Source organism: Dehalococcoidia bacterium (genome assembly GCA_025054935.1).
In the GTDB taxonomy this organism is placed as follows: Bacteria; Chloroflexota; Dehalococcoidia; order SpSt-223; family SpSt-223; genus JANWZD01.
In genome coordinates this window covers 172,503-287,341 of sequence record JANWZD010000003.1, presented here as the reverse complement: position 1 = coordinate 287,341, position 114,839 = coordinate 172,503, and the positions used below count along the sequence as shown (strand labels likewise).

100 protein-coding genes, 1 tRNA gene and 1 pseudogene (2 of these 102 cut by a window edge) are annotated in these 114,839 nt (G+C 66.7%); 58 read left to right on the top strand and 44 right to left on the bottom strand.

Annotated features, from left to right (window positions below):
* Positions 1-1,834 carry the 3' portion of a CoA transferase gene (locus tag NZ773_06095; GenBank protein ID MCS6801496.1) on the top strand. The gene continues 476 nt to the left of window position 1, outside the view, so only the last 1,834 of its 2,310 coding nucleotides appear in the window; its start codon lies off the left edge, out of view; its stop codon occupies positions 1,832-1,834.
* 7 nt (positions 1,835-1,841) lie between these two features.
* A complete protein-coding gene (locus tag NZ773_06090; protein MCS6801495.1) occupies positions 1,842-2,261 on the top strand; it encodes a heme-binding protein in 420 nt (139 codons plus the stop codon).
* On the opposite strand, the gene NZ773_06085 is transcribed toward NZ773_06090, so the two are convergent.
* From NZ773_06085 to NZ773_06070, 4 genes are read right to left on the bottom strand one after another with little or no spacing between them, the layout of a single operon-like run.
* Positions 2,246-3,250: a bifunctional ADP-heptose synthase gene (locus NZ773_06085; GenBank protein MCS6801494.1), complete on the bottom strand. Its 1,005-nt coding sequence runs from the start codon at positions 3,248-3,250 to the stop codon at positions 2,246-2,248. The two genes, NZ773_06090 and NZ773_06085, sit on opposite strands and share 16 nt — an antisense overlap.
* Positions 3,247-3,807, bottom strand: a complete 561-nt coding sequence (locus NZ773_06080; GenBank protein ID MCS6801493.1) for a hypothetical protein — start codon at positions 3,805-3,807, stop codon at positions 3,247-3,249. Before NZ773_06080 ends, NZ773_06085 begins: the two co-directional genes overlap by 4 nt.
* Complete coding sequence (locus NZ773_06075; GenBank protein ID MCS6801492.1) at positions 3,804-4,982, bottom strand: glycosyltransferase family 9 protein; 1,179 nt, start codon at positions 4,980-4,982, stop codon at positions 3,804-3,806. The genes NZ773_06080 and NZ773_06075 overlap by 4 nt, the downstream gene beginning before the upstream one ends.
* Positions 4,979-6,112 (bottom strand): glycosyltransferase family 9 protein, encoded by a 1,134-nt coding sequence (locus NZ773_06070; GenBank protein MCS6801491.1) that lies wholly within the window; start codon positions 6,110-6,112, stop codon positions 4,979-4,981. Before NZ773_06070 ends, NZ773_06075 begins: the two co-directional genes overlap by 4 nt.
* A 174-nt stretch (positions 6,113-6,286) precedes the next feature.
* Here NZ773_06070 and NZ773_06065 point away from each other — a divergent pair, with 174 nt between their 5' ends.
* The 4 genes from NZ773_06065 (at position 6,287) to NZ773_06050 (ending at position 11,795) form a co-directional block, all read left to right on the top strand.
* On the top strand, positions 6,287-7,939 hold the full coding sequence (locus NZ773_06065) for an AarF/UbiB family protein (GenBank protein MCS6801490.1): 1,653 nt from the start codon (positions 6,287-6,289) through the stop codon (positions 7,937-7,939).
* Between the two features lie 262 nt (positions 7,940-8,201).
* Positions 8,202-8,960, top strand: a complete 759-nt coding sequence (locus NZ773_06060; GenBank protein MCS6801489.1) for an alpha/beta fold hydrolase — start codon at positions 8,202-8,204, stop codon at positions 8,958-8,960.
* Positions 8,957-10,573 (top strand): UDP-N-acetylmuramoyl-tripeptide--D-alanyl-D-alanine ligase, encoded by a 1,617-nt coding sequence (locus NZ773_06055; GenBank protein ID MCS6801488.1) that lies wholly within the window; start codon positions 8,957-8,959, stop codon positions 10,571-10,573. Before NZ773_06060 ends, NZ773_06055 begins: the two co-directional genes overlap by 4 nt.
* A gap of 34 nt (positions 10,574-10,607) precedes the next feature.
* Entirely contained in the window at positions 10,608-11,795 is a 1,188-nt protein-coding gene (locus tag NZ773_06050) for a D-alanine--D-alanine ligase (protein ID MCS6801487.1), read from the top strand.
* Here NZ773_06050 and NZ773_06045 read toward each other — a convergent pair.
* Both NZ773_06045 and NZ773_06040 read right to left on the bottom strand, forming a co-directional pair.
* Positions 11,792-13,312: an N-acetylmuramoyl-L-alanine amidase gene (locus NZ773_06045; GenBank protein ID MCS6801486.1), complete on the bottom strand. Its 1,521-nt coding sequence runs from the start codon at positions 13,310-13,312 to the stop codon at positions 11,792-11,794. The genes NZ773_06050 and NZ773_06045 overlap by 4 nt on opposite strands.
* 143 nt (positions 13,313-13,455) lie before the next feature.
* Positions 13,456-14,196, bottom strand: coding sequence for a hypothetical protein (locus NZ773_06040; protein ID MCS6801485.1), 741 nt, complete (start codon positions 14,194-14,196; stop codon positions 13,456-13,458).
* A 119-nt stretch (positions 14,197-14,315) separates the two neighbouring features.
* On the opposite strand from NZ773_06040, the gene NZ773_06035 reads away from it, so the two are divergent.
* The 7 genes from NZ773_06035 to rfbB all read left to right on the top strand — a co-directional run bounded on the left by NZ773_06035 (position 14,316) and on the right by rfbB (position 21,457).
* Positions 14,316-15,338: a hypothetical protein gene (locus tag NZ773_06035; GenBank protein ID MCS6801484.1), complete on the top strand. Its 1,023-nt coding sequence runs from the start codon at positions 14,316-14,318 to the stop codon at positions 15,336-15,338.
* Positions 15,335-16,204 (top strand): hypothetical protein, encoded by an 870-nt coding sequence (locus NZ773_06030; protein MCS6801483.1) that lies wholly within the window; start codon positions 15,335-15,337, stop codon positions 16,202-16,204. The genes NZ773_06035 and NZ773_06030 overlap by 4 nt, the downstream gene beginning before the upstream one ends.
* Positions 16,204-16,929 carry a 2-phosphosulfolactate phosphatase gene (locus NZ773_06025; GenBank protein MCS6801482.1) on the top strand — a complete coding sequence of 242 codons (726 nt, stop codon included), beginning with the start codon at positions 16,204-16,206 and terminating at the stop codon, positions 16,927-16,929. The genes NZ773_06030 and NZ773_06025 overlap by 1 nt, the downstream gene beginning before the upstream one ends.
* Before the next feature lie 65 nt (positions 16,930-16,994).
* Positions 16,995-17,786 carry a protein-tyrosine-phosphatase gene (locus tag NZ773_06020; protein MCS6801481.1) on the top strand — a complete coding sequence of 264 codons (792 nt, stop codon included), beginning with the start codon at positions 16,995-16,997 and terminating at the stop codon, positions 17,784-17,786.
* Positions 17,783-18,847 carry a glucose-1-phosphate thymidylyltransferase gene (locus NZ773_06015; protein ID MCS6801480.1) on the top strand — a complete coding sequence of 355 codons (1,065 nt, stop codon included), beginning with the start codon at positions 17,783-17,785 and terminating at the stop codon, positions 18,845-18,847. The genes NZ773_06020 and NZ773_06015 overlap by 4 nt, the downstream gene beginning before the upstream one ends.
* Positions 18,848-18,892: 45 nt before the next feature.
* Positions 18,893-20,293 carry a B12-binding domain-containing radical SAM protein gene (locus tag NZ773_06010; protein MCS6801479.1) on the top strand — a complete coding sequence of 467 codons (1,401 nt, stop codon included), beginning with the start codon at positions 18,893-18,895 and terminating at the stop codon, positions 20,291-20,293.
* 141 nt (positions 20,294-20,434) lie between these two features.
* Positions 20,435-21,457, top strand: coding sequence for a dTDP-glucose 4,6-dehydratase (rfbB, locus tag NZ773_06005; protein ID MCS6801478.1), 1,023 nt, complete (start codon positions 20,435-20,437; stop codon positions 21,455-21,457).
* A gap of 3 nt (positions 21,458-21,460) precedes the next feature.
* Here the strand turns inward: rfbB and NZ773_06000 are convergent, their stop codons facing one another.
* On the bottom strand, positions 21,461-21,922 hold the full coding sequence (locus tag NZ773_06000; GenBank protein MCS6801477.1) for a hypothetical protein: 462 nt from the start codon (positions 21,920-21,922) through the stop codon (positions 21,461-21,463).
* A gap of 94 nt (positions 21,923-22,016) precedes the next feature.
* On the opposite strand from NZ773_06000, the pseudogene NZ773_05995 reads away from it, so the two are divergent.
* Positions 22,017-22,115 (top strand): annotated as a pseudogene (locus NZ773_05995) (hypothetical protein).
* A gap of 359 nt (positions 22,116-22,474) precedes the next feature.
* Here the strand turns inward: NZ773_05995 and NZ773_05990 are convergent.
* The 6 genes from NZ773_05990 to NZ773_05965 form a co-directional block, all read right to left on the bottom strand.
* Positions 22,475-23,146 (bottom strand): phosphoribosyltransferase family protein, encoded by a 672-nt coding sequence (locus tag NZ773_05990; GenBank protein MCS6801476.1) that lies wholly within the window; start codon positions 23,144-23,146, stop codon positions 22,475-22,477.
* A 36-nt stretch (positions 23,147-23,182) separates the two neighbouring features.
* The gene (locus tag NZ773_05985; GenBank protein ID MCS6801475.1) at positions 23,183-25,924 is read right to left on the bottom strand and encodes a glycosyltransferase family 39 protein; all 2,742 of its coding nucleotides are present in this window, start codon (positions 25,922-25,924) and stop codon (positions 23,183-23,185) included.
* Positions 25,925-25,927: 3 nt separating this feature from the next.
* Positions 25,928-27,010, bottom strand: coding sequence for a zinc-dependent metalloprotease (locus NZ773_05980; protein MCS6801474.1), 1,083 nt, complete (start codon positions 27,008-27,010; stop codon positions 25,928-25,930).
* Positions 26,997-28,457 (bottom strand): Asp-tRNA(Asn)/Glu-tRNA(Gln) amidotransferase subunit GatB, encoded by a 1,461-nt coding sequence (gene gatB, locus NZ773_05975; protein ID MCS6801473.1) that lies wholly within the window; start codon positions 28,455-28,457, stop codon positions 26,997-26,999. Before gatB ends, NZ773_05980 begins: the two co-directional genes overlap by 14 nt.
* A 543-nt stretch (positions 28,458-29,000) precedes the next feature.
* A complete protein-coding gene (locus NZ773_05970) occupies positions 29,001-29,672 on the bottom strand; it encodes a class I SAM-dependent methyltransferase (GenBank protein MCS6801472.1) in 672 nt (223 codons plus the stop codon).
* A gap of 140 nt (positions 29,673-29,812) precedes the next feature.
* The gene (locus NZ773_05965; GenBank protein MCS6801471.1) at positions 29,813-30,430 is read right to left on the bottom strand and encodes an SIS domain-containing protein; all 618 of its coding nucleotides are present in this window, start codon (positions 30,428-30,430) and stop codon (positions 29,813-29,815) included.
* 360 nt (positions 30,431-30,790) lie between these two features.
* Between NZ773_05965 and NZ773_05960 the strand changes: the two genes are divergently transcribed.
* The 8 genes from NZ773_05960 (at position 30,791) to NZ773_05925 (ending at position 37,724) form a co-directional block, all read left to right on the top strand.
* Positions 30,791-32,278: a sugar transferase gene (locus tag NZ773_05960; protein ID MCS6801470.1), complete on the top strand. Its 1,488-nt coding sequence runs from the start codon at positions 30,791-30,793 to the stop codon at positions 32,276-32,278.
* Positions 32,275-33,231 (top strand): NAD-dependent epimerase/dehydratase family protein, encoded by a 957-nt coding sequence (locus NZ773_05955; protein MCS6801469.1) that lies wholly within the window; start codon positions 32,275-32,277, stop codon positions 33,229-33,231. The genes NZ773_05960 and NZ773_05955 overlap by 4 nt, the downstream gene beginning before the upstream one ends.
* A complete protein-coding gene (locus tag NZ773_05950; protein ID MCS6801468.1) occupies positions 33,228-34,097 on the top strand; it encodes an SDR family oxidoreductase in 870 nt (289 codons plus the stop codon). Before NZ773_05955 ends, NZ773_05950 begins: the two co-directional genes overlap by 4 nt.
* 1 nt (position 34,098) lies before the next feature.
* Positions 34,099-35,085: a Gfo/Idh/MocA family oxidoreductase gene (locus NZ773_05945; GenBank protein ID MCS6801467.1), complete on the top strand. Its 987-nt coding sequence runs from the start codon at positions 34,099-34,101 to the stop codon at positions 35,083-35,085.
* A complete protein-coding gene (locus tag NZ773_05940; protein ID MCS6801466.1) occupies positions 35,072-35,626 on the top strand; it encodes an HAD family hydrolase in 555 nt (184 codons plus the stop codon). The genes NZ773_05945 and NZ773_05940 overlap by 14 nt, the downstream gene beginning before the upstream one ends.
* Positions 35,627-35,636: 10 nt before the next feature.
* Positions 35,637-36,347: a transaldolase gene (locus NZ773_05935; protein ID MCS6801465.1), complete on the top strand. Its 711-nt coding sequence runs from the start codon at positions 35,637-35,639 to the stop codon at positions 36,345-36,347.
* A 533-nt stretch (positions 36,348-36,880) separates the two neighbouring features.
* A complete protein-coding gene (locus NZ773_05930; GenBank protein MCS6801464.1) occupies positions 36,881-37,156 on the top strand; it encodes a DUF4190 domain-containing protein in 276 nt (91 codons plus the stop codon).
* Position 37,157: 1 nt separating this feature from the next.
* On the top strand, positions 37,158-37,724 hold the full coding sequence (locus NZ773_05925) for a DUF4126 domain-containing protein (GenBank protein MCS6801463.1): 567 nt from the start codon (positions 37,158-37,160) through the stop codon (positions 37,722-37,724).
* Positions 37,725-37,730: 6 nt separating this feature from the next.
* Here NZ773_05925 and NZ773_05920 read toward each other — a convergent pair whose 3' ends face one another.
* The gene (locus NZ773_05920) at positions 37,731-38,084 is read right to left on the bottom strand and encodes a hypothetical protein (protein ID MCS6801462.1); all 354 of its coding nucleotides are present in this window, start codon (positions 38,082-38,084) and stop codon (positions 37,731-37,733) included.
* 169 nt (positions 38,085-38,253) lie between these two features.
* On the opposite strand from NZ773_05920, the gene guaB reads away from it, so the two are divergent.
* The 4 genes from guaB (at position 38,254) to NZ773_05900 (ending at position 43,069) form a co-directional block, all read left to right on the top strand.
* Positions 38,254-39,762, top strand: coding sequence for an IMP dehydrogenase (guaB, locus tag NZ773_05915; GenBank protein ID MCS6801461.1), 1,509 nt, complete (start codon positions 38,254-38,256; stop codon positions 39,760-39,762).
* A 15-nt stretch (positions 39,763-39,777) separates the two neighbouring features.
* Positions 39,778-40,329 (top strand): cysteine dioxygenase family protein, encoded by a 552-nt coding sequence (locus NZ773_05910; GenBank protein MCS6801460.1) that lies wholly within the window; start codon positions 39,778-39,780, stop codon positions 40,327-40,329.
* Between the two features lie 261 nt (positions 40,330-40,590).
* Positions 40,591-40,821: a twin-arginine translocase TatA/TatE family subunit gene (locus tag NZ773_05905; protein MCS6801459.1), complete on the top strand. Its 231-nt coding sequence runs from the start codon at positions 40,591-40,593 to the stop codon at positions 40,819-40,821.
* An 82-nt stretch (positions 40,822-40,903) separates the two neighbouring features.
* Positions 40,904-43,069, top strand: a complete 2,166-nt coding sequence (locus tag NZ773_05900) for a bifunctional (p)ppGpp synthetase/guanosine-3',5'-bis(diphosphate) 3'-pyrophosphohydrolase (GenBank protein ID MCS6801458.1) — start codon at positions 40,904-40,906, stop codon at positions 43,067-43,069.
* A 40-nt stretch (positions 43,070-43,109) separates the two neighbouring features.
* Here the strand turns inward: NZ773_05900 and NZ773_05895 are convergent, their stop codons facing one another.
* From NZ773_05895 to NZ773_05860, 8 genes are all read right to left on the bottom strand, one after another.
* On the bottom strand, positions 43,110-44,012 hold the full coding sequence (locus tag NZ773_05895; GenBank protein ID MCS6801457.1) for an ABC transporter permease subunit: 903 nt from the start codon (positions 44,010-44,012) through the stop codon (positions 43,110-43,112).
* Complete coding sequence (locus NZ773_05890; protein MCS6801456.1) at positions 43,976-44,761, bottom strand: ABC transporter permease subunit; 786 nt, start codon at positions 44,759-44,761, stop codon at positions 43,976-43,978. The genes NZ773_05895 and NZ773_05890 overlap by 37 nt, the downstream gene beginning before the upstream one ends.
* The gene (locus NZ773_05885; GenBank protein MCS6801455.1) at positions 44,758-45,507 is read right to left on the bottom strand and encodes an ATP-binding cassette domain-containing protein; all 750 of its coding nucleotides are present in this window, start codon (positions 45,505-45,507) and stop codon (positions 44,758-44,760) included. Before NZ773_05885 ends, NZ773_05890 begins: the two co-directional genes overlap by 4 nt.
* Positions 45,504-46,418 carry a putative selenate ABC transporter substrate-binding protein gene (locus NZ773_05880; protein ID MCS6801454.1) on the bottom strand — a complete coding sequence of 305 codons (915 nt, stop codon included), beginning with the start codon at positions 46,416-46,418 and terminating at the stop codon, positions 45,504-45,506. Before NZ773_05880 ends, NZ773_05885 begins: the two co-directional genes overlap by 4 nt.
* 255 nt (positions 46,419-46,673) lie before the next feature.
* A complete protein-coding gene (locus NZ773_05875) occupies positions 46,674-48,296 on the bottom strand; it encodes a serine/threonine protein kinase (GenBank protein ID MCS6801453.1) in 1,623 nt (540 codons plus the stop codon).
* Positions 48,297-48,389: 93 nt separating this feature from the next.
* A complete protein-coding gene (locus NZ773_05870) occupies positions 48,390-49,739 on the bottom strand; it encodes a thymidine phosphorylase (GenBank protein MCS6801452.1) in 1,350 nt (449 codons plus the stop codon).
* The gene (locus NZ773_05865; GenBank protein MCS6801451.1) at positions 49,736-50,458 is read right to left on the bottom strand and encodes a response regulator transcription factor; all 723 of its coding nucleotides are present in this window, start codon (positions 50,456-50,458) and stop codon (positions 49,736-49,738) included. The genes NZ773_05870 and NZ773_05865 overlap by 4 nt, the downstream gene beginning before the upstream one ends.
* Positions 50,451-51,983, bottom strand: coding sequence for an ATP-binding protein (locus NZ773_05860; protein MCS6801450.1), 1,533 nt, complete (start codon positions 51,981-51,983; stop codon positions 50,451-50,453). Before NZ773_05860 ends, NZ773_05865 begins: the two co-directional genes overlap by 8 nt.
* A 488-nt stretch (positions 51,984-52,471) precedes the next feature.
* Here NZ773_05860 and NZ773_05855 point away from each other — a divergent pair, with 488 nt between their 5' ends.
* The gene (locus NZ773_05855; protein ID MCS6801449.1) at positions 52,472-53,503 is read left to right on the top strand and encodes an acetylxylan esterase; all 1,032 of its coding nucleotides are present in this window, start codon (positions 52,472-52,474) and stop codon (positions 53,501-53,503) included.
* On the opposite strand, the gene NZ773_05850 is transcribed toward NZ773_05855, so the two are convergent.
* Positions 53,461-54,789, bottom strand: coding sequence for an MFS transporter (locus NZ773_05850; protein ID MCS6801448.1), 1,329 nt, complete (start codon positions 54,787-54,789; stop codon positions 53,461-53,463). The two genes, NZ773_05855 and NZ773_05850, sit on opposite strands and share 43 nt — an antisense overlap.
* Before the next feature lie 296 nt (positions 54,790-55,085).
* On the opposite strand from NZ773_05850, the gene NZ773_05845 reads away from it, so the two are divergent.
* Positions 55,086-55,667, top strand: coding sequence for a hypothetical protein (locus NZ773_05845; protein ID MCS6801447.1), 582 nt, complete (start codon positions 55,086-55,088; stop codon positions 55,665-55,667).
* Here the strand turns inward: NZ773_05845 and NZ773_05840 are convergent.
* The 3 genes from NZ773_05840 to NZ773_05830 all read right to left on the bottom strand — a co-directional run bounded on the left by NZ773_05840 (position 55,664) and on the right by NZ773_05830 (position 59,217).
* Positions 55,664-56,023, bottom strand: a complete 360-nt coding sequence (locus tag NZ773_05840; protein ID MCS6801446.1) for a hypothetical protein — start codon at positions 56,021-56,023, stop codon at positions 55,664-55,666. The genes NZ773_05845 and NZ773_05840 overlap by 4 nt on opposite strands.
* Positions 56,024-56,674: 651 nt before the next feature.
* Positions 56,675-57,988 (bottom strand): CoA transferase, encoded by a 1,314-nt coding sequence (locus NZ773_05835; protein ID MCS6801445.1) that lies wholly within the window; start codon positions 57,986-57,988, stop codon positions 56,675-56,677.
* Positions 57,985-59,217 (bottom strand): CoA transferase, encoded by a 1,233-nt coding sequence (locus NZ773_05830; GenBank protein ID MCS6801444.1) that lies wholly within the window; start codon positions 59,215-59,217, stop codon positions 57,985-57,987. Before NZ773_05830 ends, NZ773_05835 begins: the two co-directional genes overlap by 4 nt.
* 65 nt (positions 59,218-59,282) lie before the next feature.
* Here NZ773_05830 and NZ773_05825 point away from each other — a divergent pair, with 65 nt between their 5' ends.
* Entirely contained in the window at positions 59,283-59,567 is a 285-nt protein-coding gene (locus NZ773_05825) for a zinc-ribbon domain-containing protein (GenBank protein ID MCS6801443.1), read from the top strand.
* Positions 59,568-59,573: 6 nt separating this feature from the next.
* Here the strand turns inward: NZ773_05825 and NZ773_05820 are convergent, their stop codons facing one another.
* A complete protein-coding gene (locus NZ773_05820; protein ID MCS6801442.1) occupies positions 59,574-60,659 on the bottom strand; it encodes a class I fructose-bisphosphate aldolase in 1,086 nt (361 codons plus the stop codon).
* A gap of 201 nt (positions 60,660-60,860) precedes the next feature.
* On the opposite strand from NZ773_05820, the gene NZ773_05815 reads away from it, so the two are divergent.
* The 9 genes from NZ773_05815 to NZ773_05775 all read left to right on the top strand — a co-directional run bounded on the left by NZ773_05815 (position 60,861) and on the right by NZ773_05775 (position 71,283).
* Entirely contained in the window at positions 60,861-61,922 is a 1,062-nt protein-coding gene (locus NZ773_05815; GenBank protein ID MCS6801441.1) for a methyltransferase domain-containing protein, read from the top strand.
* 183 nt (positions 61,923-62,105) lie between these two features.
* Entirely contained in the window at positions 62,106-63,299 is a 1,194-nt protein-coding gene (locus NZ773_05810) for a CapA family protein (protein ID MCS6801440.1), read from the top strand.
* Between the two features lie 431 nt (positions 63,300-63,730).
* On the top strand, positions 63,731-64,495 hold the full coding sequence (locus tag NZ773_05805; protein ID MCS6801439.1) for a dienelactone hydrolase family protein: 765 nt from the start codon (positions 63,731-63,733) through the stop codon (positions 64,493-64,495).
* Positions 64,496-64,764: 269 nt separating this feature from the next.
* Positions 64,765-65,988 (top strand): methionine adenosyltransferase, encoded by a 1,224-nt coding sequence (metK, locus tag NZ773_05800; GenBank protein ID MCS6801438.1) that lies wholly within the window; start codon positions 64,765-64,767, stop codon positions 65,986-65,988.
* 15 nt (positions 65,989-66,003) lie between these two features.
* On the top strand, positions 66,004-66,960 hold the full coding sequence (locus NZ773_05795) for a GDP-mannose 4,6-dehydratase (GenBank protein MCS6801437.1): 957 nt from the start codon (positions 66,004-66,006) through the stop codon (positions 66,958-66,960).
* Positions 66,957-68,060, top strand: a complete 1,104-nt coding sequence (locus tag NZ773_05790; GenBank protein MCS6801436.1) for an NDP-sugar synthase — start codon at positions 66,957-66,959, stop codon at positions 68,058-68,060. The genes NZ773_05795 and NZ773_05790 overlap by 4 nt, the downstream gene beginning before the upstream one ends.
* A 51-nt stretch (positions 68,061-68,111) precedes the next feature.
* A complete protein-coding gene (locus tag NZ773_05785; protein MCS6801435.1) occupies positions 68,112-69,173 on the top strand; it encodes a bifunctional phosphoglucose/phosphomannose isomerase in 1,062 nt (353 codons plus the stop codon).
* 46 nt (positions 69,174-69,219) lie between these two features.
* A complete protein-coding gene (locus tag NZ773_05780) occupies positions 69,220-70,431 on the top strand; it encodes a CinA family nicotinamide mononucleotide deamidase-related protein (protein MCS6801434.1) in 1,212 nt (403 codons plus the stop codon).
* Between the two features lie 90 nt (positions 70,432-70,521).
* A complete protein-coding gene (locus NZ773_05775) occupies positions 70,522-71,283 on the top strand; it encodes an FxLYD domain-containing protein (protein MCS6801433.1) in 762 nt (253 codons plus the stop codon).
* Here the strand turns inward: NZ773_05775 and NZ773_05770 are convergent.
* Positions 71,268-71,603, bottom strand: coding sequence for a DUF971 domain-containing protein (locus tag NZ773_05770; GenBank protein ID MCS6801432.1), 336 nt, complete (start codon positions 71,601-71,603; stop codon positions 71,268-71,270). The two genes, NZ773_05775 and NZ773_05770, sit on opposite strands and share 16 nt — an antisense overlap.
* Positions 71,604-71,683: 80 nt before the next feature.
* Here NZ773_05770 and mfd point away from each other — a divergent pair, with 80 nt between their 5' ends.
* Both mfd and NZ773_05760 read left to right on the top strand, forming a co-directional pair.
* Complete coding sequence (gene mfd / locus NZ773_05765; GenBank protein MCS6801431.1) at positions 71,684-75,106, top strand: transcription-repair coupling factor; 3,423 nt, start codon at positions 71,684-71,686, stop codon at positions 75,104-75,106.
* Complete coding sequence (locus NZ773_05760) at positions 75,106-75,906, top strand: trypsin-like peptidase domain-containing protein (protein MCS6801430.1); 801 nt, start codon at positions 75,106-75,108, stop codon at positions 75,904-75,906. The genes mfd and NZ773_05760 overlap by 1 nt, the downstream gene beginning before the upstream one ends.
* Positions 75,907-76,170: 264 nt before the next feature.
* Here the strand turns inward: NZ773_05760 and NZ773_05755 are convergent, their stop codons facing one another.
* Positions 76,171-77,550, bottom strand: a complete 1,380-nt coding sequence (locus tag NZ773_05755) for an NAD-dependent succinate-semialdehyde dehydrogenase (GenBank protein MCS6801429.1) — start codon at positions 77,548-77,550, stop codon at positions 76,171-76,173.
* Positions 77,551-77,737: 187 nt separating this feature from the next.
* Here NZ773_05755 and NZ773_05750 point away from each other — a divergent pair, with 187 nt between their 5' ends.
* Complete coding sequence (locus tag NZ773_05750) at positions 77,738-78,784, top strand: class I SAM-dependent methyltransferase (protein ID MCS6801428.1); 1,047 nt, start codon at positions 77,738-77,740, stop codon at positions 78,782-78,784.
* 26 nt (positions 78,785-78,810) lie between these two features.
* Here the strand turns inward: NZ773_05750 and NZ773_05745 are convergent, their stop codons facing one another.
* From NZ773_05745 to gnd, 4 genes are all read right to left on the bottom strand, one after another.
* On the bottom strand, positions 78,811-80,658 hold the full coding sequence (locus tag NZ773_05745; GenBank protein ID MCS6801427.1) for a glycoside hydrolase family 15 protein: 1,848 nt from the start codon (positions 80,656-80,658) through the stop codon (positions 78,811-78,813).
* A gap of 167 nt (positions 80,659-80,825) precedes the next feature.
* On the bottom strand, positions 80,826-82,487 hold the full coding sequence (gene pgi, locus NZ773_05740; GenBank protein MCS6801426.1) for a glucose-6-phosphate isomerase: 1,662 nt from the start codon (positions 82,485-82,487) through the stop codon (positions 80,826-80,828).
* 120 nt (positions 82,488-82,607) lie between these two features.
* A complete protein-coding gene (gene tal, locus NZ773_05735) occupies positions 82,608-83,687 on the bottom strand; it encodes a transaldolase (protein ID MCS6801425.1) in 1,080 nt (359 codons plus the stop codon).
* A gap of 657 nt (positions 83,688-84,344) precedes the next feature.
* A complete protein-coding gene (gene gnd / locus NZ773_05730) occupies positions 84,345-85,364 on the bottom strand; it encodes a decarboxylating 6-phosphogluconate dehydrogenase (GenBank protein MCS6801424.1) in 1,020 nt (339 codons plus the stop codon).
* Between the two features lie 171 nt (positions 85,365-85,535).
* On the opposite strand from gnd, the gene NZ773_05725 reads away from it, so the two are divergent.
* Positions 85,536-86,198 (top strand): SDR family oxidoreductase, encoded by a 663-nt coding sequence (locus tag NZ773_05725; GenBank protein MCS6801423.1) that lies wholly within the window; start codon positions 85,536-85,538, stop codon positions 86,196-86,198.
* Between the two features lie 5 nt (positions 86,199-86,203).
* On the opposite strand, the gene NZ773_05720 is transcribed toward NZ773_05725, so the two are convergent.
* Entirely contained in the window at positions 86,204-87,223 is a 1,020-nt protein-coding gene (locus NZ773_05720; GenBank protein ID MCS6801422.1) for an alcohol dehydrogenase catalytic domain-containing protein, read from the bottom strand.
* A 161-nt stretch (positions 87,224-87,384) separates the two neighbouring features.
* On the opposite strand from NZ773_05720, the gene pckA reads away from it, so the two are divergent.
* Positions 87,385-88,992: a phosphoenolpyruvate carboxykinase (ATP) gene (gene pckA, locus NZ773_05715; GenBank protein MCS6801421.1), complete on the top strand. Its 1,608-nt coding sequence runs from the start codon at positions 87,385-87,387 to the stop codon at positions 88,990-88,992.
* A gap of 316 nt (positions 88,993-89,308) precedes the next feature.
* Positions 89,309-90,055, top strand: coding sequence for a hypothetical protein (locus NZ773_05710; GenBank protein MCS6801420.1), 747 nt, complete (start codon positions 89,309-89,311; stop codon positions 90,053-90,055).
* Here the strand turns inward: NZ773_05710 and sucD are convergent.
* Together sucD and sucC are read right to left on the bottom strand one after the other, a co-directional pair.
* Positions 90,052-90,942: a succinate--CoA ligase subunit alpha gene (gene sucD, locus NZ773_05705; protein ID MCS6801419.1), complete on the bottom strand. Its 891-nt coding sequence runs from the start codon at positions 90,940-90,942 to the stop codon at positions 90,052-90,054. The two genes, NZ773_05710 and sucD, sit on opposite strands and share 4 nt — an antisense overlap.
* A gap of 24 nt (positions 90,943-90,966) precedes the next feature.
* Positions 90,967-92,124, bottom strand: a complete 1,158-nt coding sequence (gene sucC / locus NZ773_05700; protein ID MCS6801418.1) for an ADP-forming succinate--CoA ligase subunit beta — start codon at positions 92,122-92,124, stop codon at positions 90,967-90,969.
* Positions 92,125-92,322: 198 nt separating this feature from the next.
* Between sucC and NZ773_05695 the strand changes: the two genes are divergently transcribed.
* Positions 92,323-93,381, top strand: a complete 1,059-nt coding sequence (locus tag NZ773_05695; protein MCS6801417.1) for a Stp1/IreP family PP2C-type Ser/Thr phosphatase — start codon at positions 92,323-92,325, stop codon at positions 93,379-93,381.
* Between the two features lie 12 nt (positions 93,382-93,393).
* Here the strand turns inward: NZ773_05695 and NZ773_05690 are convergent, their stop codons facing one another.
* Positions 93,394-93,705 (bottom strand): hypothetical protein, encoded by a 312-nt coding sequence (locus NZ773_05690; GenBank protein ID MCS6801416.1) that lies wholly within the window; start codon positions 93,703-93,705, stop codon positions 93,394-93,396.
* Positions 93,706-93,821: 116 nt separating this feature from the next.
* Positions 93,822-94,958: a site-2 protease family protein gene (locus NZ773_05685; GenBank protein MCS6801415.1), complete on the bottom strand. Its 1,137-nt coding sequence runs from the start codon at positions 94,956-94,958 to the stop codon at positions 93,822-93,824.
* A 130-nt stretch (positions 94,959-95,088) separates the two neighbouring features.
* On the opposite strand from NZ773_05685, the gene NZ773_05680 reads away from it, so the two are divergent.
* The 6 genes from NZ773_05680 to NZ773_05655 all read left to right on the top strand — a co-directional run bounded on the left by NZ773_05680 (position 95,089) and on the right by NZ773_05655 (position 100,947).
* Positions 95,089-95,163 (top strand) — tRNA-Met (locus tag NZ773_05680).
* Between the two features lie 28 nt (positions 95,164-95,191).
* Positions 95,192-96,631, top strand: a complete 1,440-nt coding sequence (tilS, locus tag NZ773_05675) for a tRNA lysidine(34) synthetase TilS (protein MCS6801414.1) — start codon at positions 95,192-95,194, stop codon at positions 96,629-96,631.
* Entirely contained in the window at positions 96,594-97,154 is a 561-nt protein-coding gene (gene hpt, locus NZ773_05670) for a hypoxanthine phosphoribosyltransferase (protein ID MCS6801413.1), read from the top strand. The genes tilS and hpt overlap by 38 nt, the downstream gene beginning before the upstream one ends.
* Before the next feature lie 53 nt (positions 97,155-97,207).
* Complete coding sequence (gene ftsH / locus NZ773_05665) at positions 97,208-99,070, top strand: ATP-dependent zinc metalloprotease FtsH (GenBank protein MCS6801412.1); 1,863 nt, start codon at positions 97,208-97,210, stop codon at positions 99,068-99,070.
* 34 nt (positions 99,071-99,104) lie between these two features.
* Entirely contained in the window at positions 99,105-100,466 is a 1,362-nt protein-coding gene (locus NZ773_05660; GenBank protein ID MCS6801411.1) for a diguanylate cyclase, read from the top strand.
* A complete protein-coding gene (locus NZ773_05655; GenBank protein MCS6801410.1) occupies positions 100,453-100,947 on the top strand; it encodes an inorganic diphosphatase in 495 nt (164 codons plus the stop codon). The genes NZ773_05660 and NZ773_05655 overlap by 14 nt, the downstream gene beginning before the upstream one ends.
* Positions 100,948-100,994: 47 nt before the next feature.
* Here NZ773_05655 and purS read toward each other — a convergent pair whose 3' ends face one another.
* Genes purS through NZ773_05640 form a run of 3 tightly spaced genes read right to left on the bottom strand, consistent with a single transcriptional unit; the run spans position 100,995 to position 103,391 of the window.
* A complete protein-coding gene (purS, locus tag NZ773_05650; protein ID MCS6801409.1) occupies positions 100,995-101,243 on the bottom strand; it encodes a phosphoribosylformylglycinamidine synthase subunit PurS in 249 nt (82 codons plus the stop codon).
* The gene (locus tag NZ773_05645) at positions 101,230-102,144 is read right to left on the bottom strand and encodes a phosphoribosylaminoimidazolesuccinocarboxamide synthase (GenBank protein MCS6801408.1); all 915 of its coding nucleotides are present in this window, start codon (positions 102,142-102,144) and stop codon (positions 101,230-101,232) included. Before NZ773_05645 ends, purS begins: the two co-directional genes overlap by 14 nt.
* A 29-nt stretch (positions 102,145-102,173) precedes the next feature.
* Positions 102,174-103,391, bottom strand: coding sequence for a peptidase dimerization domain-containing protein (locus NZ773_05640; protein ID MCS6801407.1), 1,218 nt, complete (start codon positions 103,389-103,391; stop codon positions 102,174-102,176).
* Positions 103,392-103,482: 91 nt separating this feature from the next.
* On the opposite strand from NZ773_05640, the gene NZ773_05635 reads away from it, so the two are divergent.
* A complete protein-coding gene (locus NZ773_05635) occupies positions 103,483-105,285 on the top strand; it encodes an NYN domain-containing protein (protein MCS6801406.1) in 1,803 nt (600 codons plus the stop codon).
* 36 nt (positions 105,286-105,321) lie between these two features.
* On the opposite strand, the gene NZ773_05630 is transcribed toward NZ773_05635, so the two are convergent.
* Positions 105,322-106,059: an SDR family oxidoreductase gene (locus tag NZ773_05630; protein ID MCS6801405.1), complete on the bottom strand. Its 738-nt coding sequence runs from the start codon at positions 106,057-106,059 to the stop codon at positions 105,322-105,324.
* Between the two features lie 37 nt (positions 106,060-106,096).
* Between NZ773_05630 and rdgB the strand changes: the two genes are divergently transcribed.
* Together rdgB and moaC are read left to right on the top strand one after the other, a co-directional pair.
* Positions 106,097-106,705 carry an RdgB/HAM1 family non-canonical purine NTP pyrophosphatase gene (gene rdgB / locus NZ773_05625; protein MCS6801404.1) on the top strand — a complete coding sequence of 203 codons (609 nt, stop codon included), beginning with the start codon at positions 106,097-106,099 and terminating at the stop codon, positions 106,703-106,705.
* Entirely contained in the window at positions 106,702-107,205 is a 504-nt protein-coding gene (gene moaC, locus NZ773_05620) for a cyclic pyranopterin monophosphate synthase MoaC (GenBank protein ID MCS6801403.1), read from the top strand. The genes rdgB and moaC overlap by 4 nt, the downstream gene beginning before the upstream one ends.
* A 115-nt stretch (positions 107,206-107,320) precedes the next feature.
* On the opposite strand, the gene NZ773_05615 is transcribed toward moaC, so the two are convergent.
* Together NZ773_05615 and NZ773_05610 are read right to left on the bottom strand one after the other, a co-directional pair.
* Positions 107,321-108,076 (bottom strand): glucose 1-dehydrogenase, encoded by a 756-nt coding sequence (locus tag NZ773_05615; protein ID MCS6801402.1) that lies wholly within the window; start codon positions 108,074-108,076, stop codon positions 107,321-107,323.
* A gap of 141 nt (positions 108,077-108,217) precedes the next feature.
* A complete protein-coding gene (locus tag NZ773_05610; GenBank protein ID MCS6801401.1) occupies positions 108,218-108,856 on the bottom strand; it encodes a hypothetical protein in 639 nt (212 codons plus the stop codon).
* 82 nt (positions 108,857-108,938) lie between these two features.
* On the opposite strand from NZ773_05610, the gene NZ773_05605 reads away from it, so the two are divergent.
* The 4 genes in view from NZ773_05605 to NZ773_05590 are tightly spaced (each overlapping or abutting the next) and all read left to right on the top strand, a layout consistent with a single transcriptional unit that may run on beyond the window.
* Positions 108,939-111,323, top strand: a complete 2,385-nt coding sequence (locus NZ773_05605; protein ID MCS6801400.1) for a glycosyltransferase family 39 protein — start codon at positions 108,939-108,941, stop codon at positions 111,321-111,323.
* Positions 111,320-113,536, top strand: coding sequence for a hypothetical protein (locus NZ773_05600; GenBank protein MCS6801399.1), 2,217 nt, complete (start codon positions 111,320-111,322; stop codon positions 113,534-113,536). Before NZ773_05605 ends, NZ773_05600 begins: the two co-directional genes overlap by 4 nt.
* Positions 113,533-114,264 carry a class I SAM-dependent methyltransferase gene (locus tag NZ773_05595; protein ID MCS6801398.1) on the top strand — a complete coding sequence of 244 codons (732 nt, stop codon included), beginning with the start codon at positions 113,533-113,535 and terminating at the stop codon, positions 114,262-114,264. The genes NZ773_05600 and NZ773_05595 overlap by 4 nt, the downstream gene beginning before the upstream one ends.
* A protein-coding gene (locus tag NZ773_05590) for a DUF2079 domain-containing protein (GenBank protein MCS6801397.1) crosses the window boundary here: on the top strand, positions 114,264-114,839 show its 5' end (the start). Its footprint extends 1,428 nt past the window's final position; the window shows 576 of its 2,004 coding nt (coding positions 1-576); its start codon is at positions 114,264-114,266; its stop codon lies beyond the right edge, outside the window. The genes NZ773_05595 and NZ773_05590 overlap by 1 nt, the downstream gene beginning before the upstream one ends.

Genomic DNA, 114,839 nt, shown 5'->3' with positions numbered 1-114,839 from the left:
TGCCGCCCTGATCGCGCTCATCGAGCGCGACCGCTCCGGACGCGGTCAGCGCGTCGATGTTTCGCAGCAGGCAGCCGCGGCTTGGGCCACCCATCCCACTCGGCCGATGTGGCGTCTGGAGGGCCAGCGGACCAGCCGCGCCGGATGCTATCGCCCGTTCGGCGCGGCCCGCCGCCGGCTGATCTTTCCCTGTGCCGACGGCTACGTTGCGGTGCAAGGCGTGCTCGGCCGGGAGTGGCCGGCGTTCGTAGCCTGGGCCACCGAAGAAGGGATGGATGACCCGCGCCTGCGGGACCCGCTTCTGACGGAAGCGGCGCATCGCGCCAGCGTCGTCCCGGGAGGAGTTGATCAGGCGACCATCGACCAAGTGGACGACCTGATCGCGCCGTTTCTCTTGCGCAAGACACGGCGCGAGCTGTACGAAGAAGGCCAACGCCGGCGCATTATCCTCTTCCCCGTCAACACGCCGGCCGACTTGCTCGCCGACCCGCATCTCCAAGCGCGCCGCTTCTTCGCCGCTGCCGCAACGCCGAGCGGTCAGACATGTCTCGTTCCCGGCACGCCGGTGACGATTGTCTCGGCGGGCGCCGCTGCTGCGCCGCAGAGAGCGGACTCCTCCGCGAGCACGGGCGCGCTGGCGGGCGTGCGCGTGCTCGATTTCTCGTGGGTCGGCGCGGGGCCGCTGCTGACCTTCCAGCTGGCAGCGCACGGCGCGGAGGTGATCCGCGTCGAGTCGGCGCTGCGGCCAGACGTGCTCCGCCTGTCGCCGCCCTACGTTCGCGGCGAGCCGAACCTCGAGACCAGCGGCTATTTCTTCCCCCTCAACGCCAGCAAGCGCAGCATCGCCCTCAACCTCGCGACCGCGGAAGGGCGCGCCATTGCGCGTCAGCTTGCCGCCCGGTGCGATATCGTGGTCGACAGCTTTACTCCCCGCGTGATGCCGCGCTGGGGGCTCGATCACGCCGCCTTGCGCCGAGACCACCCTGACCTGATTGTCCTCAGTCTTTCCATGCTCGGCGCAACCGGTCCTCACCGCGATGCGCTCGGTTTCGGCACCGTGCTGCAGGCTGCTGCCGGCTACCCGGCTGTGACCGGCTGGCCCGATCGCGACCCAGTCGCGACCGGCGTGCCGTTCACGGACTGGATCGCTCCCTTCGCTGTCCTGCCGACCCTCCTCGCGGCGCTCCTCCAACAGCGGCGCGCAGGCAGAGGCTACGCTCTTGATGCCTCACAGCTCGAAGCGACGCTGACGTTGTTTCGCGAACCGCTCATCGCCGTCCAATGCGCCGGAGCCGTGGAGCGCGCAGGCAACCGTTTGCTTGGAGGAGGGGTCGACCTTGCCGTTCCTCACGGGGTCTATCGCTGCCGGGACGAAGACTGCTGGATTGCCATCGCCTGCCTTGAAGAGGACGACTGGACGCGCCTTGCCGCCTTCATCGGCAGCCCGCCTGTTCCAGCGCGCGCTCCGCTCGCGGTGCGGCGGGAGGCGCGGCTCGCGATCGACGACTGGCTTGCGCAGTGGTGTCGTTCCCACGATGCCGACGCCGCCGCAGCGGCCCTCCAAGAAGCCGGCGTTCCCGCTGCCCCGGTTCGCGATGTCGTCAGCGCCGCGGACGACCCCCAGCTTCGCGCCTGGGGCTTCGGCACGCTGCTGGATCATCCCGCGGCGGGAGAAACGCCATACGACCCCCCGGCCTTTCGTCTTGCGCGCACGCCGGCGGAGTTGAGGCCGGCACCTCTGCTCGGCCAGCACACGGAAGAGGTGATCCGAACCCTGCTCGCCCTTTCCGACGAGGAGTGGGAACGACTCGTTGCAGCAGGAGTTTTTGTGTGAGGAACCGATGGAGCGTGGACTGACCTTCGAGCAAGCACAGCACATTGTGGCCGCAGCCGCTGCCAAGGCCCGCGCTATCGGCGTGCCGATGGCGATCGCCGTCGTCGACGCCGGCGGGCATCTCATCGCCTTCGGCCGGATGGACGGCGCCGGCTGGGCGACCGCGACCATCGCCCAAGCGATGGCGGAGACCGCAGCGGCGTTCGGGATCGAAGGAGCGCGGCTGAAACCGTTCGTGCAAGACCGCTGGTTCAATGCCATCACCGTCGCCGGCGGGCAGCCGCCGCTTGCCGGCGATGCCGGGATCCCCATCGTGCTCAATGGCCGGCTCGAAGGCGCAATCGGAGTGAGCGGCGGCAGCGGGGCGCAAGATCGCGCCTGCGCCCTCGCCGGCCTTGCCGCGATCGGTCTTCACGTCGCCGAATAAGGCGCGTGCGCGACCGCGTCGGCAAGCTCCTCCGGCGAGACGACGGCGTTGCCGAACCGGCGAACGACGATCCCGGCAGCGGCAGTCGCCAGCTGGACGCTGTCGCGCAGCGGCAGTCCCGCCGCCACGCCGAGGGCGAGGACGGCGATCACCGTGTCGCCCGCCCCTACCGCATCGTACACCTCGCTCCGGTTCGAGGCCGGCAAGGCGGCAAAGCCGCGCGCATCCCGAAAGACGATGCCCGCCGCGCCGCGAGTAATGACCACGCTTTCCGCCCCAAGGCCCTCGCGCAGTTCGGCGGTTGCGGCGCGCAAATCGGCTTCGTCGCGAAGCGGGCGCCGGAGGGTCGCTTCAGCATCTGGCGTGTTCGAGCGGACGAGCGTAAACTCGCGAAACCGCCAAAGGTCGCCCTGCGAGTCGACCACCGTGGGACGGCAAGTTTGAGCCGCGACGCGGCGGATGGTCTCGATCATCCTGTCGTCCAGCACGCCGGCGCGGTAGTCTGAAACGAGGATCACGTCGGCGGCGCGAGCAGCGCGCTCGATCGCCTCGGTAACCAGCTGCCGGATTGGACCGCCCAGCGGGGAACGGACGCTCCGGTCCAAGCGCACGACCTGCTGCGGAAAGCGGAGGTCGACATCCGCCAGGACACGGGTCTTGAGCGTCGTCGGCCGCGCGGGGTCAACGACGAGGCCGGCAACGTCAATCCCTGCCTCGCGCAGGAGCGCGCGCAGCTCCTGCCCGGCAGCATCGTCGCCGATCACGCCGACAAGGGCGGCAGCGCTGCCTAAGGCGACAACGTTGCGCGCAGGGTTAGCAGCTGCTCCTGGGATGGCGAGGCGGCGCGTGAAGTCGAGAACGGGCACGGGCGCCTCGCGCGATAACCGCTCGGGCCGGCCGATGAGATATTCATCAAGACAGACATCGCCGATCACCAGGATGCGGCGGCCTGCGAGACGGGGAACAAGGGCGGCGAGACTGCTGCTCATCGGAGACGAGATGCGGCGAGCACGGCGCCGATGGCGACGATCAGCCAAGCAATCGGGTCGAGCAGCGCTTGGGAGAGCAGCCGCATCGCTGCCGGCGAGCCCGTCACGAGCGCAGGTCCTGCGATCAGGAAGAGCGGAACCAGCCGACTGAGGAGGAACGCGAGGGCGACACTGCCCCCCGCGATCGCCATCAGCCCCGGCCCGCGCTTGCGATTGACCGCGCGGGCGATCAGCTCGCCGATGCCGTAGCCAAGGAAGAGCACAATCCAGAGCGAGAAGAACCCCGCGCCTAGCCCAAGCAGGACAAGGAGCGCCCACAGGAGACCGAACCCGCCGGCCAGCGCAAGGCCGGTCAGGCTCGCTACCAGATAGGTTCCGGCGCGCACATCATACGTCGGCAGCTTCCGAAGTCGGGCACAGGCGCGGCAGCGCGTCCCGACTGGCGTGTAGATTAGGCAGCGCGGACAGATCGGGGTCTCGCAGCGTCCACAGCGCAGATAGGTCTCCACCGCCGGATGCTCAGCGCAGCGGAGCGGCGTTTCAGGCGTTAGCGTCATCGCACTGAACGGAGTGGCAAGAATGGCTCCACCGCACCGACAACGCGGATGCTCGTGAGGTCGCGCATACACCGATGATGGCCGAGCGGACACTCGGCTGGATAGGTAGCATCGTAGCACGGACTGCAGGGAAGGTTCAGCCGGACCACCGCGGCGCGCTCCGATCGCGGTCCGCTGATGCGGGGGTCGCTCGGGCCGTGGATCGCAACGACCGGCACGCCGAGCGCAGCGGCGAGATGCAGCGGACCAGAGTCGCCGCTGACGACGAGCGCCGCTCGATCGAGCACGCCGATCAGCTCGGCCACCGTTGTTCGGCCCGCGAGCAGCATCGGCATCGGCGAAAGCCCCGCCCCGATCTGCTCCGCGAGCGGGCGGTCAGCGGAAGCGCCGACAAGCGCCACCGCTGCGCCGCGCCCCTGCAGCCACTGGATCAACTCGCGCCAGCCGCTGGCGGTCCAGCGCTTCGCATCGCCTGCCGCTGCGCCCGCATTGATCACCACAAGCGGCCGGCCATCCCACCCTGCAGCGCGCAAAAGCCGGTCCGCGGCGGCGCGGTCCTCGGGCGCGGCGACGATATCGCGTCCGGGGAGGAGCATGCCGCCCGCGACGCTCGCAAGCCGAAGGCAATACGCCTGCTCATGGCGAACCGGGCGGTAGCGGCGACCAGGCACGGCAAGCGTATAGGCGAATGGAACGCCTTCTCGCCGGTAGCCGACGCGCAGCGGCGCTCCCGAAGCGACAGCAAAGAGACTTGCCCACACCCCGAACAGCCCGACGACAAGGTCGAACCGCGACTGGCGGACGAGCCGAAGCGCGGCGAAGAGTGCCGTCCAAGAGGATGGTGAGAAGGGCGCGCCCGAGGGGCGCAGCCGGTCGGGGTCGAAAGTGAGAACGCGGTCGACAGCCGGACAGCGGCGAGCGATGTCGGCAGCGGCCGGCCGAACCAGCATCGCAATTTCGGCCTCCGGGTATGCCGCGCGCAAGGCGCGCACTGCCGGCAGCGACAGCACGACGTCCCCCAGCAGGTCCAAGCGGATGACCAGCAGCCGGCGAATGGGGCCGGGGGGACGATCGATCAGGCGCTGCAGAAGCGCGAGGATGCCGAACGGCACGCCTAGGACGGCGAGGGCGGTCCGGATCGCTTGACGGCGCAGCCAGCGGCGCGGGCGGATCATGGAACCGCCACGAGCAGCGCCTGCTCGACCGCGGCGATCACGCGAGAGACCGGGAGGTCGAAGACACACGGATGCGCCGGCAGGTCGCGCTCTTGCCAGTCGAGCCGATTGCAGGGAGCGCAGAGAAAGGAGGAGGCGACCACCACGCTCGCTGGGTCGGCCCACGGACCGAAGGCGCGATGGTCAACCGGACCGTAGAGGCGCACCGTCGGCGTCCCCACGGCAGAGGCAAGGTGCATGATCCCCGAATCTGGCCCGAGAGCGAGCGTCGCCCGCCGGAGCGTCGCGGCAAGCGCGGGAAGCGGCAGCCCGATGAGCGCCCGCGCCGGCACCGGCATGGCCGCGACCGTTTCTTCGACGAGTATCCGCTCCCTTTCGCTGCCGGAAACGAGGAGGGCGAACCCCCGGTCCGCAAGCCAGCGCGCCACCGCAGCGTAGCCGTCAGGACGCCAGCGCTTGACCGGGGAACCTGCTCCCGGATGGAGGACGACAAAGCGCGCCGGCAATCCGTCCGGCGGCGCCTCGTCCGGGAAGACTATCCGCGGGCGGCCGGGAGGCTGTGCGGGGGGGGTTCCGCCCGCGAGACGGATCAGATGGTCGATGAGGCGGCTGTTTTGCAGCGTCTCATGCCGACCAGGCCGGTAGCGAACGCGGTGAGTGAGGAAGGGCGCAGCATCCGGTTGAGCATAGCCGAGACGAAGCGGGATGCCCGCCAGCCGGCTGAGCAGCGCCCCCCACCAGTGGTCGAAGCGAAGGAGAACGACCGCATCGTAGCGCTCTGCGCGGAGACGCGCCGCTTCCGCAACCAGCAGGCGGTACGGCGCGAGCGCGGAGCGCTTCGGGGCACGTTCGAAGCCGGGGAACGGCAGCGTTCGGACTGTGACGCCGGCGATCCCCTTGGCGAGCGGCTCCGCCCACGGGCCGACCCAGAGATGAACCTCCGCGGCGGGCAACGCAAGGCGCAGCCGCTCGATCGCCGGCGCAGCGAGGATGAGATCCCCCAGATGGTCGGGCCGGAAGAGCGCAAGACGCCGGAGCGGCGTCGGACGACGCACCGGCCAGGGAAGCATGCCCAAGAGCAAGAGGCCGCGCCGCCGCCAGCGCGCCCGACGGGAGAGAGCGACCGTCATGGCAGAATTGTAAGCGTGGCGCCCCCCCCGCCGACCAAACCGCGCCTGCGCTCCCGCTTTTCGGGGGAGCGGGCTGCCACTTCGCCGGGAGGACCACTCGCCAGTCTGCTCCTCGCGCGGGGCAATGCTCTATAGTCGAACGGACACGGCGCCTGCGGGAGATGATTGAGCCTGATGACCTCCTACTTTCTGCGACCGTGGACAGCGGCACGAAGCGCGAAACGGTTTCGCGAGATCGCGAACATTCTCGCGCGCCATGGCTTTGGCTTCATTCTCGACTATTCCGGGCTGCAGCCGTGGCCGATCCGGCTCTTCGGGCGCCGCAAGCAGCCGCCCTACTCCGCCCCAGAACGACTGCGGCTGGTGATCGAAGAGATCGGCCCGACCGCGATTAAGCTCGGGCAGGTCCTCTCGACCCGGCCGGATTTTGTCCCGCCCGACCTGCTGCGGGAGTTGATCAAGCTGCAGGACACCGTCCCACCCTTTCCGTTCGCAGATGTCGTCCAGATCGTGCGGGAAGAGTTTGGGCGCGAGATGGACGCCATTTTCCTGGAGTTTGACGAGACCCCCGTCGCCGCCGCCTCGCTTGCGCAAGTGCACCGCGCTCGACTGCGCAACGGCGTTGAGGTCGCCGTGAAGGTGCAGCGGCCGGGGATCGTCCGCCAGATCGAGACCGACATCGACATCACCCTCCGGATTGCTCAGATTCTCGAACGGCGCACCGAATGGGCCCGCGCCTATAACCTCACCGAGACCGCGGAGGAGTTCGCGCGCACCATCCGGGAAGAGCTGGACTTCACGTCCGAAGGGCGGAATATCGAACTGTTCGCCCGCACCTTCGCCGGGCAGCCGGGCGTGATATTCCCCTCGGTCTTTTGGGAGTACACCACCCGGCGCATCCTGACGATGCGCTGGATCGGCGGCTTCAAGATCACCGACACCGCCGCCCTCGCCGCTGCCGGAATCGACCGCCGGCGGCTTGCCCGCCGCTTCGCGGAGATCATCCTCGAGCAGGTGCTGATCCACGGTTTCTTCCATGCCGATCCCCACCCCGGCAATGTCCTCGTCACCCCTGACGGCAAGATCGCCTTTCTCGACTTCGGCATGGTCGGCTATCTCGATGAAAGCCTGAAGGAGGAGCTTGTCCAACTTGTGCTCGCGCTGGTGCGGCGGGACGTTTCGGAGATCACGCGCGAGCTGCTCGACATCGGGGTCATTCATGAGCGGATCGACTTCCGCCGCTTTCGGGCCGACCTCGCCCGTCTCCTCCGGCGGTATTACAACGTGCCGCTCCGGCAGATCCCTATCAGCGACGTCATTCAGGACACGCTTCAAGTCGCCTACCGCTACCACCTGCAGCTGCCCGCCGACCTCGCGCTGCTCGGGCGCGCGATGTCGACAATGGAAGGCGTCGCGCTGACGCTCGACCCCGACATCTCGATCGTCTCTGTCGCCGAGCCGTTCGGGCGCCGCTTGATGGCAGAGCGGTTCGGGCTGGGGCAGACCTGGGAGCAGATCCAGATGGCGGCCGTCGAGTATCTCAGCCTCGCTCGGCTGATCCCGAAGCGGGTCGACGGCATGCTCAGTCTCATCGAAAAAGGCGAACTGCGGATCAATACTGTGCCCGCGCTCCCCGACACAGAGTCTGGCTTTGTCCGCCTCGCGAACCGGATTGTGCTTGCGCTCGTTGTCGTCGCCGGCATTATCAGCTCGGTGATCCTGCTTTCGTTTGAAGGCCGCGATTTTCTCACCTACGCCGGCATAGGAATGATGCTGTTTACCGGCGTGCTCGCGCTCTGGCTCGCATTCCTGACACTCCATGGGTAGCAGCGGCCTGCCCCGCTTCGCTCCGCAGAGCGGAGGGCGCGGCGCTTTCGCGTCGGGAGCGCCGCCACGCAGCGCGGCCGACGGGCTGGCGAGCGGGCAGGAGGACGAGGACGGCGCATTCTCCCATTTCGTTCCCAGCGCCGAGCGAGGACGCCCCGTCTCCTGCGCCTCTCCCTTGCCCGGCGAGGCGCGGTCGTTCCCGAGCGAGCTGCAGCGCAACTCCCCTTGAGGAGAACGGTCGGGCTTTGCTATAGGTTGGTCGATGTTTGCTCGTGTCGCCGGCGTTCGACTCGGCTACCGTGAAGCGGGCACCGGCGCGCCGTTGGTGTTCCTGCACGGCTGGGGCGGCGACAGCCGATCGTTCTTTCCCATCCAGCACGCGCTCGCGCCGCACTTCCGCACCCTCGCGCTCGACTTGCCCGGCTTCGGCCGGAGCGCCCTCCCGCCGGCTGCCTGGGGCGTCGAGGAGTACGCCGACCATGTCGTCGGCTGGCTAGACACCCTCGGCTTGGAGCGGGCGTCAGTGCTTGGTCATTCCTTCGGCGGGCGCATCGCGATCATGCTTGCCGCGGCCTATCCCGAACGGGTCGCCAAGCTCGTGCTCGTCGATAGCGCCGGTCTTGTGCCGCGACGCACGCTCGGCTACCGCCTGAAAGTGCGCGCGGCGCGTCTCGGCCGCCGCGCGCTCGCCGCGCCGCCGCTCGCCCGGCTGCGCCCTCAGCTGGAGCGGCGCTTCTATCAGCTCCTCGGCGCAAGCGACTACGCGCAGGCAGGCCCGCTCCGACCGACCTTTGTCCGCGTCGTCAATCAAGACCTCCGGCCGCTTCTGCCGCGGATCCAGGCGCCGACGCTCATCATTTGGGGGGAGAAGGACGACGCTACTCCGCTCGCCGACGGCAAGACGATGGCCCGAGAAATTCCGAACGCGCGGCTCATCGTCTACCCCTACGCGGGACACTTCTCCTATCTCGACGCGCCCGAGCAATTCGTGGCCGACGTCCGAGCGTTTTTGGCAGCGTGATCGCCGCCGACCTTGGGGTGCTGCTCGCCGTCCCCGCATGGGCGCTGTTCTGGGTCGCCCGCGCTGTCCGCAACCTGCACATCTTCCAGCTCGAGGAATATCAGAGCCGGCGCTTCCTCCGGTGGTGGCGGGCCGAAGCCGCCCGATCGATCGGCGCGCCGACGTGGCTCGGCATGCTCGCGCTGCTGGCGCTGGCAGCACTGCCGGCATTCGGCCTTCCGGAGCTGTTCGGCATCTTCGCCGGCGTTGGCTGGGCGGTCCTGTTCGGCGTCCGCTTCTTCCGTCGGTCCCGTGTCCCCGCGAAGAAGCCGCTCGTCTGGACTGCGCGCGCCAAGCGGCTTTTCGGTCTCACGGCTGTCGTCGTTGCGGGGGTGGCGGCGGCTGGTCTCACTGCAAGCGCCGCGCCCTTACGGGCGGCAGTCGCGCTCGGAGCGATGGGGCTGCTCACTGTTCTGGATGGGCCGGTCTTGGCACTCGCGAACCTTCTTGCTCAGCCGGTCGAAGCGGCAGTCCGCCGGTTCTACCTCTGGCAGGCGCGCCGCAAGCTGCGCGCTGTCGGCCCCTACGTGATCGGGGTCACCGGCAGCTACGGCAAGACCTCAACGAAAGAGATCATCGCGGCGCTGCTGAGCGCGAAAGCAGAAACATTGAAACCTCCCGGCTCTTACAACACGCTGATGGGGCTGTGCCTGACCATCAATCGGTGGCTTGCGCCGCACCACCGCTTCTTCGTTGCCGAGATGGGCGCCTACGGGCGAGGCGATATCAAGGCGCTGTGCGACCTCGTCGCCCCGAGCGCGGGCGTGCTCACCGCGATCGGGCCGGAGCACCTCGAGCGGTTCGGAACGATTGAAGCGATCGAGCAGACAAAATATGAACTGATCGAGGCGCTTCCGCCGGACGGGATCGCCTTTTTCAACGTCGACGATGAGCGCGTCCGCCGCCTCGCTGATGCGACGCGCCATGTCCGCGTCGTTCGCTACGGTCTGCAGCCGGAGGGACGGCCCGACGTGACTGCCGCGCAGATCCAGACCAGCCCGCGCGGCATTGAGATCGAGGTAGTGCGCGGCGACGAGCGGTTCCATGTTCGCTGCGGGCTGCTCGGCCGGCACAACGCCCTCAACCTCCTCGCCGGCATCGCCGTCGCCCGCGAGCTGGGAGTGGCGCCCGAGGCGATCGTCCGCGCCGCTGCCGGCATTACGGCGCCGGAGCATCGTCTTCAGCTGATCCCGACGCCGGGCGGCCCCACGATCATCGACGATGCCTACAACGCGAACCCGGTGGGCGTGCGCGCGGCGCTTGAGGTGCTCGCCGAGATGCCAGGAGGCAAGAAGATCCTCGTTACGCCGGGGATGGTCGAACTGGGCCCCGTCGAGGAGGAGGAGAACCGGCGCTTCGGCGAAGCTGCTGCAGCCGTCTGCGACCTCGTCATTCTGGTGGGACCGCGACGCACTGCGCCGATCCAGGCAGGGCTGCGCGCCGCGGGGTTTCCGGAGGAGCGGCTGTTCGTCGTTCGGTCGCTCGCCGAGGCGACCGACCTCCTCCGCCTCCGCGCAGCGCCGGCAGACATTGTCTTGTTCTGCAACGACCTCCCCGACCAGTACAACGAGTAGCTGAGCTAAAATCCTCGCGCCTCGAGGAGGACCAATGGCAAAGCTGCGCGTGGGCGTGCTCTTCGGCAGCCGGTCGGTTGAGCATGATGTCTCGATCGTGACCGCACGGCAGGTCATGGCCGCCCTCGACCGCGCGAAATATGACGTGGTGCCCATCTACATCACCGAGGAAGGGCGCTGGCTCGTCGGCGAGGCGTTGGCGACGGCGCCGCTCGCCGACTTTAAGCGGCGCGCGCCGACGCTTCCCGGGGTTGTTGAAGCGACCCTGCTGCCGGACCCGCAGCGGCGGGCCTTAGCCGCCGCTGGGGGGAAAGGATTTCTCGGTCTCGGCCGCGCCGCGCTTCCACCGCTTGACGTCGCCTTCCCCTGCGTCCACGGGACGAACGGCGAGGACGGCACCCTCCAAGGGCTGTTCGAACTCGCAAACCTTCCCTATGTCGGCGCGGGCGTGACCGGCGCCGCGCTTGGGATGGACAAGATCGTGATGAAGGCCGTCTTCCGCGACGCCGGCATCCCGGTCGTCGAGTCGCGCTGGTTCACCCGCAGCGAATGGCTGCGCGAGAAAGAGGGCGTGCTCGACCGCCTTGAGGCGGCGCTGCCCTACCCGATGTACGTCAAGCCTGCCAACCTCGGCTCAAGCGTGGGCATCAGCCGCGCCGACGATCGCAACGGCTTGGAGTACGCGATCGAAGTCGCTCTCCGCTATGACCGGCGGATCCTCGTCGAACAAGGGCTGACGGACATCGTTGAAGTGAACTGCGCCGTCCTCGGCAACGACACGCCCGAGCCCTCCGTCTGCGAGCAGCCGGCACGCTGGCAAGACCTTCTTTCGTTTGAAGACAAATATCTGGCGGGCGGAAAGGCGAAGGGGATGAGCGGGGCGCGCCGGCAGATCCCGGCGCCGATCGGCGACGCGCTCACCCGCGAGGTCCAGCGGCTGGCAGTTGCGGCGTTCAAAGCGATCGACTGCGCGGGGATCGCTCGGGTTGACACGATGGTCCGCCTCGCTGACGGACGGGTGTGGGTGAACGAAATCAACACCATGCCGGGCTCCCTCGCCTTCTATCTCTGGGAGCCGCTAGGGATCTCCTTTACCGCCCTCTGCGACCGCCTGATCGCGCTCGCCTTCGAACGCCACCGCGAGCGGCAAGAGCGCCTGACCCACTACGACAACGCCTTGCTCAGCCACGCTGGAGGCCAGAAGGTCAGCGGCCGAATCTAGGGACGGGCTTGCAGCAGGTCGCTGCCCCCGGGCGCGACCGTGCGGTGGGCGAGAGGGACAAACACGCGCGACGGCTGCGTCAGCACCGGCCGACTGACGCCGAACAGTTCGGTGCGGAATGCTACCCCTTCTTGGATTAGGCTCGCCCACCAAATCGATCGCTTCGGGACAATAAGCTCGACCTGACCGGTCACTCTCCGCCGTTCGCCGGGATCGAGCGGTCCGCCGAGACCCCAGCGGAATGGGTAGAGGCGGCCGGTGATGTTGTCGGCGAAATCGACCCCCACTCGCCAGCGGTTGAACTGGCCGGGGTGCCCCACCGTAATCGAATGATCGGTTTCATCGTAGACAAAGCCGGGGTCGGGCCCTTGGGTCTCGAGACGGCTCCTCGAGTTATTCCACACCTCGATCTCAAAGCGAACGATATCCTCCGCGCCGGCCTCGCTCGTGAACCGGGCGTAGGTCAGCTGCGCTTGTGGACGCGGCGTCCCGCGAGCGCGCGCGACGGCGTCGCGCAGGTTCGGAAGCTGCCGATATCCGTACGCGCCGGGGCACTCCGTCGGCACGCAGTCGCGGTGGCCGCAGATGTTCGGGAGTTCTTTGTCGGCGAAAAAGCTGCTGCCGAAGGGGTCGATCCAGGGGAAGTTGGAGGCAACCGTCGAGGCGAAGGCAGCTTCGGAGTCTGCGTTGAAGTAGGCAGTGGTGTAGGTTCCGAGGAAGGCGATGCCCACCGACCCGGTGTTGTAGCCGAGGGTATGAGCGCCGACTGCTCCGCGACCGCCGAACCGGCCCTCGTAGACATTGCCTTTCCAGTCGATAAGCAAGTTGTAGCCGATGTCGCCCCAGCCGAACGAGCCGCTGCGCGTGGGAACGAGCGTTGCATGGTAGACATAAATTGAACGAACCGTTGCCGCCGGATCCGCCTCCTCCGTCTGGGTCACCGTGTGATGGATGATCACCTTCTCAACCGGAGCGTATTCGACCGGCCAGATCTCCACGCCGTTGCGAAAGCGCAAGCGCTCGTCGCAGCCCCAGCCGGCGCGGGTGATAAACCCGCCGCGGAGGGCAGACCGCCCGGACGCGCTCGGCCCCGTGGATGTATCAATGAGATGGCAGCGGACGCGCTGAACACCCGGCACGCGCGTCCGATACTGGAGGTGGGTCGAGGAGCGGAAGGCGACAAGCTCTCCGACGCGCCAATCGCTCGCCGCGAGGGGATGACCGCCCGGATGCTGATGCACCGGCAGCCAAGGCGACCACCCTCCTTGGGCGCCGGCGCGCACCTCAAGCGCGTCGTCTGGCCCCTGCCAGCAAATCCCCACCGCGTTGAACGGCGCGGGGGCGACCAGCACCTCCGACTCTGCGGCTGCCGGCGATGGGTCGCTCTCCCAGAGGTGGACGCGGGCAGGCGGCGGCTCGGCAGAGACACCCTGCGGCGTGGCGGCAAGCAGGGGCGCGCCGACCCCCGCTGCGCCGGACAGGGCAAGAAACGCACGCCGCGAGAAGCGAAGCGGCATCGCCGGGATTGTACTAGCAAGCAAGCAGACATTGCAATCGGGAGCCACAGGCAGGACAGCCTGCTGCTGCTGCCGGTGAGCGGCCTCCCCGCGCTAGGTTTCTGCTCTTGGAGCGTCTGCTCCGGCGGGCGGCATAAGAGCGCTCAGGTCGCGTGCTCCGCCTCGAATTCGCGAATTTCGCGGTCGAGGCGGGCGACATCACCATACTCCTCGGCAGCAAGCTTGTAGCAGCGCTCAAGGTACAGCTGGGTCAGCTTGCCGGCCTCGGGACGAGATGAGGTAGCAGCGCGCAGAAACGCCTCAACGCGGTAGCTGGGAGGAAGGTAGCGTCCGATTCGCCGGACCTCCCCGATCGTCTCTTCGAGGAGGTGCCGGTCTCCGGTTTCGACGGCGTAGCGCAGCTTCCCCGTCAGCTTTGCAAGCTCGCTGACGCGCACTTGGTCGGTCATCAGCTCGTAGACAACGTCATCGACGTCGAGCGGCGCCGCGGGCGGCTCGGCAGCAAGCGGCTTTGTGCCGGCATCGTAGAGGCGCTGATAGGCGTGCACAGCTTCGGCCGTTGCTTGCATCTGGCGGTCGAGGGTGCTCCCAACACGGCCGCCGTCGACCAGATCGTCGTCGCGCAGCTCGGCCAGCCGCTCGAGAAGGGCGATGCTTTCGACCCGCTCCGGGATGGGCGGCAGCGCAACGAAGGAACCGCCCAACTGGCTCAGGTCGACGCCGCCCGCAAACATCGGCGGGAGGTATTTGACGATATCGAAGACGATCGGCGAGAGGACGACATAGGTCGCCACAATGCTGCCGGGCTGCTCCGTCACCTCGAAGTAGACGATCGCGTGCCCGCGCGGCCGGTCCGGCGACCCGCGCCGGAACTGCAGGCTCATCTCTCTGCCTCCTTGTTCAAATTCTAGCTCGCCGCCGCCCTCTCCTCATCCCGCCAGCACTGCCAACCCGAAGCGCTAAGCGCAGGAAATCGAGACGGGCGGTCTCTATACTCCGCGTGATGTCTGCTCGCCTGCTCGCTCTCTGTGCCATGCTGCTCGCGGCCTGCGGCCCGCTGCCGGCCGCTCCCGGGCCGCGGCAGCCCGCACCGGCGCGCCTCGTTGTCATGGTGTGGACGGGGACAACGGCAACGTTCGGCGTCATCGACCTAACCGGCCGCTTCTCGGCGCGCCTGACGGTCGATGACCCCGGCGGGATGGGGATCCGCGCGGCGCTCGCGCCCGCAAGCATGCGCGTCGCCATGACGGTGGCGAGCCCGGGCCGCCCTGCGGGGCAGGAGGCGCGGCTGCTTCTCGCTGACCTCGACCGAGGCACGGTTGCGCAGCTGTACGACGCCATCGACGTTCGTGGGCGTCCTCTCTGGTCGCCCGAGGAGAGCGAGATCGTCGTTCGGCGTTCGCGGGTCGGCCCGCAGGAGAGTGTCGACGAACTGCTCGCGGTGAGCGTCGCCGACGGCACAGCGCGGTCACTCGCCGCCGACAGCCGCGCGATCGGCCGTTACGCCGTTGGCTGGAACGCCGCAGGGATCCACCTGCTTCGCCTCGCGAGCGAGGGCAGCTGGATCGGCGCCGAGGGAGAGGAAGGAACGCACGTTTCGAGCGGCGTCGCGCGCGATTTCACCCTCTCGCCAGACGGCCGCTGGATCGCCTTCAGCGACTATGCAAGCGGGCCGACACTTGGCCTGCTCGGACCGGGCGGGGTGGTGCGGCTGCCCCTCTCTGGGCCGTTCGTTCATCCCGCGTGGGGCCCGGATGGAACGCTGCGCATCGCCAGCACCCGAGGAGGGGCGAGCGAGGTGGTCGCTGTAGCGCCGGTGCCGGTCGTGAGCATTGCTGCCGCGCCGGGCACCGTCGCCTTGCCGGCAGCGGTCGGTCGGAGCGGCTGGGTCGCAGCGCGGACGGTCCAGCTCGGCCCGGGGAACACTGTCACTGACGAGTGGCTCGAGCTGATCGGGCCAGATGGGCAGCGACGAACTGTGCGCCTCGCTGGTCTCGTCGAGCCGCTTGGATGGAGAGAAGAATGAGACGACGATTGATGCTGGCGTTGGCGCTGGGGGCACTGCTGGCGCTGCTCTCGCCCGTCCACCCGCTCCAGGAGGCTGCCGCCGAGGATTGTGCCGGCACCAATGCTGTGGCGTATCAGCCGACGCACGCGGAAGCGCAGGTGGCCATGCTTCGCGCCGCGGCAGGAACGCTGGGCCCTTCCTATCCGCGTCTCCCGCGACTGCTGAGCGGCTATCCCGAGACGACCATTGTCACCGGGACGGTCCCCTGCGTCCTGCCGCAGGCGATCGGGTGGGTTGAGAGCGGGTGGAGACAAGCGAGCGGCGTTGCGCGGGGCAGTGTCGGTCCTGTTCTCACCGGACGCGGCGGGTGCGGCGTCGGCGTGATGCAGACATCGACCGGGATGCGCTACGCTGGCGAGCTGCCGCGTCCGGTCCAGCTTGCGATTGCCAGCAACTACATCTACAACATCGCGTACGGCGTCCAGATCCTCGGCCAGAAATGGAACGCGACGCCGCCGATCGGCAACGCCGACCCGACAATCGCCGAGCATTGGTACTACGCCGTCTGGGCCTACAACAGCTGGAGCTGGCGCAACAACCCGAACAACCCCGACTTTCCGTGGCCGCGCCCGCCCTACACCGGCACGCAGCCCGTGAGCCACTATCCGTATCAGGAGCTTGTCTTCGGCCTCGCCGCAAACCCGCCCCGCGTGAACGGCGCGCCTCTGTGGCAGGCAGTGCCGCTCTCTTTGCCCGATGCCGGCGCGATCGGCATCTCTCCCGACGCCATCCCGGAGCCGCGCGTTGTTCACCGCGCTTTCTGCCTCGCGCCGGACCCCTACCTCCCTTCGATCCCTGACCGCAGCGGTCTCGACTGGCGCTAATGCGGTGGGACGTCGCGTTCCGGCCGGCAGACCCGCTGCCGGAGGCACCTGTCGCTCTCGTCGTCGATGTGCTCCGCGCCACTACCAGCATGGTGACGATGCTCGCCAACGGCGCGCGCGCCGTCGCGATCGAGCGTTCGCCCGAACGCGCGCTTGAATACGGCCGCCGGCGAGGCTTCCTTGTCGCCGGCGAGCAAGGCGGCTTGCCCCCGGCGGGGTTCGACTTTGGGAATTCGCCTAGCGCATTCACCGCCGACGCCGTCGCTGGACGTTCTCTCGTCCTCAGCACGACAAACGGCACGCTTGCCATCCGAGCGGCTGCTCGGCGGAAGCGGGTCATCATCGGCGCGCTCGCTAATCTCACCGCTGCGGCTTCCGCCGCGCTTGCTCTGAGAGAGGATGTGGTAGTCGTCTGTGCCGGCCACCGCGGCGGCCGGTTTGTCGGGCTTGACGACGTCTACGTCGCCGGCCGGCTCGCGCTGCTGGCGGAGGAGGGCGGAGCTCGCCTCCTCGACGGCGCGCGCATTGCCGCGGCGTGCGCGCGCGCGTACCCCACCCCGCTCGCGGCCTTCCTCGCGAGCGAGCACGGCCGCCACCTTGTCACGCTCGGCCTTGCAGCAGACCTCGACTGGTGCGCGCAAACCGACTGGACCCCGATCGTGCCGGTCGCAGTCGGGCGCCGGCCCCCGCTCCTCGTCACCCAGCGCGACAGCCGCCTGCCTTGATTCCCCGCGTCCCCCCCTCTATACTCGCGCCGATCGACAGTCAGAAGGGCGCTTCGGTAGCACGCGTGAGAGATCTCCATTGTCATATCCTCCCATGCGTCGACGATGGCGCCGAGAGCCACGAAGACGCGCTGGCGATGGCGCGGCTGGCAGTCGCCGAGGGGATCCGCGACATCGTCGCCACCCCCCACCATCACATGCTCGACCAGCGTCAGCCCAGAGACGATGTCGTGCGGCGCGTGAGCGCGCTCCAAGCGGCGCTCGCCGCCGAAGACATTCCGCTGACGATCCACCCGGGGTGCGAACTGTATCTCACGCCCGACTCGCCGCAACAGTGGGACGCCGGTAATCTGCTGCCGCTCGCTGGCACCGATTTTCTCCTCGTGGAGACAGCGTTCCACGAGTATCCCTGGTACGTCGAAGAGACGATTTTCCAGCTGCAAGCTCGGGGAGCCCGCATCATCCTCGCCCATCCTGAGCGCTATGTCGCCTTCCAGCGCGACCCCTCGATCCTCCGGACGCTGGTCGCCCGGGGCGTTCTCGCTCAGATCACGGCCGGGAGCCTGCTCGGCGCCTTCGGAAAGAGCGCCAAGGCAGCAGCAGAACTGTTCCTGCAGGAGGGCTTGGCCCACCTCATCGCGACCGACGCTCATCGGCCAAGCGGCAGTCGGAGCACCGCGATCGTGCGGGCGCGGCAGCGCGCCGCCGAACTGGTGGGTGAGGCGCGCGCTCAGGCGATGACCGAGGACCTGCCGGCGGCCATCCTGCGCGGCGAACTGATCGACCTGCCGCCGGTCGAGCCGCGGGCGAGCAGCTGGGCCTTCTGGAAGCGGTGGGCGGTCGGAGCACGGCAATGAAGGGGCTGATCCTCTCCGGCGGGAAAGGAACGCGGCTCCGACCCCTCACCTATACGGGGGCGAAACAGCTCGTCCCCGTTGCCAATAAGCCCGTCCTCTTCTATGCCATCGAAAATCTCGTCTCGGCAGGGATCACTGACCTCGGCATTGTCGTCGGCGACACGCGCGAGCAGATCATCGCCGCGGTCGGCGATGGCTCCAAGTTTGGCGCCTCGGTCTGCTATATCCAGCAGGATGCGCCGCGGGGGCTTGCGCATGGGGTCAAAATTGCCCGCCATTTTCTCGGCAACGACCGTTTCGTTCTCTTCCTCGGCGATAACTTTCTGCGAGAAGGCATTCGCCCGTTCGTCGAGCGGTTCCGCCGCGGCACCGCCAACGCCCAGATCCTGCTCTCTCGCGTTCCCGACCCCCGCAACTTCGGTGTCGCCGAACTGGACGGCACCCGCGTCATCCGCTTAGTGGAAAAACCGAAGCATCCGCCGAGCGACCTCGCCTTGGTCGGTATCTACTTCTTTGACCAGACCGTATTCGAGGCAGTCGAGGCGATCCGCCCCTCGTTCCGCGGCGAGTTGGAGATTACGGACGCAATCCAGTGGCTTGTCGATGCGGGGCTGCAGGTCGACGCGGAAATCCTGACGACACCATGGATCGACACTGGTAAGATGGAAGATATGCTGGAGGCGAATCGGCTGGTGCTCGAGACCCTCGAGGGCAGCGTGGAAGGAGAGGTCGACGCCGCCTCACGGCTCGTCGGTAAAGTGATCATTGCGCGCGGGGCGCGGATCATCAACAGTCACTTGCGGGGGCCGGTGATCGTCGGGGAGAACTGCGAGATCGTCAACAGCTTTATCGGTCCTTTCTCCGCGATCGATCACGACTGCCGGATCGTCAACAGCGAAATCGAGCATTCGATTGTCTTGGAGCACGCTATCATCGAGAATTTCCCGACCCGCATTGAGGACAGCCTGATCGGCCGATTTGCTGAAGTGCGTCATGCCCAGGCAAAGCCGGTCGCGACGCGGCTGCTGTTGGGAGACCATAGCCGAGTGGGGATTCCATAGAGCATATCCCCGCCGTCGAGGCAATCGGCCGGGAGTGGAGTTGCGATGCTGCGAACAACACTGGTCTACGCCGGGATCGCCGGCAAAGGCTTCAACAGCTTGAAGCAGGGCATGGACTCCGGCTGGATTAGCCATGGCCTCTGCTCAATCGCTGCCTACGGCAAGAGCCAAGGCTTCCCCATGGACTTGATCGATCTGCGCGCGCTGCGGGACTGGGCGCACTTCCGTCAGGAGGTCGAGGCGCGCCGTCCGCAGGTCGCCGGGTTCAGCATGATGAGCGTCGACTACAACCCGGTGATGGAAGCGGTCAAGATCGTCAAGGAAGTCGACCCCTCGATCATCACCGTCGTCGGCGGCCCGCACCCGACAGTCGCGACGGAAGAATGCGCACGCAACCCGAATATCGACTACACGGTGGTGAGCGAGGGCGAGATCACTTTCACCAACCTGCTCAAAGCGATCCATGAGGATCGGCGGCCAGCAGACCGCGTGCTACGCGGCATTCACCCGGTGCTCGACCAGCTGCCCTTCGCCGACCGCGACCTGTTTCTCAATGAGTGGCGCAAGTTCGGCTATGACCTCGACTCACCGGAAGTGCCGTTCATCCCCGAACTGCCCGGCCCGTTCGTCACCGTCATCGCGGGGCGCGGCTGCCGCTACACCTGCAACTTCTGCAAGCCGCATGAAGATTTCATGTTCGGTCGCGGCACCCGCCGCCGCAGCGTCGCCAATGTCATCCAGGAACTGAAAGAGCTGCGGGACCGCTACCACTTCCGCAGCTTCATGTTCCACGATGACTGCCTGACCGAAGACCGGAAATGGGTTGAAGAGTTCTGTGCCGCCTATAAGGCCGAGGGGTTCACCCAGCCGTTTTTCTGCCAAAGCCGCGCCGATATCATCGTCAAGCATGAAGACATGGTCGCCCTAATGGCCTCAGTCGGCCTGAAAGGCTATTTCATCGGCTTCGAGAGCGGGTCCGACCGTGTCCTCAAGTTCATTCACAAGGGGACGACGCGCCAAAAGAACCTCGACGCCGCGAAAGTGTGCAAGAAGTACGGCCTGACAATCTGGGCGAACTACATGCTCGGCATTCCGACCGAGACGCCCGAGGAGACGCGCGAGACGATCTCGATGCTGAAAGAGATCGACCCCGATTACTACAGCCCGTCGTTCTACACGCCCCATCCGGGCTCCGATCTGTATGACTACTGCATGGAGCACGGCATCTCGACCGTCTCCGACCACAACAGTTTCCGGCGCAACCCGACCGAAACGAAGATTGTCGGGCAGGATATCCAGTTCTTGATGTGGGCGCTCGAAGAGTCGAAAAAGCGGAAATGGACCAACCAGCTTCGACGCACGCTCCGCGCCGCTTGGAAGCGGTATGCATCGCCGAAGAAAGCGATCCGCAAGGTGCGGCGCCTGGTGCTTTCCCCGGCGAGTTGAGGCGATCTTCTCTAGGCGCAAGGAGACGGACGGGGTATCGGCCTCCTGCCCTGCGGGGCGGGAACGGCGCTGCCGCTGCGCCCGGCAAACGAGCGAGGAATGCTGGGGAGCAGCGCGAACGCCCTGGCCGAGGAGGAACACGTGAAGCGACTGCTGGTGACCGGCGGCGCGGGGTTCATCGGCAGCAATTGGGTGCGGCTCGCGCTGCAGCGGTCAGACCTTGAGCGGCTGATCGTCTTCGACAAACTGACCTACGCCGGCAATCTTGCTAATCTCGCCGGGCTCGATCGCGACCCCCGGTTCCGCTTTGTCCAAGGGGATATCGCTGACCCCGAGGCAGTCCGGCGCGTCCTCGAAAGCGAGCCTGTCGACGCGATCGTCAATTTCGCGGCGGAGAGCCACGTCGACCGCTCGGTGCTTGACCCCTCTGCCTTTCTTCGCACCAACGTTCATGGGGTCTACGTGCTGCTCGAGGCATGCCGTGCTTTCCGCCCCCGCCGCTTCCTCCACGTATCCACGGACGAAGTGTATGGAGAGGTTCTCAGCGGCCGCTCGACCGAGCGCGATCCTGTCGCGCCGCGCAGCCCCTATGCGGCGGCGAAGGCGGCGGGCGATCTCCTCGCCCTCTCCTACCATGTCACCTATGGGCTCGATGTTGTCATCACTCGGGGCGCTAACACGATCGGGCCATACCAGTATCCTGAGAAAGCGGCCCCCCTCTTCATCACGAACGCAATCGAGGGCCAGCCGCTCCCGATCTACGGAGACGGCACGGCGATCCGCGACTATCTCTACGTCGAAGATCACTGCCGCGCGATCATGCTCGCGCTGGAAGCCGGCCAGCCGGGCGAGGTGTACAACATCGGCAATAACGAAGAGATCACCACGCTCACCCTCGCCGACGCGATCCTTTCCCTGCTGAACCGTCCGCGCACTCTGATCCGCTTCGTCGAAGATCGCCCGGGGCACGACCGACGTTACGCGGTCGACAGCAGCAAGCTGCGAGCGCTCGGCTGGCACCCGCAGCATGACTTCCGCTCCGCCATTGCCGCAACCGTCGAGTGGTACCAGCAGAATACAAGCTGGTGGCGCCCGATCCGCACGGGCGAGTTTCGCGAGTTCTACCTCCAACTGTATGGCAGACGGCTGGGCCTGAGCGAGTAGCTTCTAGCGCGCCTGCCGGAACTCAACGTAGACCGTCTGTCGTCCTGCCGCGGAGCGGCAGTGGTCGGCTGTCGTCTCGACGAGGATCGGCGGCGAAAGCGGCTGTCCCCCCGCAGCAAGCGCCTGCACCTGCCAGCGGCCAGCTTCTGGTCCCTGCCGGAGGACGACCTCATACGTGCCATCGGCGCGGCTCGGCAATCCGAGAATGGGCGCTGCATCGCGATGGAGCGGCGTCACGCGCACCACATTGCCCGCCACGCCTCGTCCGGCCTTGTCTAAGAAACGCCCGCGGACCTCTGTCGCAGCACAGTTCGGGGCGCTGTAGGTGCGCTCGACGACAAAGGGATGAGCGGGGGTCGGCGTCGTAGGCGGCTCACGGGTCGCTGTCGGGGTGCGCGTTTCCGTCGGCCGGGGCGAGGGGGTGGGGGTCTCGGTCGGCCGGGGCGGGACCGTCGGGGAGTGCACCGGCCGCGGCGTCGGGGACGGAGTGAGGATGGGCGTCGCGGTTTCGCGCGGTCGCGGCACAGTCGGCTCGGCTGGCGGCGCGAACGGCGTCACGGCCGGTCTCGGCGCCCGCAGCTGGACATCGGGGGTCGGCGGTTCAGGAGGGGGGGGAAGCGACCCTGCGGCAGGCGGGGTCGGCGTCGCCGGGGGAGCCGAGGTCGGGACAAGCGTCGGCGCCGCGATCGTCGGCAGGACAAACCGCGGGGATGTCAAGGCGGGCGCCCCTGCTATCTCCGTTGCGGTTGCCCGCGGGGACGGGCTCGTGGTCCTTCCTGACTCAGGCAACCGAGGCGGCGTCGGGCTCGGGGTCGGGGGCGTGCGCAGCCCGAGCGCCGGGTCGTCCGGAAGCGTCCGCCCTCGACTGCAGCCGCTGAGCGTCAGCGCTATCACGATGAGGATCGGCCAGATCCAGTGCACCGTCTCGCCTATCCGCCCGCAGCCTCCAGCCTACTGCAACGCTCGGCTGGCGACTAGCAGTTAAGCAGGCGATTCGGAACGGAGAACCAGCGGACGCTAGGCGCCGCTCGCTTCGCTTCCTAGGTCGATCGAGGGCTTCTCGAGGTAGGCCATGCTGCGGTGAAAGTCTTCAGAACTGATCAGCCCGAGAGCGAGATAGTGATTGAGCATCGTCTTCAACTTCAGGATGGCGATGAGGTTGATGCCGTGCCGTCTCAAACGCTCGGCGCCCCCCGCTTCTCGGTCGACAAGGACGACTGCGTCGCGGACGCGCAGTCCTGCTTCCTCGAGAAGCGACTTCGTTTGCAGAATGCTCCCGCCATGAGTGATGAGGTCATCGATGATCAGGACGGTCTGCCCTTCCCGAAACCGCCCCTCAATGATGTCGCCGAGGCCGCCCGTGCGCGGCGGGCGGGGATAGATCATCGGGGTGCCCGTCAGCAGAGAATAGGCGGTTGCCAGATGAAGCCCGCCGAACGGCACCCCGGCAACGAGGGTGAAGGGCGAGACGCGCGGCCGACGGCGGAGCGAGCCCGAGGCCGTTTCATGCGCGATCACTTCTGCGGTGCGGCGCAGCACTTCCGGCTCGCTGATCAGCACGCGCGGATTGACATAAATCGGCGAATTGAGGGTGCCGTGAGGAAAGGTGAAATTCCCGAACTGAATGCCGCCGAGATCAAACAGCGCCTTCGCCAGCCACAGGTTTTCCGCGCCTTCTCGGGAAGACATCGCCACCTCGGGGAATTTCGCGGCAGTATACCAGGCTCACTGAACAGTGATTGTGCCGAGACGAAGGCTGTCACCTCCGCTGGTCGGCAGCCGCTCGCCGCTGACCGGATCGTACAGCCCCACCACGATGCCGTATTCGCCGGGGGGCAATGTGGTGGGCAGCGTCACCAACGCCCGGTCGATCACCACTTGGTCAGGAAGCCACCCCGTCGTTGGCCAGCGGCCGTCACCCGGTTCCGCGTCGCGCTGGGCAACAACCCGTCCTGTCTGGTCGACAAGATGGAGAAACACTTTCAGCGGGGTGTGTGAGGCGCGGCGCGCCTGCCAGACGAGACGAATAGTGAAGGCCTGGCCTGCCGGTGCCGTCAGCCGGTCGGCCTCCCACCCGCGAAGAACAGCAAGATCGCCGAACGGTGCCGCAAGCGGGATCGCGAGGTCGGCGGGCAGAATGAAAGACCGCTCTCCGGGGTCGACCGTCGCGGTGAGGAGGGTAAGCGCGGTTTGCCCGTCGAAGAGCTGCGCCTCGACTGGTCCTGCAGGAGCGTCGGGGGGGATCGAGAAGGTCCAGAGCGCTCGCCACGTCCAGCCCGCCGGCCATTGCTCGATCTCGTCGCTCCTGCCGAGGGGGTCGCTCCGTTCTGCAATCAGGCGCTCCCCTTGCTGCAGTCGAGCAACGAGCCCCACAGCGCCGCCCGCAGCTCGCCGCCAATAGAGCTCGAGCAGCACCCGCTCGCCGGGGCGCACCACGCCGAGGTCCCGCCGGGGGGGAAGGCCGACAACCTGGACCCCCCCCAAGAAGGCGCTGGTCGACCGCGCGAGGGTGACGGGCGGCTGCGCGCCCGACGGCACTAGGACGTGGAGACGGGCGAGCCGCAGCGCGTGGCCGGCCCGGTTGCCAAGCGCATCGAGCACATCGAGCGGCGCAAGACGAGGGCCGTCTTCTGCATACACCTCAACCTCCAGCCAATAGACGCCGGGAGGCGTGGTCGGGTCGAGGGGCACAGGCAGGTCGCCAAAGACGATCTCGCCGGGCTTCCAACGCACTGTCGGATAGAAATAGGCCGCTGGCCGCCGGTCGTTGCGGCCCCAGACGATCCCGCGCTCGTCGACGAGACGAAGCGCCACCTTATAGTCTGCCTGCAGCTCGCCCATCGCCTGCCAGTAGAACGTCAGCGTCATGCTCTCGCCCGCGGAGACAGCGAGCGGCGCTGCAGGCTCGGCGCCGAGACGGTCATAGCCGAGCAAGCGGAGTGCGTTGCCGAAGTTTGCCTCCACCTGGTGGGCGATCGCCGGCGCGGCTGCAAACTGTGCTCCCGGTCGGAAGCGGTAGCGTTCGATACCGACGCCGTGCGGGGCTGCGTCGAGCGGTTCGCGGTCCGCGCCCGAGAGGAGCAGCCGCGTAAGCACGCCGTTCGGATCAACCACCTCATCTTGCCAGCGCACCACCCAAAGCCGACGGGCGCGCGCGGCGAGGTCATTCAAAACGGCGGCCACGGGGTAGCCGAGCGTCTCGCGGGTGGAGAGAGTGAGCACCTCGGGCAGCGGCGTGAATGGCCGGTTGCCGTAGTAGTAGGCGAAGACGGGGAAGGCGTGGCCCGAGACCAGAACAACCGCATCATCGGGGGCAACCTCAAGCGCGGCGACCGCCGCCCGCCAGTCATCCCGCGCGTAGCGGCTGTCGAAGGCAGCATTGGTGAGCGACACCGCCCACGGCACCGCGAGCGAGAGGGCAAGACCGGCGCCGGCAATCCGACCGCCGCGCAGCCGAGAGGGCGCGAGAAGCCAGCCGACCCCGCCCGCGGCAAGCGCCTGCGCAGCGGGAAGGGTAATCAGGAGGTAACGCGGATGGAACTTCGGGCGGTTCCAGCTAACGAGGAGAAGCAGCACGACGGGCAGCGCAACCGCAGCGAGATAGAGGCTGACGAAAAGCGGCCGGCGGCGGAGCGCCCAGACGCCGCCCAGCAGCGCGACTCCAAAGGCGATCCCCCCAACCGGCACAAGAACGCCGTCGAGGGTTCCTCCCACGGCAATCAGGGTCGAGGCCTCCCGGAACACCTGCGCAGGATCGATTGCGCCTTGGTAGTAGCTCGCGTCGCCTTCCAGCCGCGTCAGTGCCGGGCTGAGCCATGGAAGGTAGGAGAGCGCGATCAGGGCGAAGCCCGCGGCAAAGGCGGCCGCCCGACGGCGCCCGGCAGGCCTGCAGAGGTGGAGAAGCGCCCACGCTGCGGCGACCACCGCTTCTGCTGCCACGACGAACGCGCCATAGAAGTGGCTGTAGATGGCGGTGACTGACGCGATGCCCCAGCCCGCGCCGGCAACCACGCTCCCGCGCTCGAGAAGAGCGAGGAAGCGGTCGAGCGAAAGCGCGACAAGGAAGACTACCAGCGCATACATCCGCGCTTCTTGGCCATACCACACCGCTGCTGGAGCGCAGGCGGCGAAAATCGCGCCGACTGCCGCCGCCACCCGCCCCCCGCGGCCGGCAAGACGCGCGACTAGCGGGACAGTCAGCACAGAAGGAAGGAGGGAGAGAAAGCGGAGCGCAAATTCGTTCGTGCCGGTGAGCGCGATCCATCCGTGCAGGAGGTAGTAGTAGAACGGCGGATGGATATCGCCGGCAGTCAGCTGCGTGATGTCAGCAAGCGGCCGGGAGGCAAGGAAGACGCTGAACCCCTCGTCATACCACAGGCTTTGGGTGCCGAGCCCGGCAACCCGCAGCGCAAAGGCGAGCGCCGCCGCGCTCAGAACCGCGAGAGCGACCGGACCGGCTCGGAGCACGGCTCACCTCTCGTCCTCGGCCGATGCGGCGAACCCCATCCGTTTGAGCCAGCGGGAGGGGTGCTGGATCTCACTCAGCGTGGGGAGCGATTCGGGGCCGCGCCAAACATGGTCGATAGCAGCGCGGCCGGCCTGTTCAATGACCTGCGAGACAAACTGTCTGCCCATCTCATACTGGGCGAGCTTGAGATCGAGGCCGGTCAGCTGGAAGAGAACCCGGCGGAGCGCCGAGCGGTGCTGACGCCGCGCGGCGAATTCCCGCTCGATTGCCGCAGCGTCTCGCAGCCGGCGGGGGGCGAGTTCGTGCATCACGTAATCGCTGTACCCCTCGATTAGGCTCATCACGGCCTGAAGCCGGGCAAAGATGGCGCGCTGCTCCTCCGAGATCAAGTGGCCGAGCGCGCCGGCCGGCTCGTCGTCGAGATAATGACCGACCAGATGCCCGAGAAGAGCGGAGAGGGAGTTGTCGCCGGCCGAGCCGGCATATTCGCGAAGCAAGTCCATTAGATACTCAGCCAGCCACGGGTGTGCGGCGAACTCGGCGGCATGCGTGGTCTCGTGGAGGCTGAGATAGAAGCGAAACGAGTCGGGGTCGACCCCCATCGACTCGATCATCCCCTGAATGTTCGGCTCGACAAAGAGTACCCGCCGGTCGGCGGCGGCGCCGAAGAGCGCGACATCGAACTGCCCGAGCACCAGCCGCGCGAGAAAACCGAGCAGCAAGCCGACCTGCACCGAGAGCGCAGTGGCGCCTGCCCCCGCAAGAACACGATTGAGCGCGCTTGGTCCGGGCTCAGGAAGGAACGCAGGGGTGAGCGCGTCGAACAGCCGGCGAAACTGATCGATATTGACGTCGACCCACCCCTCGCGGTCGGTGACGTCGACATTCTCCGGCACAGCCGGCAGGGACCAGCCGGTGAACTCGGCGATCAGGTGTTTCGCGTCGGCGACGAAGGCGGCATAGCGCGCGCGGAGCTGCTCGAGAGGCTCGCCGACTTCGAGCCAGTTGTCGCCGACAGCGCGGTGGGCGGTCGTGCGCACGACCGCCCAATTGATCCCGGGGCGCTGCGGCTCAGACCGATCCAAGTTTCTCGCTCAAGAGACGGCGCGTCAGCTGCGGGTTCGCCTTGCCGCGGGTCGCCTTCATCACCTTGCCGAAGAGGAACTCAAGCGCAGCCGCTTTGCCAGCCCGATAATCTTCGACCGCCTTCGGGTTCTCTGCCATCGCCTCGTCGATCGCGCGGAGCACGACCGCGTCGTCGGAAATTTGGCGCAGCCCCTGCTCCTCCACGATCGCCGTCGCCGAGCGCCCGGTTTCGACCATGCGAGCAAAGACATCGCGCGCAATCTTGAGGCTGATCTCGCCCGAGTCGACGAGGTCGAGCAGCTCATTCAAGTCGTGAGGACGCACGGGGAAGGCCGTGATATCGATGCCGCGCGCGTTGAGCACCGCGTTGACATCGTTGATGATCCAATTGGCAAGGGCCTTGGCGCGGCCGTTCCCTCCCGACGACGCGGCAAGGGCCGCCTCGAAGTATTCGGCGACGTGGCGGTCGGCAACAAGCTGCCGCGCGTCATAGTCGCTCAGGCCGAGCAGAGTGCGGTAGCGTTCCTCTTTCTCGTCCGGCAGTTCCGGCATCGCAGCGCGGAGCCGCTCCACCCACGCCCGGTCAATGACCAGCGGCGGCAAGTCCGGCTCGGGGAAGTAGCGGTAGTCGTGGGCGTGCTCCTTGCTGCGCTGCCCGACCGTACTGCCTTTGTCTTCGACCCAGCCGCGCGTCTCTTGGACAATGCGCTCGCCGCGGTCCAGCAGTTCGGTTTGACGAGCGATCTCATAGCTGAGCGCCCGCTCGACCGCGGCAAAGCTGTTCATGTTCTTGATCTCGACCTTCGCGCCAAACTCCGTCGCACCCAGCGGCCGCAGCGAGATGTTGGCGTCGCAGCGGAAGCTACCTTCCTCCATGTTGCCGCTTGAGACGCCCAGATAGCGCAGGATACGGCGCAGCTTCTGCAAGTACAGTTTTGCCTCTTCCGGGGTGCGCAGGTCGGGCGCGCTGACAATCTCCAGCAGCGGGATCCCAGCGCGATTGACGTCGATCAGCGAATACGTCTCGCCGCTGGGATCGGCGCGGTGGAGGAGGCGCGCCGTATCTTCTTCCAAGTGCACGCGGATGATGCCGATCCGGCGGCGCGTGCCATCGGGCAGGGTGATCGAAAGCGCGCCATTGACACAGAGAGGGGCGTCATACTGGGAGATCTGATACCCCTTCATCAGGTCCGGATAGGGGTAGTTCTTGCGGTCGAACTTCGCCCACTCCGGGATAGAGCACCCGAGCGCAAGCCCAGTCATGATGGTGTAGTCGATTGCCTGCTTGTTGGCGACAGGCAAGGTGCCGGGCATTCCCAAGCAGATCGGGCAGACGATGCTGTTCGGCGGCGCATCGGCGTAGGCCGCGCTGCACGAACAGAACATCTTGGTCTTGGTGATAAGCTGAGCGTGAACTTCTAGGCCAATGACGGCTTCGTAGCGCATGGGGTCTCCGCTCCGCGCGCGGCGGAGGCTTGGAAAGTATATCACCTCCCTTGAGGTGAACAACGAACCGCTCGTTCTGCTATACCTGCCCCTCTGGGCGCATCCGGCCGCAGCAGCCGCCCGCGCCCGAACCGCCAAATCGACCCGTCCGCTGGAGGAGCTTTCCCGCGTGAGCGCAGCGGCCGTCCGTCCGCGCGCGGCAGCACAGCGCTGGCGGAGCAGAGCGAGGAGAGGCGGCGCGCGTTCATGCGCTCTCCAGCGCGGCCGTAAGATGGCGCGCCCTTGCGCAAGGCTGCTGGTCGGCCAGCGCCGCCCTCTTCGCCTCATGACGCAAGGCAGCGAGCACGGGGGAACGCTCCGAACGCGATCGAGGCTCTTCGCTGGTGGGCACTAACGAGGGGCGCTGTTCCCCAAGCCCCGCAGCGGCGCTGTTTTCTCGAAGGGAATGTGCCGCGCCAGGTTGAGCGGGAGCGCCAGCCTTCTGCTGCCGCCGCAGCTGCCAGCCGCTGTCCTCCTAGCGAGCAGCGCCGCTCGTCCTCGCGGTTATTTGACGATGAGGTACGCGAGCGAGCCGCCGGGAGTGGCGACGATGTCGTAGTGAGGAGCAAGCGTTGCCAGCCAGCGCGTGACGCCATTTACGCCAAGGCGCCCGAAGTCATGCCAAGCGATCACCGCCCCCGGCGGACAGCACTTCAGGGCGTTGAGCGTGTCTGAGCGCACATATTCGTAAGAATGCGCGCCGTCGATAAAGAAGAGGCCGACACGATTGTAAAACGGCGAGAAGTCGAACGTGGCGCTATCGCCGAAGAGGCAGCGAATTTTTCGCGCTTCCGGGTAGCCGTCGAAGACGTAGCGCTTGGTCATGACCGACGAGCGAATATGCTGGTCATCGACGATGGTCGTCGCCAGCTGAAGGGGACCTGCATGTCCTCGCGGCAGATCGAGGGTGAAAATTTCGGCGTCGTCCGGCGTGTTGAGCGCAAAGTGAAGCGCCGTGTAGCCGTGGAGTGTCCCGATCTCGAAAACGACGTTCGGCTGCACGATGCGCGTGATTAGGCAAAGACTCACAATATCGACCGCGTACGAGGCGATGGCATGAAACCATGTCCCGCCCGGCGGGTTCGCAAGCCGGATTGTCACATCGCCAGTAACGCCGAACGCGTCGAACACCGATCGCTGAGGAAGCGGGCGGCGATCGGCAAAGGTCTGAAACAAGAAGAGCGCTTCGTTGACGTAATTGAGAAGCCGCTGCGGATGACGAGCGAGCCGAAGCGCAGTCAGGTTGCCGCCAAGCAGAAGGTTGCGCGCGACAACGGCCGCCGTTCGCCCCAGTTCACTCTATCGGCGGGCGGCATTCATGAGCGCACAGGCGAAAGCGCGCCGTCAGTGACGTGATCGGCCGCTGCATCGGCGCTTGCCGCCCCTGCTTTCAACAAGGTCGTGATGAGATGGCAGACCATCAGGTGAATATCCTCTGCGATCTCATACGAGTGCACAGGGATGTGGATCGAGATCGTCGAGCGTGAACGGAGCGCCCCCCCGTCGAATCCCGTCAGCCCGATAATCGTCAGGCCGAGCGCCTCCGCAGTCGCGACGGCCTCCAGAACATTCGGCGAATTCCCGCTGGCGCTGATAGCGACGAGCACATCCCCGGGGCGCGCGAAAGTAGCGAGCGGCTCAGCAAACACCCGGCAGTAGTCGACATCGTTTGCCCACGCCGTCAGGACGCTGACGTTGTCGTTCAGCGCGATGGCGCGAACCGGCGGCTGCCCGCCAACCCGGGTCGATTTCTGCAGGTCAGTCGCGAAGTGGGAGGCGGTTGCGGCGCTGCCGCCATTCCCGCAAAGGAAGACGGTCGCGCCGCAAGCGCGCGCTTCGGCGATGCGGGCGGCAGCGGCAGCGAGCGCGCCAAGGTCGAGCGCTTGGCGCGCCGCCTCTGCCGTCGCGAGATACTGGCGAATGACCGCGCTCATCCCCTGCCCTGGCCGCCTCGAGCTCACCCGTCCTTCGGCGACAACAGGGGTAGCGTAGCATCGTCGGCGCCCTGCGGCAACGGGAAGAGCGCGCCGAGCCCCCCTCCTTGCACCGCCTTGGCGGGCAGCGGCGCCGGCGTCGCTGGGCCGCGGAAGCGGCGCGCCATCGCCCTGCTCGCAGGCAATGATATACTTCTTCCGGCGTCCGACCGAGCAAGCGAGCGAACAGCGAGCCAGATGTTCCGAGGGACAAAACCGCTCTCGCGGCCTCGTCAACCGGTGGCAACAGAAAGGGCGAGCAGTGTGGCGTGAAAGCCGTCGGAACCGGTCACACTGGCCGACCCAGCGAGGACGGCGCCGGTGATCCCGCGGCGGGTCTTCTGGGCGCTCGACCTCTTCTCTGTCGGCGCTGCCTTTGCTGTTGCGTATCTTGTCGCACGCCGGCTCTACAATCTCGCCGTCCCGCTGGTCAGCCCTCACCTCAGCCGCTTCGTCCCGAGCGAGATCGCGAGCGCCTTTCCATATCCCTGGTATCTCCCCCCGGTCACCGAGGTGCTCTGGATAGCGCCGATCTTCGCCGTCAGCGCGCTCGTGACGCTGTCGGCGTGCGGCAACTACCGTCCGCTCCTAGAGCAGTCCCTCACCCGCATTGTCGTCGGAGCGGTCGTCGCCCCGGTGGTCGCGCTCGGCATGATCGCGCTTGTCCTTCTCGCCTTCCGCTCCACCGATTCAAACCGGCTGTTCCTTGCGACGTTCGCGGCGCTGGCGGCGCTCGCCTTTGGCGGCTCGCGCCTCCTGCTGCGCGCCTATTTCCGCCGTCGCCAGAAGGCCGGCTACTATGCGCGCAGCGTTCTCCTGATCGGCGATCACTCCGGACTCTCGTGGCTGGCGCGCTATCTCGCCGAGAACACCTCACCAGCCGAGTACAGCATCCTCGGCTACCTGCGGGTTCGTCCGGATCAGCCAGCGCTGACACTCGACGGGACAGTGATCCCCTGCTTGGGGAATGTCGAGGATATCAACGACATCTTGATCACCAAGCCGACCCATCAAGTCTTCGTGATGCATCCTGCCCAAGGAGGCAACTGGATCGGCCCGGTGATCCGGGCGTGCGATTACCTCGGCGTGCTGCTGTGGGTGATCCCGGAGGCGCTCACTACCCTCGAGCAGCAATCGCTGCGGCTGGTCTACCATAACGAGCCGCTTCACTTACCGGCTGTGATCCTCCAGCCGCCCAAGTTCAACTCGGAGGATCTGTTCCTCAAGCGGCTGTTCGATATCGTCGTAGCGTCGATTTTGCTAGTGGTCTTATCGCCGGTCTTTCTGGTGACGGCCATTTTGATCAAGATCACGACACCGCATCTTCCCGTCTTCTATCCTTGGCACGTTGTCGGCCAGAACGGCGTCCGATTCACCAGCTGGAAGTTCACAACCATGACCGCCGGCGACGAAGCGAAGGAGAAGCTCGCTCATCTCAACGAGATGAGCGGGCCAGTGTTCAAGATCAAGAATGACCCCCGCGTCACCCCCCTCGGCAAGTGGCTGCGCAAGTTCGACATTAACGAGCTTCCCCAACTGTGGACCGTGCTTCAAGGGCACATGAGCCTCGTCGGACCGCGTCCCGCAGGCCCCCATGAACTCGAACGCTATGAGTTTTGGCACAAGCGGAAGCTGAGCATCCGCCCCGGCATCACCTGCCTCTGGCAAGTGCGGGGACGCAACGCCATCAACAATTTCGATGATTGGGTGCGCATGGACTTGGAATACATCGACAACTGGTCGCTGTGGCTCGACCTGAAGATCTTGTGGCGAACGATCTTCGTTGTCTTGCGGGGAACTGGGTCGTGAAATGGCTTGTGACTGGCGGCGCGGGCTTTATCGGGAGCCACCTCGTCGACCGATTACTCCGCGACGGCCACGAGGTCGTTGTCTATGACAATTTTTCAACCGGCCAACTGCGCTTTCTCGACGATGCGCTGCGGTCGCCGCGGTTGACGCTGATCACCGCCGACCTGCTCGACTGCGACCAGTTGACCAAGGCAATGGCAGGAGTGGACTTTGTTGTCCATCTCGCCGCTAATGCCGATGTCCGCCACGGGACGAAGCATCCGAAGAAGGACCTCGAACAGAATACGATCGCGACGTTCAACGTCCTTGAAGCGATGCGGGTCAGCGGGGTTCGGCGGATCGCCTTCTCCTCCACCGGCTCCGTCTATGGCGACGCGACCGTTTTCCCAACGCCTGAAGACGCGCCCTTCCCAATCCAGACTTCGCTTTACGGGGCGTCCAAAGTCGCCGGCGAGGGGCTGATCACCGCCTACTGCGAAGGCTTCGGCTTTCAAGCGTACATCTTCCGCTTCGTCTCTATTCTCGGTGAACGGTATACCCACGGGCATGTCTTCGACTTCTATAAGAAACTTCGCGCCGATCCTACCCGCCTTGAGGTGCTCGGCAACGGCAGGCAGCGAAAATCGTACCTCTATGTCCAAGACTGCATCGATGCCATGCTCTGCGTCATTGAGAAGGCCGACGCCCGCGTGAACATCTACAACCTCGGCACCGACGAGTACTGCGAGGTGAACGACTCGGTCCGCTGGATCACAGAGCGGCTGGGGCTCACGCCGACGATCACCTACACCGGGGGAGACCGCGGCTGGGTCGGCGACAGTCCGTTCATCTTCCTCGACACCCGCCGCGTCCGCGCTCTCGGCTGGCGGCCGAAACTGTCGATCCGGGAGGGAGTTATCCGCACCCTCGACTGGCTGATCGCGAATCCGGACATCCTGCTGGTGCGCGAGTGAGCGGGGTCCTCGCTGGCCGGACCGCCATTATCACCGGCGCGAGCCGCGGGATCGGCCGCGCAATCGCCGAGGCGTTTGTCGAGGCAGGCGCGAGCGTCTTGATCGCCGCCCGTTCGTCCCAAGCGCTCGCTGAAACGGAGGCAGCGCTCCGTCCGCGGCTCGGCGCAGGCCAGCAGCTCCGTTCCCTGGCGGTCGATGTGGGCGAGCGCGCCCAGATCGACGCTCTCATCTCTCAAGCGGTGGAGACGTTCGGGCGCGTGCACATCCTCGTTAACAACGCCGGGATCTACGGGCCGAAAGGACGGCTCGAGACGATCGCGTGGGAGGAGTGGGAGCAGGCGCTCCGGGTCAACCTCATCGGCTCAGTTTACGCCGCGCGCGCCCTGCTGCCTCACCTCCGCGCCCATGGCGGCGGGAAGATCATCCAGCTGTCGGGAGGCGGCGCAACCAGCCCGATGCCCTACCTCACGGCCTACGCCGCCTCCAAGGCAGCGGTGGTCCGTTTCGTCGAGTCGCTCGCGCTTGAAGTGCGCGACGCAAGGATCGACGTCAACGCGATCGCTCCCGGCGCCATCAACACCGGGATGCTCGACGAGATCATCGCGGCAGGACCGGAGCGGGTCGGCGAGGAGTACTACCGGCGCGCCCTCCGCCAGCGGGACGAGGGCGGCGCGCCGATCGACCAAGCGGCAGCGCTTGCGGTCTGGCTCGCCTCCTCGGCGAGCGATGGAATTACGGGCAAGCTGATCAGCGCGGTGTGGGATCCGTGGCGCGACCTCGGGCGCTATCGCGATGACCTGAGCAGCAGCGATGTCTACACGCTGCGCCGCATCGTGCCGAAGGACCGCGGCTTGGAGTGGGGCTAGCATGGGCGGTGTCGCTATTGTCGGCTGCGGGCTCGTCGGCACAAAGCGAGCGCAGGCCCTAGCGAGCGGACAGCTTCGTGTCTGCGCCGACCTCGACCGCGAACGCGCCGAGCGGCTGGCGCGTCCAGCGGGCGCGCTTGCGACAACCGACTGGCGGCATGCTGTCGAGCGGAACGATGTCGACCTCGTTATCGTCGCGACAACGAACGACGCCCTCGCCGAAGTGGCAGTGGGCGCCCTCGAGGCGGGCAAGCATGTGTTGGTGGAAAAGCCCGCCGCGCGGTCGCTCGCCGAGCTAGCACAGATCGAGGAGGCGGCCACGCGAAGCGGCCGGCTCGTGCGGGTGGGGTTCAATCACCGTTATCACCCGGCAGTTCTCCAGGCCCGCCGCTTGTTTGAGGCGGGCGCGCTCGGCGAGCTGATGTTCATCCGCGGCCGCTACGGACACGGCGGCCGCGTCGGCTACGACCGAGAATGGCGCGCCGACCCGGCGCGCTCGGGCGGCGGCGAACTGATCGACCAGGGAGTTCATGTCATCGACCTCGCGCGCTGGTTCCTCGGCGATTTCACCGAATGGTACGGCTTTGCCCACACCTACTACTGGGATATGCCGGTCGAGGACAATGCCTTCCTAACCCTGAAGACGGCGCGCCAGCAGGTCGCCTTTCTTCATGTCTCGTGTACTGAATGGAAAAACCTCTTCTCCTTCGAAATCTATGGACGCAGCGCCAAGCTGCACATCGAAGGATTGGGCGGCTCCTACGGCACAGAGCGCATCGCGTTCTACAAAATGCTGCCCGAAATGGGACCGCCCGAGACGACGATCTGGGAGTATCCGATGGGCGACCGGTCATGGGCGATCGAGCTGCAGGAGTTTCTGGAGGATATCCGGCTCGACCGGCCGCCAGCCGCCGGCCTCGCCGAGGCGCGCGCCTGCCTTGCCATCGTTGAGCAGGTGTACAAGGCGTCAGGCTATGCCCGCCCGTAGGCCGGCCGTCTTCCTCGATCGCGACGGGGTCGTCAACCGCGCGATCGTCCGCAACGGCCGGCCCTACCCGCCCGCCTCGGTGCAGGAACTCGAGATCCTGCCCGGCGTGGCGGCAGCGATCGCGGCCTTGCGGCATGCCGGCTTCGCGATCGTCATCGTCACCAACCAGCCCGACGTCGCGCGCGGCGCCACCAGCCGCGCTGCCGTCGACGCGATCCACCAGCGGCTCCGCGAGGAGCTTGCCATCGACTCGATCGAAGTCTGCTGGCACGACGACGCCGACGGCTGCAGCTGCCGCAAGCCTCGGCCGGGACTGATCCTCGCCGCTGCCCGGGCGCTCCGCCTCGACCTGCGCCGCTCGGTGCTCGTCGGCGACCGCTGGAAAGACATCGCGGCGGGCAAGCAAGCAGGAGTTGCGACGGTCTTGATAGACTATCGCTACGCTGAGACCGCGCCTCCTTCCGCGCCCGCGCCCGACCTCGTTGTCGGGTCGCTCGCTGAAGCGCTCCCTTGGATCGTCACCCGCGCAAGATCGCGATGAGGATGCCGCAATGCACGAAGGACTGCGCGTCAAGATCTTTGCCGACGGCGCCGATAAAGCCAGCATGCTTGAGCTCGCCGCCCAGCCTTGGGTCGCCGGCTTCACCACCAACCCGACGCTCATGCGCAAGGCAGGAGTGCGCGACTACCGCGCCTTTGCGAAGGATGTGCTGCGCGCCATTCCGGACCGTCCCATCTCCTTCGAGGTGTTCAGCGACGAGACGGCCGAGATGGAGCGCCAAGCGCGCGAGATCGCGAGTTGGGGCGACAACGTCTACGTCAAGATCCCCGTCACCAACACGCGCGGCGAGTGGACTGACGAGCTCGTCCGACGGCTCGCGCGCGACGGCATCAAGCTGAATATCACGGCGCTGACCACGCTCGGCCAAGTCCGCCGCGTCGCCGAAGCGCTCGCCGAGAGCCATTCCTCGTATATCTCGGTCTTCGCCGGACGCATCGCCGACACGGGGCGTGACCCAGTGCCGCTGATGGCGGCAGCAGTTGAAATGCTGCGCCCCTATCCCGCGCTCGAACTGATCTGGGCCAGCCCCCGCGAAGTGCTGAACGTCTACCAAGCGGACCAGGTAGGCTGCCACATCATCACCGTTACCTCAGACCTGCTGAAAAAGCTGCCGCTGTACGGCAAGGATCTCGAGGTCTACTCGCTTGAGACGGTGCGCCAATTCCATGAGGATGCCGTCGCTGCCGGCTACGCCCTTTAGCGCCTGTCCTGCGCACGGCCAGAAAGCGACGCACCGCCCGCGCTGCGGGCTGATCCTCCCGCCGAAGGAATGGACCGGCGAAGCATGAGGAGCGCGGCGCCACGGGGAACTTCTCAGGCGGGCCAGCAGTTATACCGGGAGAGAAGCAGGCGCCACGAATCGATCGCACGGTGAAGGGGGACGGCATGAACTGCCCAAACTGCGGGAGCGAAAACGCCGCCACTGCGCGCTTCTGCTACAACTGCGGAACAGCGCTCACGCGGCCCAGCCAGCCGGCCACGCCGCCGGCGCCCCAGTCAGAGCCGCCGGCCGAGCGGACGGTGGTAATGCAGGCCCCGCCGGGAGCAGCGTCCCCTCCGCCGCCGCGCCCGCCAGAGCCGCCGCCGAGCCCTCCTCCGGCCGTTCCGAGCGCGAATGTCGCGGATGCGCCGACCGCCTCATTCGCCACCGCATCCAGCGCAGCGGGGGCGTTCAGCCCTTCGGCCGCCGGCGGACCCGCTTCAGCTGCTGCTCCACCGCCTGCAGGAAGGCTTGTGCGCCGGTCCGGACTGGCAATCGCGTCTCTCATCTTCGGTATTCTCGCCGTTCTGACCATCTGCAACTTCTTCTTCATTCCCTCCATCGTCGCGGTGGTCACGGGGCTGATCGCGCGCAGTCAAATCAACAATTCGGGAGGAATGCTGACGGGAAGCGGGATGGCAACCGCCGGGATCGTCCTCGGCGTTCTCGGCGCGCTCTTCCTCTGCGGGATGAACCTCTTCTTCTTTGCGACTAATCCCGACCTTCTCAGGCTGCTGGTCGGAGGCTGAGGTGAGCGAACTGCTCGCCATCCTGACCGCATTCGGCATCAGCGCGCCGGCCGGGCTGAATGCGTACGTGCCGCTGCTGCTCGTCGGGATAACAGCGCGGTTCACTTCCTGGATTACGCTGAACGACCCGTTCACCTGGCTGACTAATGAATGGGTCTTGCTTGGGCTCGCGCTGCTCTTCGGGGTCGAGTTCTTCGCCGACAAAATCCCAGGGGTTGATCACGCGAACGACGTGCTCAATACGGTTCTCCGGCCGGCAGCAGGCGCGATCTTGTTCGCGGCGGCCGGCAATGTGATCAGCGAGATCCATCCCGCGCTCGCCATTCTCCTCGGGGTCCTTGCCGCCGGCAGTGTCCACGCCGTCAAGGCGACCGCCCGGCCAGTGGTGACCGCCCTCACGTTTGGCATCGCCACGCCGGTTGTCAGCGCAATCGAAGATGTCCTCGCCGGCACTACGACCATTCTTGCGATTGTGGCGCCGCTCCTCCTCCTCCTCCCGCTCGCGAGCGCGGCAGTTGTCATCGCATGGTGGTGGAGAGGCGCACCCAAGCCGCGCCCATCGGTCTGAGGCGCGCTAGGGGGAGGGGGACGGGTCGCCGGCCGGAGCAGGCGGAGAGAGCGAGGGAAGCTTGCGCTCGATGCGGTCGGGACGCCGGTTGAGCAGCGCCGCAATTCGGTCGTGATAGGAAAGCTGCTGCAACCGCTCGAACTCGGCGTCGTCCAGTTCGTACACTTCGAGTCGGTCGGCAAACTCGAGTGTTGCCTCGGCGACGACGCGGAACAGCCACGCCCGCCCGCGCCAATAGGCAGCCGTTCGGAGCTGAACGTGAGGCCACCACGGTTGGCCAAGCGCCTTCATCACTACTACCAGTTTCCTGCGGGGCGAGCATCTCGTCAAGCCGAGAAGCCGCGATCTATACTTAGCCATGTCCCACCCTTGCAGTGCGCTGGATGGTGCCATCCGACGGCGGGAGAGGCTGCGGCGTGGCCGCTAAACGCTGGTCTCCGCTCTGTTCGTGGCGAAGCGATCCAGCCGCGAGACCAAAGGCGCGTCCCTCTCTGCGGCGCGCCTTTGTGATTCCAAGGAGTTTGCGGTCATGACGTTTCCCGAGTCGCGCCGTTCGTTCATTGCGGCCGCCGATCGCCGTGAAGCGAAGTTCGGCCGCGAAGGGCTGACGTTCGATGATGTTCTGCTTGTGCCGGCCAAGTCGTCGGTGGAGCCGAAGGACGTTCGGACAGAGACGCGGCTGACGCGCCGGATCTCCCTCGCTATCCCCATCCTCTCCGCGGCGATGGACACGGTCACCGAGTCGCGCCTTGCGATTGCCATCGCCCGGGAAGGGGGGCTCGGCGTAATCCACCGCAATCTTTCGATCGAGGATCAGGTCGAAGAGGTCGATAAGGTGAAGCGCTCCGAGGCGGGCATGATCGTCGACCCGGTGACGCTCACGCCGGAGATGACCGTCCGCGATGCCCTCGTCCTCATGGAGCGGTATCACATCTCCGGGCTCCCTGTCACTGAGAACGGCAAGCTGGTCGGAATTTTGACGAACCGCGACCTCCGCTTCGAGGAGAACTTCGACCAGCCGATCCGCAACGTCATGACGCGCGACAACCTGATCACCGTGCCCGTCGGGACAACCCTCGAGCAGGCGAAGGAGATCCTCCATCGGCACCGGATCGAGAAGCTGCCGGTTGTCGACGAGGAGTTCCGCCTGCGGGGCCTGATCACGGTGAAAGATATCCAAAAGAAGATCATGTACCCGAACGCGACGAAGGATGAGCACGGCCGCCTGCGGGTGGGAGCAGCGGTTGGTGTGGTCGGCGACAGTAAGGACCGAGCGCGGGAGCTCGTTGCGGCGGGAGTAGATGTCCTCGTCGTCGATACTGCTCACGGACATTCGGATGCCGTGCGCGACATGGTGGTGTGGCTGAAAGACACGTTCCCGGTTGACGTCGTGGCGGGCAACGTGGCGACGGCAGAGGGCGCGCGCGATCTCATCCTCGCTGGCGCGGATGCGGTCAAAGTCGGCGTCGGACCCGGCTCGATCTGCACAACCCGCATCGTCGCTGGAGCAGGCGTTCCTCAGCTGACTGCGATCTACGACTGTGCTGAGGTCGCGCGCGAGTACGATGTGCCCGTGATCGCCGATGGCGGCATCCGCTTCTCGGGAGATATCGTCAAAGCAATCGCCGCCGGCGCAGACAGCGTGATGCTCGGCGGCCTCCTCGCCGGCGTCGATGAGAGCCCCGGCGAGATTGTGCTCTACCAAGGCGAGCGCTACAAAGAGTACCGCGGGATGGGCTCGCTCGGCGCGATGAAGGCGCGCGGGTTCAGCAAGGATCGCTACCGGCAAGACGCGGTCGAAGAGCTGTCGAAGTTCGTTCCGGAAGGCGTCGAGGGGCGGGTGGCCTACAAAGGGCCGCTTGCGAACTTGATTTACCAGCTCGTCGGCGGGCTGCGCGCAGGCATGGGCTATGTCGGCGCTGCCACAATCCGCGATCTCCAGCAGGCGCAGTTCATTAGGATCACTAATGCCAGCCTGATTGAGAGTCATCCCCATGACATCTCGATCACGAAAGAGGCGCCGAACTACGGTCGGTAAGAGGAGGTTCCCGCGATGACAATGGCGTCGCCGCGCATCGGCTCTCCAACGCTAAGCGCCTTAGTGCAGGAGATCCGGGCGATTGTCCGCGCTGGCGGGGAAGCGGGCAGGGTTGCGGGAGATGTCGCGCAGGCCCTCCGCCCCTATCTCGGCCGAGCCGACCTGCTCCTTCCCAGCCAAGAAGAGCCCGACCCCACCCGCTATCGGCAGCACATCCTCCACGTTGAAGAAGACGGCGCTTTCTCGATCGTCTCTCTCGTCTGGACCCGTGGACAGGAGACGAGCATCCATGACCACGTGTCGTGGTGTGTCGTCGGCGTCCACCGTGGGCGCGAGGATGAGACCCGCTACCGGCTTGATGCCGGCCGCAACGCCCTGATCGAGCTCGAGACAGTGACTTCCGACGTCGGCGCCATCGCAGCGCTCACCCCGCCGGGGGATATCCATAAGGTGGCGAACCGGAGCACCGACCTGACCATCTCGATTCACATCTACGGTGCCGATATCGGCAAGCTCGGCTCAAGCATTCGGCGCCGTTACGACTTGCCGGTTGTCAGCCGCGTCTAACCCCTCTTCCTCATTTGCGCCTCCTCCGGGCGCCTAGTACGCCTCGCCGGCCCGCCTGCAGGCTCACGCCCGCGTCCTCTCCGGCAAGCGTCGCCGCCGCGTTTCGGCTGCGCAGTATGCTCATGCCCTGAAGGCGAGAGAACTGCGGCAAGCCCCTGCGCCGTCGACCGTCTTCAGAGAAGCCAGCGGACGCTGATGGTGGCATAGCGCCGGCAGGCGTGCTACGGTTCTTCAACAAGCTCCCCTCGAGGAGGAAGGAACATGCCGTTTCGCATTGGGCCGATGGAGTTGGTCCTCATCTTGGCGGTCGTCATGATCATCTTCGGCGTCGGCCGGCTACCCGAGGTGTTTGGCAGCTTCGGCAAAGGGATCCGAGAATTTCGCAAAGCCGCAAGCGGCGAGGAGGAACCGTCTGCGGCCGGCACCGGCGAGCGCTCCGCCGCCTCGACCGCCAGCAATGCTGCTTCGACGAGCGAACGGCCGAAATCCTAACGTACACTTAGAAGCGATACTTTCTGCCGCTTGGCTGTCCTAGCGGCTGAACGGACGTCGTAGCGCGATGGCGCAAGAAGCAATGTCGTTTGAGCTGCTTCGGTCGCGAGCGCTTCAGTACCTGCCTCCAGGATCGATTGAGATCATCGACCGGGCCTATCAGTTTGCCGCTGTCGCCCACGACGGCCAGCGACGGAAATCGGGAGAGCCCTACCTTGAGCATCCCGTCGCTGCCGCGCTCATCCTGACCGAACTGCATCTTGATCAGAACGCGATCGCCGCCGCCATTCTGCACGACGTGCCCGAAGACTGCGGCGTCCCGATCGAGGAGATCGAACAGCGGTTCGGGCGGGAGGTCGCGAGCCTCGTCGATGGCGTCACGAAGCTTTCCAAGGTCACTTCGTTCGCGCACGACACCCGCGGTTCCGCCAAAGCCGGCGAAGAGGTTGCCCAAGCGGAGAACCTCCGCAAGATGCTGATCGCGATGGCGGAGGATGTCCGAGTTGTTCTGATTAAGCTCGCCGACCGCCTGCACAACATGCGCACGCTGTGGGCGCTCCCGCCGGCACGGCAGCGCGCGATCGCCCAAGAGACGATGGAGATCTTCGCTCCTCTTGCGGGTCGGCTCGGGATCTACCAAGTGAAGTCGGAGCTCGAGGACCTCGCCTTCTCTTACCTCGAGCCCGAAAAGTACCGCGAGATCGCCGATCTCGTCGCCAAGCGGCGCGCTGCCGGGGAGCAATATCTCTCGCGGGTGATCCAAAAACTGCGCCGCGCCCTTGAGGAAGCCACTATCAAAGGCGAGGTGTCGGGGCGAACCAAGCATCTCTACAGCGTCTACCGGAAGATGCGCGCCTACGAAACCATCGGGCGCCAGTTCGACGACATCTACGACCTGCTCGCTGTCCGCGTTCTTGTTGACACCGTGCCCGAGTGCTATCACGCGCTCGGCGTCGTGCACACGCTGTGGCATCCGGTGCCTGGGCAGTTCGACGACTACATCGCGAATCCCAAGCAGTCGATGTACCAGTCGCTCCACACCACGGTTATCGCCGAGGAGGGCAAGCCACTCGAGATCCAGATCCGCACTCACGAAATGCACCGGGTCGCCGAATACGGCATCGCTGCCCATTGGCGCTACAAAGAGGGGAACCGCAAGCCTGACATCAAATTCGAGGAGCGCGTCGCTTGGTTGCGGCAGCTCCTTGAATGGCAGAAAGAGGTGCGGGGCGCGCAGGAGTTTGTCGACTCCGTCAAGACCGACCTGTTCCGCGACCAGGTCTTTGTCTATACCCCCCGCGGCGAGATCAAAGACCTCCCGGCGGGCGCAACGCCGCTCGACTTCGCCTATCGCATCCATACCGATCTCGGCCACCGCTGCGTCGGCGCGAAAGTGAACGGCCGGCTCGTGCCTCTCAATACGCCGCTCAAGAATGGGGACCAGGTCGAGATCATCGCCCCAAAGTCGAGCCGCGGCCCAAGCCGCGACTGGCTCAACCCGAATCTCGGCTATGTCAAAACCTCCCACGCGCGCGAGAAGATCCGGCAATGGTTCCGCCGGCAAGAGCGCGCAGAGAACCTTGAGCGGGGCCGCGAGCTGCTTGAGAAGGAGCTGAAACGGCTGGCGATCCAGAAGCCGCTCGAAGAGATCGCCAAGCTGTTCAAATACGACAAGCTCGAGGATTTTCTCGTCGCAATCGGCGTCGGTGAAATCAACCCCGGGCAGATCGCAGTGAAGATCGCTGCGGCCGAGCCGCGGCCGATGACGCTGCCCGTCACCCCCAAGCGCGACGGCAGCGCGCCGAACGGCGGCATTGCCGTGATGGGCGTGGGAGACCTCGTTACGACGATCGCGCGGTGCTGCTCGCCAGTGCCGGGCGATGTGATCGTCGGCTACATCACCCGCTTTCGCGGCGTGACTGTTCACCGCGCCGACTGCCCTAACCTCCGCAACCTCGCAGAACCCGAGCGGATTGTCCGCGTCGACTGGGCATTGAGCAAAGACCACGTCTTTCCTGCCCGCATTCGCGTCGATGCGTGGGACCGCGTCGGCCTGCTGAGCGACGTGACCGCCGTCATCGCTGCCGAAAACATCAACATGAGCGCTGTCCACACCGAAAGCAACCCCGACGGCACCGCGACGATCTCGATGAAACTCGACACCACCGGGATCGAGCAGCTGAGCCGCGTGCTAGGCAAGCTGGAGGCAGTGAAAGGCATCATCACCGTCAGCCGCGAGACCGGCTAAGCCCGCAGCCTCCTCGGGAAGGCCGAATTTCCGCCGTCTCTTAGCGCGCCAAGCGCCGCAGCCCCGCCGAGATCAGGTCCACCCCAACGACGAGCAGGAGATAGACCAGCAGGATGAGCGTCACCTCGGTGTAGTGGAAATAGCTCATCCGCAGGCGAAATTCATAGCCTAACCCGCCAGCGCCGACAAAGCCGACGATCATGGTAGAGCGGATGATCACTTCCCAGCGGTAGCAGAGATAGGTCAGCAGCTGGGGCAGGAGCGCAGGCAAGACCCCGTAGGCAAGCACTTGACCGGGACGGGCGCCGCTCCGTTGGAGCGCTTGGAGAGGACGGACTTGCACGTTCTCGACCGCTTCCGCGCTCAGCTTTCCGACGACCCCGAGATTGTGGAGGCCGAGTGCGAGCGCGCCCGGAAGAAGGCCGGGGAGGAAGAGGAAGAGCAGGAGCAGCGCCCAGACCAACTCGGGGAGCGCGCGCGTGACGGCGAACGCGCCGCGCGCTAGCAGATAGGCGAGAGGCCAGATGAGCGAGGAAGAGGGACGCAGCGCCCCGAACGCAACGTTGCGCGCCGCGAAGAGAGCGAGGAGCACTGCCCCTCCCCCCGCTATCCCCGCAGCCAAGATGCTCATGGCGAGCGTTTCGAGCGCAAGGCCTGCCATCGCTCCCCATCGCTCAGGCCGGAGGTACGCCGGCGGCCGCGCTGCCCCCCACCCGACCAGATCGCGGAGAAACCGTCCGACATGCTCAACTGACTCCGCGGACACGAGGGCGCTCCCCCGCGCACGCTCCTCGGTGACCACCCACACCCAACTGAAAGCAAGCAACAGGAGGAGGACAGCGACCGAGACGCGACCGAACGACAGCCTGCAGCGCCTGCTGACACGGCCGGCTGCCCGGCCGACGGTCACGTTGTCATCCTCCGGCGCACTTCGCCGCTCCACCAGTCGACAAAGAGGATGAGAGCGATCACCGTGATGAGCAGGGTCCACACTTCACGGTAGTTCAGTTCGCTCAGGGAGAGCTGGATCTCTGCGCCGAGCCCCCCGAGCCCGACAAAACTGAAGACTGCCGCAGCGCGCAGCCCGCACTCAAAGCGGTAGAGCGTGTAACTGACGAGATCCGGCAAGGCAAGCGGCAGCCGCCCGTAGAAAAACACCTGCCAAGGGCGCGCTCCGGTCGTCTGGAGCGCGCGCAGCGGAGCGGCGGGCACATCCGCGAGGTGCTGCGCGTAGATCAGGCCGAGGATCCCGCCGTATGGCACCCCGAGCGCGAGCACGCCGGCAAGAGGGGAGAGGCCGAGCGCGGCGATAAACAGCCACGCCCAAACGAGCTCGTGGATCGCGCGGAAGAACCCGAGCAGTGCCCGCGCCCCGGTCACCTGGGCCCACCGCATTACCCGCCGCCGCGCCAGCGCGCCCGACGCGACTGGTCCAAGGATGCCGCCGATGACAATGGCCACTGTCATGCCCGCAACGGCGTAGGCGACAGTTTGCCAGAGCGCGCCAATCACGCGCCCCACGAAAGAGGGACGGAGATCCGGCTGAAGGGCGGCAACGAGGAACTCGGCGAAGGCTGGCAGCCCCTGGTCGTTGACCACCCCTGCCCGCCAATCGACCGCGGCGAGGCTCCAGCCGAACGCCGCAGCGAGCAGCAGGGTGAGGAGCGTGCGTCCCGAAACAGCGCTGCTCATTCCGCCGCCGGCGCGAGGGCGTAGAGCCGCGCCAAGTCGTCGTCGCCCACCGCCGCTGCCGGGCGGTCAAACTGCACCGCGCCCGCGCGCAAGGCAATGATGCGCTGGAAGAAGCGTCGCGCCAGCCCGACAGAATGCAGGCTGGCGATGAGGGTTTTCCCGTCGCTTGCCGCAATCCCGGTCAGAAGCGCGAGCAGATCCTCAGCGCGCGCTGGGTCAAGCGAGGAGACGGGCTCATCGGCGAGAAGGATGCGCGGGTTCTGGACGAGGAGGCGAGCGAGCGCTACCCGCTGCTGTTCCCCGCCGGAGAGGCGCGCGGTGCGCTCATTCCAGCGGTCGAGCAGGCCGACCCGAGCGAGGGCCCGCCGGGCGAGGCCAGCATCTTGAGGGAAGAGGAGAGAGAGCAGCGAGCGAGCAAGCCCCCACTCGCCGAGCCGCCCAGCGAGCACGTTGCTGTGGACGGGGAGATGGGGAACGAGATCAAACTGCTGATGCATGATGCCGACCAGCCGCGCCAACTCGCGGCCAGGCGCAAGCGCGGCGAGCGGCCGGCCGTGCAGGATCACGCGGCCGCTCTCCGGCGAGATCTCGCCAGCGAGCAGCGAGAGCAGGGTCGTCTTGCCAGCGCCGGACGGCCCCACGAGCGCCACCGTCTCGCCCGCGGCGATGGTGAGCGAGAGCGGCTGAATTCCGCCGCCGCTCGGATAGCGGAGCGCAACGGCTTCAAGGCGGACAGCCTCGGTCACCGGAGGATGCCGAGCTGTTCGGCAACTCGGCGGATCGCTTCGTAATTCGAGTTCTGGGTGGGAACAAACCGGTCGGTGGCGAAGAGGTCGAGGATTTCCTTCGCTTCTGGCCCGTCGCTTGCGCGGATCGAAAGCAGCGCTTGGATCAGCTTTTCGGAAGCGCCGGCTCCCCAGATCTTGTCGACATCAGGATGGATCGTCCAGTTGTAATCGAAGTACGGCGGCGTCCGGTAGAACTCGCGCACCTTGGTCGTGTCCACTTGGCCGTTCCGCACCGCCGCATCCCACACCGCCATGTTCAAGGCGCCGGCCTGAAAGGAGCCCGCCTCGACCAGCTTATACGTCCGGTCGTGCGCGCCGGAAAAGTTCGGCTTGCCGCGGAAGTCTCTGTCTGGATCGATCCCCGCCTCAAGCAGGAAATAGCGCGGCATCAGATGACCGGACGTCGAGCTTTCGCTGCCGAAGGTGAAGGTCATCCCGCGCAGGTCGGTCAGCCGTTCCGCCTTGCTGTCAGCGTGGACGATGAACACGGAGCGGAATTCGGCGTCGATCGGGCGGTGCGCGACGGCTCGGGCGCCGGGAACGGCTTCCCGCGCTTGGACGCCGGTGAGGCCGCCAAACCAGACAAGATGCACCTCACCGCGCCGAAATGCGGCGACAATCGCGGCGTAATCTTGTGCCGGCTGGTATTTGACGGGAAGGCCGGTCCGTTCACTGAGCAGCTTTGCGAACCCTTCGAAGGAGCGCGCGAGGGTTGCCGGCGCCTGGTCGGGGATCCCGCCAATAACGAGGGGGCGGGTCTGGGCTGGGGAAGCGACCGAGGGTGCGCCGCCGGCGGTCGGCTGGGGAAGACAGGCGAGAGAGAGCAGGATGAGGACGAACCCCACCGTCACGAAGGGACGTGCCCACATTGCAGCGATCTCCCGAGTGTGGCCGGAACAGTTTTGGCTACCCCTGCCCGCGTTCAGGAGCGAGCCGCCGGCCAGCACGGGCGCATGGGGAAGACAGCCACACGCCGGCGGGATCCTAGAGCAAAAGTGCACTCCAGCGTCGCTCCACGCTCAGCCTGCGCGTTGCGTCTGCGCGCTCTCCAGCCCACGCCTCGACCTGCCGCTCGCCGCCGGCCGCCAAGGCCGCTTTGGGCGGCGGCTGCGCCTTTGCAGGCACTACGGCTGGAGGATCTGGAAGGAGGAGACCGCGACGCGCAGCCCAGTCGTCCCGACGAGAATGCCCGTGTTGCCGCGGACCGGCGCGTCGTCCGTAGCGGTGGCGACCGGGCGGTCGTTGATCAGCAGCTTGATCTGGGAGCCGGTCGCAATCACCCGCAGGACGTTCGGGACGTTATCTCCCCGATTGATGGCGTTGGAAGACGTCCAGTTGACGTAGGTGACCCATTCGCCGGAAGCAGCAACCCACTTCTCGAGCTTGAAGGAGCCGTTGCCGGTGATCGAGAAGAAAAAGTACGACCCCTTGCCGTCATCGCGAAAGGTCACGCCATAGCCGAAGTTGTTCGGGCCGGTCAGCTTGGTGATCTCCGCCTCGAGGATGAAATCCTCGACGAGCGGCGCGCGCTCGGGCCAGACCCGGAAAGCGCGGTTTGCCTGCAGCGAGGTCACGAATAAGCGTCCGCCCTCGATCGTCGCTTCGCTTCCGTCGCCGAGCGCCCACTGTGCCCGGGCCGGGGAGGAAAAATCCGCCTGATACAGCACGCCCCCGATGGGGGCGGGGGTGGGGGTCTCGCTCGGGCGAGCGACAGGCGTGGAGAGCGCGATGGGAAGCACTCGGCCAGCCATGCCACTCGCTGCGGCAAGCGCCAATCCGCCGCAGAGCACGGCGAGCACGGCACCGATCGCGACCCCTCCAAGCGCCATGGGCAGCCAAGTTGTCTGCCTCGGGGACGCGGGGGGCGTCCCAATGGCAGGAGGAGGCGGCGCCCGCTGCTCGACGGGGACCACCGTCGCCTCAACCGGCGCCGGCTCGAGGGAGGCGAGAAGAGCGTCGTGGAACTCGGCGGCGGTGGCAAAGCGCGCCGCCGGCGACTTCTCCAAGGCGCGCTTCACCACCTCGATCAGACCGGGCGGCAGGTCGCGCCGGAAGGTCGTGATCGGCGGCAGGGGCGTATGGATCTGCTGCTGGAGCGTCGCTAACGTTGTCGGCGCGCTGAACGGCACGCGTCCCGTCAGCATCTCGTAGAGGACGATGCCGAGCGAGTAGAGATCGCTGCGGGCATCGACCGGGTCGCCAGCCGCTTGCTCAGGGCTCATATATTCCGGGGTCCCGACTTTGGCGCCGGTGAGGGTCAACGTCCGCTGATCAGCAAGCTGGGCGATCCCAAAGTCCGCCAGGAGCGCCCAGTCTGAGCGCGCCATCAGGATGTTCGAAGGCTTGACGTCGCGGTGGACGATGCCGCGCTCGTGGGCATAGCGGAGCGCGTCGGCGACTTGGGCCGCGATCTGGACAGCCGTCGCGACTGGCATCGGCTCACCGAGCCGGGTCCGCAGCGTCCCGCCGCGGACATACATCATGATGATGGCGAGATAGCCGTCGAAGATGCCGAAATCGTAGACCGGCAAGATGTTCGGGTGGGCGAGGCCAGCAACGACCATCGCTTCGCGGCGGAACCGGGCGACGAAAAGGTCATCGTTCGCAAGCACGGGCGGGAGGACTTTGATCGCGACGGAGCGGTTGAGTGCCGGCTGCAGCGCACGATAGACCGTCGCCATCCCGCCGCTTCCGAGGAGTTCGACGATCTGATATTGGCCGAGGCTGCGGCCGATCAACGGGTCCATGAGCGCGCTCGCCTCCGCGCGCGGCCGCTCCTTCGCGCCGACAGAGCGCAACGGCCGCGATAGGATGCCGGTACGCGCCGTACTCTTCGCCGATCAGTGTACGGAACGATGACGCGAAAGGAGAAGAGGCGGCGGCGTCACTGGCTCGTCGCCAATCTGGATGAACGACGTCAGGAGCGGGACTGCCAGGTCGGCATCGCGCTCGCTTGCAGTATAGAGGACCGCGAGGGGGTCGCGCGGGTGGACGGGATCACCGACCTTGCGGAGCAGCCGGATACCAACCCGATGGTCGAGAACGCCCCCCTTCTGAGCGCGGCCGGCGCCAAGCCGCATCGCCAACCGTCCGATCTGTTCGGTCTCAAGAGCAGTCACAACGCCCGCGCGCGGCGGGAACACCGGACGCGCGACGGGCGCGTGGGGCAGCCGCTCCGGATGGTAGACATCGTCGCGCCGTCCTCCTTGCCCCTCGACAAGGTCGGCAAGCCGTTCCAGCGCCGCCCCCGAGGCGAGCGCCGCTTCGGCGCGCCGCCGCGCTTCGTGCTCCTCGAAGCGGCCGGCTGCCGCTAGCAGGTCGCTCGCGAGCGCCACCGACAGCTCCCGCAGATCTGGCGGCCCCGCGCCCTGCAGGGTCGCGATCGCCTCTTCTACCTCGATCAGATTGCCGATGGCCTCACCGAGCGGCTGGTCCATTCCGCTGACGAGAGCGACCACCCGTCGCCCGGCCTTCTCGCCGATGGCGACCATCAGTTCGGCAAGCTGCGCTGCCTCGGCAGGGGTCTTCATGAACGCGCCCCGACCGCACTTGACATCGAGCCCGATCACCGTCGCGCCGGCAGCGATCTTCTTAGCCATCACCGAACTGGCGATGAGCGGGATCGACCCGACCGTCGCCGTTGCGTCGCGCAGGGCATAAAGCTTGCCGTCAGCCGGCGCGAGGTCGGCCGACTGGCTGGCGATAACGAGGCCGAGGCGCCGGAGCTGCTCGCGAAACTGGTCGACCGTCAACTCGACCCGGAGGCCGGGGAACGACTCCAGCTTGTCGATCGTCCCACCGGTGTGGCCAAGCCCGCGGCCGCTCATCTTGGCGACCGGCAGGCCGAGATGGGCGACCAGCGGCGCGACAACGAGCGTCGTCTTGTCGCCAACGCCGCCGGTGCTGTGCTTGTCAGCGACAACAGGCGCGATATCGGACACGTCAATCTGGAGGCCGCTCGCCGCCATCGCGAGCGTCAGCTCGGTCACCTCATCGTCGGTCATGCCGCGCCAGCAGACTGCCATGAGGAACGCGCTCATCTGGTAGTCGGGGATCTCCCCGGCGGTATAGCGCTCGATAAGCCAGCGGATCGCCTCAGCGGGGAGCCGGCCGCCCGCCGCTTTCTCGGCGATCAGGTCAACGGCGCGCCACGGCCACTCTGGTTCCGGGAGGCGCGAGAGCCCGCTCACCGCTTCTCGGCAGCAAACTCGGCGAAGCGATAGCCCATTCCCCGTTCATTGAGGATGTATTTCGGCTTCGACGGCTCGGGCTCGATCTTCTGCCGAAGATAGGTGATATACAGGCGCAGCAGCTGCGTATCGTCGCGGTACTCGCGTCCCCAGACCTTCGTCAGCAGCTGCTCATGCGTCAGCAGCCGGCCGGCGTTCTGGATGAGATGGTGCAGCAGCTTGTATTCCGTCGGCCGGAGCTTGACCGCCTCGCCGCGAACGATCACCTCGCGCCGGTCAAAATCGACGGTCAGGTCATCGTCGATCCGGACGAGGGCGCGGCTGGGCGGCTGGGCGAGGCGAGCGCGACGCAGCACGGCGCGAATGCGGCTGACCAGTTCGCGGCGGCCGGCGGTCTTCGGGACGTAATCGTCTGCCCCAAGCTCAAGGCCCCGCACCTTGCTCGCCTCGCTATCTTGGACTGTCAGCATAATGATGGGCACGCTTGAGAACTCGCGGATCGCTTTGAGCGCCTCAAACCCATCCATGTCAGGCATCATGACATCGAGCAGGACGAGGTCGGGCAGGTAATCGCGCACCTTCGCGACCGCCTCGCGGCCGTTGGACGCTTCGATGACAGCATACCCTTCTCGCTCGAGGGTCGTGCGGGTGAGGTCGACGAGGGTCGGTTCGTCGTCGACGACGAGGATCGTCTCGGCCAGTTTCTTTTCGTCACTCATGGCGGTCCTCCGGCCGGGCGAGCAGCCCCGCGAAGCCAACATGCTGGGGCAGCGCAGCCGGCCATTCGCGAGGCAGACTGAACGCGAAGGTTGCCCCGCCGCCGGGGGTCTCTTCGACCCAAATCCGGCCACCGTGCGCCTCGACGATGGCTTTGCAGATGAACAGCCCAAGCCCCGCGCCTTTCGCTTGGCGAACAACGCGCGAGTCGAGCCGCGAAAAGCGCTCGAAAATCCGCTCGCGCTCCGACTCCGGGACGCCTTCCCCCTCATCTGCCACCCGCACGATCACCTCATGTCCGGTTGCGGTTACCGAGACGGTAATCCGGCTGCCGCTCGGCGAATACTTAATCGCGTTGTCGAGCAAATTCGCGAGCACTTCTTCGATCCGCTGCGGATCGGCGAGCACAGGGGGCAGAGCGCCAGGATCGCGGAAGATGAGCCGTCGTCCGCCGCTGACCCGCCGCATCCGCCGTACCAGCCGCGCAATGAGCGGGCCGAGCGCAACCGGTTCCGGGGCCAATTCTAATGCCCCGCTCTGGATGCGAGTTGCTTCGAGCAGGTTTTCAACCATCCGCGCCAGCCGTTCACTCTCATCTTGGATCACGCGCGCTTGGCGGCGCAGTTGATCCGGGTCCGGGTCGTTGGCCGACTCGGCGATTAGATCAGCATACCCGCGAATGACAGCGATCGGCGTCTTTAATTCGTGCGAGATGACCGAAAAAAAGGTCGATTGCAGTTCCTCGGCCTCCCGGCGAGCGGTGACATCGCGCAGCGAGACGACCCCGCCGATCGGTTCGTCGTTCTCTCCGCGGATGATCGCGCGGTAGGCCTCGAAGACGCGCCGGCCTGCTGGCCGCACCCGCACCTCGACGAGCGGCTCGTCCGGCGGCGTGGGCGGGATGTCAAAGACCTCAGGGAGCGTCCGCCCCGTGATCCGGTCGGAGGAGAGGCCGGTCATCCGATAGAAAGCAGGGTTCGCCCCGAGGATCCGGCCCTCAGCGTCAAGGATGAGCAGCCCTTCGCCAGTGCTGTTGACGATCGCTTCCAGCCATCGTTTCTCTTCGATAATCCCCTGCAGCAGCTGCGCATTGCGCAGGATGACGTCAACGTGGTCGCTCAGCACGTCCACGACGCCGCTGTCGCCGGGGAGCGCCGGACGATCTTTCGGCAGGAAGAGGCAGAGCAGTCCGACCGTTCGCCCGTGCGCGCGGAGAGGCAGCGCGAGGATCTTTTCGTCCTTCGGCGGGGAAAGCACCTGTCCAAGCTCAGAGATATCGCGTCCCTCTTCAAGGAGCGCGGGCAGCACGACATCGAGCGTCCGCTGGATCCGCTCTTCGTCGGTCGGCGCAAGCCCGTAGCTCGAGGTCGCGCGTAGCCGGCCGCGACCAGGGTCCCAGATCGAAACAAGGCCCGCCTCGCTTCCCGCGAGCCGCGTGACGTTCGCGATCACCGAGTCGAGGAGGGCGCGTACGTCCGGTTGGTCGGGCAGGTCGAGCGGAGGAAGGATGTCCGGAGCGTCGCTCATCTCACTCTTCCCGAATTGTACCGGCAGTTCCGCCGCCCGGAGGAGGAGGCAGCTGATCGCAGCAGGCGGGCGACGGGCCACGACCACAGGCGGAAGCGCACTCCAATCGCTCCTCTCTACCGAACCAGCCCGCTCCTCGTATCGGCGCTGGCCGCCTCCTCCCTCATGCGCCCGGCTGGTCACCCCCTGAGGACACGAGGGGGAGCCGGTCCATTCGGCAGCAGTAGTCTGTGAACGCCTGCTGCGCGCCCATCTGTTCCCGAGCCGGGCAAGGCGAGGGGACCAGCTTGCGTCACTAGGCGACAGCGCACTGCTAACCAGCCAAGCGCCGAGGTGCGGCGAGGCGCTGCCGACGCAAAACCGCACCGCAGTTCGGCCGCGCGCTCTGCCAGCCCCGCACCTCCGCGCCGGCTAGGCATGATACCCCTTGCGCCCGCCTCGGTGAGCGGTGCCTTCCGGAACGCGGCGCAAGATGCGACAATCGTGACGTGACGAGCCTTCTGCCACTGCTCTGCGCTGCGCTGGAGAAAGCGATCGCGCTCGTTAAGGCGCTCCTTCTTCTTTTCGACGTCTTTCCTGTCCCGCTGAAACCGCTGCGCCTCGTGACCGCCGCGCCGGGACGCTCGCGCACAATCGCCCCCTCGCCAGGGGGACCGGTCGTAACCGATTGCTGGCTGCCCGGCGCGCCGTGGCGGGGCCGCCGGCCAGCGATCATCATCGCGATGGGCGTCCGCACCGCGCCCCATGACCGGCCTGTGATCGGCCGGTTTGCGACGTCGCTCGCCCGGCTCGGCTTTGTGGTCTGCTGGCCGCGGCTCGTCGCGCTCGACCGAGGGCGGCCCGGGATCGAGCAGGCCGAGACGTTCGTGCGCGCCGTTGAGACCCTGGCCCAGCACCCGGCGGTCGACCCACGGCGGATCAGCCTCCTCGGCTTTTCCGTCGGCGGCTCAACCGCCCTCGTCGCCTCCGCCGATCCGAGGATTGCCGACCGCATTCGGGCCGTGGTCTTCTTTGGAGGGTATTACGACATTTTCGATTTCTTCGTCGCGGCTGCAGCGGGCGTTGCCGACGGCGCAGGCAGGCGCTGGCGGCCGAGCGCCGGCGCAATGGAGCATCTGCTCGCCGTAATCGCCGCTCTGCGCGCTCCCGGCCTCCTGCGGATGTTTCCCTCCGCCAGCCAAGAGGAGGCCCGCCGAGCGCTGGAGGCGATCCCGGCTCGCGAGCGCGCGGTTCTCGAGGCGCTTAACCCCGCACCGATCCTCGATCGCGTGCGCGCGCCGGTGCTTATTCTCCACGACGTGCAAGACCAGATGGTGCACTACTCAGAGTCGCTCAAGCTTGCCCGCGCGCTCGGCCCGCGAGTTCTCGCCTTTGCGCTCGTCGACCTGTTCGAACATGTGCAGCCGCGCGCGGCGCTTTCGCTCGCCAGCCTGCGCGATCTCTTTACGCTCGGGCGTTTCGTCGTGCAGGCGATCGCCTACTTAACCGGGTCCGGATCGATCCGGTCGGGCAGCCGATAGCCGACGGCGAAGAGGAGCAGGCCGAGCAGCACGCCAAGCCCTGCGATCGGGCCGATGAGCCGCACGCCGAGCGGCTGCTCCACCGAGAAGCCGAAGGTGGCGAGGACAGCGCCGAAGATCGCCGTTGAGAGGGCGAAGCCGAGCTTGCGCACCGTCACATCGGCCGCGTAGTACATGCCCTCCCGCCGCAAGCCGGTTCGGCGGGCGTCGTCATCGATGATGTCGGCGATCAAGGGGCTGGGCAGAACGAACAGTGCAGCCATCGGCACGCCCAAGAGCGCGACGTAGAAAAACCCTTGCATGAGCGGGTCGATCCCGGGGAGATAGCCGATGAAGAACAGCCCGGGCAGCAGGAGACCGAGCGCCGCCATCGCCGCCTTGTAGGCGAAGGCCTTCGAGCGCCACGCCGCCAGCCGCCCGACCAGCGGCAGGGAGAGAAACGCTACCGCGGTAAAGGTCGCGGTGAGCAGCGACACCAGCCCCTCATTCCGGCGCAGGACGACAGTCGCAAAGTAGGGCAGCAAGAGAGTGAGCAAATTGAGCCCCAGGAAGAACAGGACCGAACTCGTCACGAAGACCAAGAACTGCCGGTTCGTCGTCGTGAGGAGGAGCGCGCGGGGAAGCGAGATGCGCTTCTCGAGCGCCGGCGCGCGCGGCAGCCGCCGGATGCCGGTTACGGAGAGGAGCACGCTCCCGACCGCGATCGCGGCAAAGACGGCGCCCGTTGGCCCGAAGCCGATGCGCTCAATCAAGAGGCCGCTGCCGATCAAGCCGACGGCGGCGCCCACAATCCCGAACGCGACTTTCCACGTCGCGACACGCACCCGTGTCGCCGAATCGCGGCTCATTTCGGCAAGAACCGCCTCATACGGCTGCTGGACGACCGTCGCCGCCAGAAAATAGGCTTGGAGGACAAGAAAAACGTAGATCGCCATCCAGACCGGTTCGAGCGGGGGCGGAAACCACAGTAGGATGAACAGCACCCCAACAAAGGGGCCGCCGCCGACGATGAACGGCAGCCGCCGTCCCCAGCGCGAGCGCGTGACATCGCTCCAATGCCCGATCAGCAGGTCATCGAACGCTTCTACCACCCGGCCGACCGCGAAAAGCAGGGTGAGCAGGGCGATCGGCGCGAGCACCGGCCGTCCGCTTTCGGGCGGAGGAGCATAGAAATAGACCAGCCAGAGCGTCTGCATCTGGTGGAGGACATTGAAGCCGAAGGCGCCTTCGGCATAGAGCAGCCCTGCCCAGCGGGGTGTCGCGCCGCGCTTCTCGGTCGTCGTCATGCCAGAAGATAGTACCCGCAAATCGCATCAACGCGTCGGGACAGTGCTCGGGGCAGCAGCACGGTGCGGCGACCTCGTCTGACCCGCCGGCTGCTCACAGCCGTCCGCCGCATACGGAGCGGCAAGCGCGTGCCGGGAGCCGCGCGCTCTCCGCTGCGGTCAGGCGGCGTGCCGAAACACGCTCTTGACTCCTGCTTGGCTGCACGATATACCAATGGGAACGTTCATGACCGAGGCGACCGCGCTCGGGAGCGCAGACGGTGATGGGTGAGCGCGTCGCCTCTGCTGAGGGACGTATGGCGTTGTCGGGTGATGGCCTGCGAGCGTTGCTGCGCCTTCAGCGGCTGTTTCAGGAGACGCGAGAAGCGCTGCGACAGTATCTGACCGGCGACGTCGACGCGGAGACCGCCGACTTTCTCGCGAGCGAAACGCTGACCCACGTGGAATGGGTGCAGCAGGGGGTCCGCCAGACGGCGCGCGCGTCGGAAGCGAGTGTCGCGGAGTGGCGCGCCGTGCTTCGCCCTGCCGACTTGATCGACTGCACCGACAGTCCCGACGGCCGCGGCAGCGAACTGCGCCGCCCCGACCTGACCGAAATCGAGGCGGCCAATCATGCCAAAGTCGTGCTCAGCCTCGTTCCCCGCGTGCCGCCGCGGGCAGTTTCTTTCCCGGGCCCAGGACTGCCGAGCTACCGCGACATTCCGGTGCCCACCTCTCCTTTCGTACTTTCCCAGCGGCTTGAGGAGATCGAGTGCGCGGTCTGGCATGTCGCTGCGCGGCGCGATCCCCCCGACTTTGCGGCATTCCGACGGGTTTACGCCTTTTTCGAGGCGGGAGCAGTCTTCGGCGGGCTCCCCCTTCGCCGCGGGCTGTTCTAGCCGCTCACGCGATGACGCGCGCCCTGCCCCTCCGCGGAGGCGCCCGCCTCGAGGCGGAGAGCACGCTCGCTTGGGCGCGAGACGATCCGGGCAAAGGGGCGGGAGCCGCGCTCGCCCTCCCAGCACCGAAGGGCGAGCCGCTTCTCAGTCATCTTCGCGAAGAACTGCTCCCAGGTGATCGGCTCAAGCCGGCCGACAATTTGCCCAGGGAACCAGATGCGGATCAGCCCGGGGTCATCGCCAGAGGAGGTCCCGGAAAGCCGCGCCGGCCGGCCTCCATGCTGCTCAACCCAGCGGCGGATCTCCTCATAATCTTCGAGCACAAACCCCTCGCCACGTCGGCGCCAGCGATACATCGTGTCCCCCTGAGAGACGTATCAGCCACGCGGAGCGTAGCGAGGAGGACCGACCCATGACCTACGGTTTTTGACGGATTTTTCTGCGCAGCCTCCTGCCAGCGGCGAAGAAGATGAGCGGAGCGGCTGGACACTGCGCCTTCTCCCTCCGAGAACAGGCGCCGATGCCGCGACCATCGGCAGGCGCCCGAGCAAGGAGAGAGCGGGACGAACGACGCGACCGCAGCGCCATCCGTGAGTTTCTCGCCTTCGGCACGGCCAGCAGCTTCCTGAGCACGCTCTCGGCGAGCGGGCGGCCCTCTACCACCGAGGGGAGCACTGTTCCAGAACCTGACTTTCAGGTGCGGGTGCAGACCAACAGCGACCCACTGAAAGGCGCGCCACGTCCGCACGCCCGCCACGTCAGGGGTGCTCTTCGTCGAGCGCAAGGACGGGCCCCAGCGCAACGTGCTGCTCCCAAGAGCGGCGCCCCTTTCCGCTGACCCTGCCGAGGTCGACAACGTCTTCGAGCGATCGCGCGGCGCTCTACCACCACGCTCGACCGGACGTCGCCGCAAATGGCGAACTGCCACATTCTGAAGAGCCGGCCATGCGTTGTGGGGGCCGCGGGGTTTGAGCCTCAGTCGTTCAGCAAGGTGAATATCGAACGGCTCAGCTGACCCCCCAGGCGCGATCGCGGCGGCGGCGCTCCTCGTCCTCGAGCGGCTCGGTGCCGATCACCTGCTTTGCCGCCAGCTCCTCCAAGCGCTCTTGGCTCACTCCGAGCAGCCCCCCGAGGACTTCGGCGTTGTGCTGACCATACGTTGGAGCGGCGCGGTAATCGATCGGCGGCGTTTTCGAGAGCCGCACCGCCTGCAGCGGATGGGGATAGACCCCGCATTCCGGGTGATCGAGTTCGACAAAGAAGCCGCGCGCCTGCAGCTGCGGGTCGACAAGGACTTCGGCGTACTGCGCCGCTGCCTCGGCAGGGATCCCGGCCGCCTGCAGGCGATCGGCAAGCTGATATTTCTCCTGGGGCGCCGTCCACGCGGCGACTGCAGCGTCGATCTCGGCGCGCGCGGCAAGGCGCGCGGGGATCGTCGCGAAACGCTCGAGAAAATCGCGCCGGCCCATCATCTCAAACAGCCGCAGCGCCTCCGCATCAGTGCGGCAGCAAATGGCAATCCAGGCATCCTCGCCCTGGCAGGGGTAGACGTTCCACGGCACCGCTTCAGGGACGCTGTTGCCGCGCGGAAGGGGCTGACGGCCGTTCATGGTGTACTCAGCGAAAGCCTCGGGAAGGAGCGGCGGACTGACCTCACTAAGCGCCAATTCGATGTACTGCCCTTGGCCGGTGCGCCGGCGGTGAAAGAGCGCCGCCACCACGACGAACGCGCCCGTGATCGCGGCCAGCGGATCGGCATAGGTGCCGCCCGGCTCGGGCTCTTCCTCGCCCTCGTAGTTCAGCAGCAGGCCCTGGCCGCAGAGCGCCATCACCTGATTCCCCCACGCGGTGTAGTCGCGGTAGGGGCCGGTCGAGCCGAACGCCGGAAGCGAAACTTGGATGATGTCGGGACGGATCTTCCGCAAGGTGTCGTAGTCGACGCCGAAGCGGGCAGTGGTGCCCGCTTTGTAGTTATCCACTACGACATCAGAGATCTTGACCAGTTCTTTGAACAGGGCGACCCCGTCCGGGTCGGCGAGGTTGAGCGTGATCCCGAGCTTGTTTTTATTGAACTCGTTATATTGCGAGTTGCGTTCCCAAGGCCGACGACCGGGGTCGTTGTTCGGCATGTTGCCGGAGGCGCCCCACGCCCACTTGCTCCAGCCACGGTGCGTATCGAGATACTGGATCGACTCGACGTGGATCACCTCGGCGCCCATCTCGGCAAGATAGGTCGTCAGCCGCGGTCCCGCCCACGCCGTCGTGTAGTCGAGCACGCGGATGCCGCGCAGGGCGCCCGGCAGATCAGTCAGCACATTCATCCGGTCGCTCCTTCGGCGCGCAGCGCAAGGAGCTCTTCCGGGCGGTACCCGAGCTCCCCGCACAAGATCTCCTCGGCGTGCTGGTCGAGCAGGGGCGCCGGCCTTCGCAGCTCCCAGGGGGTCTCCGTCAACAGCGCCGGCGGCCCGGTGAGCGTGATCTCGCCCAGCACGGGGTGCACCATCTTCCGGAAATATCCCCGCGCGCGGAACTGTGGGTCGTCGAGCACCTCAGCGATGGTATTGAATGGCGCGATTGGGACGCCGTGCCGTTGCGCGATCTCGAACACCTCGCGCTTGGTATGGCTGAGAAACCAGGGCAGAAAGGCGACCTCGAGCTCTTCGAGCCGCTCGATACGACCGCGCTGGGTAGCGAGCTGGGGGTCATGGGCATACGCCTCAAGACCGGCCATCCGACAGAAGCGGGGCCACTGCAGATCGGTGACGAGCAGCGAGACATAGCCGTCGAGGACCGGCATCACGATCGGCGGGAAGCGAAGCGGCCGCCGGCCGGCGCGGGCGCGTCCCCCGCCGTTCCAGTAGGCGACGCTCAGCATATTCTGGTCGGAGATCATCACTGCTGCTTCGAGAATCGAGGTGTCGACCACTTGGCCCTCGCCCGTGACATCGGCATGATAGAGCGCCACCATCGTTCCCCAAGCCGCATGCAGCCCGCCAACCAGCTCGGTTTGGCGGCCGGGATATTTCACCGGCTCCCGGTCTGGCTCGCCGGCAGCGATGAGGAAGCTGGAGCGGGCGGCAAGCGTCAGGTCGGTTGCCTGCCGATGAGCTGCTGGACCGGCCGTTCCAAACGGGGTGACCGAGGTGAGCACGATCCGCGGATTAACGGCGGCAAGGTCGTCCCACCCTAGTCCCCACGCAGCCAGCGTTCCGGGAGGAAAGCTCTCGATAAGGGCATGGGCGCGCGCAGCGAGCTGGAGGATGATCGCTCGCCCGCTCGGCGTTGCGGGGTCGACCACGACCGAGCGCTTGTTGGTATTGAGATGGATAAACAGCCCGCTCTTCTCCGGATGCGGAATGTCGCCGGGAAAGGGACCGTACCGGCGTGCCGGGTCGCCTCCCGGCCGTTCGACCTTGATGACATCCGCGCCGAGGTCGGCAAGCTGTTTGGCGGCAAAGGGGCCGGCGACGCCTTCGCTCAGGTCGATGATGCGCACACCGGCAAGAGGGCCAGGCATGGCGAGCGTTCCTCCGTTGGCGCGACTGACCATACGCTGCGCTCGTCACGGCGTCAAGTTCGCCAAGACGCTATGATGGCGCAGCGAGGAGGCGACCCATGCCAAGCGCGGTCCAACGCTGCTTTCAGTGCGGCGCGCCGCTCGCGCCTTCCCAACGCTTCTGTGACCAATGCGGCGCCCACGTCATCCTAGCGACGCCGGCAGCGCCGAGCAGCAGCGCCGCTCAGGGTGAGCGGGCCGCTGCGCCGGCAGCGCGGCAATCGAGCATGACCGGCTGCTGTCTCGCTGCCGTTGTCGGGTTCGTCGTCGTCTTCTGCGTGGGGGTTGCCCTCGCCGGTGGTGCTGCCTACTTCCTCGGCTCCGGCTTTTCTTTCGGGCCGTGAGCCCGCTTAGGCGATCGTCACGTCCGGGCAGAGATAGACGTCTTGGATCGCGTGCAGCAGCTCAATCCCCTCCTTCATCGGCTTCTGGAACGCCTTGCGCCCGCTGATCAGCCCCATGCCGCCCGCGCGCTTGTTGATAACCGCCGTGCGCACCGCTTCAGCAAGGTCGTTCGCGCCCGAAGCGCCCCCGGAGTTGATCAAGCCCGCGCGCCCCATGTAGCAGTTGACCACTTGGTAGCGGCAGAGGTCAATCGGGTGGTCGGAGGTGAGCTGGGTGTAGACCAGTTTGCTCGTCTGGCCGTATTTCACGCCGTTGACGCTCAGCGCGCCGTAGCCGTTGTTGTTCTCGGGCAGCTTTTGCTTGATGAGGTCGGCCTCGATCGTCACGCCAAGATGGTTTGCTTGACCGGTCAAGTCGGCAGCGAGATGGTAGTCCTTATCGGCCTTGAACGCGCTGTTGCGGAGATAGCACCAGAGCACGGTGAACATCCCCAGCTCATGCGCTTGGGCAAACGCCTGGCTGATTTCGACGATCTGACGGCTGCTCTCTTCGCTGCCGAAGTAGATTGTGGCGCCGATGCCTGCCGCGCCGAGATTCCACGCCTGCTTGACACTCGCAAACAGAATCTGGTCGTACTTATTCGGGTAGGTGAGCAGCTCGTTATGGTTGATCTTGACAATGAAGGGAATTTTATGGGCATAGCGCCGGCTGACAGCGCCGAGAACGCCGAGGGTCGAGGCGACAGCGTTGCAGCCGCCTTCGATCGCCAGTTTGACGATGTTCTCCGGGTCGAAATAGATGGGGTTCGGCGCGAAGCTCGCGCCGGCGCTATGCTCGACCCCCTGGTCAACGGGGAGAATGCTGACATAGCCGGTGCCGGCAAGACGGCCGGTGTTGAAAAGCGCGTGAAGATTGCGCAATGTCTGGCTGTTGCGATCGCTCGGCTGGAACACCGTGTCGAGAAAGTCGGGACCGGGCAAGTGCAGCAACGAGCGGTCGATGGTGCGCGACTGGTGAGAGAGCAGCGACTCGGCTTCATCGCCGAGAAGGCGGACAATGCGGTCAATGGCCCGTTCACTTGCGACAACCATGGGCACACTCCTTTGTGGCTCGTCCTCACGTGCTGGGGTCGCCAGCCGGCGATCATTATGCCTGGTCAGGCGCCAGTCGTGCTCGCGCCTCGGGACAGAACGTGCAGCGCGCGCGTTGATTGAACCGCTCTATGCATGATGCTAGACTAGCAGAAGAATTTCAATCTTTCTCCGTCGGCGGCGCCGGCACAAGGAGCAGCAATGGGCATCACGGATACGTTTGTGCCATCGGAGCAGACCAAATTCAAGCAAGAGGACCGCGCGACGCTCGACTTTCTGAAGAACATCAAGACGGTCAGCGCTGCCGTCGTCGGCAGAGTGGCGCGCGAGCGCTACGAAGCAGCCGTGCGCGAGGCGCTTGCTGCCGGCCGCCAGCCGCCCTCCACGCCGCGCGAAGTGGCAGACCTCATCAATCCGCTCTTCGAATGGCAGGCCGACCGCTTTATCTCTCGCCAGGCGCAAGAGATGCTCTGGCCGCGGCTGTTTGAGGCGCTCCTGCCCGAGGAGGAACAGTATCTGCAGCGGCTTGAGGCGCCCGTGGAGAACCCGAAGGGCAGTCTGCGCCTTAATCCCGACCTGCAGTATCCCGCCTATTACGAGATCGACTACCACATCCAGCCCGGCGGGATGCACGGCAAGCCGATGATCCCGTGGGTCATGGAAGTCGGCCGTGCCATCTACCACTCGGGCGCCAACGACCGCTGGGAACAGCAGACGAAGGTGGCGCGGGCGATCCCCGAGGGCCGCTATGAGCGGATCCTCGACCTCGGCTGCGGCATGGGGTCGAGCGTTATCGTCCTCAAGGAGCGCTTCCCCGACGCCGAGGTGTATGGCGTCGATATGTCCGCGCCGTTCTTGAAGTACGCCCACCGCTTCGCCGAGCGGTTCGGGATCGCGCTCCATCTCAGCCAGCAGAATGCCGAAGCGACCGACTTCCCGGACGAGTATTTCGATGTCGTCTCGTGCTGCATCCTGTTCCACGAAATTCCCGATGAAGCCGCCGAAAATGTCATCCGCGAGGCCTATCGGCTCCTGAAGCCGGGCGGCATCTTTAATGTCGGCGACATCGGCCCCTACCGGAAGCTCGACCCCTACCGCGCCTTCTTTGCCGACTGGCAGACAGAGAACAATGGCGAGCCGTACTGGCGCTCCCACGGAATGCGCGACCTCGAAGCGATGTTCCGCGCCGCCGGCTTCCGTGAGGTGACCCAAGCGCCGGTCGAGCCGGACGCAATCCTGTTCACAACCCAAGGCCGCAAGTAGCCGCCGTGCGCCCCCCGCCGCGCCGGCTTCTCAGCGTGTGGCAGGGCGCCTGCGCTCCGCTCGGCAGAGGAGATGCCGCTAGGAGCGGGCCTGCTGTCTTGAGCGCAGGGGCTGCCGCCGAGACGCGCGATCGCGGCGCTGCCGGCGCTTGAAGCGGGAGCGCATCGCTTCGATACTCCGCGCATGCCCAGCCGCTGGACGCGATGGATCGGAGGAGGCTGCGTGCTGCTCGGCGTCGCCTTCGTCGCGCTCGCCGTCAGCAGCGCGGGCTATGTCGTCGTCCAAGGCAGCGGCGGCGACCTCGTGGCTGCCGCGTTCGCCACCCCCACCTTCACCCCCCTTCCTCCGACAGCAACGGCCTCCCCCTCGCCGACGCCGACCTCTCCGGTCGGCATCCGGCCGCCGGAGCTGCCGCCGCTGCGCGTCGCCGACCTGCTGACCACGACGCGAGCCCCCCTTCCTGCCGGGGTCGACCCGCGGCGCGTGCGCACCCTGATCGTCACCGGCGACGTCATCCCAGCACGCTACGTCAACTACAAGCTGACCGCGCGCGGCGACTTCATCTACCCCTTCCGCGCCACCATCGACGTTCTGAAGGACGGGGACGTGCGGTTCATCAATCTCGAAGCGCCGCTTCTTCGGCGCTGCCCGGTTGTCACCAGCGGCTACCAGTTTTGCGGGGATGTCCGCTTTGTCGAGGCGCTCAAGTGGGCCGCGATCGATATGGTCAATCTCGCCAACAATCACGCCGGCGACTACGGCGTTGAAGGGGTGGAGGAGACGATCGCGCATCTGAAGGCGGCGAATATCGGCGTGACCGGCCGGGGCGAGATCGCCTACCTCGATGTGCGCGGCGTGCGCTTCGCTTTCCTCGGCTACAACGGCATCGGCGTGCGGTTCGACCGGGAGAAGATCCGCCGCCAAGTCGCCGAGGCCCGGCGCGCGGCCACGGTCGTTGTCGTCCAATTCCACTGGGGCAAGGAGTATGTGTCGACGCCGGCCATTGAACCGGGCGTGGCCGACGACGACCCCCGCGAGATCGGGCGGCTCGCGATCGACGCCGGCGCCGACCTCGTAGTCGGCAACCATCCGCACGTGGTTCAAGGCATCGAGATCTACCAAGGGAAGCTGATCGCCTATTCCCATGGCAATTTCCTCTTCGACCAGATGTTCCAGCGCGATGTTCGAGAGGGGGTGATCGGCCGCTACGTCTTCTACGACCGCTGGCTCGTGAGCGCCCACTACTTCCCGACGCTGCTCGACGACTACACGCAGCCCCGGCTGCTGCAGGGCGCCGACGCTGAAGCGGTGCTCAAGCGAATGCGCGACGCCAGCCTTCAGCTGCTCGCTCGGCCGTTCCTCTCACGCACCCCCTGAGCAGCACCGCCCTGCGCTGCGCCGCTCCCGAGAGCAGAGAGGAGAAACCGCTCTGGTGCTGCCTCCGCCCGCCGCCTTGGCGCCCTCTTTTCTCCCCTGCGGGAGATCGGGCGCGTCCCCAACTGCCGCGGTCTCGGCGCGCCCGCGCCGCAGCACGATGCATCCAGCCCCTTCACTTCTGGCGCGCGCCGGCGTCGCGGGACGCCGGCGGAACGCCTGCCTGCCGCTCCAGCCTCGACCCTCCCTCTGCTGCGGGCGACGCAGCGCCGCTTCGCGTTCGGGAGCCTCGCCCCGCCGGCGCGATCAACCGCCTCGCCCATCCGACGGTGTGGATGCTGTCGCGGCGAGTGCCGCCGTCGGCAGGAGCTGCTGTCGCGCTATGATGTCGGATGCCCGCTGCGCAGCGGAGCGCGTGATTGAGGTGCTGACCGATGTGCGTTCCTCCGGATGCCGAGCCGCCGATCCGATCCAACGGCGCGAAGGTTGAGACGAAGCTGATCACGCTGACAGCGAGCGACGGGAATCGGTTCGCCGCCTTCGCCGCCATGTCGGCCGCCCCGAGCGGGGCCGGGGTTGTTATCCTCCCCGACGTTCGCGGTCTCTTCAAGTTCTACGAGGAGCTTGCCGTCCGCTTCGCCGAAGAGGGGATCAACGCGGTCGCCATCGACTACTTCGGCCGAACGGCCGGGGTAGGCGAACGCGACGCCGATTTCCCTTTTCTGGATCATGTCGCGCAGACCACCGCCGCCGGGGTCGCTGCCGACACCCGCGCGGCGGTCGAGTATCTCCGGTCGCCCGAGGGAGGGTCGTGCCGAAGCATCTTCACGGTGGGGTTCTGCTTCGGCGGCGCCCACTCGTGGCTGCAGGCGGCGAATGGCCACGGCCTCGCCGGCGCGATTGGCTTCTACGGACGGCCCGGCCCGACCCGCGACGGCGCGCCCGGTCCGGCGGCGCGCGCGAAAGAGATGACCTGCCCCGTGCTTGCGCTGATGGGCGGCGCCGACCCCGGGATTCCGCCGGAGGCGGTCGATGAGCTGCGGCAGGCCTTCCAAGAGGCCGGGCTGAAGCACGAGGTCGTCGTCTATCCGGGCGCGCCGCACAGCTTCTTCGACCGGGCGTACGAGCAGTATGCCGAGGCGTCCGCGGATGCGTGGCAGCGCTGCCTCGCCTTCATCCGCGAGCATTCCCGCGCCTGATCGAGAGCGGCCGCGCAGAAAGCAGGAGCCGTCTCGAGGCCGCAGCGCGGCAGGGCTGCTCCGCGCTGCGGCCGCTCCCTGTCGCGCGCCGCGGGATGGCGGCGGACCGCAACGTGAGAGCGGAGGCGCTTCGATCGCGTGCGCCGTGCGGCGATCGTGTCGCCTTGTCGCGATCGGGAACAGCCGCTAAGCTTCGGAACAACGATTCCGAGGCCAGCAGCCTCGCCTGGGTGGAGAAATCGGAGGGAGATCTTCACGTGAACGACCCGATGGGTAGCACCACCTTCATGCGTTCCCCGCAATTGTTCTTCACCTCGGAATCGGTGACCGAGGGGCACCCCGACAAGATGTGCGACCAGATTTCCGACGCGATCTTGGACGCGCACCTCGCTCAGGACCCGGAGGCGCGAGTCGCGTGCGAAACCGCGACGACCACCGGCTTGATTGTCGTCCTCGGCGAGATCACCTCGCGCGCAGTGGTGAACTACCCAGAGATCGTTCGCCAAACGGTCGCCGAGATTGGGTACACGAACTCGGCGTTCGGCTTCGACGCGGCGACCTGCGGCGTCATCGTCGCGATCGGCACGCAGTCCCCCGACATCGCTCAAGGCGTCAATACCGCTCTTGAGGTGCGCGGCAGCCAAGTTGTCGACGAGGCGGAGCGCTTCGGGGCGGGCGACCAAGGGATGATGGTCGGCTTCGCCTGCAACGAGACGCCGGAGCTGATGCCGATGCCGATCGCCTTGGCCCACCGGCTGACCCGCCAGCTCGCGGCGGTGCGCCGCTCCGGCAAGCTCCCCTACCTGCGGCCAGACGGCAAGTCGCAAGTGACCGTCGAGTACCGCTACGGCCGGCCGGTTCGCGTTGATACGATTGTGATCGCGGCCCAGCACGATCCGGCCGTCTCGCGCGAGCAGCTGACGCTCGATATCCGGGAGCACGTCATCAACGCGTGCATCCCCGCCGACTTCCTCGACGAGAGCACGAAATATTTCATCAACGCCACGGGGAAGTTCGCTATCGGCGGCCCGATGGGCGATGCCGGTCTGACCGGCCGCAAGATCATGGTCGACACCTATGGCGGGATGGCGCGGCACGGCGGCGGCGCCTTCTCCGGCAAAGACCCAACCAAGGTCGACCGGTCGGCTGCCTATGCCGCACGTTGGGTCGCCAAGAACATCGTCGCCGCCGGCTTGGCCGACCGCTGCGAAATTCAGCTTGCCTACGCGATTGGGGTCGCGCGCCCCGTTTCGATCTTCGTCGAGACATTCGGCACGGGGCACGTTCCGGATGAGGTGATTGTCGACCTCGTCAAGAAGCACTTCGACCTGCGGCCGGGGGCGATCATTCGCGACCTGAAGCTGCGCCGCCCGATTTACCGGAAGACCGCAGCCTACGGGCACTTTGGCCGCGACGACATCGATGCACCGTGGGAAAGCACCGACAAGGCAGCGCTGCTTCGCGCAGAAGCGGGCGTCGCTACCGTCGGGTAGCCTACTGGGGTCGCCCTGAAAGCGCTGGTCACCGGCGCCGCCGGGTTTGTCGGCCGCCATCTCGTCCGTCACCTTCTGGCCGAAGGGGATGAGATTTGCGGCGTCTACAAGCCCGGCCTTCCCCCCGCCACGCACGACAGCATCGACTGGCGGCCCGCCGAGCTGCTTGACGCGGCGACCGTGCGAGCCCTTATCCGCGAGGTGCAGCCTGACTGCATCTATCACCTCGCCGGCCAAGCGTCGGTCGCGCTCTCGTGGACCGACCCCGTGGGAACGTTCGAGGCGAATGTCGAGACGACCATCGTCCTGTTCGAAGCGGTGCTGGCAGCGGGCATCGATCCGGTGGTGCTGGTGGTCGGGTCGAACGAGATGTTCGGCGCAGCGCGCCCTGAGGAACAGCCGCTCGGAGAGAGCGCCCCGTTTCGCCCAGCCAATCCCTACGCGACGAGCAAGGTGGCGCAAGACTACCTTGCCTACCAGTACGCCGTCAGCCGGCGCTTGCGGACAATCCGCGTTCGGCCGTTCATGCATGTCGGCCCGGGGCAGCGGCCAGACTTTGCCATCGCGAGCTTCGCTCGCCAGATCGCCGCGATTGAGGCGGGGGAACAAGAGCCGATCCTGCGGGTCGGCAACCTCGACTCCGCCCGCGACATCACCGACGTCCGCGATATTGTTCGCGGCTATCGGCTGCTCGTCACTCGGGGAAGGCCGGGCGACGCCTACAACATCGGCCGCGGCCAAGCCTACCGCATCGGCGACCTGCTTGAGATGCTGCTCAGCATGGCCGCACGCCCCATTCAGGTCGAAGTCGACCCCGAGCGCCTTCGGCCGGCCGATACGCCGGTCGTCCTCTGCGACACGCGCAAGATCGAACGCGAGATCGGCTGGCGCCCTGAGATCGATCTCCGTACGACCCTTCGCGATACGCTCGCCTATTGGCGATCCCAGTTTGGCATGAAGGTACGGCCGTGAAAGGAGTGATCCTTGTCGGCGGCGAAGGCTCGCGCCTGCGGCCGCTGACTTCGCGTCTTCCCAAGCCGATGGTTCCGATCGTCAACCGTCCCTTCCTCGAGCGCATGATCGCGTGGATCCGCAGCCATGGGATCACCGACATCGTGCTCGCGATGGGCTACTTGCCAGACCGCATCCGGGAGCGGCTCGGCGACGGACAAGAGCTCGGCGTCACCCTCACCTACTCGGTTGAGGACTCGCCCCTTGGGACGGCAGGGGCTGTCAAGCTCGCCGCCGGCCACCTCGACGAGACCTGCTTCGTCTTCAACGGCGATATCCTCACCGACCTCGACCTCGGCGCGATGCTGGCCGCCCACCGGCAGGCAAAGGCGACCGTCTCGATCGCCTTAACTCCGGTCGACGACCCGACGCAGTTCGGCGTCGTCGAGTTCGACGCCAACCGCTGGATCACGAAGTTTTCCGAAAAGCCGCGCCGGGAGGAGGTGCGGAGCAATCTGATCAACGCCGGCACCTATCTCATCGAGCCGCATGTGCTTGAGCGGGTGCCGAGCGGACAGTACTGGATGTTTGAGCGCGGCCTCTTCCCCGACCTTCTCGCGGCCGGCGAGCGGCTGCTCGCCTATCCCTCAGACTGCTATTGGATCGATATCGGCACACCAGAGAAATACCGCCAAGTGCACCGCGACCTGCTGGCAGGACGGCTCCACCTCCATCTCGGGCGCCCGCGCGATCAGGGGCTCTGGGTCGGCCACGGCTGCGATATCGATGAATCGGCAACCTTCACCGGCCCGGTCGTCCTCGGCGACCGGGTCCAGATCGGGCCGGGCGCTGTCATCGCCGGCCCGACCGTCATCGGGGCGGGCAGTGTTGTCGGCGCGAACGCCAACGTGACCAGTTCCATCCTCTGGGAGAATGTGCGGATTGGCGACGGCGCCATCGTCAGCGACTGCATCATCGCGAACGACAGCCGGGTCGACTGCACCGCCTTCAACGCTCTCATCGGCGCAAATGTTGTCATCGAGCCGGGCAATCGGCTCGACTGCGGCATCCGCATCTGGCCCGACCGCGTGATTCAGCGCGATACCCTCACCTTCGGCTAGGATCGCCCTCTCTCGAGCGGCGGGAGGGAAGCCGCTCCCTGTGGAGTCGCGATGCTCGACCATCCGGAACGGCTGCGCGCCAACGACCCGAGCAACATGGAAGGACGGATCCGGGAATTCCCGGAGCAATGCCTCGTGGCGTGGGAAGCGGCGGGGCAAGCGCCGCTCCCCGCGATCCCCACGCTGACGAACGTGGTCATCTTCGGGATGGGCGGCTCGGCGATCGGCGGGGACCTCGTTCGGTCACTGACGGAGCGCGATGCGCGGGTGCCGATTTTGGTTATTCGCGATTACGCCCCCCCGCGCTGGGTCGGCCCGGGGACGCTTGCTATCGGCGCCAGCTATTCCGGCACAACCGAAGAGACGCTGAGCGCGATGGCCGCCGCGATCCGTGCCGGGGCGACGCCGCTCGCGCTGACTACTGGCGGTCCCCTTGCCGATCTCGTCACCGCGGCGGGCGGAACAGCCATCCCGGTCACCTATCCGGCAAAGCCGCGCGCAGCAATCGCGCATCTCTTTCTGCCGCTCCTCCGCGTGCTGGCCCGGCTCGGCATTGTCGACGATCGGTCCGCCGAACTGGTCGAGGCGGCGCGCGCAGTGCAGGCAGCGCGTGACCGCTGGGCGCTTGAGACGCCAGAGGCAGCCAACTCCGCCAAGCTGCTGGCGCGGGCACTGCACGAGCGGCTGCCGGTGTTCATCGCCGGCGGGCACCTCGCGCCGGTCGCTCTCCGCTGGAAGGGGCAGATCAACGAGAATGCCGAGGGGTGGGCCGTTGCCGAACTGCTGCCCGAGATGAACCACAACGTTATTGTGGGGATCGCGCAGCCCGCCCAAGTTGCCCGGCTTGTTGAGGTCGTCTTCCTCTCCTCGCCCCTCCTTTCCGAGCGGATCCGGATGCGCGAGCGGGCGACGGCGGCGCTCCTCGAGCAGGCCGGGGTCCGCCAGCGCGTCATCACTGCTGAAGGCCGCTCGCTCCTCGCCGACCAGCTGACCCTCATTCATCTTGGCGACTGGGTCAGCTACTATCTGGCCGGCTTGCGCGGCGTCGACCCGACACGCATCGACCCGATCGACCGCCTGAAGGCGCTGCTCGCCGCCTCGCCCAGCGGCTAGCCGACGACTGCCGCTCTGCACTCTGATCCTGAGCGAGGGAGCCTCCATGCGCGCAGAAATCATCTCGGTCGGCACCGAGCTGCTGCTCGGTCTGCTCGTCGATACGAACGCTGTCTATCTCGCCCAGCAGCTCGCCGCCCTCGGGATCGACCTGTTCTACATCTCTACCTACGGCGACAACCTCGACCGGCTCGCGGAAGGAGCGGCGCGCGCCTTCGCGCGGTCAGACGTGACAATCTTCACCGGGGGGCTTGGCCCAACCGAGGACGACGTGACCCGCGAGGCGATCGCGCAGGCGCTCGGCGAGGAGCTGTATCTCGACCCCGCGCTCGAAGCTGCCCAGCGCGCGTTCTGGGAGCGGCGCCAGCTGCCGATGCCGCCGCGGAACCTGCGCCAAGCCTCCCTGATCCGTTCGGCAACGCCGCTGCCCAACCCCCTTGGCACTGCACCAGGCTGGTGGGTCGACCTGCCGAACGGCGCAATCGCTGTCGCGATGCCGGGCGTGCCGCGCGAAATGACGCGCATGTGGGAGCACGAAGTTGTGCCGCGGCTGCGCGCGCGCGGCGCCGGGGGCATCATCCTCACCCGCACCGTCAAGATCTTGGGCAAGGGCGAGTCGGCGGTCGAAGAAGCGGTGCGCGATCTCCTCACGTCGGCCAACCCCACCATCGCTACCTACGCCAAGGCAGACGGGATTCACCTTCGGCTTTCAGCAAAAGCGGGCAGCGCCGCCGAAGCCGAGGCGCTGCTCGCCCCCCTCGAGCGGGAAGTGCGGGCGCGGCTTGAGCCGGATATTTACGGGGTCGACGATGAGACGATCGGCGGCGTGATCGCGCGCGCCCTCGGAGAGCGACGGTTCGCGATCGTCGATGCGCTGACCGCCGGCGAGCTGAGCGCCACCCTCGCCGAGACACCGGCGCTCGCCGAGGCGCTCGCCGGCGCGCTCGTCGCCGCCGCGCCGACCAGCACGGCTTGGGGCTCTCCGCTCGGCCAGCCCGGCAGCGAGGCAGAAGCGCGGGCGCTTGCCGCGCTTGCCCGCGAACGGTTCGGCGCCGAGGTCGGCATCGGCGTGAGCGGGGTTGCCGGGCCGACCCCGATCGGCACCGCCGAGCCCGGGACGATCGCCATCGCCATCGACCACGAGCGCCGCGAGAGCCAATCGATCGTCCGCGTCTCTTCTCCCGCCGAAGTGCGCCGCTGGGCGACCTACGCTGCGCTCAACCTGATCTGGCGCTCCCTCACTCATCGGCCGCTCTGACGCCAAAATCAGAAACTTTGCTCCTTGCTGCTCAGTACACTTAGTGGGAGCGTCGCCGCTGCCCTACTCCAGCGCCGGAGGGACTGCCAGATGATGCGAACCGTTCATCGAATCGCCACCCTCGCCGCTGCTCTGAGCTTCGCCCTTCCCGCGAATGCGGCCCCGCTCGCGCCTGCTCGGCCAGCGGCTGTTGCCGAAGAGGTCGCCGGCGCGCGCGTCGTCAGTTGGCATGTCTACACCTACGGCGATCAGGTCCTGTGGGTGGTCGGCGAGATCGCCAATACCAGCTCGAGCGTGCTGCTGCAGCCCTCGGTGGTTGCGCGCTTCGTCGACCCTGCGGGCGTGCTCGCGCTCACCGCAGAAGCGCCGCTCGATGCGTCCTATCTTCGGCCGGGAGAAGTCTCGACGTTCCGCGTCACTGTTGTCGATCCTCCTCCCTACATCCGGCTGGCAGCGCTTGAGCCCAAAGGAACGCCGAGCGTCTCCGACCAACCGATCGGCAGCGCCCGCATCGTCGACCGGCGCGGCGCTTTCGAGGAGATCGGGGAAGACCGCATCTTCGTGCGGGAGGACTGCGACCCCGAAACGGAGGATTGTTACTACGTCGAGCGGGTCAGGGTGCGCACCGACAACTACCTCGTCGAGGGCACGGTCGTGAATGCGAGCGCCGTGCCGATCCGCAACGTCCGGGTGTCGGTCGCGCTCTACAACCAGTCGGGCGCGTTGGTCAACACGGGGGTCAGCGGGGCCGCAGCGGTCCTCGCGCCCGGGCAATCGGCGAGCTTCTCCATCCTCGTCTACTGGGCGCCGGGCACAACCAGCTTCACCGTCCGCGCCTACAGCGACGACTGACGCTCCGCCGCTTCAGGAAAGGCGAGCGCATAGAGCAGGGTGAACGGATAAATCCCTGTATCGTGGCCATCTTTCCAGAGCGCGGCGATCGCGTAATTGCCGACCCCCCGGATCTGCTCGAGTGTCCTTTCGTCGTCGGTGAGAGTCGTGACCCTCGCCAGCCGGCCGGGGACCCCCATCTCTCCGGCGCAGATCGCGCAGGGGCAGGCCCAGCGCAGCCGCTCCCACTCAATTACGCCTTGGCGGCCGTCGGCCCATTCCGTGATAAGGCGCCGCCCTTCTTTATCGTTGCGGATAACGCGCGGTCGCGGCTGGTGCATACCAGCATTGTAGCGGCAGCCGGAGCAGAACGAGGCGCGTGCTACACTTGTTGCAGACGCAGTCGCGGAGCCCTCCCAGCGTGAACCTCGCCGGTTTGCTCGGCCTTCTCCGGCACCAGCCCGCCTTTACCGACCTCCTGACAGAAATGGCTGCGGGCCGGCCGGTCGTGCTGCGCGCCCTTCGGGCCGCAACGCCGGCCCTTGTTGCGGCGCTGTCCGAGTCCAGCGGGCGGCCGCTGCTGATCGTGACCGGACGCACCGAGCGCGCCAAGGCGCTGGCAGATCAGCTGACGCTCTGGATGCCCGACCAGAGGCGTATCTTCCTGTTCCCAGAACCAGAAGGGCTGCCCTACGAGCGCGCGCTGCCCGATCCGATCACTGCGCAGCGGCGGCTGCGCGCGTTGGATGCTCTCCTCCACAGCCCGCATCCTGTCGTGGTGGCGGGGGTGCAATCCATCCTTCCCTTTACCCTCCGCCGTCGCGACCTCGAAGGACGTCGGCGCGTTCTTCGCGTCGGCGACCGCGTGCGCCTTGAGGCCCTTCTCGCCTTTCTTGTCGACGCAGGATACGAAGCGGCCGCCGCCGTCACAGCTGCCGGCACGTTCGCCCGCCGAGGCGGCATTCTCGACATCTTTTCGCCAACCGAAGCGGCGCCGGTGCGGGTCGAGCTGTTCGGCGACGAAATTGAGAGCCTGCGCGCGTTCGACCCGGTCTCCCAGCGGTCGACAGCGCTCGTGACCGAGGTCACCATCGGGCCGGCGCGAGAACATCTGGCGACGGCGATCCCGGAACTCGACCTGAGCGGCCTGAGCGAGGAGGCGCGAGGGCGGCTGCGCGCCGACCTCGACCGGCTGCGCGCCGGCGAGACGTTCGACGGGATCGACTTCTACGCGGGACTGCTTCCCCACGCCAGCATCTTCGACTACCTGCCGCCGGGCGCGGTGCTGGTCGTCGATGACCCGCGCGACGTTCGCCTCGCGGCAGAAGGGCTGGTGGAGCAAGCCATGTCGCTGCGAGATGCGCTGATCGCCCGACGGGAGATCCCGCCTTCCTTCCCGCTGCCGCACCTCTCGGTCGATGAGCTCCTGACGGCAATTGAGCGGCACCGCTGCCGTCTCGAGCTGACAGCGTGGGGAGCGGAAGACCCGCGCGCGCGGTCGTTGCCTCTCGGTCCGGTGGAAGCATTTGCCGGTCGGCTGAACGAGTGGTTCCGCCGGCTTGCCGACGACCGACGGGCTGGCCGGCCGATCGTCGTCACCAGCTTTCAGGCCGGGCGGCTGCGCGAGTTGCTGGAGGAGCGCGGGCTCACCCCGCGGGTCGACGACTCTCCTTCGCCTCCTGCTCCCGGCGAGATCGTCCTGACCAGCGCGACGATCGAGGAAGGCTGGCAGCTCGAGGGCGGGCTGGTCCTCTACAGCGACCGAGAACTTTTTGGGCTGGCTAAGGTTCGCCGCCTCGCCCCCGAGCGCCCGCGCGCTGCGCCGCCGCCCGCCAACTTCCTCGCCGACCTGAAGCCGGGCGACTATGTGGTGCACGTTGAGCACGGGATAGGCCGCTTTGCCGGTCTGACCACCCGCAGCATCGAGGGAGGAGCGGCACGCGAATATCTCATCCTCGAGTACGCCGAGGGTGACCGGCTGCTGGTGCCGACAGACCATCTCGATCGCGTCAGCCGCTATATCGGCGGCGCCGAGCGAACGCCGTCGCTGACGCGGCTTTCGAGCGGCGAGTGGGCGCGCAGCAAGGCGCGGGTGAAGAAAGCTGTCGAGCAGGTTGCGCGCGACCTCCTGCGGCTCTACGCGCTCCGCGCCGTCAGCCCCGGGCGCGCCTTCGGCCCGGATACACCGTGGCAGCGCGAGCTGGAAGACTCCTTCCCCTATGTCGAAACGCCCGACCAGTTGATCGCGATCGAGGAGACAAAGCGCGATCTCGAGCGTCCCCGGCCGATGGACCGCTTGATCTGCGGCGATGTCGGCTACGGGAAGACGGAGGTCGCCATTCGCGCTGCGTTCAAAGTCGTGCAAGAAGGAGCGCAAGTTGCGGTTCTCGTGCCGACCACGGTGCTAGCGCAGCAGCATCTGCACACCTTTCAGGAGCGGCTGGCCGCGTTCCCTGTTACGATCGAGATGCTCAGCCGTCTCAAATCCGAGAAGGAGCAGCAGCGGATCCTCGCCGGTCTTGCTCAGGGGAGCATCGACATCGTGATCGGCACCCATCGGCTGATCCAGAAGGATGTGCAGTTCAAGAACCTCGGCCTCGTGGTCGTCGATGAAGAGCAGCGCTTTGGGGTCGTGCACAAAGAGCAGCTGAAACGGATGCGGGCGGAAGTGCACGTCCTCACGATGACTGCAACGCCGATCCCGCGCACCTTGCACCAAGCGCTTGTCGGCGTGCGCGACCTCAGCCGGATCGACACGCCGCCCGAAGCGCGGCTTGCGATCAAGACGACGGCGGCCGAGTATAACGAGACGCTTGTCCGCCAGGCGATCTTGCGCGAACTGGATCGCGGCGGCCAAGTCTTCTACGTCCACAACCGCGTCGCGACCATCGAGGCGGCTGCGGAGCGGCTGCGGCGGCTAGTGCCGGAGGCGCGGATTGCGGTCGGGCACGGCCAGATGCCGGAGGAGCAGCTCGAGCGCGTGATGATCGACTTTGCGGCCGGCGCCTACGATGTGCTGGTCTGCACGACGATTATCGAATCGGGGCTCGACCTCCCGAACGCGAACACGATCATCATCACCGACGCTCATCGCTTCGGCCTCGCTCAGCTGTATCAGCTGCGGGGCCGGGTAGGACGCGGCGCGAACCGGGCGTATGCGTATCTCCTCTTCCCGCGCGACCAGCGGCTGAGCGAAGTGGCCGAGCGGCGATTGCGCGCGATCCTTGAAGCGAGCGAACTGGGAGCAGGCTATCAGATTGCGCTGCGCGATCTCGAGATCCGGGGCGCCGGCAACCTGCTCGGCGTCGAGCAGAGTGGTCATATCGATGCGGTCGGCTTCGATCTCTACACCCGCCTGCTTGGAGAAGCGATTGCGGAGCTGAAAGCCTCGCTCGAGGGCAGGCCGGTCGAGTCACCGACGCCCCCGCCGGCGCCGGCTCCGCTGATCGACCTCGGGCTCCCAGCGTACCTGCCGCCCGACTTTGTGGAAGACCAGACCACCCGCTTGCTCCTCTATCAGCGATTGGTCGAAGCGCGGACACCGGGCGAGGTGGAGGACCTTGCCGACGAGATTCGCGACCGTTTCGGCGAGCTGCCCGAGCCGGCGCGCAATCTGCTCTTCATCGCCACCCTACGCACGCTGGCCGCCGGGCGAGGGGTTGAGACAATCGCGACGCGAGATGGTGCTATCGTGGTTCAGGTAGCGGGCCGGCTTGACCGGGCAAAGCTCGAGCGGCTTCTCGGCCGGTCTGTCCGGATTGGGGTCAGCCAAGTTCACATTCCGCGGGGCCGAAACGGGTGGGCCGAAACCTTGCGCAAGACCGTTGAGGCGGTGACAGCCTGATGCGCGGCGGCGTCTTCTGCTTGGGCTACGCGCTGGGGGCGATCACGACGCTCCTGATGGCGATCGGCGTGGGGGCGCTCATCGTCGCCATCAGCGCCGCGCCGCTCGTCAGCCCCGGCCCGACCCCCTCGCCAACCGCGCGCGCTGTCAGCGCCCCGCCGGCAACGCCGACCGCCGTCCCGCGCACGCCTGCGCCAACTGCCACCTCCAGCCCTCCCCTCACCGCCGCCCAAATCGCAGAGCGCGTCAAACCCGCGGTCGTCCAGATTTCTGCCAACAACGCTACCGGCAGCGGCATGATCCTCGACAACGTCGTCAACATCCTGACAAACGCGCATGTGGTCGGCCGCGCCGCCACCGTCACTGTCCGCCTGAGCAGCGGCCGCACCCTCCAAGGCCGGGTCGTCGCTCGCGATGAGGACCGCGACCTTGCCATCGTCCGCGTCGAAGCGCAGAACCTGCCCACCGTCCGCCTCGGCGACTCCACAACGCTGCGAACCGGGGACGACGTCATCGCGATCGGCTATGCCCTCAACCTGCCGGGCGAGCCAAGCGTCAGCCGCGGCCTTGTCTCAGGAATTCGCAATGCTCAGCGCACCGACCTGCAGTACATTCAGACCGATGCAGCGGTGAACCCAGGCAATAGCGGCGGGCCGCTCGTCAATTCGCGCGGCGAAGTCGTCGGCATCGTCACCTCCCGCATCACCTCCGACGCCGGACGCGCCGTTCAAGGGATCAACCTCGCAATTGCAGTTTCCTCCGCCAAGCCCACGATCGATCGGCTCATCGCTGCGCGCTAACGCAGCCGCTTCGCGGAGCTGGTCAGGCGCTGCCGAGAGCGCTGATCCGCAAGGCAGCAAGCCGCCGAGTGCGCAGTTCGCCGCAGCAGGATCGGCACGCTGCGCTCCCGGCGTTCGCGCAGCTGGGGTATGCCGCCGGCACGCCCGCGCCCGCCGTTCCTTCGCGAGGACAAGCGCGGGCGCGCCATCCTAGGCGCCGTCCCCAGCAGGGGAGCACAGCGGCGGAAAGCGCTTCCTCGCTCGCAAGCATGCCCCCGTCTGCCATCAGCGCGGCGTACTCGGCCCGACCCAGACCGTCTTGATGTTCGTGAACTCGCGGATGCCGAAGACGCCGAGCTCGCGGCCGTAGCCGCTACGCTTGATGCCGCCGAAGGGCAGGCGAGGGTCTGAGGCGACGAGACCGTTGATGAACACGAGCCCTGCCTCAATCCGGCGGGCGAGCGCCTTGGCGCGGTCAAGGTCGGCCGTCCAGAGCGCTGCTCCCAAGCCGTACTCGCTGGCGTTGGCGAGCGCGATCGCCTCCTCGCTCTCCCGCGCCCGGATAACCGCCGCGACGGGACCGAATGTCTCCTCACGAAACGCCGGCATGTCTGGCTGCACCCTATCGAGAATGGTGGGCTGATAGAAGAAGCCGCGCCGCGCAAGCGGCGCGCCGCCGAGAACGAGCCGCGCCCCGTGGGCGCGACTTGCTTCGACTTGGCGGGCGAGCGTGTCGCGCAGGTCAGCGCGGGCAAGCGGCCCGACATTGGTCGTGCGATCAGCGGGGTCGCCGACCCGGAGCGCTTGGACCGCGGCGGTGAACCGCTCTAGGAAGGCGTCGGCGACGGGCTCCTCGACGATGAAACGCTTGGCAGCGATACAGCTCTGCCCGGCATTCTGATTGCGCGCTCGGGCAGCGGTCTGCGCTGCCGCATCGAGGTCGGCATCAGCAAGGACAATGAACGGGTCGGAGCCGCCAAGTTCGAGCACCTGCTTCTTGAGACGCCGTCCGGCAGCGGCAGCCACCTTCTCTCCGGCAGCGCTCGAGCCGGTAAGGGTGACCGCCGCAATGCGCGGGTCGCCGATGATCGCGTCGACAGCCTCATTCCCAACGAGCAGCGCCCGCAGCGTCCCATCGGGCAGCCCCGCCCGACGCACGATCTCTTCGATGGCGAGCGCGCAGCGCGGGACATTGGCAGCATGCTTGAGGACAGCTGTATTGCCGGCAACCAGCGTCGGCGCCAAGAAGCGGAAGACCTGCCAGAAGGGAAAGTTCCACGGCATGATCGCCAAGACGACGCCGAGCGGGTCGAATGCGACATAACTCTCGCGCGCCTCGGTCGGCACCGGCTCGTCGGCCAAGAAGCGCGGGCCATTCGCTGCGAAGTACTCGCAATTCCAAGCGCACTTTTCGACTTCTGCCTCTGCCTCGACGATCGGTTTGCCCATCTCCTCGGTGATCAGCGCTGCCCAGCGGGCCTTGTCCGCCCGGAGAACGGCCGCGAGCGCGCCGACCCGCTCGGCGCGCGCCTCGATCGGCGTCCGCGACCACACCCGATAGGCTGCCTGCGCCGCCTCGAGGATGGAATCGATCTCGTCGGCTGTTGCCTCGGGAAATGTCTCGATAAGCTCTTCGGTCGCTGGATTGATTGAGTGGATCGGCATCCCCTCCTCCTGCGCTGACTATAGCAACGCGCTTCCCGCTGCGTCGTTGCAGCGCGCTCACCGGCCGGCGCGCTCCTAGGGAGATCGTGCGGGTCGCCGGCGCTGCCTCTTCGGTCTACAATGTTCAATCGACATCCTGAGCCGTCCGCCTCGGCGTCCCCGTCGGAGGCGAGAGAGGAGGAAGGGGATGGCCGTGCTCGACGCCGGCGAGGTGCTGCTCGACCAGCCTGACCGCGCCACCATGGAATTCATCAAGACCCTCAAGGCACACACGACCGCGACGCTGAGCGCAGCGCTTGCGGCGCGCGTCGACGCTGAGGCCGAGCGTCGGCGCGACGCCGGCGCGTCCCCGCTCACCGTCGAGGAGGTCGCCGCGCTCGTTTCGCCCGATTTCCGCTGGCAGGCCGACCGCTTCATCGCTCGCCAGACCCAAGAGATGATGTGGACCCGCTTGTTCGAGGCCACCAGCCGCCACGCTGCAGAGCTGCTCGCTTGGCTGGACGAGCCGGTCCCGCAGCCGCTCGGCTCGCTCACCCTCGACCCTGCTCTCGAGATCCCGGCCTACTTCGAAGTGGAGTACCACATCCAGCCGGGCGGGATGCACCGCCAGCCGCTGATCCCCTTCGTTCTCGCCACCGGCCAAGTGGTCTATCACGCCGGCCGCAACGACCGCTGGGCCCTGAAGCGGTCAGTCGCCGAGATGATCCCGGACGGCGCCTATGAGCGCATCCTCGACATGGCATGCGGCATCGGCCAGAGCATCATCCCTATCAAGGAGCGCTTTCCCGCTGCCGAGGTATACGGCATCGACCTCGCGGCGCCACTCTTGAAGTATGCCCACAAGCTGGCCGAGCACCTGGGGCTGGCACTCCATTTGAGCCAGCAGAACGCCGAACAGACGACTTTCCCCGACAACTGGTTCGATGTCGTCACCTCCTGCATTCTCTTCCACGAGATCCCCGACGAGGCGGCGTACAATGTGATCGCCGAGGGCTACCGCCTCACAAAGCCGGGCGGCTATTTCCAGATCGGCGACACCGTGCCGTATCGTCACCTCGACCCGTTCCGCCGTTTCTCGTCCGACTGGCAGACTGAGCACAACGGCGAGCCCTACTGGCGGCAAGCCGGTCTGCGCGACTACCCTGCCTTGCTCCGCGCCGCAGGCTTCTGCGACATCGAGGAGCGGCCGACGCGCGCCGGGCTATGGGTGACCAGCGGCCGCAAGCGCGGCTGAGGCCGCTTCTCACGCGGACGCGCCGCTCAGTCGTCGCGAGGCGGATGATCCATCCCGACCGGCATCGGTCCCTTATGCCGCTTGCCGAGCGCCTCTTCGAGATAGATGACACTGTTGATCAAGCCGATGTGGCTGAATGCCTGCGGGAAATTACCGAGCTGCTTTCCTGTCTCCGGGTCGACTTGTTCAGCGAGCAATCCGAGCGGGCTAACATAGCGGATTAGCCGATTGAACAGCGCCATTGCCTCCTCGACGCGGCCAGAGAGGGCAAGGGCGTTGACGAGCCAGAAAGAGCAGAGAACGAAGGCGCCCTCGCCCCCCGCTACCCCATCGTCCGCGTTGTAGCGGTAGACCAAGCCGTCTTTTGAGAGCAGAAACCGTTTGGTCGCCTCGATTGTGCCCTGCACCCGCGGGTCGTGATAAGGCAGGAAGCCGTGCTGGGGAATGAGCAGGTTTGCCGCGTCGAGCGCGTCCTCATCGCCGAATGCCTGCACGAAGCTGTTCCGACGCGGATTGAAGCCGTGCGTTTCAATCGCCTGCCGGATCGCCATGCGGCTGGCGCGCCAGCGGGCGAGCGGCGCTTCGAAGCCGCGCCGGCGGGCAATCCGAATTGCGCGGTCGAGCGCAACCCAGCACATCAGTTTGGAATAGACAAAGTGGCGCGGCTCAGTGCGCACCTCCCAGATCCCGGAGTCGGGCTGCTGCCACGCCGAGCAGACATAGTCGGCGATGGCGGCATAGTACGGCCAGTGTTCGGGGCGGACCTCTTCGCCGTAGCGGGTCGTTTCGTAGACCGCCTCGAGCGCCTCGCCGAAGATATCGAGCTGCAGTTGGTCGGCCGCGCCATTGCCAATCCGCACTGGGCGGGAGCCGCGATAGCCCTCGAGATGACCGAGTTCTTGCTCCTGTGGGATATCGCCGTCGTGGAGCGGATAGAGCACGCGCAGGGCGGGGAGGTTCGGCGCGCGGACAACGCGGTTTCTCAGCCAGCGGCGGAAGGCGATCGCCTCCTCTTCGTGGCCGGTTTGGTAGAGCGCCTGGATGGTGAACGCCGAGTCGCGGATCCACGCAAAACGGTAGTCCCAATTCCGCTCGCCGCCGATCTCCTCCGGCAACGAGGTGGTCGGCGCGGCGGCGATGGCACCCGTCTCTGGGCAGATCAACAGTTTGAGGACAAGGCACGAACGGCTGAGCACCTGCCTCCATATCGGATTGATCGTCTCGTTGCACACCTCGCAGCCCTGAGACCAGCGCGTCCAATAGCGGTGAACGGCGGCCAGCATTTCCTCGCACCACGCGTCCGTGCGGGGCCGACGCTGCTGATAGTGCAGGAGCACCCAGCGGCGTTCGCCCTCGTCGAGCTCAAACTCGGCGCGAAGCCCTTGCGCGGACCCTGCAAGGGAGAACGGCGATTGGAGAAAGAGCTGTTCACTGCCGGCCGTCGCTAGCGCGCCGCCCGGAACGAGTTCGAAGGCAGGCATTGCCCGCGCATAGTCGAAGCGCGGGTCGAACACGATCTCGGCACGAATGCGCCCGCGCGTGCATTCGACCCGCCGCAGCACCGTCCAAAGCGCGTCGCCCGCCGTCCCATCGTTGACTGGCATGAAGTCGGTGATGACGAGCGTGCCGAAGGAGGTGACGAAAGTGGTCTGGAGGATGTTCGTCTCGCCGAGGTAGCTCTGCACTGAGGCATACTTGTTGACCGGGCAGATCTGGAAGCGGCCGCCCTTTGCGTCATCGAGGAGGGCAGCGAACACGGAGGGCGACTCCAGATACGGCAGCGGCAGCCAGTCGATGCTGCCGTCCCGGCTCACCAGCGCGCAGGTCTCCAGATTGCCGATCAGCCCATAGTCTTCCAAGTCGCGGTACGGCATCGGTCCTCCCGAGCGGTTCCTGGTCGCCCGGCCACCGGCCAGTTCGGATGCGGTGCGCAGCCCGGTTCCTGCCGCGGGCGATGCCGGCGCGAGCGAGAACGAGAGAAGCGGGGCGACGCGCGCGGGTCACCCCGTTCCCAGCGTCTTCCCGCTCTTGCGCGGACGCATCAGGAGCCTCCCTGCCGAAAGATGCGAGCCCGCCGGATGAGCGCATTGGTCGAGCTGTCATGCCGGAGCGGCGGCTCAGAGGGAGCGCGGATCTCCGGGATGATGGCAAGCGCAAGCGCCTTGCCCAGCTCAACCCCCCACTGGTCGAACGAGTTAATCTGCCAGATCGCGCCCTGGGTAAACACCTTGTGTTCGTAGAGCGCAATCAATTTGCCCAAGTTCTCGGGGGTGAGCTGGTCGAGCAGAAGCGTGTTCGAAGGACGATTGCCCTCGAACACCCGGGCTGCCGCCTGATGCTCCGGCACGCCCTCGGCCCGCACGTCGTCGACCGGCTTGCCGAAAGCGAGCGCCTCCGTCTGGGCAATGAGGTTCGCGATCAGCAGGTCATGGTGGTCGCCCAGCGGGTTGAGCGGGCGGCAAAAACCGATGAAGTCGCAGGGGATCAGCTTCGTGCCTTGGTGGATCAGCTGGTAGAAGGCGTGCTGCCCGTTCGTGCCGGGCTGGCCCCAGATGATCGCCCCGGTTTGATAGTCGACGCGCGCTCCGTCGCGATCGACCGACTTCCCGTTGCTCTCCATCTCAAGCTGCTGCAAATAGCTGGGCAGCTTCTCGAGATAGTAGTCGTAGGGGAGGATCGCCACCGTCTCCGCGCCGAAGAAGTTGTTGTACCAGATGCCGATCAGTCCCAGCAGTACCGGCAGATTGCGCTCGAACGGCGCAGTCCGAAAATGCTCATCCATCGCCCGAAAGCCGCGCAGCAGCTCCTGAAAGCGCTCCGGGCCGATGGCGATCATCAGGGAGAGCCCGATCGCAGAGCCGAGGGAGAACCGTCCTCCCACCCAATCCCAGAACTCGAACATATTGGCGGGATGAATGCCGAAGTCGGCGACCGCCTTCGCATTCGTTGAGACTGCGACGAAGTGCTTGGCGATCGCCTGCTCGTCTCCAAGCTGGCGGAGCAGCCAGTCACGCGCCGTCCGCGCATTCGTCATCGTCTCGAGCGTTGTGAACGTCTTCGAGGAGATAATGAAAAGGGTCTCCTCCGCCGCAAGGTCACGGGTTGCTTCGACGAAGTCGCTCCCGTCAACGTTCGAGACAAAGCGAAAGACGCGCGAACGGTCGCTGTACCAGCGCAGCGCGTGGTAGGCCATCGCCGGCCCGAGGTCCGAGCCGCCAATGCCGATGTTGACAATGTTCTTGATCGGCTTGCCGGTGTGGCCGCGCCATTCGCCTTGACGGACACGGCTGGCGAAAGCGGCCATCTTGTCGAGAACGGCATGCACTTGCGGAACGACATTGACGCCGTCGACCACGATCTCGTCATCGCGTGGAGCACGCAGAGCGATGTGGAGAACGGCGCGTCGTTCCGTGACATTGATAGCGTCGCCTCGGAACATCGCGTCGATCCGCTCGCGAAGACCGCACGCCTTCGCGAGCTCGACCAGCAGCCGGATTGTCTCGTCGGTCAGCCGGTTCTTGGAATAGTCGAAATAGAGACCGACGGCCTCGACAGCGAGGCGCTCGCCGCGCTGGGGGTCGGCAGCGAAGAGATCGCGGAGGTGGACGTCCTTAATCCGCTCGTAGTGGGCGCGGAGTGCCTGCCACTCTGGGCGCTGCGTGAGGCGCGGAGTGGCGCGCGGCGGCATTGCATCGTCTTTCATGGGGTTCTGCCTCTCCGAGCCGAAGAGAGCGCAACGCCGGCAGCGAAGAAGGGTAGCCCGCTCTTCTGTCCCGCCGACCACCGCGGCGGCGCTAAGGAGCAGGCCACTCCGTCACATGCCTCACCGGTGCGCGGCGAACTCCGCCCGCTTGGCAGCGACGCGGCTGGTCACGTCGTTCCACGAGGCGACGAAGGCTGCCGTGCCGTCCTGCTGCAGCCGATCGGCCAGCACGGCGATATCGACCCCAGCGGCGGTGAACCGCGCGAGCAGATCGTCCGCGCCTTCGGGCGAGAGCAGCGCCCCTACTTCGCCATGGTCTGCGAATGCGAGCAGGGTCTCTTCCGGCATCGTGTTGATGGTATTCGGCGCGACAAGCGCGCTGACGTACCACGTGTCGGGGAGGGAGGGGTCTTTGGTGCTGGTGCTTGCCCAGAGCAGCCGCTGCGCGCGCGCGCCGCGTCGGGCGAGTGCCTTCCAGCGCTCGGAGTTCAGCAGGTCGCGGTAGGCGCGATACGTCTTCTTGGCGATGGCGATCCCGAGCTGGCCCGCAAGGTCAGCCGGCACGCTCCCCATCACGGCGCGATCCCAGCGCGAGACAAAGACCGACGCGACCGAACCGACAGCGAGGTTGAGCCCAGCCTCCTGCCGGCGCTCGAGACCGCGGAGGTAGGCGTCCGCTGCCGCTTGATACTGCTCGGGAGAGAAAAGGAGCGTCACATTGACAGGGATGCCGGCAAAGATCGCTTCCTCGATGGCCGGCAGCCCCGCCGCCGTGCCGGGGATCTTGATCAGCACATTCGGCCGTCCCACCCGGGCAAACAGCTGTTTCGCCGCGGCGAGCGTGCTCTCGGTGTCGTAGGCGAGCAGCGGCGACACTTCGAGCGACACCCAGCCGTCGACCCCCGCCGTCCGGTTGTGGATCAGCCGGAAGAGGTCGGCTGCAGCCGCCACATCCTCGATCGCCAGCTCCAGAAACAGCTCTTCGTCGCTCAGCCCGGCGTCAAGACGCTGACGGATCGCTTCATCGTAGTCCGGCGTCGCGCGCAGCGCGTTGTCAAAGATCGTCGGGTTCGATGTCAGCCCCGTGACGTGCAGTTCCTCGATGTAGCGCTTCAGGGTGCCGCTCCGCACCAGACGACGGGTAATAAAGTCCAGCCAGATGGTTTGGCCAGCGTAGCGCAGTTGCTGAGTTCGGTTCATCGAGCCTCCATTTGATCCCCGGGAAATGAGACGCCTCGGCGCGTCGGCTGCAGAAGCGCGGGGCGATCGTAGCCGAGAAGGTCGCGGTCCGCTCGAGGGGCAGGGCCGGCGCACCGATCGGCGGCCGCCGCTCCATCGCGCGAACCGCGGCGCAGGACGACCGCCGTCCCCCGACCGCCCCGGCGGCGTCCCCGGCACGCCGTCTTCGCGCCGCAGTGCCGGCCGCAGCGCGATGGCTGGCAGCGCGCCTCCAACGGCACGGCGGCGTCGGCGCGGCATCCTGCAGCGACGCGGCATCGCCCCCCCGAAAGGATGGCCACCGCCACCCGAGGACAGCGCAAGCGCCTCCCACAGAGCAGACGAGACCGCTCCGCGCCCGGATCATCCCTCTGCTCGCCGAGCGCAGCGCGTCGAACAGGGCGCTCCAGCCGAAAGCGATGGCCGCGCGCCGAGAGCGCCCTGACCGCAGGGGCGGGACGAACGCGGACCGCGTTGACCGCCCCGCAGTCGGGCCGGCCGACGAAGCGGCGCGACAGTGCCGCGGGTGCCATTGATGGAGCGGCGCCGTGCTTCACCATCGACTGGGACGGAGAGAAGACCGGCGTGCGACGAGCGCCCGCGCCGTGCCTCCGCGAGACGCGGTGTTATTCGCCCGCCTCATTCGCTGCTCGTCTTCTCGACATGGCCGCCGAAGCCGTAGCGCATCGCTGAGAGCAGCTTATTGGCAAACTCGTCCGCTCCGCGGGAGGTGAAGCGCGCGTAGAGCGCCGCGCTCAAGACCGGAACCGGCACCCCCTCGTCGATCGCCGCCATGACCGTCCACCGTCCCTCGCCGGAGTCGGCGACCTGGCCGACAAAGGCGGCCAACTCGGGGTCGTCATGGAGGGCGCGCGCAGTCAGGTCGAGCAGCCAGGACGCGATCACGCTGCCGCGCCGCCACAGCTCCGCGATCGCCGGAAGATCAAAGTCGTAGCGATACAGCTCCGGCTGACGGAGGGGGGACGTCTCAGCATCGCTCGCGCGGCGGGACGTCCCGATATTGGCATTCTTCAGAATGTTCATCCCTTCGGCGTAGGCGGCCATGATGCCGTACTCGATGCCGTTGTGGACCATCTTGACGAAGTGGCCTGCGCCATGCGGTCCGCAATGGAGGTAGCCCCATTCTGGAGGCGCCGGGTCACCCTGCCGGCCCGGCGTCCGCGGCGCGGCAGCAACGCCCGGCGCGAGCGCACGGAAGATCGGGTCCAGCCGCCGCACAATCTCCTGCTCGCCGCCGATCATCAGGCAATAGCCCCGCTCAAGCCCCCAGACGCCTCCGCTCGTCCCCACATCGACGTAGTGGAGACCCCGCTCCCGCAGCAGCCGAGCGCGGCGGATATCATCGTGATAGTGAGTGTTGCCCCCGTCGATGATGGTATCGCCGGCCGAAAGCAGCGGGAGGAGACGCTCGATCACCGGATCAACCGCCGCCGCCGGCACCATCAGCCAGATGTGCCGCGGCGGCTCAAGCAGCTGGACGAACGTTGCAAGGTCGGTGCTCCCTCTCGCCCCTTCGCGCACGAGCGCTTCGACCGGGGCGCGGCTGCGGTTGTAGACGACGCAGTCGTGTCCTGCCCGCAGCAACCGGCGCGTCATGTTCGCGCCCATGCGGCCTAACCCGATCATCCCGAGCTGCATTCACTCGCCCTCTCTCACCGTCTCAGAGGCGTTAGGCTTTTGCCTCGTTCCCCTCCGCGATCGTAGCGGGAAGAGGAAGAGACGAGAAGATCCCTGCACCGCGAGCGCGGTACACTGCAGGCGCTCGGCAGAAGTGACGTCCGGGCGCGATCGGGAACACCCGGAGGAAAGATGGCGACGCTCCTCGTTGGGGCTGATGGCGGCATAGGACGGGCAACGGCGGCGCTGCTCCGCGAACACGGTCATGTAGTCGTTGGGCTCGACCGCGCAAGCGGCGTGAACGCCGCCGACCCTGACCAAGTTGCGGCGTTTCTGCGCGACAAGCCCCCGATCACGACGCTTGTCCATGTCGCCGGCACGGTGCATAAAGGGAGCATCGAAGAGCACACCCTCGCGGATTGGTACCGCATTCTCGACGACAATCTGACGTCGGTGTTTGTCACCTGCCGCGCCGTCATCCCGAGCATGCGCGCTGCCGGCGGGGGCGCGATCGTGCTGACCAGCTCAACGGCGGGACGCAATGGCGGCAACCGACTGACAGGGATTGCCTACGCGGCAGCAAAAGGAGGCGTGATCAATGTGACGCGGCACTTGGCGACCGACCTGGCGGCAGACGGCATTCGCGTCAACTGCGTCGCGCCGGGGCTGGTCGACACGCCGATGCTCGCTCCGCTCACCGAAGAGGAGAAGCGGTTCTTCACCGAGCGCACCCCGATCCCGCGGCTCATTCCCCCGGAGGAGATCGCGGCGGCTATCCTCTTTCTGCTGTCGCCGGCTGCCGCCTCGATCACGGGAGCGATCCTCGATATCAACGGCGGCCGCTGGATGGGCTGAGCAGCTCAGGGCTCGATGGCAACGCGGAACGCCTCGCCGGGACGCGCAAGCAGCAGCTCGAACGCCTCCCGCAGGTGCGCGAGAGGAAAGCGGTGGGTGATCATCTCGCCGACCCGGATTTTCCCTTCGGCAATCAGGCGGATAGCCTCCGGGTAGGAGCCGTAGCCGGTGCGCGCGCCCGTCATCCACACCTCTTTCGAGACGAGAACGCGGAGCGACTGAGGAACCGCCGTCAGCGCGACAAAAATGATCCGGCCATACCAGCTGACCGCATCCATCGCCAGCTGGGCGCTTTGTTCCGTGCCGGCAGTTTCGATGATAAGGTTCGGCGTTTCCCCAGAGAGCGCGAGGATGCGCTTGGCGGCATCGCCATCGCGCGGATTAACGATCTCGTCCGCGCCGAGCTGGGCAGCGAGGGCGAGCCGCTCCGGGACGATCTCGACCGCGATAACGCGGTGGCCGCGCAGCTTTGCGACCTCGACCGTGGCAAGCCCGATCGGTCCGGCGCCAATTACGACGACCGTCTCGTCGCCCCGCCGGTCGGCAAGGCGAGCGTCGAAGACATGGAGCGCAACCGCTACGGGCTCGAGGGTCGCCGCTTCTTCGTCACTCAGCGACGGCGGGATATGGTGAACGTACCGCTCCGGAGCAACGACATACTCCTGCAGGCAGCCGTCGATGGTCATGCCCATGTGTGCCCAGTTGACGCAGAGGTTCGCTGCCCCCGCGCGGCAGGCCGGACACGCCCCGCACGACCGCGACGGCTCGAACGTGACCCGGTCTCCCGGGCGGACGCTCGTTACGTTCTCGCCGACCTCCGTGACGATGCCGACAAAATCATGGCCGAGGACACGCGCAGGAAAGGGGGTGCCTACTGGATGGTAGCGGCCCTCGTAGATGTGGACATCGGTGCCGCAGATCCCCGACAGGCGCACGGCCACTTTGACATCGGTCGGTCCGACCGGCGGCTCAGGGCGGTCCTCAATTCGGAGCTCGCGCGGATAGTAGAGCACGGCGGCGCGCATGCCGCTTCCTCCTCGCACCTTCTTCGGCAATTCTAGCGCTCCTGTCCGGAAACGAGGGGCAAACGGCGCGCGGAGAACCGGCCGCCGGCCGCCCGTTTGATACGACCAGAAATCCAGTGATATAACTCGGGCAGCCGCCATCCAAGGAAAGGAACCCGTCGATGCAGTTGCAAGACCGCCCCATCACCGACACCGGGCTCCAAGCGCTGGGGCTAACAAACCTCCGCAACATCTTCTGGAACCTGCCGCCTGCCGCCCTCTACGAGATCACAATTCGCAACGGCGAGGGGCAGCTCGCCAGCACTGGCGCCCTGGTGGTCGAGACGGGGGAGCACACGGGCCGCTCGCCGAACGACAAGTTCATCGTCCGCGAGCCCTCGACCGAAGCAGAGATCGACTGGAAGGCGAACAAACCGTTCGACCCAGCCAAGTTCGACGCCCTGCTCAGCCGGGTGCTTGCCTATCTGCAGAACCGGGACGTCTACGTCCTCGACTGCTACGCCGGCGCCGACCCGGCCTACCGGCTGCCGGTCCGCGTCATCAACGAAATCGCCTGGCACAACCTCTTCGCGCGCCAGCTGTTCATCCCTTCCTCCGCCATCGCGGAGCCGGAGGGTCGAGACCACCCGAACCGATTTACGGTCATCTCGGCGCCGAATTTCTTCGCTGACCCGGAGCGTGACGGTACGCGCACCGGCACCTTCATCATCCTGAACTTCGCCCGCCGCCTCATCCTGATCGGGGGAACAAGCTACGCGGGCGAAATCAAGAAGTCGATCTTCACCACTCTGAACTTCCTCCTGCCGGCGCAGAACATCTTTCCCATGCACTGCTCCGCGAATGTCGGCCGGAAAGGCGATGTCGCGATCCTCTTCGGGCTGTCTGGCACGGGGAAGACAACCCTCTCCGCTGACCCGAACCGTTCCCTCATCGGCGATGATGAGCACGGCTGGAGCGATGACGGGATTTTCAACTTCGAAGGCGGCTGCTACGCCAAAGTGATCAATCTGTCGCCTGAAGCCGAACCCCAGATCTACGCCGCAATCAACCGGTTCGGCGCGGTCCTCGAGAACGTCGTCCTCGACCCAGACACCCACGAGATGCTGCTCGACGATCAATCGAAGACCGAGAACACGCGCGCCGCTTATCCGCTCTCCTTCATTCCCGGCATCGAGCCGTCGGGCCGAGGAGGACACCCGCAGAACATCGTCTTCCTCACCGCCGACGCCTTCGGCGTACTGCCGCCGATCGCCAAGCTGACCCCGTCGCAGGCGATGTACCATTTCCTCTCGGGCTACACTGCGCGGGTTGCCGGGACCGAGAAGGGCGTTACCGACCCGGAGGCGACGTTCAGCACCTGCTTCGGCTCGCCATTCATGGTGCGCGAGCCGGGAGTGTATGCGCGGCTGCTCGGTGAGAAGATCGCCCGGCACGGCGCGAAGGTGTGGCTGCTCAACACCGGCTGGCAAGGCGGGCCGTACGGCGTCGGCCAGCGGATCTCCATCCGCCACACCCGCGCCTTGCTCAACGCGGCACTGAACGGCGACCTCGAGGACGTGCCGACCACGCCCCATCCCATCTTCGGGGTGCACGTTCCCCGCTCCTGCCCGGGCATCCCGTCCGACCTGCTCGACCCGCGCCAGAACTGGGCCGACAAAGACGCCTACGACGCGCAAGCCCGCAAGCTCGCCCGGATGTTTGTGGAAAACTTTCAAAAATATGCCGCCGGGACGACGGACGAGGTGCGCAACGCCGGCCCCCGCGTCTAAAACGCGCGCCCGTTCACCCCGTGCGGCGCCTCCGATGCCGCAGCCGTGAGGCGCGGAGGCTGGCGCCGAACGCCGCCAAAACGCGCGGCTGCGTCCGGCGCGCTCCTGCGGCGAGTTCAGGGCACAAAGCGGACCCGCAAGCAGCAACCCTGCTGCTTCCAGAACGCGGCTGCACTCAGCGGGCAGCGGCGCATGATCGCAGCGCCTTCCTACGGGCGCATAGCGCAGCCGGCCGTTCCTCCGTTCGCGCGCAGCGCTCCGCGCCGCGCCTGCTGATGCTGCCCAACCGCCCGCCGAAGCGGTAGCATACCGGGCGATGCGCTCGTTCAAACTGCTGCTCGACGTGCTGATGGGGGCAGTTCTTCCGATTGCCGTCCTGCAGTGGCTGTCCGGCCCGCTCACGCCGCCGGTTGCCTATGTCGTCTCGGCGCTGATCCCGGTCGGCTGGGTGATCGCCGACCTCATTTTTCTCACCAAACGGTTCAACTTCATCACGAGCTACACCGGCTTGTCGGCGGTCGTCCGTGGCGCCCTCGCCTTCTGGTTTGTCGATGGGCTCCTCTTCGCGATTAAGGACACGGTCGGCATCGCGCTGAGCGCGCTGCTGTTTGGCGGCTCAGCCGCAGTCGGCAGGCCGCTCTTGCAGTATTTCCTCATCCAAGGCTTGGCTCCTCCGACACGCGCCGACGAGCAGGAGCTGCGCGACTTGATCCGGCAGCCGCCGATTTTCCGCCGGTTTCTGACCGGAACAGTCGCGTTCGCCGGCGTGAACGCGGCGCTGGCGGCGCTCAACTTCTGGCTCAACCTGACGATCGTTGTCGCTCCGTTCGGAACCGAGGCGTTCAATCAGCAGGTCGCCCAGGTCAATGCGATCATGCGCGTCGTCGCCGTCCCCGAGATCGCGCTGCTCCTCGCCGTATTCGCCTACGCAGCGCTCGGGGTATACCGCGCGCTGCCCGTGGCCCCCGGACAGTCGCCCTGGGAAAGCGACTTTTGGGAACTGATGCGCCGGCGGGCTGGTCGCCTCGCTTCTGGCGGGGCAACCTCATCGACGCCGGACTAGGCGGAGATCCCGCGCTCGCGCAGCACCCGCGCCATCGTCTCTCCCAGCTTGACATGGGTATCGACAACGACGGCGCCGGCGGCCTCAAGCGCCGCCACTTTGCTCTCCGCGGTACCGGTGCCGCCGCTGATGATCGCGCCGGCGTGCCCCATCCGCCGGCCGGGAGGAGCGCTCCGGCCGGCAATGAAAGCGACCACGGGCTTGGTCACATGCTCCTTGATGAAGGCAGCGGCATCCTCTTCGGCGGTGCCGCCGATCTCCCCGACAAGGACGATCGCCTGCGTCTCCGGGTCGGCCTCGAACATCGCGAGCACTTCGATGAAATTCGTCCCGTTAACCGGGTCGCCCCCGATCCCGACCGCCGTGGATTGCCCAAGGCCGTTGTGAGTCAGAAGAGCGACTGCTTCGTAGGTGAGCGTCCCGCTGCGCGAGACGACACCGACCCCGCCGGGGCGAAACATATAGGTCGGCATGATCCCGACGCGCGCCTTCTCGCCGGGGCTGGTGACGCCGGGACAATTTGGACCAATCAGCCGCGCCCCTCGCTTGGCGAGGTACGGTTTCACCTTCACCATGTCGAGCGTTGGCACGCCATCAGCGATGCAGACAATAAGAGAGATGCCCGCATCGGCCGCTTCTACGATGGCGTCGGCAACCCCTGCTGCCGGCACGGAGACGAGGCTAGTGTTCGCGCCTGTCTCGCGCACTGCTTGTTCCACTGTGTTAAAAACCGGAACCCCCTCGACGTTGGCGCCGCCGCGGCCCGGGGTGACGCCGGCCACGACGTTGGTGCCGAACTCGCGGCTGATGCGGGCATGAAAGCTGCCCTCGCGCCCGGTAATCCCTTGGACCACGAGGCGACAGGTGCGGTCAAGCAAGATCGCCACAACCGTCTCCTTCAGCAGTAGATCTCATCGGCGGGCCGCCTCGACCGCTTTCCGAGCACCATCGAGCAGGTCGGTCGCGACAATGATCGGCAGCCCCGACTCGGCGAGCATGCGCTTTCCTTCTTCGGCGCGGGTGCCATCGAGCCGAACAACGAGGGGAAGGTTGAGGCCGACTTCGCGCACCGCCTCGATGATCCCGGTCGCGATAGTATCGCCGCGGGCGATGCCGCCAAAAATGTTGACCAGGATCGATTTCACGTCCGGGTCAGAGAGGATGACGCGAAAAGCGCTCGCCACCCGGTCAGCGCTCGCCGCCCCAACATCGAGAAAGTTGGCGGGCGCGCCGCCCACCAGCTTGATCACGTCCATCGTCGCCATCGCGAGGCCGGCCCCGTTGACCATGCAGCCGACAAAGCCGTCGAGTTTGACATAAGCAACGCCGGTCTCCGACGCCTTGACCTCGAGCGGGTCTTCCTCGTCGAGATCGCGCATCGCGCGGATCTCTGGATGGCGGAAGAGCGCATTGTCATCGAAGGTGATCTTGGCGTCGAGCGCCAGCACCCGCCCGTCGTGGGTGACAACGAGGGGATTGATCTCGGCGAGGGAACAGTCTTTCTCTTCGAACAGCCGAACCAAGCGGCCGATCAGATCCGCCACTTGGCGCACCTGCTCCCACGGCAACCCCATTCGAAAGCCGAGGTCGCGCCCTTGGAAGCTGAGGAAGCCGATCGTCGGGTCGACATGCGCGCGCAGGATCTTCTCAGGCGACGCAGCGGCAACCTCTTCGATCTCCATGCCGCCCGCCTCGCTCGCCATCACGACCACTTGGCCGACTTTCCGATCCAGCGTGATGCCGAGATAGAGTTCGCGCGCGGGGGACATCGCTTCTTCAATCAGGACGCGATGGACATGCTGGCCTTCTGGGCGGGTCTGGGGGGTTTTCAGCTTCATGCCGAGGATCGACCGCGCCGCCGCCTCAAGTTCATCGCGATTGGCGGCGAGTTTGATGCCTCCCCCTTTGCCCCGGCCGCCGGCGTGGATCTGGGCTTTGACAACGACCGGATAGCCGATGTCGTCGGCAATCTGGATGGCTTCGCGAACGGTATCTGCGACCGCGCCCTTTGGGACGGGAATACCGTAGTCGCGCAACAACGATTTCGCTTGGAATTCATGGATCTTCATTGTCGATCCCCGCTGGGTTCGTGGAAGGCGCGGCCTGGCGGGCGAGCGTCTCGGAGCGTGTCGTAGCTCGCCACGGCAGTGTAGCATAGCGCCGGCTCCGGGCGAGGGGGGTGGTACAATTGGGCAGCACTGTCCCCACCTAGGTCGCGCTCCGACGGCGATAAGGCGCGCTCGGCCGCGATCCCGAGGAGGAAAGGGATGGGCCGCACCCGTATCCGGGTCGGCGCAGCGACTGACGTCGGTCGCACTCGCAGCCACAACGAAGACAACTACGGCCTCCGAGTGCCAGATGCGGGCGAGGTTGCCGACCGCAAGGGGATCCTCCTCGTTATCTGCGACGGAATGGGAGGACATGCTGCCGGCGAGGTCGCTTCGCAGCTCGCGGTGGAGACGATCCTAACGAGGTACTACGACAGCCCGGCAGATGACCCGACCGAAGCGCTGATCCAAGCGGTGACGCTCGCCAACCAAAAAATCTTCCAGCAGGCAGCGGAGCGCCCGGAGCAGCGCGGCATGGGCACCACCTGTGTTGCTGTCGTCCTGCGGGGCGATGAGTTGACAGTTGCCCACGTCGGGGATAGCCGCGCCTACCTGCTGCGCAACGGGGTGCTCACCCGCCTCACCCGCGACCACAGCCTTGTCGAGGAATGGGTGGAGAAGGGGGTCCTCCCCGCCGCCGAGGCAGATCACCACCCGATGGCTAACGTGATCACCCGCGCTCTCGGCCACGGGCCCACGGTCCAAGTCGAGGTCCGACAGGAACGCGCCCTCCTTGGCGACATTCTCATGCTCTGCTCCGACGGACTGTCGGGCAAGGTAAGCGAGGAGGCGATGCGCGCGACACTTCTCCAGCAAGCGGACCCGAAAGCGGCGGTGGCGGACTTGATCGCCCTCGCCAACGATGCTGGCGGCTCCGACAACATCAGCGTCATCGTGGCGCGGATCGAGGAGATCGCTCCCGCTGGCGCATCGGCGAACGGGGACGCGCTTGAGCCGACGGGGCGGCAGACGCTCCGCCTTGCTGCGCGCGCGCGCGACGATCCCTCTCCCCGTCCGATGACGACGGCAGCCGAGCGCGCTGCCGCGCCGTCGGGGCGCACCCTTGTGATCCGCGGCTGCTCTTTCGTCGCTGCCGCCGCGCTGGCGGTGCTGCTCGTCATTGCGCTCGTGGTCGCCGGCGCGCTCCTTGGCTGGATCCCCGGCCTCCGGCTGGTCGACGCCGTGCCCTTCTGGCCGTCGGTGGCGACGTTCCGCTAAGAGCGGGGTCGTCTAGCGCAGTTGGGGCGCAGGAACGATCCGCGTGTAGGGCCGCCCCGTTCGCGGATCCTCCTCGCAGTAGAGCGCGAGATTTTTCTCCTGAAGCTTCTTCAGAAAGCGATCCCAGGTGAGCGGGACAAAGCGAGCGAACGTGTGGCCGGGGAACCAAATACGAAGAATGCCGACCTCATCGCCGACATAGGTGTTGGCAAGATGGCCCGGTTTGCCGCCATGCGCTTCCACCCATTCGCGGATGACGTCGGGATGTACGAGCACCATGCCGCTGCCACGGTCGTTTGAGCGGCGCCGGCTAGACCAGGGCATTGTCCCCAACTCCCGTTTTCTCCTTCGACAGGCGCGAGCGCGCAGTAGCCGCGTGAGGGAATCAGGTGTAGTGTACCACGAGTGTCCCGCTATTTATACCGAGTACTGAGCGCATTTCACATTCGGCTCATGAGGCTTGCCTGCGCCAGCGATTGACGGATCATGACAAACTCGCTGACGTTTTCCGGGGTGAGCATGCCGACGAGGTGGCCATCGTCGAAGACCAAGAGGGGAATGCGGCTCGAAGCAAAATGCTCGAGAGCGACGGCGAGGTCATCATTCGGCGTAACACGCACGAAATCGCGCACCATCGCCTCGGAGACATAAGTGTCGCGTCCTCCGCGCGCGAGAGCCGCCAGCAACCGGTCACGCGGCAGCACGCCGAGCACTTGATCCCCAAAGACGACCGGAAAGTCCTGCTGGGTGCCGGAGATCAACAGTTCGGCGGCATCGCCCAAGACTTGGCCGTGGCGGAGCGTGTCGAAGCGCGTGATCATCGCATCCCGCACCCGCGCGCCTGCGAGCACATCCTGAGTTTGGGCCATCACCGCTTCGCCTGATGCGCCAATGAAGAGGAAGAACGCGATGAGCACGAGGAACAGATTGAGCGAAAAGAGCCCGACGATGCCGAAGACGACCGCGAACATCTGGCCGACCGTCGCCGCGATCCGCGTTCCTCGGGCAATTCCCAGCCGTTGCGCAAGAAGCGCGCGAAGGATGCGCCCCCCATCCATCGGAAATGCCGGCAGCAGGTTGAAGGCGGCCAGCAAGACATTCGCGATGAAGACGCGCTGGACGAAATCTTCGGTGAAGAAGGGGCCGAGCGCTGGCGGACGCCCGACCACCACCACCATGCCTCCCCACAAGACCGCGGCGATCGCGACATTGACCATCGGTCCGGCAAGGGCGATCCAGAACTCCTGGTTCGGCTTCCCCATGCTGCTCAGCCGCGCAATGCCCCCGATCGGATAGAGCGTGATGTCAACCGTGCGGATGCCGTAGGCGCGCGCGGTCAAGGCGTGCCCCAGTTCGTGCAGCAGAACGCAGCCGAACAGTGAGACAATGAACGCCAGCTCGAGGAAGACATTGCCGCTTTGCTGCGCTTCCAGCCAGCCTAAAAATGCGAGGAGTAAGAAGAAGGTGAAATGGATCCGGATCGGAATGCCGAACACCCGGCCGATGGTGAACGACCCCATCGTCGGCGGCGGGTCGCGGCGGGGCGACGTGTTGTTGGTCGACGCAGTTCCGTTCATATCATAGCCATGCTCTTTGCTCGCCGCGCGAGCATTCATTTCTAATTCTACTGCGGGGAGCCACCGGCAAACCGGAAAGCGGGGTGAAGCATTGAAGCGGAGTGCCCGACTTGGTATACTATGCGTGTACCGCGGGGTAGAGCAGTGGCAGCTCGTCGGGCTCATAACCCGGAGGTCGTAGGTTCGAATCCTACCCCCGCCACCACGTGCGTCAGCAGTTTCCGTCCTCACCGATGACGGACCCGGTCACGGCGGCAGTCCAGCACGCCCTTGCGAGCGGGCTGCTTGCACGCGACCAGCGGGTCGTCGTCGGCGTCTCGGGCGGCCCAGACTCGGTCGCCCTGCTCCTCGCGCTCCACGCCGCCGCGCTGCCCGTCGTCGCCGCTCACCTCAACCACCGCCTGCGCGGCGAGGAGTCTGACGACGACGAAGCGGCGGTGCGCGCAATTGCGAGCGCTCGCGGCATTCCGCTCCATGTTGAGCGCGCCGACCCCACGCGCTTTGAGCGCGGCAACCTCGAGGAACGGGCTCGAGCGGAGCGCTACGCTTTTCTCGCCCGAACCGCCCGTGCCGTCGGCGCCGCCGCGATCGCAGTCGGTCACACTGCCGACGACCAGATCGAGACCCTCTTCCTTCGCCTCCTCCGCGGTGCCGGTCCTGCCGGCCTCGGGGGAATGGCGCCGCGCGCCTCCCTCACGCAGCTGACTGGCGACGACCTTCCGATCGTCCGCCCTCTGCTCGACGTCCCCCGCGATGCCACTCTCGCCTACTGCCGCGCGCAGGGGATCGAGCCCCGTCTCGACACCTCGAACGTCTCTGACCGCTTTCTCCGAAATCGCCTGCGGCGGCGCTTCCTGCCGGCACTCCTTCGCGAGAACCCGCGTCTGCGCGAGCGCCTCACCGCAACAATGGCGCTGCTGCGCGACCAGCATGCCTTCATCCGGAGCGAGGTCGAGCGCCGCTGGAGCGAGGTAGCCGGCCCGAGCGAGCACTCACTGCGCGTCGATCCGCTCACGCGCTGGCCGGCCGCGCTGGCGAGCGAGGCGATCCGGCGCGCCGCCGAGCAGCTGACCGGCCCGCCTTCGCCGCTCACGCTCGAGCACGTCGCGCGCGTGCTCGACGCCGCGCGCGCTGGCGCGCCGCGCCGCCTCCACCTCCCTCGCGACCTCGAGGCTGTTATTACCGGCCCCCTTCTCGAACTACGGCGGCGGCGCGCGCCGGCACCGCCGCCTGCCGTTCTCCTAACCGTTCCCGGGACGGCGCGTTTCGGCCCCTGGGAGCTGCGCGCCGACCGCCGCATCGCCACCGATGTCCGCCGCACAAGCGGTCCCCTCAGTGTCTGGGTGCGCAGCGCGGGGCCGTTCCTCATCCGCGCTCGCCGCCCCGGCGACCGCTTTCGTCCGCTTGGCGGCGCGGGAACGGTGAAGGTCCAGGACGAACTCGTGAATCGGAAGACGCCGCGCGACGAGCGCGATTTCCTGCCCGTGGTAACCGCGGAAGAGCGGATCGTGTGGCTTGTCGGCAGCCGGGTCAGCGCCGAGGAGGCGGTGATGGAGGGCGCGCCGGCGACGTGGATCGAGGCGCGGCGCGACGCTGGAGCCAGCTCTCTGCTACAGTCTAGCGCCGGGGAAGGCGATGGCCAGAGCAGAGCTGGGCGAGACGATCCTAACTGAGGAGGCTATCCAGCGCCGCGTCCGCGAACTGGGCGCAGCGATCACCCGTGACTATGCCGGGCGCGAGGTGGTTCTTGTTGGGGTCCTGAAAGGCGCGGCGATGTTCCTCGTTGACCTTGCCCGCGCGATCGAGCTGCCGGTGACCATGGACTTCATGGCGATCAGCAGCTACGGCCCGAGCACTGAGACGAGCGGGATCGTTCGCATTCTCAAAGATCTTGACGAGAGCATCGAAGGGAAAGACGTCCTCGTCGTTGAAGATATCGTCGATAGCGGGCTCACCCTGCGCTACATTCTTGACTATCTTCAAGCACGGAGCCCGGCGAGCCTGCGGGTGTGCGCGCTCCTCGACAAACAGGCGCCGCGCCGCGCGGACGTCGCGCTCGACTACACTGGTTTTCTCATCCCGAACCGGTTTGTGGTCGGCTACGGGCTCGACTACGCCGAGAACTACCGCAATCTCCCGTTCGTCGCCGAGTTGCGCCTTGTGAGCGACGATGGCGGAATGCCGGAACCCCTTTGATATACTCTCCTTGCTGGCCTGGTCGGCCGAGGCCGGCGTCGGGAAAGAGCAGCATGGATTCTCGGTGGCTCCGCAACAGCTTCATCTATCTCCTCATCTTGGTCGCGGTCATCGCGATCTTCTTCACCGTCTTTCCGCCCTCGCAGCCAAGCCAGAGCATCGACATGGCGACGGTGCTCGACATGGCGCGCAAGCAGCAGATCAGCAAGATTGAGGTTCAAGGCGACGCGCTGACGATCTACCAGCCGAACAACCGGGACCGGTTTACGTCGCGCAAGGAGCCGAACACGAGCCTCGTTCAGATTTTCGAGCGAGAGGGGATCCCGGTCGGACAGGACGGGATCCAGATCGTCGTCAAAGAGCCGAGCCAGTTCGGCAGCTGGATCACGCTTTTCGTCAACTTTCTGCCGCTCCTCTTCTTCGGGGCGATCCTGCTGTTCATGATGCGCCAAGCGCAAGGGACGAACAGCCAGGCCATGAACTTCGGCAAGAGCCGCGCCCGCATGTTCACCGCGAACCGGCCGACTGTCACCTTCGCGGATGTCGCCGGGGCGACCGAGGCGAAGCAAGAACTGCAGGAAGTGGTCGAGTTCCTCAAATATCCCGAGCGCTTCGCCGCCCTCGGCGCCCGCATCCCCCGCGGCGTCCTCCTCGTCGGCCCGCCCGGCACCGGCAAGACCCTCCTCAGCCGGGCCGTTGCCGGTGAAGCGGGGGTGCCCTTCTTCTCAATCAGCGGCTCGGAATTTGTCGAGATGTTCGTCGGCGTCGGCGCCAGCCGCGTGCGCGACCTGTTCGACCAAGCGAAGCGCAACGCTCCCTGCATCGTCTTCGTCGATGAGATCGACGCCGTCGGCCGCCAGCGCGGCGCCGGCCTCGGGGGCAGCCATGACGAGCGCGAGCAGACGCTCAACCAAATCCTCGTCGAGATGGACGGCTTCGACACCAACACCAACGTGATCGTGATTGCGGCAACGAACCGGCCGGACATTCTCGACCCGGCGCTGCTGCGTCCCGGCCGGTTTGACCGGCAAGTGGTGCTTGACCGGCCGGACATCAACGGGCGGAAGCAGATCCTCGAGGTGCATGCGCGGGGGAAGCCGTTTGACCGGACGGTCAATCTGGAGACGATTGCGAAGCAGACGCCGGGGTTCAGCGGGGCGGACCTCGCGAACCTGCTGAACGAGGCGGCGATCCTGGCGGCGCGGCGGAACAAGAAGCTGATTGGGATGGACGAACTCGAAGAGGCGATCGACCGCGTGATCGCCGGCCCGGAGCGCAGAAGCCGGGTGATCACGGAGCGCGAGCGGCTGGTCACGGCGTACCACGAGGCTGGGCACGCCGTGGTCGCGCACGCGATGCCGAACGTCGACCCCGTCCATAAGATTTCGGTCGTGTCCCGCGGGATGATGGGCGGCTACACCCGCATCTTGCCCACGGAAGACCGCTATCTCTACACGCGCAGCCAGTTCAAGGATATGCTCGCGTGGGCGCTCGGCGGTCATGCTGCGGAGAAGCTGCGCTTCGGTGAGGTGACCACGGGGGCAGAGAACGATCTGGAACGGGCCACAACGATCGCCCGGCGGATGGTGATGGAATACGGCATGAGCGACAAGCTCGGCCCCCGCGCCTACGGTCGGCGCGAGGAATTGGTGTTCTTGGGCCGCGAGATCACCGAGACCAAGAACTACAGCGAAAAAGTCGCCGAGCAGATCGACAATGAAATCCATGCCCTCATCGATGAGGCCTACCAGCGCGCAGAGCAGGTCCTCCGCGAGCGCCGCGCTATCCTCGACACGCTTGCCCAAACCCTGATGACCCGCGAGACCATCGAGGGCGAGGAGCTGCTCGCTATTCTCGAGGGAACCTCGACCACCAGCCCCTCTGAGCCGATGCCGGCATCCGCACCAAGCGCCTAACCGCCCGCGTGCGAGAAGCTTTCGGGGAGGCTGGATGACGTTCGACGTAGCGGCACCGTCAGCCCAGCCTACCCTCCAGGCCATTCTCGACTCCATCGACCATGCTGTTTTCGCGCTCGATGCTCAGCTGCGGATCGTCTATTCCAACGCAGCGGCCCAGCAGTTCGCGCCCGACCTCGCCAGCCAGCAGCGGCTGCTCGCCGGCGTTCCCATCGACGACGTTCTTCGGGGCGAGACTGCTCGCCTCGTGAACGGGCTCCGCCGCGTCGCGGAGGGAGCGCTTGCTCGCTTCTCGTTTCGCTCTACCCTCGCGCAGTCAGGACGGACGGTCGAATTTCTCTGCACCCGGATCCGCGACGGCGCGTCCGGCGTGGTCCTGCTCGTCGAAGATATTTCCGATCACGTCCGGGTCCAGCGGCAGCTCGAAGGGCTCCAGCGGCTCTCGCGGACGCTTGCCCGTATCGACCGGCTGCACGATGCGGTCGCCGCGCTCGTCCACCAGCTCCCTCCCCTCATCGAGGCGGAAGTCGGCGCCCTCTACACGATCGACGACGACGAGATGCTGCACGTCCTCGGCAGCTGGGGAGCCGACCCGGCAGCGCTTGTCGAGCGGGCAGGGGAGCATGAACCGCTCGTACTCCTCGCGCTCCGCGCCCGCGAAGCGATCGTGGTGCCCTGCGCGACCGACCTTCCTCGCCGCGACGGCGCGTCGTTTCCCTCCCTCCGCGCCGCAATCGCCGCGCCCCTCCTCGGCAGCGGCCGGCCGCGGGGGGTGCTCCTGCTAGGCTACACTCGTCCCGTCGGGCCGTTTTCTCCCGACTACCTCGCGATGGTGGAGGCGATCTGCGACGAGATCGCGACGACGTTCGAGCGCGCCGACTTGGTCGAACGGCTCGCTCGCGAGGCACTGACCGACCCCCTGACCGGCATCGCCAATCGGCGCGCCTTCGAAGATACGCTGCGACGGCAGCATGCGCGGGCCCAGCGCGCCGCTCAAGCGTACGGCGTCGTGATGGCCGACATCGACGGAATGAAAGCGATCAACGACCAGTTCGGCCACGCCGCCGGCGACGCCGCTCTCCGGATGGTTGGCCGCGCCCTCGTGGGGGCGACGCGGGCGAGCGACTTTGTGGCGCGGATCGGCGGCGACGAGTTCGCCGTTCTCCTCCCCGATGCCGACCGGCGCGGCGTTCGGCTAGTGATTCACCGCCTCCGCCAAACTCTCCCGCTCGCCCTCACCTGGAAGGGACACCGCATTGCCGTCTGGTTTTCCGTGGGCGGGGCAGCATTTCCTGCTGATGGCGCCTCCGCCGAAACGCTTCTCCACCGAGCCGACCGCGCACTCTACCGCGCGAAGCGTCGGCAGAAAAGACGATTGGACAATGAACCCGATTGAGGTCGTGATCGAAATTCCGGCGGGCAGCCGCAACAAATATGAGTATGACCATCGGCGCGGGGTCTTTCGGCTCGACCGCGTGCTGTACTCCTCGGTTCACTATCCAGCCGACTACGGCTACATCCCCGAAACGCTCGAGCCGGATGGCGACCCCCTCGATGCGCTCGTGATCGTTCACGAGCCGACCTTCCCGGGCTGCCATGTCGCCGCAATTCCGATCGGCTGCCTCGACATGATCGATGACAAAGGCCAAGACCGAAAGCTGATCGCGGTGCCGGTGGGCGACCCGCGGCTCTCGCATATCGACTCGCTCGAAGCGCTGGGCTTTCATTGGCAGCGCGAAATCGAAAACTTCTTCCAGACATACAAGAGCCTAGAAGGCAAAGGGAGCGAGATCGTCGGCTGGCGGGACGCGGCCTTCGCCCTCCGCGTGCTTGAAGAGGCACGCGCGCGCTATCTCGCCCGCCTCGCTTCCGGATGAACGCCCTCAGGTCTCTGCGCGAGAGGGAGCGCGTCGGGCTGCCGCGATTAGAGCGGCTCTACCGTGAAGCGATACTCCTCGATCACGGGGTTCGCGAGCAGCTGCTTGCACATTGCGTCGACCTGCTGGCGCGCGCTCTCTTCGTCGGCGGCCTCGAGCCGCACTTCGAAATATTTGCCGGAGCGGACCGAGCGAACGCCGGAGAATCCGAGCGTCTGCAGCGCGCCCTGGATGGTGATTCCAGGCGGGTCATTGACTACCGGCTTCAAGCTGACGATCACTTTAGCGAGCCACACGTTCAATCTCCTCACCAGTCAACCGCCGGTAGGCTTCGCGATAGCGCGCGGCCATTGCCGCAATCACCTCGTCGGGGAGCGGCGGCGGCGGCGGCTCGCGGTTCCAGCCGCTAGCGGCGAGCCAATCGCGCAGCGGCTGCTTGTCGAAGCTTGGCTGTGGGCGCCCGGGACGGTACTGGTCCGCCGGCCAGAAGCGGCTGCTGTCGGGGGTGAGCAGTTCGTCGATCACGATCAGCTGATCGCGGTAGCGCCCGAACTCGAATTTCGTGTCGGCGATGATAATTCCCCGCTGAAGCGCATAGTCGGCGGCAAAACGGTAGAGGGCGAGCGTGCGGTCGCGCAGTTGCTCGGCCAGCGCGCCGCCCACCTGCGCCACGAGCTCATCGAACGTCATCGGCAGGTCGTGCCCTGTCTCCGCCTTGGTGGTGGGGGTAAAGATCGGTTCGGGGAGCGCTTCGCTTTCGCGCAGTCCGGGCGGAAGCGGCACGCCGCAGACCGCTCCGGTCTCGCGATACTGCTCCCACCCGGAGCCGGCAAGATAGCCCCGTGCCACGCATTCAACGTTGATCCGCTCGGCTTTGAGCACGATCATGGCGCGGTCAACGAGTTCGTCGGGAATGGGCTCCGCCAGCTCGCGGAGCGCTTCCGCATAGGGCCAGCCGGTCTCCCGCACGACAGCGATGAAATGGTTTGGCTGGATCGCCGCGGTGCGCTCAAACCAGAAGGCCGAAAGCAACGTCAGCACTTTGCCTTTGTCCGGGATCCCCTCGCGCATCACGACATCAAAGGCCGAAACCCGGTCGGTCGCCACAATCAGGAGACGATCGCCGAGATCGTAGGTATCGCGGACTTTGCCGCGGTGAAGCCGGTTGGGCAGGAAGGTCTCGAGAAGAACGGTCACACGCGCTCCGCTGAGGCGCGAGCAGTCTATCAGAACTCAGCGGCGGCTGTCGCGACGGCGCGCAGCCGCTCCTGCCGGGCCGCCAAATCGGCTGCGCCCGCCGCGATCCGGTCGGGAGCAGCAAACAGGGCGGCAAGGCCAAGGGCAAGCGCCCGCGCCGCAGCAGCCGCAGCAGCAACCGCCTCTTTCGTCATCGTCGCCGCCGCAAATTCCGGCGTTTTCGGCGGCGCCTCGGACACAAAGAGCGGAACGAGGAGGGCGGGGATGACCTGGGAAACGTTGCCGAAGTCGGTGGGCGCAGAGAGCTCCCACGGACCGCTCGGATCGCCGTCATACACTCGCCGCCACGCGTCCGCCATCGGCTCGCCGAGCGGCGGGCAGTCGATGAAATTGAGAAAAAGCCGTGAGTACGCTTCTCGCTCAACAGTTGCCCCGGCAGCGGCCGCCGACGCCTCCGCAGCCCGGACCAGCCGCCGCGCCGCGCGGCGCAGGCTGAACGGCTCGGGAGCGCGGACCCAGAACCGTGCCGCTGCCTTCTCCGGCACAATGTTCGGCGCAGCGCCGCCATTCGGCACGACCCCGTCTATCCGCGCCCCGGGCGGAAGATGCTGGCGCGCGGCATTGATGAGCAGAAACGTGCCGAGCGCCGCCTCGAGCGCGTTGATCCCCCGTTCCGGCGCTGAGGCAGCATGAGACGCCTTCCCCGTGAATCGCAGTTCGATCAGCTGTCCAGCCGGCGCGCTCGTGAGACGCGGCCGCCGGCTGTTGGTCGCGACGAGCAGGAACGCCGCGTCGACCTCATCAAGCAGCCCGCGCTCAAGGAGGAGTGCCTTCCCGCCCGCGCCGCGCTGATCCGGCTCAGAGGCGGGCGCGCCGATCGCGAGGAGACGACCGGGTATGTCCCCGACTGCCGCGAGCGCGGCGAGGGCGCTGACGCTCGCGGCAGCCGCAAGATGCTTTCCTGCGAGATGGCCCGCTTCCGGATGCGCGTCGTACTCAAGAAAGATGGCAAGAGCTGGACGCCCCTGCCCGAGCGAGGCCCGAAAGGCGGTGTCGAGGCCCGCAATCGGCTGCTCGACCGTGAAGCCCGCCGCTGACAGCGCGCCGGTGAGGCGCGCAGCCGCGCCATACTCCGCAAACCCCGGCTCCGGGCAGTTCGCGAGGTCGCCGGCAAGAGCGGCGAGCCGATCGATGCCGGTGCGCGCTGCTTCGTCTACAGCCGCAAGGTGGCGTTTGCGCAGTGTCATCTGTTGATCATACTGAATCGAGCAGCGGACTATAATTCGAGCGATGAGACATCGTCACCTGGATCGTTCCAGATGACTGACGAGGAAAAGCGTGGTTTCTCAGAACGGTCGAGTTGTTCTCCTCATTGACTACGACAACTTCGAGATCTGTGTTCGACGCGACCTCCAGACGATTGCCGACCTGAGCCCCGTTGTCGCCTATGCGCAGACCCTCGGCACCGTGGTTGCCGCCCGCGCTTACGGTTCGTGGGATGACCCGAACGTGCGCATGATGGTGTATCGGACGGGAGTTGAGCCGGCCTTCGCGCCGGTGTTCCAGCCCGCTCTCGGCCAACAGGGAAGCGGAAAGAGCGTCGCCGATACCGCGCTCGTCGCTGATGGGGTTGATCTGCTGCATCTGCTCCGGCCTGATGTGCTTGTTGTCGTCTCCTCCGATAAGGACCTGATGCCCCTCGTGCGAATGGCGCGGCTGCGCGGTGCCCATGTCGTGGTCGTCGGGAGCGATTACACCGCCGCCCAGCTGGCCCAATCGGCCGACCGCTTGGTCACCTACCGCGAGCTTGTCGGCGGCCCACGCCGCCGGGGCGTTCCCATGCCTGCAGGCCAGACGCCGCTCTCCGGCGCGCTTCAGCCGGCGTATCGTCCGCAGCCGACTGCGCCCGGCGCCGCGAGCGACGCGATGGAAGACGCCGGCGTTCCCCCGGCGGTCGTGCCGCCCGTCGCCGCCGCCCCGGTGACCGAGCCTTCTTCTGCCGAGGCGCCGGCGCCGAGTTCGTCGAAACGGCGGCGGCGACGGCGACGCGGCAGCCGGAGCGAGACACCCCGCACCGAGGAGAGCGCCCCGGACGCCGTCGCACCACAGATGGACCTCGCCGAGGCGATCAACGAAGCGGGGATCGTTGATGAAGCGAGCGCCGGCACCCTCGCTCCTCTGCCCCTCCCCCAGCGGAGCGAGCCCGCCGCCGCGAGCGCGCCCCAACCCGGACGCCGTCTTCCCTTCCGTCGGCCGGAAGTGCTTGCTCAGCTCGAGTCGCGCCGTCAGCCCGAGGAAGCTGTTCAACCTCGACCGCGTCCTCTGCCTTCTTCCAGCACCCCGCGGCGACCGCCAGCGCCTGAAGCAGAGCCGCTCGTCGAGCCATCGCCGCCGATCCTCGAGGGGGTCCGACGAGAGGAACCGCCTATCGGTCCCATCCGTGCCGCGGCAACCAGCTCGCGCGCTACCGAGCCGGAAGAGACAGCCGGGGTCGTGAGCGAGCCGAGCGAGGAGGAGATTGAAGTGGTGCGTCCGCCGCTCGAGTCTCTCCTCGGCCGCGTGATCGTTCACGCGGAAGAAGAGCCCACTGCCGCTGAAGCAGCGCTTGCCCATCTCGCTGAGGAGAGCGGCGGGGTCGACCCTGGGGTTGCGATGATCGCCGCCGATCTCGAAGAGCAGTACGGGCGTGACCGCCGACGCCGCTCCGAAATGGGCGACGCCGAGACCGGCGCCCCGCTGCCGATCGAAGCGGCCGAGCCGCGTCCGGCACCGGACCCGCTCACGATTTTGTTCGAGGCAGAAGGCGCCCCGGAAGCGTTTCGCGAAGCCGCCGAACAGGCTGCCGCGGCAGCGAAACCGCGCTCGCGGCGTCGCCGCGCCGAACGCGTTCCCCCGGCGGAAACGCCGCCGGCAACCGACCCTGACACGGCAGACCTGACCCCGAACGCCCCGCCCGCGAGCGCCGAAGCCCCGCCCGGCAGCGACCCCGACACTAACGACCTCACCCCCGAGCCGCTTCCGGCCAGCCTCGAAGCGCCGCCGCGCACCGACCCCGACAGCGCGGAGATCACCGAGCTGATCGAGACTGCGCCTGCGGCCGCGCCGTCTCCCGCGCGCCGCTCCGGGAGGCGACGGCGGTAGCAGCGCCGCTTCCGCCGCATTCAGCGTGGGGGCGGTTCACTGCATGAACCGCCCGCCGTCAACGATGAGCGTCTGGCCGGTGATGAAGCGCGACTGATCGGAGGCGAAGAACAGCACCGCATTGGCGATATCCTCCGGCTGGCCGCCCATTTTGAGGGGCGCTTCTTGGATCTGCGCTTCTTGGGCCTCGCGCGGGCGGTCAGCATTCCAGCGCGTGAAGACGAGCCCGGGGGCAACCCCATTGACGCGGATGACCGGCCCCAGCGCTTTCGCGGCGACGCGGGTGAGATGGTTCAGCCCTGCTTTGGAGACAGAATAGGCCGCAGAACTGCCGACCGGCGCGATGCCGCCGACCGACGAGACATTGACGATGACCCCCTTGCCCTGTGCCCGCATGTAGGGGACAACCGCCTTGATGCAAAAGAACGGCCCATTCAAGTTGACCGCCAGCACCCGCGTCCACAGCGCCTCATCCACCTCGTCGAAACTGCAGTAGCGCGTTGTCGCTGCGTTGTTGACGAGGATGTCGATCCGGCCGAAACGCGCGACCACCGCATCGACCATCCGCCGGACCTGCGCCGAGTCGGCGACATCGGCGCGGATGGCGATGCCCCGCTCTCCCAGCATGGCAACCGTGTCGGCCGCCTCCTGCTCTGACCGCGAGTAGTTAACGGCGACCCCGGCCGCTCCTTCCGCAGCAAACCGGAGGGCCACCGCGCGGCCAATTCCGCTGACCCCGCCCGTCACAAGCGCGACCTTGCCTTCAAGCAGCATCCCTCTCCTCCTTCGAGCGGTGCTACTATACTGTTCCATGACGGAGCTGCTGCTGATCGCCTCCACGAACCCCGGCAAGCTGCGCGAGCTTCGCCAAGCGCTCGCGGACCTGCCCTACCGGCTTGTAACCCCGGCCGACCTCGGCATCCGCGCCTCGGTTGAGGAGATCGGCACCACCTTCGAAGAGAATGCCATCCTGAAAGCGACTGCATACGCCGCGATGGGCGAATGCCTCGCCCTCGCCGACGACTCGGGGCTTGAGGTCGACGCCTTGGGCGGCGCGCCGGGGGTAGAGTCCGCGCGGTTTGGCGGCCCGGGGCTCGATGACGCTGGCCGCGTTCGCCTCCTTCTCGAACAGCTGGCAGATCTCCCGCCAGAGCGCCGCTCGGCGCGATTTGTCGCCCTCATTGCCATTGCCGACCCCACTGGTTCCGTCGTCACCTTTCGCGGCGTCTGCGAGGGGATAATCACAACGATGCCGCGAGGAACGGGCGGGTTCGGCTACGACCCCATCTTCCAGCCGCGCGGCGAGACGCGGACGATGGCCGAACTCACCCTTGAGGAGAAGCAGCGCCTCTCCCACCGCGGCCAAGCGATCGCGGCGGCGCGCGCGTGGCTGAGCGAGCGGGCGAAAGTGGGCGTATGAGCGACCTGACGCATTTCGATGAACGCGGCCGCGCCCGCATGGTCGACGTGTCTGCCAAGGAAGAGACGCTGCGGGTCGCGATCGCGCGCGGCCGCGTGACGATGCGGCCAGAGACCGCCGCCCTCGTCCGCGAGGGACGGGCAAGCAAAGGCGATGTGCTCGCGGTCGCGCAGATTGCGGGGATCATGGGGGCAAAGCGGACCCCCGATCTCATTCCCCTCTGCCATCCGCTCCCGCTTTCCGCGGTTGACCTGTCGTTCGAGCTCGGCGAGGACGCTATCGAGATCGAGGCGACCGTCACGCTGCGCGGCCGCACCGGGGTGGAGATGGAAGCCCTGACCGCGGTGACGGTAGCGGCGCTCACGATCTACGACATGCTGAAGTCGGTTGACCGCAGCATGCGCATCGAGGCCGTCCGGCTCGTTCACAAAAGCGGCGGGCGGAGCGGCACGATCGACCTTGAAGCGCGTGGGCGTTCTCCTCACCCCTCCAGCGAGTGAACCTCCCCCCCAGCGGCACCAAGCGGAGCGCTCTCCCCCTTCTCCGCCTGCCGCTGCCCTCGGCAGCGTACCAGCGCGCGCACGGGGCGCCGCGGCCGCCCCTGCCTGCGGCAGCTTAGAGCGCAGTGTAGCCGCCGTCGACGAGGTGGTAGCTCCCGGTGATGAACGACGCCTCATCCGAAGCGAGGAAACAGACCAACGCCGCCACCTCCTTCGGCGCGCCCATCCGCTTCACCGGATGCAGCTGCGTGATCGCCTGCATCGCCTCTTCGTTCAGATGCCGGGTCAGCAGCGGCGTGACAATAAAGGCAGGACCGACGCTGACGGCCCGAATGCCCGCCGTGGCATACTCAACGGCCGCTGACTTGGTCAGGCCGATGACCGCATGCTTGGCAGCAACATAGGCCGGGGCGTTCGCAAAGGTGACTGTGCCGAGAATAGAGGCCATGTTGACGATCACGCCGCCGCCATTCGCCAGCATCGCCGGAATTTCGTAGCGCATGCCGTAGAAGACGCCGTTCAGGTTGACGTCGATGACCTGCTTCCACCCTTCGATCGAGTACGACCCGACGGGGTTCGCCTCGCCGCCGATGCCCGCATTGTTCACCGCCACGTCGAGCCGACCAAACGTCTCCACCGTAAAGCGCACCATTGCCTCAACCGAGGCCGGGTCGGCTACATCAACCTTGACGGGACGCGCCGTTCCCCCCGCATTCACCACCTCGCCAACAACCCGCTCAGCCCCCGCAAGATCGATGTCGGCAACCACGACGTTGCCGCCTTCTGCCGCGAACTGCTTGACGCACGCCTCGCCAATCCCGGAGCCGCCACCAGTCACCAGGATCACTTTGCCGTCGAACCGCTTTGTCATCTTGCCTCGTCTCTCCCGCTGCACATTCTCGCCGCCGGCTTGCAGCGCTCCCTGAGAAGGGATGCCGCCCGGCTGTCACTGCCTAGGATCGTCGAGAGCCGCCTCACTTGTCGAGTGAGCACTGGCCGGGGAAGCGAGACCTCATCCTTCGGACGCCCCGGGCGCAGTCCCCCCGCCCTCGAGCAGCGCTCGGCAATGCTCGCAGGCAATCATCGGCGCATCCGCCGGCGCAGGGAACCAGAGGCGCTCGACGATCGCCCCCGCAACGGCGCGGGCGACAGCGCGAAGCGGAAGCCGGCTTACGTCCCTTTCGTCGAGGCCGCTTTCGCCGAAGAATGCGCCCGCGAGGATGCCGTAACGCGCCCGCTCGGGGGGACCGACAAAGCGCAGTCCCTCTGCAAACGTCGCCGCTGCGCGGAGCGCCTCCGTCGCCACGCCAAGCGGCGGCAGCGCGTCGCGAGATGTGCCCGCGAGAATGCGCGCCATCACTGCTGCCGCCTGCCGCGCTGTCGCCTTCTTCGCCGTCCGTCCCACCCACTCGGCGGCCAACGCTTCATCTCCTCCCTGCCAGAGCGCGGCGAGAGCGCCGGCTACGGCAGCATCCCCCTCCTCGAAACCGTCCGGGTCGGCCTCATCTTCCTGAGCGAGGAGCATTTCGCAGCGTTCGAGGATCCCGCGAGCGGCTATCCCATCAGCGAGGGCGAGCCCCAGAAACGCGCCGCGATAGCGGTCGAGCGTGTCTCGGCGATGCTGATTGAGTGCGAGAGAGGTGTCAGCCATCGAGCAGCACTCCTTCGGAGGGAGCGTACCAGGCGCTGCTGCTCGAGGGAAAGCCGTCGCCTGTTTGCTAGAATCGCGCCTCGTGAGCGCCCTGAGGACGGTTCCGCGACCGGCAGTGGAGCTTTCCGCGGCCGGCCCGCGACCGCGACCGTGGCCGCGTCTTGCTGTTCCGCTCCTCATCCTGCTTGCTGCTTTTGGCCTGCGGCTCGTCCGCCTCGGCGAGCAGAACATCTGGTGGGACGAAGGGCTGGCATTCTGGGCGGTCCGCCAGAGCCTGCTCGACACCACCCTCTGGACAGCAGCCGATGTCCATCCCCCGGTCTTCTTCTGGCTCCTCTGGGCGCAGGTGCGGCTGGCGGGGGAGAGCGCCTTCGCGGGCCGGCTGGTGGATGTCTGGACCGGCACGCTGACGGTGGCGCTCGCCATTCCCGTCGGCCGGCTTCTCGGCGGCTGGCGCGTTGGGCTGATCGCGGCCCTGCTGCTGGCACTGGCGCGCTTCCCGGTCTGGTGGTCGCAAGAGCTGCGCATGTACGCCCCGGCAGCGGCCTTCACGCTTGCCGCCTCCTTCTTCGCGCTCCGCGCCGCCCGCGGCGAGCGATGGTGGGCCGGTTTCGTCGTCAGCGCCAGCCTCGCCCTTTGGACGCTCTACCTGAGCGCGGCGGTCTTGATCGCAATTAACCTGTTCGCTGGCGTCGTGGCGCTCCGCCGACTGCTCGACAAGCGCACGCGCCGCGCCGGCGCGCGCTTTGCCGTTGCGTGGGCGACCGCGCAGATCGTCGTTGCGGCACTGTTTGGTCTCTGGTTCCTCTTCGCCAGCGGGCGGATGCGCACCTGGTCAACCGCGGAGCCGATCGACCCGACCCTCTTCGCCAAACTGTACGCTGTTGTCCTGACGACGGGCGTCTCGGTGGACATCGACCGCTACTGGCCGGGCGTCGCGCTTGCGCTTGGCGCACTGGCCATTGGCGCCCTCCTTTCGCTGCTGCTCTGTCGCTCGCGCCTCGGCTGGGGGGTCGGCTGGCTGCTCCCGCTGTTTATCCTGCTCACTGTCCCGCTGGTCGTCTTCTCGGCAACGCAGCCGCGCGCGCTGTTCTACTCGCCGCGGCTCGAGGTGCGCTATTTCCTGCTCGCGGCGCCGGCGGCGGCGCTTGTGATCGCAGGCGCGCTGGCCGCGATCGGCCGACTGTGGCGCCCGGTGGGCGCCGCCGTCACCCTCGCCGCAGCGCTTGCCGCAGGCTGGTTTACCGTCGACTATCTCGACGGGCGGCGCTATCGCGACGAATTTGACTCGATGATCGCCGCGCTGCGCGCCTATGCGCGCCCCGAGGACGGCGTGGTGCTCGTCTCGGGCGACCGAGCGGTCTTGTTCACCTACTACTATCTCCCGGCTATGCCGGATGCGCCCCGCTGGTACGGTTTGCCGTATACGGTGCCGGCGACCGCGGCGAGCGCAGCAGGCGACATCGGCCCGATTGCGGAACAGCACCGTCGGATTTGGCTGGTGGCAGCGGAAGCGCACCTCCAAGACCCGGGCGGCGAAATCGCCCGCTGGCTGGAGGCGAATCGGCCGAAGGTGTATGAGCAGCCAAACGGCTACAATCGGCTTGCGCTGTTCGACCGCGCCGGCGAGCCGCCCGCGGTCGAGCGGCTCGCGCCTGCCGTGCCGCTCGACCGCGACCTCGGGGGCGGCCGTCGCCTCCTCGGCTATGACCTGCCGGCACGGCGGCTGCTGCCCGGCGATGTCGGGCATATCGCGCTCTACTGGCGCGCGGGAGACCGCTCGGCCGGCCCGCTTGCGGTTCGACTGATCGACACGGCTGGCATCCCGCTGGAAGAGTGGATTGTCGATGACGAGGGCGCCCCGAGCGGAAGCGTTCTCCGCCGCCAATTCGAGTTCGTCGCCCACCGCTATACGCCGTCAGGGACGTATCAGCTCGAGATCGAGACGCCAGCGGTGCGGCAGCGGCTTGCGACGCTCCGGATCGATCGTACCGAGCCAGCCCCTCAGCCGCCGGCAGCCGCCCGGCTCCAGACGGTCGGTGAATTTGGCGACTGGCTCCGCCTGGCCGGCGCCAGCGTCACTGCCGGCGGGCGACCGCTCGTCTCCGGCGATCAGGTGCGCCCCGGAGAGACGCTTGAGGTGACGCTCGACTGGCAGCCGCTGCGCCGCCTCGATCGTTCTTGGGTTGTCTTCACCCATCTCCGCGGAAGTGAGCTCAATCCGCTGAACGCCACGCCGCTCTGGGGCCAAGATGACGGCTACCCGCTGCGCGGAGACTTTCCGACGCATCAGTGGCGCCCGGGCACGATCGTTCGCGACACCCGCCGCTTCGTGGTGGACCCGACCGCGCCGCCCGGGCGCTACGCCATCGAGGTTGGAATGTACTGGCCAGCAACCGGCGAGCGGCTGCCAACGGCCGCGGGCGAGGGGCGGCTGGTCGTCCTCGAGGTGACGGTGCCGCAATGACAACGCCGCCCCTTGCTCCCCCGCCCGCTCTCGGTTCGGCACGCGGAGGACAGCGCAGCGCGAGGCAGGCCGCCGCAATCTTCGCCGGCGGGCTGCTGCTGGCATTGGCGCTGCGCCTCGTGCTCGCTGGCGCGGGCGGCAACGCGTGGGACCTTGACGTCTACAAATCGTGGGCGCGGATCATCGCCGAGCGCGGCGTTGTTCATGCCTACGACGGCCCGGTGATAGTGGACTATCCGCCCGTCTTTCTCTACTGGCTGGAAGCCGCTGTCCGCCTTTATCGAGCGTGGTTCTCACCCGAGTTCGACACTGGCCGAACCGCGTTCACCTATCTGATCCGGCTGCCCGGCATCGTGCTCGACCTCGCCTTGGCAGCGCTGATCTGGTGGTTTGTGCGGCGGCGCGGCGGCGAGGGATGGGGGCTGGCGGCCGCCTTCGCCTACGCCTTCAACCCGGCCGTTCTGTTCAACCTCGCTTACTGGGGAATGCCCGACTCCCCGCACGCGATCATCATCGTCGGCTCGCTCCTGCTCGCGCTTTCGCGCCGGCCCTTTCTTGCCTGGGCGCTCATCTCGGTTGGGGTGTTTACCAAGCCGCAAGCCGATATCTTCGCACCGCTGGTGGCACTGATCACGCTGCGCGAGCAGGGGCTGCGCGGATGCCTCCGCGGCGCAGCAGGGATCGTCGTCGGCGTGCTCCTCGCGACCGGACCGTTCCTCCTCGCCGGGACGGCCGACGGAATTATCAACCAGATGCTCGCGATGGCCGACTACGACCCCTTCATCTCGAACAACGCGCACAACTTCTGGTGGCTGGTCGGCTGGGGCTACGGCTGGCAGATCCGCGACACCGAGCCGTTTCTCGGCCCGCTCTCCTACCGGCTGACCGCGATCGGCCTGCTCGCTCTTTTCTTTCTCTACGCGCTCTGGCGCGCTTGGCGCACGCACGACGAGACGCGAACGCTCGAGATCGCCGCCTACCTTGGGCTGGCGCTCTTCATGGTGATGACGGTCGTCCACGAGACCCACGCCTACACCGTGCTGCCGCTGCTCTCGCTCATCTGGTGGCGGGAACGGGCGCTGCGCTGGCTCTATTTCACGCTCTCAGCCCTCTTCTTGATCAACCTAGTCCTTCATGACTCGGGGATCTACGACCAGCTCCAAGATCTCGGGCTGCACTACCGCCACCTCAGCCTGACGCTCGTCAACGCGGTCGCCTACAGTGCCCTTTTCGTCTGGTGGACGCTCCGCGTCGGCGGGGTCCGCCTCCAGACGCGGCAGCTTGCGGCAGGCGGGGCGGCCGCAGCGGTTGCCGGCATTGCCGTCTTCCTGACCAGTCCGCAGCTTGTCTCCGCCAGTTACGACCCGGCGCAGGTCGGTCGGCCAAGCGGAGCGGTCTTCGGCGATCAAATTCGCCTCGTCGGCTACCGCATGAAGCCGGAGCGCGTCCGTCCGGGCGAGGTCGTCCACTTTTCCTTTACGTGGCAGCCGCTGCGCGATCTCAACGAACATTACATGCTGTTCGTCCACCTGCTGAACCCGTCGCTCGAGAAAGGCGGTCAGCGCGACGGCCCGCCGACGCGCAATGTCTATCCGACGCGCTACTGGCGCGCCGGGGAGGCGATCCACGACGAGCGAAGCGTTCAGATCGTGCCGACCGCTCGGCCCGGGGTGTATTCTGTCGAGATCGGCTTCTACCCCGTGACCGACTTCAAGCGTCTGCCGGTCCGCACTCCGGACGGACAGACCGACACGCGCCTCATCCTCGGGCGGATCGTCGTCGTTGGTCCGTCTCCTGCCGCGCCGGCGCTCACTCTCGACCGTCCGCTGGGCGAGGCGATCCGGCTCGTTGGGGTGACGACCCGCCCCGCCCCGAGCGGCGGCGTAATCCGCCTCGCCCCTGGCGCAGCGCTCGCTCTCGACCTCGTGTGGGAAGCGAAAGCGGTCCCGCCGCTCGACTACACCGTGTTTGTGCAGCTGCTCGATGAGGGCGGCCGCGTCGCCGCGCAGCATGACGGGCAGCCCCAAGGCGGCCACTATCCGACCTCGGCTTGGGCCCCCGGCGACCGGATCGGAGAGACGGTGACGCTGAACGCGCCGCCTCCCGGCGAATATCGCCTAATTGTGGGAATGTATGACCTCGCGACCGGTGCCCGGCTCCCAGCGGGCGAGACGGACTTTGTCGAACTGCCGCCGGTGCAGGTGCGGCCGTGAAGCGCGTCGAATACCGGGTGATGTACGAGAGCGAAGATGGCTTCTGGTGGTATGTCGGCATGCGCCGGGCGACAGCGGCGCTGCTCGACCGCTATGTCGGCGCTGTCGGACGAGTGCTCGATGCCGGCTGCGGCACCGGCGCCAATCTCATCTTTCTCGCCCGCTACGGCCGGCCAGTCGGGGTCGACCTGTCGCGCGAGGCGCTGCGCTTTGCCGCCACGCGCCGGCCGGAGGCGATCGCCCGCGCCTCGGTGGGAGCGCTTCCCTTCGCCGACGAGAGCTTCGACCTCGTGACCTCGTTCGAGGTTCTCTATCATCTGGCTGTCGAGGATGACCGGCTGGCGCTGGCAGAGATGGCGCGGGTCACGCGCCGAGGCGGCTGGCTGCTGGTGCGCGTGCCCGCCTACGACTGGCTGCGCGGAGCGCACGACCGCGCTGTCCACACGCGCCACCGCTATACGGCCGGCGAGCTCCGCGCCAAGCTGCGGGAAACAGGGCTTGAGGTCGTGCGGATCAGCTATCTGAACACCACGCTCTTCCCGATGGCGGCAGCAAAGCGCGCCCTCGAATGGGCGACCGCTTCGTCGAGCGGCGAGTCCGATGTGAAACCCCTCTCGCCGATGCTCAACCAGTTGTTCGCCGCCATCTTGGCCGCCGAGGGGCAGGCGCTTCGGTGGGCAGACCTGCCGTTCGGCTTGAGCGTGCTGGCGCTCGCGCGGAAACCGTAATGCAGCGGTCGCTTGGCGAACTGGACCTTGTCGGCGAGCTGATCGTGCCCCTCGCTGCGGCGCTCGGTGGAGCGGCGATCGTCTGGCTGCTGGTGCGCCTCGCCGGCGCCCGGCTGCGCCTTGCGGTGGCTGGGCGAGCGCCCCTCCTCGCCCGCCTCGGCCTCACCTTCCTCATCGTCGCGTACATCGCTGCGATCGGCGGACTGGCGATCAGGCGCCATAACGCGCTGAAAAGCCACGCCTACGACCTCGGGATCTTCACCCAAGTGCTCTGGAACACCAGCCAAGGGCGGTTGTTCGAGAACACCGTGATGATCGAGTACTCGGGCAATCTGCTCGGCCAGCATTTTGCGCCGATCTTTCTCCTACTCGTGCCGCTCTATTGGGTGTGGCCGGATCCGCGGGCGCTTCTCCTGCTCCAGACCGTCGCGCTCGCGCTCGGCGCGGTCCCGGTCTACCTGTTTGCGCGGCGACGGACGGGGAGCCGGGGTGCCGCGCTCCTGCTCGCGGCGGCCTACCTGCTGCTGCCTGCGCTCCACTACGTCAATTTCTACGATTTCCATGAGATTGCGCTC

Excerpts from the sequence above, each read along its gene's own strand:
- NZ773_06090 (MCS6801495.1), top strand. The coding sequence starts at position 1,842 with ATGGAGCGTGGACTGACCTTCGAGCAAGCACAGCACATTGTGGCCGCA.
- NZ773_06085 (MCS6801494.1), bottom strand. The coding sequence starts at position 3,250 with ATGAGCAGCAGTCTCGCCGCCCTTGTTCCCCGTCTCGCAGGCCGCCGC.
- NZ773_06080 (MCS6801493.1), bottom strand. The coding sequence starts at position 3,807 with ATGACGCTAACGCCTGAAACGCCGCTCCGCTGCGCTGAGCATCCGGCG.
- NZ773_06075 (MCS6801492.1), bottom strand. The coding sequence starts at position 4,982 with ATGATCCGCCCGCGCCGCTGGCTGCGCCGTCAAGCGATCCGGACCGCC.
- NZ773_06070 (MCS6801491.1), bottom strand. The coding sequence starts at position 6,112 with ATGACGGTCGCTCTCTCCCGTCGGGCGCGCTGGCGGCGGCGCGGCCTC.
- NZ773_06065 (MCS6801490.1), top strand. The coding sequence starts at position 6,287 with ATGACCTCCTACTTTCTGCGACCGTGGACAGCGGCACGAAGCGCGAAA.
- NZ773_06060 (MCS6801489.1), top strand. The coding sequence starts at position 8,202 with ATGTTTGCTCGTGTCGCCGGCGTTCGACTCGGCTACCGTGAAGCGGGC.
- NZ773_06050 (MCS6801487.1), top strand. The coding sequence starts at position 10,608 with ATGGCAAAGCTGCGCGTGGGCGTGCTCTTCGGCAGCCGGTCGGTTGAG.
- NZ773_06045 (MCS6801486.1), bottom strand. The coding sequence starts at position 13,312 with ATGCCGCTTCGCTTCTCGCGGCGTGCGTTTCTTGCCCTGTCCGGCGCA.
- NZ773_06040 (MCS6801485.1), bottom strand. The coding sequence starts at position 14,196 with ATGAGCCTGCAGTTCCGGCGCGGGTCGCCGGACCGGCCGCGCGGGCAC.
- NZ773_06035 (MCS6801484.1), top strand. The coding sequence starts at position 14,316 with ATGTCTGCTCGCCTGCTCGCTCTCTGTGCCATGCTGCTCGCGGCCTGC.
- NZ773_06030 (MCS6801483.1), top strand. The coding sequence starts at position 15,335 with ATGAGACGACGATTGATGCTGGCGTTGGCGCTGGGGGCACTGCTGGCG.
- NZ773_06025 (MCS6801482.1), top strand. The coding sequence starts at position 16,204 with ATGCGGTGGGACGTCGCGTTCCGGCCGGCAGACCCGCTGCCGGAGGCA.
- NZ773_06015 (MCS6801480.1), top strand. The coding sequence starts at position 17,783 with ATGAAGGGGCTGATCCTCTCCGGCGGGAAAGGAACGCGGCTCCGACCC.
- NZ773_06010 (MCS6801479.1), top strand. The coding sequence starts at position 18,893 with ATGCTGCGAACAACACTGGTCTACGCCGGGATCGCCGGCAAAGGCTTC.
- NZ773_05990 (MCS6801476.1), bottom strand. The coding sequence starts at position 23,146 with ATGTCTTCCCGAGAAGGCGCGGAAAACCTGTGGCTGGCGAAGGCGCTG.
- gatB (MCS6801473.1), bottom strand. The coding sequence starts at position 28,457 with ATGCGCTACGAAGCCGTCATTGGCCTAGAAGTTCACGCTCAGCTTATC.
- NZ773_05965 (MCS6801471.1), bottom strand. The coding sequence starts at position 30,430 with ATGAGCGCGGTCATTCGCCAGTATCTCGCGACGGCAGAGGCGGCGCGC.
- NZ773_05945 (MCS6801467.1), top strand. The coding sequence starts at position 34,099 with ATGGGCGGTGTCGCTATTGTCGGCTGCGGGCTCGTCGGCACAAAGCGA.
- NZ773_05940 (MCS6801466.1), top strand. The coding sequence starts at position 35,072 with ATGCCCGCCCGTAGGCCGGCCGTCTTCCTCGATCGCGACGGGGTCGTC.
- NZ773_05935 (MCS6801465.1), top strand. The coding sequence starts at position 35,637 with ATGCACGAAGGACTGCGCGTCAAGATCTTTGCCGACGGCGCCGATAAA.
- NZ773_05920 (MCS6801462.1), bottom strand. The coding sequence starts at position 38,084 with ATGGCTAAGTATAGATCGCGGCTTCTCGGCTTGACGAGATGCTCGCCC.
- guaB (MCS6801461.1), top strand. The coding sequence starts at position 38,254 with ATGACGTTTCCCGAGTCGCGCCGTTCGTTCATTGCGGCCGCCGATCGC.
- NZ773_05910 (MCS6801460.1), top strand. The coding sequence starts at position 39,778 with ATGACAATGGCGTCGCCGCGCATCGGCTCTCCAACGCTAAGCGCCTTA.
- NZ773_05905 (MCS6801459.1), top strand. The coding sequence starts at position 40,591 with ATGCCGTTTCGCATTGGGCCGATGGAGTTGGTCCTCATCTTGGCGGTC.
- NZ773_05900 (MCS6801458.1), top strand. The coding sequence starts at position 40,904 with ATGTCGTTTGAGCTGCTTCGGTCGCGAGCGCTTCAGTACCTGCCTCCA.
- NZ773_05890 (MCS6801456.1), bottom strand. The coding sequence starts at position 44,761 with ATGAGCAGCGCTGTTTCGGGACGCACGCTCCTCACCCTGCTGCTCGCT.
- NZ773_05880 (MCS6801454.1), bottom strand. The coding sequence starts at position 46,418 with ATGTGGGCACGTCCCTTCGTGACGGTGGGGTTCGTCCTCATCCTGCTC.
- NZ773_05875 (MCS6801453.1), bottom strand. The coding sequence starts at position 48,296 with ATGGACCCGTTGATCGGCCGCAGCCTCGGCCAATATCAGATCGTCGAA.
- NZ773_05865 (MCS6801451.1), bottom strand. The coding sequence starts at position 50,458 with ATGAGTGACGAAAAGAAACTGGCCGAGACGATCCTCGTCGTCGACGAC.
- NZ773_05860 (MCS6801450.1), bottom strand. The coding sequence starts at position 51,983 with ATGAGCGACGCTCCGGACATCCTTCCTCCGCTCGACCTGCCCGACCAA.
- NZ773_05850 (MCS6801448.1), bottom strand. The coding sequence starts at position 54,789 with ATGACGACGACCGAGAAGCGCGGCGCGACACCCCGCTGGGCAGGGCTG.
- NZ773_05845 (MCS6801447.1), top strand. The coding sequence starts at position 55,086 with ATGGCGTTGTCGGGTGATGGCCTGCGAGCGTTGCTGCGCCTTCAGCGG.
- NZ773_05840 (MCS6801446.1), bottom strand. The coding sequence starts at position 56,023 with ATGTATCGCTGGCGCCGACGTGGCGAGGGGTTTGTGCTCGAAGATTAT.
- NZ773_05835 (MCS6801445.1), bottom strand. The coding sequence starts at position 57,988 with ATGAATGTGCTGACTGATCTGCCGGGCGCCCTGCGCGGCATCCGCGTG.
- NZ773_05830 (MCS6801444.1), bottom strand. The coding sequence starts at position 59,217 with ATGGTCAGTCGCGCCAACGGAGGAACGCTCGCCATGCCTGGCCCTCTT.
- NZ773_05825 (MCS6801443.1), top strand. The coding sequence starts at position 59,283 with ATGCCAAGCGCGGTCCAACGCTGCTTTCAGTGCGGCGCGCCGCTCGCG.
- NZ773_05820 (MCS6801442.1), bottom strand. The coding sequence starts at position 60,659 with ATGGTTGTCGCAAGTGAACGGGCCATTGACCGCATTGTCCGCCTTCTC.
- NZ773_05815 (MCS6801441.1), top strand. The coding sequence starts at position 60,861 with ATGGGCATCACGGATACGTTTGTGCCATCGGAGCAGACCAAATTCAAG.
- NZ773_05810 (MCS6801440.1), top strand. The coding sequence starts at position 62,106 with ATGCCCAGCCGCTGGACGCGATGGATCGGAGGAGGCTGCGTGCTGCTC.
- NZ773_05805 (MCS6801439.1), top strand. The coding sequence starts at position 63,731 with ATGTGCGTTCCTCCGGATGCCGAGCCGCCGATCCGATCCAACGGCGCG.
- metK (MCS6801438.1), top strand. The coding sequence starts at position 64,765 with ATGGGTAGCACCACCTTCATGCGTTCCCCGCAATTGTTCTTCACCTCG.
- NZ773_05785 (MCS6801435.1), top strand. The coding sequence starts at position 68,112 with ATGCTCGACCATCCGGAACGGCTGCGCGCCAACGACCCGAGCAACATG.
- NZ773_05780 (MCS6801434.1), top strand. The coding sequence starts at position 69,220 with ATGCGCGCAGAAATCATCTCGGTCGGCACCGAGCTGCTGCTCGGTCTG.
- NZ773_05775 (MCS6801433.1), top strand. The coding sequence starts at position 70,522 with ATGATGCGAACCGTTCATCGAATCGCCACCCTCGCCGCTGCTCTGAGC.
- NZ773_05770 (MCS6801432.1), bottom strand. The coding sequence starts at position 71,603 with ATGCACCAGCCGCGACCGCGCGTTATCCGCAACGATAAAGAAGGGCGG.
- NZ773_05760 (MCS6801430.1), top strand. The coding sequence starts at position 75,106 with ATGCGCGGCGGCGTCTTCTGCTTGGGCTACGCGCTGGGGGCGATCACG.
- NZ773_05755 (MCS6801429.1), bottom strand. The coding sequence starts at position 77,550 with ATGCCGATCCACTCAATCAATCCAGCGACCGAAGAGCTTATCGAGACA.
- NZ773_05750 (MCS6801428.1), top strand. The coding sequence starts at position 77,738 with ATGGCCGTGCTCGACGCCGGCGAGGTGCTGCTCGACCAGCCTGACCGC.
- NZ773_05745 (MCS6801427.1), bottom strand. The coding sequence starts at position 80,658 with ATGCCGTACCGCGACTTGGAAGACTATGGGCTGATCGGCAATCTGGAG.
- pgi (MCS6801426.1), bottom strand. The coding sequence starts at position 82,487 with ATGAAAGACGATGCAATGCCGCCGCGCGCCACTCCGCGCCTCACGCAG.
- tal (MCS6801425.1), bottom strand. The coding sequence starts at position 83,687 with ATGAACCGAACTCAGCAACTGCGCTACGCTGGCCAAACCATCTGGCTG.
- gnd (MCS6801424.1), bottom strand. The coding sequence starts at position 85,364 with ATGCAGCTCGGGATGATCGGGTTAGGCCGCATGGGCGCGAACATGACG.
- NZ773_05725 (MCS6801423.1), top strand. The coding sequence starts at position 85,536 with ATGGCGACGCTCCTCGTTGGGGCTGATGGCGGCATAGGACGGGCAACG.
- NZ773_05720 (MCS6801422.1), bottom strand. The coding sequence starts at position 87,223 with ATGCGCGCCGCCGTGCTCTACTATCCGCGCGAGCTCCGAATTGAGGAC.
- pckA (MCS6801421.1), top strand. The coding sequence starts at position 87,385 with ATGCAGTTGCAAGACCGCCCCATCACCGACACCGGGCTCCAAGCGCTG.
- NZ773_05710 (MCS6801420.1), top strand. The coding sequence starts at position 89,309 with ATGCGCTCGTTCAAACTGCTGCTCGACGTGCTGATGGGGGCAGTTCTT.
- sucC (MCS6801418.1), bottom strand. The coding sequence starts at position 92,124 with ATGAAGATCCATGAATTCCAAGCGAAATCGTTGTTGCGCGACTACGGT.
- NZ773_05695 (MCS6801417.1), top strand. The coding sequence starts at position 92,323 with ATGGGCCGCACCCGTATCCGGGTCGGCGCAGCGACTGACGTCGGTCGC.
- NZ773_05690 (MCS6801416.1), bottom strand. The coding sequence starts at position 93,705 with ATGCCCTGGTCTAGCCGGCGCCGCTCAAACGACCGTGGCAGCGGCATG.
- NZ773_05685 (MCS6801415.1), bottom strand. The coding sequence starts at position 94,958 with ATGAACGGAACTGCGTCGACCAACAACACGTCGCCCCGCCGCGACCCG.
- tilS (MCS6801414.1), top strand. The coding sequence starts at position 95,192 with ATGACGGACCCGGTCACGGCGGCAGTCCAGCACGCCCTTGCGAGCGGG.
- hpt (MCS6801413.1), top strand. The coding sequence starts at position 96,594 with ATGGCCAGAGCAGAGCTGGGCGAGACGATCCTAACTGAGGAGGCTATC.
- ftsH (MCS6801412.1), top strand. The coding sequence starts at position 97,208 with ATGGATTCTCGGTGGCTCCGCAACAGCTTCATCTATCTCCTCATCTTG.
- NZ773_05660 (MCS6801411.1), top strand. The coding sequence starts at position 99,105 with ATGACGTTCGACGTAGCGGCACCGTCAGCCCAGCCTACCCTCCAGGCC.
- NZ773_05655 (MCS6801410.1), top strand. The coding sequence starts at position 100,453 with ATGAACCCGATTGAGGTCGTGATCGAAATTCCGGCGGGCAGCCGCAAC.
- NZ773_05640 (MCS6801407.1), bottom strand. The coding sequence starts at position 103,391 with ATGACACTGCGCAAACGCCACCTTGCGGCTGTAGACGAAGCAGCGCGC.
- NZ773_05630 (MCS6801405.1), bottom strand. The coding sequence starts at position 106,059 with ATGCTGCTTGAAGGCAAGGTCGCGCTTGTGACGGGCGGGGTCAGCGGA.
- rdgB (MCS6801404.1), top strand. The coding sequence starts at position 106,097 with ATGACGGAGCTGCTGCTGATCGCCTCCACGAACCCCGGCAAGCTGCGC.
- moaC (MCS6801403.1), top strand. The coding sequence starts at position 106,702 with ATGAGCGACCTGACGCATTTCGATGAACGCGGCCGCGCCCGCATGGTC.
- NZ773_05615 (MCS6801402.1), bottom strand. The coding sequence starts at position 108,076 with ATGACAAAGCGGTTCGACGGCAAAGTGATCCTGGTGACTGGTGGCGGC.
- NZ773_05610 (MCS6801401.1), bottom strand. The coding sequence starts at position 108,856 with ATGGCTGACACCTCTCTCGCACTCAATCAGCATCGCCGAGACACGCTC.
- NZ773_05600 (MCS6801399.1), top strand. The coding sequence starts at position 111,320 with ATGACAACGCCGCCCCTTGCTCCCCCGCCCGCTCTCGGTTCGGCACGC.